Raw genomic sequence first — 115,343 nt, forward strand, 5'->3', positions numbered from 1 at the left:
CTGCGCACTTCTCGTTGTAGTGGAGATTCCACGTCGGACCGTCAGTGCAGATGTCCACCTGCTCAAAATGCTGACCGCACGGCAATACCAGGTCGGAATAGCAGGCGGTGTCCGTCATCTGCGTGTCTACCGTAACCACATAATCCAGATTAGGCCAAACGTCATTTATGAGGGCATTAGTGTGGCACATGGTGTTATAGGGGTTTGCGCTCCAGATAAACAGCATCTTTATGGGGAAATCCTCGCCGATACGCTGCCCGGTCTTCATGACCTCCGGCAAGCTGAGAATACCTACTCCAGGGGTATTCTTGGGCTGAGGGCTGCTAAATGCGTAGTTCGTTCCGGTATAGACGGGATACGAATTGCCAAACGTAGAGCCAGGCTTGCACATGTTTCCCGTAAGAGCCGCCATGGTCATGCCGGATATGCAGACCTGCACGCCATTGCCATATGCAGTATTGCCATAACCCAGAAGGTGGGACACCGACCCGGCAATGCAGTAATCTGCAAGCTCCTCGATCGTCTCCTCCGTCAATTGGGTCATCTCTGCAACTCGCGACACAGGGAATTTGGCCACTTCATCGCGAAGAAGCGCATAGGCCGTCCTGCAAGTCACTCCGTCGAAATTGTACTCTGCATCCAAATCGGGAGCCGTGGCGTCATCGCAAGAGACCAGTTCGCCATTCTCTAGAACCATGCAAGGGTCGGCAGGGGCTTCCTCACCCGCTTCTTCGGCGAGAGCTTCGTCTGCCTTTGCGCTGCTGGGGTCGATGTCAGACAATCGCAGATACTTTCCCGTATCAGACCTCACCAGGAACGGTCCCACGGTGGACTTTGTCATAAATGCTACATCGACGGCTCCGCGCTCGACCACAATATTCATTATACCCATGAACAGAGCAGTATCTGCACCGGGACGGATAGGAACCCAAATGTCAGCCTTGGAGGCAAGCTGGGTGTAAATCGGGTCCACGACAATCAGCTTCGTACCATTTTGCTGCGCTTCTTTTATGAAATGCCAATGATGAACCTGGGCATCGGTGATGTTGGCGCCGTAAACCATGATAGTCTTCGAATTGAGAACATCACTAATCTCGTTGCACTCGTTGATGCCGCCATTGAAACGCCAGCCACCATAATAGCTGGCCATATCAGAATCTGCGCTAATGGAACAGGCGTCCAGGAAACTGAATAGACGATTGTACATAGCGTTTGTCAGCTGCCCGTAGTTGCCCGAAATGGACATGGTCGCCAGCGCCTGAGGACCATACTGCCCCTGATACTCCTTGATTTTCGCGGCTACTTCGCTAATAGCCTCATCCCAGCTAATGCGCTCCCATTCGCCGGCGCCACGCTCCGTGCCCTCAACTCGCCGAAGAGGGTACTTCAACCGCTCCGGATCGTTGATGCGATGAACATGCGACAGTCCTCGCTGACAGATACGCGAATAATGAGGATCGCTCACATAGTCCCGTCGAGAAGTCTTGACAACATGGCCATCGCGAACGTGCACGTTCATATGGCAGAAACCGAAGCAATTCGGTCGGCAGACACCGCGAAACACCTGCTCCTCCACTACGCCCGTTTCCGCGAGGTCAGATTCAGCTCCTCCCTCTTTTGCAGGCGCGCAACCTGCAAGTCCTGCGATTGCCGCAAGGCCAGCAGTAGCACCTGTGGACTTGAGAAAGCCGCGGCGCGTGAGCCCCGATCGGGCGCTCGTCGTTTGAGTCATTTCTCCTCCTCAGAAATTCCCATCCCCCATGGGCGAATCCGGTTGCATCGCTACATGCTGATGGGATTCCAACATAGTCTTCGAGAATCGGCCGGATTCTGATGGAGCCAGTCTGTCATACTCTGTCATAGGTTGTCAAGAGAAAATGTAGGACAATCTATGACAAAGAGGAGAAATCTTGTCGTAGCGGAAGAGAGCCCGCCGCAAGACGGCGGGAATCCCACCCTGGTCGCTAGCCCCTATCCCCTGACGCTAACGCATGCTCGACCTCGAGAAAGGGGAACGTCTTCTGCTTGAATTGATCGGTTAAGGCGAACATAACGGGAGCGCGGCCTTTGGTCTTCTCGACCACGCCAGCCTCGGCAAGGCGCCCCAGATACTTGCGCGTTTGCTGGGTCCCCACTTTCAACAAATCGGCCATCCGATCAACGGGGGCGTCATCGAACATGCCGAAGGCCGCCTGTTGGGCCAGGCCGAAGATGACCATCATCTCCTTCTGGTTGAAATCGCGCTCTTTCTCCAGCGCGCCGCAAGCCTCTGCGATCAGCTCATAACGCTCGCGCCCCTCTTCTAATCTCGCTATGAGCTCATCCTGCGCTTTCAAGATGAGCTGCATCATGGCGCTCACAAAGAACGTCAACTCTCCTCCATTAAGGGGGTTTTCCGTCACCTTGAAAGCCTGATAGTACGCTCCTTTGTTCTCAGCGAGAGCACGGGAAAGGGAAAGCGCCGTCGGCTTTGAGAGCGATTCCTCCAAAAAGAGCGAGAGTAGGTAACGACCCGTACGCCCATTGCCGTCGTAGAAGGGGTGGGCATATTCGAAAACATAATGGGACGCCAACGCCCCGTACAGAGCCGGAATTTCCTCTGACGACACCATGGCAAGCATCGCCTCCATGGCGTCAATGATAGCCTGCTCGGGATACAGACCGCTATGGACGGGCTTCACGCCGTCGGTTACGTACACTTCCTGGGCTCTGAACAAATCGCCATCGAGGGCGTCTTCCAAAGGCTCGCCGCTCATGACTCGGTCGTAGATAGAGCGTATGTCCTCGGGCGTTTGCGGCACATCGGGAGTCTGGAACGTCATATCCAAGTAGAGGTGCGCGAACTCGCGAAATCGCTTCTCCTCGGCACCTTTCTTAGGGGCCGCACGCAGCGCCTCCTCGATCTGACGCCGAGTGCTATGTATATTCTCGATGGCATTGCTGCTGATGACCTCGTCGAATACAAGGCTGCGCAGCACTTCATCCCCGGCAATCCCGGGAATCATCGACATGAGACGCGATACTTTGCGCTCTTTTCGCATCACTGTCTCCAGCAGCACCGAGAGCTCCCGGGGCGACGCGATGAACAACTCGCCGTTGGCCGCCTCGAAACCCAAGCGAAACGACGATGGAGCCTCGAGGCGCTGCCGCAAGCGCGCTCTGGCGTTCGACTCGCGTTCGGACGAAGCGTCCATGTGGTACAGCACGGAGAGTTCCTTATACTCCATCGCTCGCCTTTCATCTTTTTATCCGAATGGCCTCTTAGTATAAACAAGAGAAAACCGAAGGAGCCGTTATTTATACTTTTTCCTGAATCGTACAAATAAGAGGGAGGAGAAAGATGGCTTGTTTATCCTCTCAAAGAGAGAGGATAAACAAGCCATCCTGTGGCATGATGGCATTAGCCCTACTTCGCGGCCTTCACCAAGGCTTCGGTCATGTCGGGGTCGGTGAAACCCTCGCTGAAGGCGCTGGGGATGACGAGCGTACCGCCGGATTGCTTCACCGACTCGTAGGCCAGGTGCATGGTGCGCAGCCTCATGGCCTCGGGATCGTCCTCGTAGTTGGCGCTTGCGTCCTTCAGCATGGCGGAGATGTCGGCCTCCGCCTCGGCCAGCGTCATGCGGGCATCGCGCTCGCGGGCGGCAATGGCGCTGGCGGCCATAGACGACTGCAGCTCGCGCGGCACCACGATGTCGCGCACCTCCACATCGATGATGTCGATGCCCCATTCCGACAGCTTCTCCTCCAGGGCATCCTTCAACTCGGCGTCCAGCTGGTCACGCCGGCGGGCCACCTCGGCCAGGCTCGCGCGCCCAATGGCCTTGCGCAGCGTGGCCTGGGCCATCCACGACACGGCGCTCGCGTAGTCCTCAACCTCCATGGCGGCCTTCTTCGGCGAGAACACCATCCAGAACACCACGGCGTCCACGTTCACGGGCACGAGATCGGTGGTGAGCGTCTCCTCGGCGCCGAAGTAGGTAGCCGCCACGCGCTGGTCGATGCGCACCGTGTAGAACTCGATAATAGGCCAGGTGAACACGATGCCAGGCCCTGCCACGCGGTTGAAGCGGCCAAAGCGCATGACCACGGCGCGCTCCCACTCCATGACGATATGCACCGACGAGGCGGCCAGCGCGGCCGCCACCACGGCCGCCGCGAGGGCCGCAAGGCCGATGCCGCCGGCGACCACCTCGGCAACCGCCAGCACCACCGTCGCCGCTACGGCGAACACGATAATGGTGAACGTCACAGCACCGTTGCGCGAGGTACGGCTACGCCCCGTTTCCAGCCGCCCGCTCGTCTGCGGCGCCCTCGGCGGGGGCGTCGGGGAATTTGACGAGGCGTCCGCGCCGTGCTTCCTGCGTGTCATGTCCTGTTCCTCCGTTCTTGTCGCGCTTGGCCTTGGCCGCCACGAGGGCCGCCGTAAACTGCGCGTCGATATCTTCCAGCGAGAGCCCCAGTTCGGTGCAGCGCTGGAGGTACTCGGCGGTAAGCGCCTCGGCCATTACCGAGGCCGACACCCCCGGCTTGTCGGACACATCGGCCACGAACGCCCCCTGGCGCCGCTTCGAGACGATGTAGCCGTCCTCCTCCAGGCTCTGGTACACCTTGCTCACGGTGTTGTAGTTCACCTCCACCTGGGCGGCCAGGCCGCGCACCGTGGGCAGCTGGTCGCCCGGGAGGTAGAATCCCGAGGTAATAAGGTAGATGAACCGGTTCTTCAACTGCAGCCACACAGGCAGCGAGCTGGCATTATCCAGATCGAACAGATCTCCGGCCGGTATGGTGCGGCCTAGCTCAACCATAGGGAAGGCTCCTCTCGTTCTCCATCTTCCGTATATCCGCCGGCGGGGTTCGCGGCATGCGCGCTCCCGTCGGCTTCCACTTCCTGCAGCTCCAGCGGGCGCTGTTCGCCGGCTTCCACCACTGCCCAGCGCAGGCCCGCACCGCCCGCCAGCACGAGCGCCGCCAGCGCGACCAGGGCCACAGGCGGCACCGCGAATGCGGGCGCGGAGAAGGCGGCTGGGACGTCGACCTCGCGCAGCGAGCGCGCACCACCCGAACCGATCGCGCCGCTGCCACGCCGCCGCTCGCGCAACCAGAAGGCGGCCTCGATGGCGAGGGGCGCCGCCAGACCGCACAGCACGAAACCGCACCACCACGGCAGCGCTGCCGAGCCGTGCAGCAGACGCTCCACCGAGGCCGCCACGCCGGGATGGTCGCTTCCTGCGGCGCCAGCCAGAAACAACGCTCCGGCCAGCGCCTCAGCGCCCACCACGACGGCGTCGGACCGCAGAATCGCGCGGCCCAGTGCCACGGTGCGCCCGTCGGCCTCCACGAACAGCGCGCATCCCGCGACAAGGGCACAGCCGCACGACGCCGCCGACAGCACGAACAGCACCGGCACCCACCCGCTCGACCACAGGCGCACGCCGGCGAGCCCCTGCAACAGCAACCCGGCGTATACCGCCACCACAAAGGCGAGCGCTACGGCTGCCACCTCCAGCACGGCCACCGCCGCGCGCCCCACCCAAGGCAGGTACAGAAAGCGCACGAGAGCCAACGCAGCTCCTACCGTTATAAGCGCCGTCAGCGCCCAGGCACCCACGTTCATGAACGTGAAGCCCGGGGTGAAGAACAGCGCCAGCACGCGGTCGGCGCGGCCCACATCGGCAATCAAGCAGGCAGCACCAGCGACGAGCGCGGAGGCCGACGTAGCCGAAGCGTAGGCCACCAATCGCTCGGCTGGAGAGGTGTCTGCCACCGAAGCGGCCGATGCGGCCCCGCAAGGCGCTCGCACGACGAGGAGATCGACCAGGGAGGCCGCAGCAATGCCGCCGGCACCGGTACCGGCCAGAAACAGATAGGCTGCCACCAATTCCCCGAACACCGCGCTCCTCCCGCTCAATCGTCACGCTCAGTATGCCACAACCGTTCCCAAAAGGGTATGACAGAATGGGACAGGCCTTCGCGGTGCCGGAAACGTCGTGCGTGCCCGCGGGCGGCCTGAAGGTCGCCCCTACGGAGAGAGGAGAAATCGGATCGTTTGGCGCTTGCGGCCTGAAGGCCGCCCCTACGGGAGAGACAGGGCTGCCACTTCCCTATTCCACGCGGAGCATGCGGTAGCCGATGCCGACGTGGGTTTGCAGGTAGCGGGGGTTGGCGGGGTCGGGCTCAATTTTCTTGCGCAGGGTGGTCATGAACACGCGCAGACTGGGCAAATCACTGGCCAAAGCCTGACCCCACACCTCCTTCAGAATGTAGTTGTGGGTCAGCACCTTCCCCGTGTTGCGGGCCAGCAGGGCCAGCAGCTTGTACTCGATGGGCGTCAGGTGCACCTCTTCGCCATCGCGCGCGACCACATGGGAGTCGAAGTCGATGGAAAGGCTGCCGTTGCGGTAGACCTCGGGCGCGGCCGTGGCGGGCACGTCGTAGGCCAGACGCCGCAGGGCCACGCGCACACGGGCCAGCAGCTCGTCCACCGAGAAGGGCTTGGTAAGATAGTCGTCGGCGCCCGCATCCAGGGCCGCCACCTTGTCGGCGTCCTCCTGGCGGGCCGACAGCACGATAACGGGCATGCGCGACCAACCGCGCAGGGCGCCAATCACCTCCACGCCGTCGCGATCGGGCAATCCCAGATCCAAAATGACCAACTGCAAATCGGTCGCAGAGGTCAGCTCCATCAGCGCCGCGGTGGCCGTGGAAGCCTCGCGATGGGCGTAGCCATGCACATCCAGCGCCGTGGCCACCAGGTTGCGCACCGCCGAGTCGTCCTCCACCACCAGAATGGCACCCGCACCCTTATCGCTCATCAGCCTCGCCTCCTTCCGCAGGCAGCGCGGCCGCGGGCAGGCTGAACGCGAACACGCAGCCATGGGGGCGCGCATCGGTCAGGGTCACATCCCCGCCGTGAGCGCGCAGGATAGACCGACACAGCGCCAGGCCCAGCCCCATACCGCGCCGGGCATCGCCGCCCTCGGCACCCCCCGATCCGCCATGGTAGAACAGGTCGAACACCCGGGCCTTCTCGGCATCGGGAATGCCCGGTCCGTCGTCGGCCACCGCAATGATCACGCGATCGCCTTCGGACGCCGGCGCGCGGCGGGCGCTCAGGCATATAGACGACCCGGCAGGCGTGTAAGCCACGGCGTTGTTCACCAGGTTCACCATCACCTGCACCATCAGGCGACCGTCCATCTGCGCCATCAGGAACTCGTCTTCCACATCTACCGTCAGATGGTGCTCGGCGGCCCCGCGGCTGACATGACGCAACGCATCGGCGAAAATATCGGCCACCAACTCGGGCTGGCAGCGCACCTTCACGGCGCCGTCGTCCAGCCGGGTAACCGACAGCAAGTTCTCCACCAGGTCGATCAGCCACGTGGCATCCTCGTAGATGTCGGTCAGAAGACGGCGGCGCTGCTCGTCGTCCAGCGCGTCGGCCGAGGCCAGCAGCATGTCCGCATCACCCGATATGCTCGTGAGCGGCGTGCGCAAATCGTGGGAAATAGCCCGCAGCAGATTCGATCGCAGCGTCTCCTTCTCGGCCTTCACCGAAAGGTCACGGCGCTCGGCCGCCAAGGTCAGGGCCTGGGCCGCCTGCCCGCATTCATCCAGCAGCGCCACCAGCAGGTTGCGCTCGAAGGAGCCGAAGTCGTCGCAGTCGTCCTCCATCACCAGCCCCGCCACGCCGAACACGGTATCAGCCGTGCGGATGGGCAGGTACAAGCAGCGCGTCTCGCGCAGGGTGTCGGTAGTGGCCCCGGCCGGCTCGCCGTTAGCGGCCACCCACGCCGCCACCGCCGCCTCGCCCGGTGCTGTAAGGGCCGTCGAGGAGCCGTCGCCGCCGCCGGTACCCGGCACGTCGAACACCCGCGGGGGCCGCAGACCGCCTGGTGCGGCGGCGTCGGCCTGGTAGATGACCACCGGCCGGTCCAGAATCTTCACCACCTGGGCCGCCGCGGTTTCCAGGCACCCGCCCAAGGTGGCGGCCGCCTGCAGCTTGCGACTGCTCTCCAGCAGCACCTCGGTGCGATACGACCGTCGCGCCGCCATGGCCGCCTGGCGCTTCAGGCGAATGGCCAGCGACGAGGCCGCCAGCGTTCCTGCCAGCAGAAAGGCGAAGATCACCGGTGCGGAAAGACCGTAGGCATGGAAGGTGAAGCGCGGGGCCGTGAAGAAGAAGTTGTAGGCCACCACGCTGCCGAGTGCCACCAGCACCGCGTACAGGAAGCCGTCGGCGCGGGTGGCCAGCAGCAGCGCTACCAGCAGGTATACCATGAGAATGACCGAGGTAGCGGGACTGACGGCCCACGAGAGCGCGCCGATGGCCGTAGCCAGCGCCACCGCCGCCAAGGCGCGGCCCGCATCAGCCGCCGTGGGCGTGAAACCCGACCACGCGTGCAGCCGGCGCAGCACCGAGGGAGCGTCCACCGCCGGCACCACCGTCACCGTGGCCTCGGGCGCGGCCCGCATCACCCGCACGTCCACATCGAGCCGCCGCAGCCAGCGATGCCGGCTCGCCTGGGCGCCCACCACCAGCTGGCGAATACCGGACGTGGCCGCGTAATGCACGAACGGCATCACCGGGTCATCGCCCGACAAAGTAACTACCCGCGCACCCAGGTCCTCGGCCACCGCCAAGGCCGCGCGCAGCTTGGCGGCACCGGTCTGATCGCCCTCGCGCTCATCGGCGTCCTCCACCACCAGGGCCGTCAGCGTGCCGTGCAGCGCCTCGGCCAAATTCGCGGCCGCGCGCACCACCCGGGGCGCCCCATCGTCGGCAGTCACCAACACCAGCACGTCCTCGCCTACCTCGGCCCGCGGCACCGAGGTGCCCGTGCTGGCCCGTGTCAGACGGTCGGCGGCGCGACGCAGGGCGATCTCGCGCAAGGCGGCCAGGTTCGGCCGCGAGAAGAAGTGCGCCAGGGCCGTCTTGGCCCGCACCGGCGCGTACACCTTCCCCGCCTCCAACCGCGCAATGAGGTCGGTCGGCTCCAAGTCGACCAGTTCCACGGAATCGGCTGCGTCGAAGATGCGGTCGGGAATGCGCTCGGCGGGGGCCACCGCCGTGATGGCGGCGATCTTGTCGTTCAGCCCCTCCAGGTGCTGAACGTTTACCGTGGTGTACACGTCGATGCCGGAGCGCAGCAGCTCTTCCACATCCTGATAGCGTTTGCGATGGCGGCAGCCGGGGGCGTTGGTGTGGGCCAGCTCGTCCACCAGCGCTATCTGCGGGCGCCGCGCAAGCAGACCGTCCAGATCAAGCTCGCGCAGGGCGATGCCCCGATGCTGCACCGCCTGGGGCGGCAACACCTCCAGGCCGTCCAGCAATGCCAGCGTGTCGGCGCGGGTGTGGGGCTCCACATAGCCCACCACCACGTCGGCTCCCTCGTCCTGGGCGCGATGGGCTTCCTGCAACATGGCATAGGTCTTCCCCACGCCCGCCGCGTAGCCGAAGAACACCTTCAGCTTGCCGCGTCCCGACGGCGCCTCGGCCGACTCCTCCTCGCGCAACCGGGCGAGAATGGCCTCGGGGTCGCGACGGGCCTCGACCGCCTCTTCGCTGTCGCGCCCCTCGGCCACCGCCATCGCCCCTTCCGCTCATTGCTTACCGTTTCCGTCATCCTATCATCACGGCGCATCGCGATGGTTTCGCCGAGATAACAGTTGCGTTATGAGTTCTCGAGAATGCCGTCCAACATCAGATTCGCCTTCAGCACGTTCACGCGCGCGCAGCCCACCGCGCCCAGCAGCGGCTTTTCCGTGCAGGCGTGGATGATGCCGCGCACCTCGGCCTCATCGCGCCCCGTGGCCCGAGCAATACGGCCCACCTGGTACTCGGCGGCCGCCGGCGATATGTCGGGGTCGAAGCCGGAACCCGACACCGTCACCAAGTCACTCGGAACCGGAGCATCGCCTTGGTCGGGATGGGCCGCGCGCACCGCTTCCACGCGCTCGGCCACCCGCGCGGCGAACGCATCGCTGGCGGGGCTTACGTTCTCGGGGCCGTACCACAGAAGCGGGGCGCCGTCATCGCCGACGAAGGCCGCAGCCGTGGCCTCGGTGGGCCGCCCCCACAGATGCCCCTCGTCGCGGAAGGGCTGGCCCACCAGCGCACTACCGTACTTCACTCCATCCACCTCGATGATGGAGCCGTTGGCCTGCGCGGGGAAAGCCACCTGGGCCACCCCCGTTACCGCCAGGGGATACAGCACGCCGCACAGCACCGTGACCACGGCGAACAGCGCCAGGGCGCTTAACGCCAATCGCACCGCAGATGTTCCGTTCATGATTCGTCCTTTCCGTTCCCGTATCGAAGGTGCCAGCCCTAGGCCACGCCCACGGCCACCATCAGCATGTCGAGCGCCTTAATGGCCACGAAAGGCACCGCCACCCCGCCCAGGCCGTACACGGCCAGGTTGCGGGCGAGCAGGCTTTGGGGCGTGCCCTCGCGGTACCTCACGCCGCGCAGCGCCAGCGGAATGAGCGCCACGATGATGAGCGCGTTGTACACGATGGCCGCCAGCATCGCCGAGGCGGGGTTGGCCAGGTGCATCACGTTCAGCGCCTCCAGGCCCGGGTACAGCGGCACCAGAAGCGCCGGAATGACCGCGAAGTACTTCGCCAGGTCGTTGGCGATGGAGAAGGTGGTGAGGCTTCCGCGGGTCATAAGCAGCTGCTTGCCGATGCGCACGATCTCGATGAGCTTGGTGGGCGAGGAATCCAAGTCCACCATGTTGCCGGCCTCCTTGGCCGCCTGGGTGCCCGAGTTCATGGCCACGGCCACGTCGGCCTGGGCGAGCGCCGGGGCGTCGTTGGTGCCGTCGCCGGTCATGGCCACCAGATGTCCCTCGGCCTGGTAGCGGCGGATGGCCTCAAGCTTCGCCTCGGGAGTAGCCTCGGCAATGAAGTCGTCCAGCCCCGCCTCGGCGGCGATGGCCGCAGCAGTTAACGGGTTGTCGCCGGTGACCATGACGGTCTTGATGCCCATGGCGTGCAGGTCGGCGAAGTTCTCGCGGATGCCCGACTTGATGATGTCCTTCAGGTGGATGACCCCCAGCACGCGCCCGTCGCGGGCCACCACCAAGGGCGTGCCGCCAGATCGTGCCACCTCGTCGGCCAGGGCGGCCGTCTGGGTGCCGAACGTGCCCCCACGGCCTTCCACGTAGGCGCGCACGGCATCGGCCGCGCCCTTGCGTATCTCGTGGCCATCGAAATCGACCCCGCTCATGCGGGTTTGGGCCGTGAAGGGCACCACGGCAAAACCTGCCCCCGAAAGCGTACGCTCGCGAATGCCGAAGCGCTCCTTGGCGAGCACCACCACGGAACGACCCTCGGGCGTCTCATCGGCCAGGCTCGCCAGCTGGGCCGCGTCGGCCAGGTCGCGCTCGGTCACGCCATCCACGGGAAGGAAGGCCGCGGCCTGGCGATTGCCCAGGGTGATGGTGCCCGTCTTGTCCAACAGCAGCACGTCCACATCGCCCGCGGCCTCCACAGCGCGTCCGCTCGTGGCCAGCACGTTGGCCGCGTTCAGGCGGCTCATGCCGGCAATGCCGATGGCCGACAGCAACGCGCCGATGGTGGTGGGCGCCAGGCACACGAACAGCGCCACCAGCGAGGTCAGCCCCACGGGATTCGCCTCGCCGGCCTCGGCCGCCGCAAACGAGCTGAAAGCATACAGCGCGGTGGACACCGCCAAGAACACCAGCGTCAGCGCAATGAGCAGCAGTTCCAGAGCGCGCTCGTTGGGGGTCTTCTTGCGGGCCGCCGACTCCACCATGGCGATCATCTGATCGAGGAAGCTGTGGCCCGGCTCGGCCGACACGCGCGCCACCAGCCAGTCCGAAAGCACCGTGGTGCCGCCGGTCAGCGCCGAGCGGTCGCCGCCGCTCTCGCGCACCACCGGAGCCGACTCACCCGTGATGGCGCTCTCGTCCACACTGGCAGCCCCCAGCACAATCTCGCCGTCGGCCGGCACCGCCTCGCCGGCCAGCACCACGTATACCTGGTCGCGCTTCAGCTGGGCCGAGTTCACCGCCTGGCTGCGCTCGCACAGAAAGCCAGCGGGGTCGTCGGCCGCGGCGGCCTCTTCCACCAAGGCCGCATTCACCACGCGGGCCTGCACATCGCGCTTGGCCGAGCGCAGGGCATCGGCCTGGGCCTTCCCGCGGCCCTCGGCCAGCGCCTCGGCGAAGTTGCCGAACAGCACGGTGGCCCACAGCACCACGCTCACCGCCGCAATATAGCCAGCCGGTGCGTCGGAGATACCGCCCAGCGCCAGCACGAACAGGGCCGTGGTCAGGCACGCCGAACAGTACACCATCAGCATCACGGGGTTCTGCGCCTGGCTCGCCGGCGCCAGCTTGGCGAACGCGTCGCGCACCGCCCGCTTCGTTTCCATCTTCATTGCAACCGCCTCACCTAAAACGCGCCCGTAAACTGCTCGGCCAGGGGGCCTAAGGCCAGCGCCGGCAGCAACGTCAGCGCCCCGACCAGCACGATAATCACCAGCAAAAGGATCACGAACAGCGGACTGGCCGTGGAAAGCGAGGCCACTCCCGAAGCCTGGGGCTCGCGAGCCGCCAAGCTGCCCGCCAAGGCCAGGGCCGCCGCCACGGGAACAAGGCGACCCGCCAGCATCTCCACCGCCAGCACGCCGTTCACCAGCGGCACATTGGCGTCCAGACCGCCCAAGGCGCTGCCGTTGTTGCCGCCGGCCGAGGTAGCCGCGTACAGCAGCTCCGAGAAGCCGAAGGCTCCCGGCTGCCCGGCTGCCCGCGCCCCTTCCGGCACCAAGGTCAGCACCGCCGCACCCGCCAGAATCACCAACGCCGGGGCCACCACCATCACGGTGGCCATGCGCATCTCGGCGGGGCCGATCTTCTTACCCAGGTACTGAGGCGAGCGGCCCACCATCAAGCTGGCGATGAACACCGTCAGCACCGTGAAGCCCAGAAGCCCGGCCAGGCCCGTGCCAGCGCCTCCACCCACTACCTCGCCCAAACCGATGAGCACCAGCGGCACCGTCACGCCCACCGGCGTCATGCCCTCCAACGAGGCATTCGACGAGCCGTTGGCAATGGCCCCGGTCATCGCCGTCCACAGCGCCGAGGCTCCGATGCCGATGCGCACCTCCTTGCCCTCCATATTCCCCGCCGACTGGCCCGTGCCGCCGACATACACCGCGCCATCGGCGGCCAGCTGGGGTGTGGCCTGGGCCTCGGCGCACACGGCGGCCACGATGCCCACGCCCAAAAGCAGCAGCACGGCCGCCATCAGCGCGCGGCCCTGGCGCCGGTCGGCCACCATGCGGCCGAAAGCCAAAATAAGCGCGAAGGGAATAAGCGGCATGGCCAGGCACTGCAGGAAGTTCGTCAGCGGCGTGGGGTTCTCCAAAGCCGAGGCGGAGTTCGCCCCGTTGAAGCCGCCGCCGTTGGTGCCGAGCTGCTTGATGGCCACCTGTGACGCCTGAGGGCCCAGGGGCACCACGGTCTCGGTCACCTCCTGCACCGCCGCGGGATCGTCGGCGGCCACCACGTTGCCCTCGGCATCCACCGTCACGGGTTCCACCAGCTGCACGGTCTCATAGCCCTGGAAGGTTTGGGGAATGCCCTCGGCCGCACCCACCAGCGCCAGCACCAGCGACAGCGGCAGCAGCACGTACAGCACGGCGCGCAGCACGTCGGCGAAGAAGTTTCCCACCTTGCCCGTGGCCCGCGCCGCGATGCCGCGCATCAGCGCGAACCCCACGGCGATGCCCACCGCCGGCGACAGGAAGTTCTGCACCGCCAAACCCACGGCCTGGGAGAAGTAGCTCAGGTGCGTCTCGCCGGCCACGGGCTGCCAGTCGGTGTTGGTCACGAAGCTGGCCGCCAGGTTGAAGGCGGTGTCGAAGGGCAGCCCGGGCATCTGCTCCGGATTGGCCGGCAGCACCCCCTGCCCCATCAGCAGCGCCGTCAGCGCTATCAGGCACACTGCCGTGAACAGCAAAAGGCTCACCAGAAACCGCTTCCAGCCCATGGCGTCGTCGGCGCGCACGCCCATAAGACGGAACAGGCCGCGTTCCACCGGCACCAGCGCCCGAGCCGCCCCGCGCGGATGCCCCTCCATCACGCTTACCATATAGCGCGACAGGGGCACCGCGCAGGCCAGGGCCACACCCACCAGCGCCGCTGCCAACAACAGCGACGACCACACACTCGCGCTCATCGCCGCTCACCGCCGCCCAGCAGGAGCACCGTCAGGTACCCCATTGCGACCAGGGCGAGCACGCCCACGATCGTCGTCACCACGGCCATGTTCCGCCATCCTTTCGCCCGCAAGCTCACGGCCTGCACCTTGCCCGGGCGCACCACTCGCACGCGACGCGCCACCCAACGGGGAACAGCATAGGAAAAGGCGGCTAAACACGCCGTTAAGGTTTACGGTCGGATATTAAGACAGCATTAAGATGGGCCGAGAGCTGCGCCCCGTCGCGGAAGGGGAGGGCGCGTCGCGGCCGTCTGAGCGCCCCTCGGAGAATACGGCCGTTAAGAAGCAGATTCCACTTCAGCAGCAACGATAGCGGGATGGTACCGACTCATGTGCGTCACCCCCTCTGCTTCTGTTGCCGCATTCGGAGAGGGATGAGCGCGAAGCCGGCCGCGACGCGCCCTCTCCTTCCGCGGCCCTGAGGCAACGGGCTAGTAGGGCATCTCCAAGTCGCCCTGGGCCAGGGCGTCGGTGGAAAGCGACGAGAACTTCCCCGCGCGATAGCGGTCCAGCGCCACTTCGGCGATCATGCCGGCGTTGTCGCCGCACGAGGCCAGCGGCGGCATCACCAGGCGCACCCCCTCTTCGGCGCACATCGTCTCGTAGGCCTGCCGCAGCGTCGGGTTGGCCGCCACGCCGCCGCCCAGGCAGAAGGTGGGCGCCCCGGTTTCCCGCAGGGCCGTGCGCGCCTTCGCCACCTGCACGTCCACCACAGCTTGGGTGAAGCTGGCGCAGATATCGGGCACGTTCAGCGCACGCCCGGCCGCCCGCTCGTTGTTGATGTAGGTGACCACCGCCGTCTTCAAGCCCGAAAGCGAGAAGCTGAAGTCGCCCGAATGCAGCATGGCCCGCGGGAAGGAAATGGCAGACGAATCGCCTTCGGCCGCGAACTTCGACACCACGGGGCCTCCCGGATATCCCAGCCCCAGCGCCTTGGCCACCTTGTCGAAGGCCTCCCCCACCGCATCGTCGATGGTAGCGCCCAGCACCCGGTAGTCGCCCCAATCGGCCATGTACACCAGCAGCGTGTTGCCCCCCGAAACCAGCGATACCACCGCCGGCGGCCGGAAGTCTTCCAAGCCGATCTTGTTGGCGTACAGATGGCCTTCCAGATGGTTCACCACGATGAAGGGAATATCAGCGCCCCACGCCGCACCCTTGGCGAAGGCCACGCCCACCACCAGCGCGCCCACCAGCCCCGGCGCGTAGGTAACAGCCACCGCGTCCAGGTCGCGCCAGCGCAAGCGGGGGGCGTTGTCCGAAAGTCCTTCAACTCCGGGCTGCGCGCTGCACTCAGGATGATGCAGAGGGGCCGAAGAGAGCAGGACGCGGGCTGCAGCATCCAGCGCCTCATCGCACACACCGCAGATGGCCTCAATGTGCTTGCGGCTGGCAATCTCGGGCACCACGCCGCCGAACCGGGCATGGAAATCCACCTGGGAGGCCACCACATCGGACAGCAGCGCCTCCTCCCCGTTAATGACGGCGGCGGCCGTCTCGTCGCAGGACGATTCAATGGCCAGAATAAGCGGTCGATCCACCGCGACTCCACCGTTCTCCCCGTAGGGGGCGGCTTCAGCCGCCCCTGGGCCCGAAGCACAGCCAGGCCGCGCGGCAGCCGCCCCATCCTCGCGACCGAGGGCGGCGCAAGCACCGCCCCTACGGGGGTCGTCCGCGACGCCTCCACCGTTGGGAACGGCAGCCAGGGTGATGGCGGGCAGCGGCCCGCGCATGATGACGGCATCCTCGCCGTCGGAGTAATAGCGGGGACGCACCCCCAGCGCCTCGTAGCCCAGCGCCTCGTACAGCGCCTGAGCGCCCTCGTTGGTCGCCCGCACTTCCAGCGAGCTGGTAGACGCCCCCAAATTGCGCGCATCATCGGCCACGCGCGCCAGCAACGCCCGCGCGATACCGTGACGTCGCCACGCCGGATCCACCCCCACCTTCAGAATCTGCACGTCGCCATCGACCACCCAGCCGCCGGCATAGCCAACCAGCGGTGCGTCGGCGGTCAGGGGCATTTTGGGGTCGGCCGCATAGGCCGCCCACCACACGCGATCGGCACGTCCCAGCTCATCGCCCACCAATGCCGCGCTCCAGGCATCCGACCCCATCACCTGGGACTCCAAAGCTGCCACCGCATCCACGTGACGTGCGTCCAGGGGCTTGTAGGCGATGCCCTCGCCGTTGGCCCGGGCATTCGCAATGGCCGTATCGTTCATGGTCACATGTTTCGACCCGCGCTTGCCGGCCAGCGCTGCATCGGCCTGGGCCAACCGCACGCGTTCGCTCTCCTCGGCATCGGAAAGGCGCGTGTACACGGGCAGCAGCACACCCGGGTTGTGGCGCGCGGCATCCAGCGGATCGCATTCGCCCGCCCGCCACGCCGCCTGCAGCGCCAGCAGCAATCCAGCGCCCGTGGGCGTCCACAACGCCTCGGGCAACACCGTGCCCGCGCCCTCGAACAGCTCGCGATACTTGCGCAAGGCATCGCCCGCAATAAGAAGCGCAGAGCCATCGGAATGCTCGGCGGTCTCGGTTGGGAGGGCGGCCTGAAGGCCGCCCCTACGGAGGATGCCGTTGCAGGCGGCGTCGAGGGCGCCGTCGCAGACGGTATCGCAGGCGGCATCGTGGGCAGTGTCGTGGGTGCCGTCGCAGACATCGCGAGCGCTGCTGTTACCAGAGGGGGCAGGAGGGCAATCTGCTGTACCAATCTCCTCCGCAAAGGCGGTCGCCTTCACCACCCGATCGGCCGTCAGGCGTGTGGCGCCGGCCGCGTCCAGGCGGTATTCAACCGGGTATACTTCCCGACGCATGGCATCGGCCAAAACCAGCAGCTCCCCGCGCTCGCCAGCAGCCCACGCACCCCAAGCCACCACATCCAGCGAAGACACGCCCGCCAGGCCCACCTCAAGCGCGCTCGCAATGCCCTTCGCCGTGGCCAGGGCGATACGCACCCCGGTAAACGAACCCGGACCGCGGCCCACGCATACGCATGCGATGGCCCCGCGCGCCACGCCGGCCCGCGCACACAACTCGTCAATGCGCGGCAGCAGCTGGGTATTCGACGCCCGTCGCGCCTCCACTTCCACACTCGCCACCAGCTCGATCTCCCGCGAAGCAGCGCAAAGACGGCCCAGCCCAATGGCGATGACCTCGTTGGCCGTGTCGAAGGCGAGTACGAAAGATGATGCGGCACCGTCCACAGGGCAAGCTCCTTTTTCGTGCGGGCTACTAATCAGTTGAATGCCCCGTATTCTACCGCAGCGACTGATACGACTACGGCCATGTCAGGCAAGATGGCTCGTTTGTGCGGGATTTTGCGATAGGTAGAACCGTAGGAGCGCAAAGTGTGCGGAAAATTGCGTTCGGAAGAGTTTAGACAGGAAGAAACCAGCGCGAAACTCTCCCTATCGCAAAATCCTGCACATATCCCGGGGAAGGGCCGACACAGAGAGGCTACCCTCAAGATAGCGGGCCACCCGGAAGCCTCTCCTCTACAGCGTGCATTTCCCCAAACGCGCCTTGGAATCGTTCGCCCACACGCACAGCAGCTGCCGCGAGCGGCTGCCGTAGGAGTGGGCCACGATGCGGCGCAAGCCATCGGGATCCACGGTGATGGTCAGCTCCAGGTAGTCGTAGGGCATGTCCTCGGGAAACTTCTCGGCCCATTCCACAAAAGCCGCCCCGTCGCCGTCGCCGTCGATGGCGCTGTAGTAGTCGATGTCTTCCAGCTGGTAGCGCTCGTCTAGCCGGTACAGATCGTAATGGTACACGGGAATGCGCCCGTCGCCATATTCCAGAAGAATGTTGAAAGTGGGGCTCGTCACCGGCGTGCGCACGCCCAATGCAGCCGCCACGCCCTGCACGAACTGGGTCTTGCCGGCGCCCAAATCGCCATCGAGCACCACCACATCGCCCGGATGCAGATACGGCGCCAGCGTGGAGGCCAGCTGTTTGGTGGCCTCGGGGGTAGACGTGGTGCGCTGATATGTCAGTCCGTTTGCCATGGGCCCATCATAGCGCCCGGCCGCGCCCGCGGCCAGCCTCAACCGTCCAATACGCGAAACTCAACCAGATTGATCACATATCTTACGAAATCGTTCGGCGTCCAATCCGTCGCACGCCGATGAGTCCGGGGCTATTTGCCGTCGTCCTTCTTGGTGCGGTGGCAGGCGTACATGGTCAGGCCCACAGCCACGCCGCCCACGATGTTGCCCAACGTAACGGGCACCACGTTTGCCGTAATGAAATCGCCGAAATTCAGCAGGGCCGTGTTAATGCCCGCAGCGTCGATCATGCCGGTGTAAGCCGGGTTCATATAGGCGAAGATGCCCGCCGGCACATAGTACATGTCGGCCACGCAGTGCTCGAAACCGGCCAGCACGAAACCCATGATGGGAAAGAAGATGCCCAGAATGCGCCCGGCGGTGTCCTGGGCCGTATTGGCCTGGTACACGGCGATGCACACCATAAGGTTGCAGAAGATGCCCAGCACGAAGGCGTTCGCCCAGGGCAGCGCGTTCTTTGCGGCCGCCACCTTGGCCGTGTAAACCGCCAAGTCGCCACCCCCGATGTTCAGCTGCCCGAAAAACGCCATGCAAGCCGCCAGCGCCACTGCGCCCACGAAGTTGCCGGCAAACACGATGCCCCAGTTGCGCAGCAGACGTGCCCAGCTGATCTTGCCGTCCAGGGCCGCCGTGATCATCAGCGCGTTACCCGTAAACAGCTCGGTGCCCATAAGGATGACCATCATCAAGCCCACCGGGAAGATAAGGCCCGACATAAGGCGCACCAGACCGGCATTCTCCAACCCGTGGGCCGCCGTAGACGACGTGACGGCGCCCAGGCCGATGAGCACACCCGCGGCCACGGCCAGAATGAACAGGCGCCATGCGGGCGATTCCGCCTTGCCCACCGATGCCTTCATGTAGTTGTCGGTAATCTCAGTGGGGGTGAAGATGGCCACGGCGCGCCCTCCTTCTTGCGAGCGGTAACGATAGGCTCATCATTCCACGAGACGGAACGCCTGGGGCCGTCGGCCGCCCATCAATCGACAAGCGGCGTCGGGTTTTCGTGGTGCTCCGTTGCTTCGGCAGCCAGCTCGGCGCGACGCTCGCCGGCTGCCGCCTGGCCGAAGGGGCACGAAGGCGACGACAGGATGCAGCTGGTGGCGCAGCCCTCGCAGTTCTCGCGGGCGAGCCGTCCTTCGATATCCATCAGCGCCCCCCTTCCAGCGTGCGCTCGGCCACCTGCACCACATGGGCCATAGTCACGCTGGTGGTCACGCCGCCCAGGCCGCGGGGCACCGGGGTGATGGCGCCCTCGGAGCCCAGCACGGGCTCCACCGCGTCGAAGTCCACATCGCCGCAGAGCTCGCCCGCCTCGTCGAAGTTGATGCCCACATCCAGCACTGTCTGGCCGGGCGCGAAGAACGCGGGGCCGAAGGCGCGCGGCTGGCCCGTGGCGCACACCACGATATCGGCCTCGCGGGTATGGGCGGCGGCATCCTCGGTACGGGAATGCGCGAGCGTGACCGTGGCGTGGCGCGCCAGTAGCATCATGGCCACGGGCCGACCGATTACCAGGCTGCGGCCCAGCACCACCACGCGCTTTCCTGCCACGGGAATGCCGTAGAAGTCGAGGGTTTCCAGGCACGCCTGGGCCGTGGCCGGCGGAAAGCCCTCGCCCGTGTCGGCGAACACGCCGGCAAGCGAGGCAGACCCGATGCCGTCGATGTCCTTGGCAGGGGCCAGGCGATCGCACACGGCGCGCTCGTCGATATGCGGCGGCAGCGGGCGGAACATCAGGCAGCCGTGGATGGCATCGTCGGCATTCACCGTATCGATAACAGCTTCCAACGCGGCCTGGGGCGCATCGGCAGAAAGGCAGAACGAGCGCACCTCGATGCCGAGGGCAGCGGCGCGCTTCGTGGCCGTGCGCTCGTAGGACATATCGTCGGGTCGCTCCCCCATGCGCACAATGGCCAGGCACGGCACCACCCCGGCCGCGGCCAAGCGCTTAATGCGCGGCGCCAGGCGCTCGGCGATGTCGGCGGAAACCTCCTTGCCCGTCAGCAGCTTCGCCATTTAACTCAACCGCCTTACCACGCTGTCGTACACATCGTCGGCCAGAGCACTGCCCGCGACGATGAGGTCTTCCATCTCGTCGCGGTAGATCGCAGCACGGGTCGCATCGTCCATGGAGCCGATGTTGATGCGCACGTTCAAGCTGGCCGCCAGCAGAGCCGCCTTCGCGAGCACCGCCCCGGCACCGGCATCGGACACGGCCATCACGCTGCCGTGCTTGGCCAGAAACACGCACGACTCCACCACCTGCACGCATTGGCGCATGATTTCCAGCGGCACCTCGCAGGCATCCACCAGGGCGGCCTGGAGCGCCGCCTTCTGGGCTGCAGCCTCCTCGTCGGTGCTGCGCGCCATACCGTAGGCCGCGGCCAAGGGCGCGAAGGCGTCGGCGTCGGCCTGCACCAATTCCAGCAGGCGCAAGCGCGTGGCCTCCAGCTCCAGCAGCTCGGACTGCACGCGCTCCTCCACATCGGCGTACTTCTTCTTGCCAACGGTGAGATTGCCCACCATAGAGGCCAGCGCGCTCGCCAGAGCCCCGACATAGGCACTCGCCCCGCCGCCGCCCGGCGTGGGCGCCTTCGACGCCAGCGCATCGATGAACTCGGTATCCAGCATGACGCTCCCTTCAGAACATCCCGCACGTCTATTGATTCTCGTAAAAACGCTATAATGCAGATACACTGGCAAAGCCCGTAGGTGGCTAACCTGAGTACGGGCGGCGCGGTGTTAATGACTAAGCCCGGTTGCCGCCGGGCTTAGTCATTATCTCCCCAACAACATCTCAATATATTGCCTGCGACTTCGTATCGTAATACTCGTATTTCGCGACATGGCAGCCACTCCCCCGGTTCGCCCAAGGAAGTCAGCGAGGGTCCGACAGGCGCCTGGAATTGTGCCGAACCGCGGCCGAGCAGCCTTCGTGCTGCGAGGGAAAGCGGTGAGGCGCAAGGCCAGGTGCCTGTCGGAGCCGCAGCGGCAGCTGCGTTGGGTTGTTCTTTAGAACAACCCAACAATGGTGCCGTCTTCCAGCACGTCGATCTTGTGGGCCGCCGGCGCCTTGCCGAGACCCGGCATGGTCATGATGGAGCCCGTCAGCGCCACGATGAAGCCCGCGCCGGCCGACACCTTCACCTGGCGCACCGTGATGGTGAAGTCACGCGGAGCGCCCAGCTTGGCGGCATCGTCCGAGAACGAGTACTGGGTCTTGGCCATGCACACGGGCATGTCGCCGAAGCCCAGGGCCTCCAGCTGCGCGATCTCCTTCTGCGCGGCCGGCTCGAACACCACGCCGTCGGCATGGTAGACGCGACAGGCAATGGCCTCGATCTTCTCGGCGATAGACAGATCGCTCTCGTAGGAGAAGGTGAAAGTGTCGGCCGAACGCCCGGCCGCGTCTCCGTTCTCGCACAGGGCCACCACCTCGTCGGCGAGCGCCAGGCCGCCCTCGCCGCCGTGGGCCCACACCTCGGACAAGGCCACGTTCACGCCCAGCTCGCGGCACTTGGCCTCCACCAGGTCGAGCTCGGCTTTGGTGTCGGTCGGGAAGGCGTTGATGGCCACCACGCAGGGCAGGTTGTACACGTTGGTGATGTTCTCCACGTGCTGCAGCAGATTCGGCAGACCCGCCTCCAGTGCCTCCAGATTCTCCTCGTTCAGATCGGCCTTGGCCACGCCGCCGTGGTTCTTCAGGGCGCGCACCGTGGCGACGACCACCACCGCGTCGGGTTTCAGGTCGGCCAGACGGCACTTGATGTCGAGGAACTTCTCCGCACCCAGGTCGGCGCCGAAGCCGGCCTCGGTGACGCAGTAGTCGCCCAGCGCCATGGCCATGCGGGTGGCCATGATGGAGTTGCAGCCGTGGGCGATGTTGGCGAAGGGGCCGCCGTGCACGAAGGCCGGGGTGCCCTCGAGCGTCTGCACGAGGTTCGGCTTCAGGGCGTCCTTCAAAAGCGCGGCCATGGCGCCCTCGGCCTTCAGGTCGTGGGCCGTGACCGGCTTGTCGTCGTAGGTGTAGCCCACCACGATGCGGCCGAGGCGCTCCTTCAGGTCGGTGATGGAGGTGGCCAAGCAGAAGATGGCCATAACCTCGCTGGCCACGGTGATGTCGAAGCCGTCCTCGCGCGGCACGCCGTGGGCCTTGCCGCCCAGGCCGTCCACGATGTGGCGCAGCTGGCGGTCGTTCATGTCCACCACGCGCTTCCAGGTGATCTTGCGCACGTCGATGTTCAGTTCGTTGCCGTTCTGGATGTGCGCGTCCAGCAGCGCCGCAAGCAGGTTGTTCGCCGCGCCGATGGCGTGGAAGTCGCCGGTGAAGTGCAGGTTGATGTCCTCCATGGGAATGACTTGGGCGTACCCGCCGCCGGCAGCGCCGCCCTTGATGCCGAACACCGGGCCGAGCGACGGCTCGCGCAGGGCCACGACCACGTTCTTCCCGCGCTTCGAAAGCGCGTCGGCCAGACCCACCGTCGTGGTGGTCTTGCCCTCGCCGGCGGGCGTGGGGTTGATGGCCGTCACCAGGATGAGCTTACCCGGGGCGTGCTCCTCCTCGCGCAGCAGGTTGTAGTCGACCTTCGCCTTGTAGTTGCCGTACAGCTCCAGGTACTTCTCGTCGACGCCGGCACGTTCCGCGATCTCCCCGATCGGCTTCGGTTCGGTCGCCTGGGCAATTTCAATGTCGGTCAACACGTCGGGCCCTTCTTTCTCTTGTCGCGGCGCCGGGACATCCTGGCGGCCTCTCCTGACGAATGCGCCCCGCCACAGGCGGGGTACGCTCCCATTCTACCGACGGCGCGCGCTTCCCGACACCCCGCATCCCCAAAGGGCGCAACTTCCCCCTATTGCGGAACCTCAACCGAAGCATCGGCCGATGCCGCAGCCGAGCGATCGGCCGCGGCCTTTTCCGCCAGCAGGCGCAGGCCCTCCAAGGTCAGCTCGGTGTTCACCTCGTTGATGGTCGTGGAATGGCGCGCCACCACGCTGGCCAGGCCGCCCGTGGCGATAACGGGCGCCTCGTAGCCCAGCTGATCGAAGATGCGACGCACCAGACCGTCCACGCGGTCGGCCTCGCCCAGCATGATGCCCGACTGGATGGCCTCCATCGTAGAGGTGCCGATAGCCGCCGGCGGGGCGATCAGGGGAATGTCGGGCAGCTGGGCGCCGTGGGTGAACAGCGCGTTGGCCGACGTCTGCACGCCCGGCGCGATAATGCCTCCGCGGAACTTGCCTTCGCGGTCGATAACCTCGATGTTGGTGGCGGTGCCGAAATCGACCACCACGGCCGGCGCACCGTAGCGGGCGCGGGCCGCCACCGCATCGGCGATGCGGTCGGCGCCGATCTCGTGGGGATTGGGGTAATCGGCCTCGAACAGCCCTTCGGCCGCCTCGGCGCAGCACACCAGCGACAACGCGCCCGTGGCGTCCTTGATGGCCTTCAGCCACGCCTTGGTCAGCTGAGGCACCACCGATGCCACGGCCGATGCGCGCATCTCGTCGAAATTGAGCCCCTCCAGGGCAAACAAGTTGGAAAGGGTGATGCGCAGCTCGTCGGCGGCTGTATGCCGGCTGGTCGCGATGCGCCACATGGCCCGCAGCGTATCCCCTGCATACACGCCTATTACGGTGTGAGTATTCCCGATATCGATAGCAAGTAACATAATTATGACAATCTTTCTCAGTTTTCTCGTAAAATGTGACACAGTGTTTATAGTGACACTGTACTTGATTATATCAAGGATTAAACGATATGCCCCCGAAGGGCAATCGTCGAAATGACGAGAGAAAGGCAAGACCATGATTGAGACACCGAGCCGAATCCTTGTCGTTGACGACGAGCCGTCGATCACTGAATTCGTAAGCTATGCGTTGAAGAAGGAAGGTTACGAGGCCGACGTCGTCGACAATGGCGAAGATGCCTTCGCGCTGGCCAGCACCAACAACTACGATCTGTTCGTTTTGGACATCATGCTGCCGGGCATCGACGGTTACGAGCTGTGCCGCCGCCTGCGCTCGAAGACCACCGCGCCCGTGCTGTTCCTGTCGGCGCGCGACACCGAGCTGGACAAGGTGGTTGGTCTGGAAATCGGCGGCGACGACTACCTGGCCAAGCCCTTCGGCGTGCGCGAGCTGATCGCCCGCGTGCGCGCGCTGCTGCGTCGCGGCCAGGGCGGCGAGTTCCCAGGCGCTTCCAATTCCATCACCGCCTCGGGCATCACGCTGGACGAGGACGCCCACACCGCCACGGGCGACCACGGCGAGATCGACCTGACCCCGCGCGAGTTCGAGCTTCTGGCCAGCCTCATGAAGAGCGCCGGCAAGGTGGTGTCCCGCGAGGACCTGCTGCGCGACGCCTGGGGCTGGGAGTACCTCACCGAGACCAAGACGGTGGACACCCACATCAAGCGCCTGCGCGACAAGATTCACGCCGCCGGCTACGATCCGGGCCTGGTGGAGACTGTCCGCGGCTACGGCTACCGCTTCAAGGCCTAGCGCGCCCGCATACCCCAAACGCCAAGGAGGCTCCCACCCGGGAGCCTCCTTCTTGTTGCACCTCCTCGCGGTCGGGGCGCGGGGTAATGCTCAGTCGCTCAGACAGTCCTCGCTCGGCGAAACAGGACATTTAGTCCTGTTTCGAACGCTCTCGGAACTCGCTTGGTGAGCACCACCCCGCGCCCCTCTACGCTCAGCCGTAGTTGAGCAGGCGGGGGGCAGGGGGCGTGCCTCCACGCGCAGTTCCGCAGCGACTGGGAATGCCCAGTGGGCATTCCCACCAAGCGAGGACTGTCTGAACATGGAGGTATGCCCCCTGACCCCCGCCGGACAACCCTACTTCACGACGGCACGGACGGCGTCGGCGCAGATGACGGCGGCCACGATCTTGCAGAGGTCTACCACGATGAAGGGCGCGCAGGCCGTCAGGAAGGCCGCCAGCGGGTCCACCTGGGCCACGGCCATGAACTGCACCCAGCCGCATACGTAGGCAATGGCCGTGAAGATAACGCCCGCGACGATATCGACGCCGAAGCTGCGCAGGAACAGCAGAGCGCGGCGCGGCGCGGGCAGGGCGGCCCGCTCGGCACGACTCAGCTTCGGGACGCCCGCACCGCCGGCCACGCCGAGCTTCGTGCGCGCCACGTACAGGAACAGCGCCGCTGCGGCCACACCCAGCAGGTAACCCCACAGAAAGCCGCCCGTGGGGCCCGCCAGCACGCCGATGCCCCCGCGCATGCCCGAGAACACGGGAACGCCCACGGCGCCCAGCAAGAGGTATCCGGCAATGGCGGCTATGGCCTCCTTGGGGCTCAGCACCACAATGGCAAAGGTGATGGCGAACATCTGCAACGTGAACGGGATGGGCCCCAGCGGCACCGTCACCCAGGCCGACACGGCCATAATGGCAATAGTCAGGCCCACAAAGGCCACGGAGCGGGTGCGCGCGGAAGCGCCGGTTTTCGTGCGTACGGTTTCCATGGTCATATCTCCTTTCGACGCAGGAGATACTACGGTATCGCGCGCAAGCCGGTCACCACGTCGCCAGCGCGGCGGTCAATGGAACGTGATTTCACCATTTTTGTGCAAGTGCACAAAACATAATTCAAGCACCGCAGGGACGGCAATTCAGCTGGTCAGCAGCCAGCCCCCCCCCGCAACCGCCTAATGCGCGCTCTGGCGACTCAAACGGCGCAGCCGCACCATTTCCCAGCCCACGAACAGCGCCGTGGTGAAAATGGACAGGAAGTCGGCAATGGGCATGGCAAACAGCAACGCGTCCAAGCCGTCGTAGCTCGGTGCCACGGCAGGCAGCCACAGCGGCATCAGATACAGCAGCGGCAGCAGGAACAGAATCTGGCGCGTCAGCGTGAGGAAGATGGACTTCGCCGGCTGACCGGTCGCCTGGAAGTAGTTCGCCCCCACAATCTGGAAGCCCACGAAGGGCAGCATGAGGAACTGCAGATGGATGGCGAAGGCCGTAAAGTCCACCAGTCCGTCGTGCTTGATGCCGAAGGCCTGGGCAATGGGAGCGGCGAACAGCTGCACCATCGCGAACATGATGATGGAGATGGTCGTGGCCGCGCCGATGCCGTACCACAGCGTCTTCCGCACGCGGTCGACCTTGCGGGCCCCGTAGTTGAAGCCAAGCAGCGGCTGCAAGGCGATGGAGATGCCCACCAGGGGCATGATGGAGAACTGGGCGATGCGCTGCACCACGCCGATGGTGGCCAGAGCGTCGTCGGCCCCGATGGGAGATGCCGCGCCGTGCTTCACCAGCTGGAAGTTCAGCACGAAATTCACGATGGCCATGCCCGCCTGGATGCAGAAGCTGGGAAAACCGTAGGCCATGATGGTGCCGTCCATGCGCAGGCGCAGGGGCAGCGCTCCCAGGCGCAAACGCAGGGGCGCGTCGGTTTTCACGCAGAAGTACCACAGCACCGCCACACAGGAGCAACCCCAGCCGAGCACCGTGGCCAAGCCGCTGCCGGCCACACCCCAGCCCATCACGATAACGAACAAGTAGTTGAACGCCACCGAGCTGACCAGGCCGATGACCATAGTGCCCAGGGCGCGGTTGGGCGCGCCACAGGTGCGGATGAAGTTGTTCACACCCAAACCGATGCACTGCAAGATAAAGCCCGAGCAGATAATCTGGATGAACACCGCCGCATGGGGACGCACCTCATCGGTGGCGCTGGACAAGTTCAGCAGCCAATCGGTGGACGCGGGGAACCACCCCAGAAACGCCACTACTACGGCCATGATCAGGCTGAGCGACACCACATTTCCCAAGGCCCGCTCGGCTTCCTCGCGCCGGCCCTCGCCCAGGCGCAGAGCCGCCAGTGCATTGCCGCCGTTGCCCACCAGCATGGCAATGGCCATGAACACCACCATGATGGGGTTGGCCACGGTCATGGCCGAAAGGCCGATCTCCCCCACCGCATGGCCCAGAAACACCGAGTCGATGATGGCGTAGGAGCCGTTGATGAGCATACCCACCACCGAGGGGATGGCGAACTCGGTGATAAGCCGCGGAATGGAGGCGGTGCCCATGCGCAGCACCTTGTCGTCGCCACCCGAGGCGGCATGCAGCTGCTCGCCCCGCGGATCGAGTGCGGATGCAGCACCAGCCGCCCCGCCCTCTTTCAACTCATCCTCAAAGTTCTTGTCGTCGCCCATGTCCTCGCGCCTTTCTTCTCTGCGGCGCTATTGTAGACCCGGGAAACGCCCCGCGCCCAGGCCGCCCGACAAGATAGAACGACAACACCGTCAACGGTAACCTGCAAACTATGCCCGCAAGCACATTTCAGCCGATCCTGTGACACGAGAGGGGCTCTGCGTGCGCAAAATCGAACTTATATAGACAATGGGTTCAAACCTGCTGAGCCAAAATGGCTATATAAGTCCGAAAATGAGCAGGTTGACCTCTCCAAAAACTTCCGAAAGCCTATATAAGTCGATTTTCGTGCATTTGAAAGACCTCTTTTGTCACTGAGAAGCACGTAAAGCAAAAGCTTACGGCAGGGGGATGACGTGGGCCTCGCCCGAAGATACCGGCACAACCCTGTCGGCGGTGCGCACGAGCAGGCGGCCGCGTGCATCGACGCTTTCGGCCACGCCCTCGAGCACCTCGTCGCCGGCGGCGTTCTGGATGCGCACGGCGCGCCCGTTCAGAAACGAGGCCGCGTCGTAGTTGGGCAGCGACGACTCGAAGCCCAGCTCGCGCCAACGCCCGTAACTGACCATGATGCGCGCCAACACCTCGCGTTGCACATCGGCGATAACCGCCTCGCGATAATCTGTCTGGGCGCGACCCTCCAAAGTATCGGCGAAGGCGGCTGCCGTCAGGGCACCGCCTTCGCCCTCGGCCCCCGAAAGCATCAGGTCGGCCATGTACTGCGGAATGTTGCGGCCCTCCACCGGCTGGGCGATCTCGGGCGGGAACACGTTGATGCCGATACCCACGCACACACCGCCCCCGCAGGCCTCCATAGAGATGCCGCACAACTTGCGGTACTCGTCGGCACGCGGGCAGTCGGCGGGCATGTACACGATGTCGTTGGGCCACTTCAGCTGAATGGCATCGCGTGCCGCCGGCACGGCCAGGGCCTCCAGCGCCCGCTGCACCGCCAGGCCCACCACCAGACTGAGGGTGGAAAGTCCCGAGCCCGCCACATCGGGCCGCAGCAACAGCGACATGTACAGACCGCCCACGGGGCTGTCCCAAATGCGGCCCTGGCGACCGTAGCCGCCGCTCTGACGCCGCGCGCGCACCACCAGACCCTCGGCTTTGCCCTCGCGCAGGGCGTTCTTCACAATTTCGTTGGTGGAGGCGACGTCATCCAGAATGGTCAGCTTCATCTACAGTCGCCTCGCTTTCCCCACACGCTCGGCCTCCGGCACCGATCCCACAGGCGTTCCGTCGGCCAATTCCCAACCGGGCAGAATCTCCAGCAGAGGCTTCACCACGAAATCGCGCTCGGCCACCCGTGGGTGCGGCAGCGTCAACTCGTCGTCGGAAGCCACGTACATCTGGTAGTCCAGAATGTCGATATCCAAAGTGCGCGGGCCGTTCTCGCGCTCGCGCACGCGGCCCAGCGAGTTCTCGATGCCGTGCAAATAGCCCAGCAGCTCCTTCGGCGGCAGGCCGCTGCGCAGCAGCACCACGGTGTTCACGAAATTATCCTGCTCGGTGTAATAGGCCGGCTCGCTCTCGTAGAACGGGGCCATGTCGATAATCTGGGTGTCGGGCAGGGCGCACAGCTGACCCACCGCCAAGTTGATCTGGGCGATTTTCGCCTCGGTTTCCTCGCCGGGCTCGGCCACCAGTGCCACGTTCGACCCCAGGCCCAGAAGCACCGCCGGGCGCAGATCTTTCAGGGCGGCCACGGTCATCTCCACGTTGTGCGTGCGCACCACACCAGCCCCCAGCTCGCAGGCGAGCAGTGCCTCGGCCGCCGAGGCCACATCGCGCTCGTGGGGCTCTTCCACCTGATAGGCATAGCCCACGTAGCTCTTGCGCGAGGCCGCCACCATCACGGGATAGCCCAGATGCACCAGCTCGTGCAGATTGCGCATCAGCTCGATGGTCTGCTTCGGCGTCTTCCCGAACCCGGGGCCCGGATCGATGCAGATGCGGGAATGGTCGATGCCGGCCGCCTCCAGCTCGGCGGCGCGGTCGCGCAGGTAATCGCGCACCTCGGCCACCACATCCTGGTACACGGGATTTTCCTGCATGGTCTTCGGCTCGCCCGCCATGTGCATGACCACGCAGCCGCAACCGCTGTGCCGAGCCACCTCCACCATGGCAGGATCGCGGAAGCCCGATACGTCGTTGATGATGGAAGCGCCGGCCTCAAGGGCGCGGCGGGCCACCTCGGCATGGCGTGTGTCCACCGACACGCACAGTTCGCGCTCGGACAAGGCGGCAATCACCGCGCCGATGCGCTGCCATTCCGTCTCGGGGTCAACGGGATCGGAGCCGGGGCGCGTCGATTCACCGCCCACATCGATAATGGCCGCCCCCTGGGCCGCCAGATCGAGCCCATGGGCTACGGCCGCATCGGCATCAAGATAAGACCCGCCGTCGGAAAACGAATCGGGTGTCACGTTCACAATCCCCATGATCACCGGGGTGGAGGTATCGAAATCGAACCGTCCGCAATGCCAAATCATAAATAAAGGTTCCTCGTCCGTCAGCCAGCCTAAAGGGCAAGTGTAACGGGAAGAGGAACCTTCGTAGTTGACGTTTCTGCCGAAAGGGGGCTATTCGTCCTTTTTGCCGGCGTCGGTTGCGTTCGGATCGGGGGCATCGGCGGAGGAGTCCATGACATCCTCGCGATCGATTTCCGCATTCACCTCAGCCTGGGTGGGCATATCGGCGCGATCGGCATGCTCGGCGGCGGGGCGGAAGGGACCATTCGGATTCTGATCGCCCGGCTCCACCGGCTCCTCGCGCCAGTTCGGATCGGCCAAAGTCTCGGCACCTTCGGCATCGCCCTGGGCCGCCAGCATCTCGGCGTCCTTGGCGCGCGCTGCAGCCTCCTCGGCCTCCTTGGCGGCGATGATCTGGTCCTCGCGAGCCAGGTACTCGTCCCACTTGTTGTTCAGCAGGGCCTCGCAGGCCTCGCCTTCCACGGTCTCGCGCTCCAGCAGCACGCTGGCCATCAGATCCATCTGATCGGCATGCTCGGAGAGGATCTTGTGGGCCCGGTCATGGGCCTCCTTCATGATCTTCGCCACCTCTTCGTCGATGCGGCGCGCCGTCTCCTCGGAATAGTCCTGGGTGTTGCCGTAGTCGCGGCCCAGGAACACCTCGTGGTTAGGCTGGCCGAACACCTGGGTGCCCAAAGGGCTCATGCCGTACTGGGTGACGATGGCGCGGGCCATCTTGCTCGCGCGCTCAAGGTCGTTGGAGGCGCCCGTGGTCACGTCGTCGCAGAAGATCTCCTCGGCCACGCGACCGCCCATGAACACCGCCAGCTCGTCCTTCATCTCGGAAAGCGAGTTCAGCACCTTGTCCTCATCGGGAATGGAAAGCGTGTAGCCCAGCGCGCGCCCGCGGGAGATAATCGAGATCTTGTGCACCGGGTCGGCATGATCGAGCAGATGCCCCACCAAGGCGTGGCCGCTCTCGTGGTAGGCGATGGTGTGCTTGGTCTTCTCGTTCATCACGCGGCCCTTGCGCTCCGGGCCGGCGATGACGCGCTCCATGGACTCGCTCACCTCGCGCATGGTGATGATCTTCTTGCCGCGGCGGGCCGTCAGCAGGGCCGACTCGTTCATGAGGTTGGCCAGATCGGCGCCGGTGAAGCCCGGGGTGATCTTCGCGATCTTGGAAAGGTCCACGTCGGAGCCGATGGGCTTGTCCTTGGCATGCACGTTCAGAATCTTCTCGCGGCCCTTCACGTCGGGGGTGTCCACCACAATCTGGCGGTCGAAGCGGCCGGGACGCAGAAGCGCCGGGTCCAACACGTCGGCGCGGTTCGTGGCGGCAATGAGCACCACCGAGTCGTTGGACTCGAAGCCGTCCATCTCCACCAGCAGCTGGTTCAGCGTCTGCTCGCGCTCATCGTGACCGCCGCCCAGGCCCGTACCGCGCTGGCGGCCCACGGCGTCGATCTCGTCGATGAAGATGATGGCAGGGGCAGCGTCCTTCGCCTGCTGGAACAGGTCGCGCACGCGGCTTGCACCCACACCCACGAACATCTCAACGAAGTCGGAGCCGGAAATGCTAAAGAAGGGCACGCCCGCCTCGCCGGCCACCGCACGGGCCAGCAACGTCTTACCCGTGCCCGGAGGGCCCACCAGAAGGCAACCGCGGGGAATCTTCGCGCCCATGGACTGGTACTTCGCGGGGTTCGCCAGGAAGTCCTTGATCTCCTGCATCTCCTCCACGGCCTCGTCCACGCCGGCCACGTCGTTGAAGGTAACGTCGGGGCGCTCCTCGGCGGCCTTCTTCGTCTTGGCCTTGCCGAAGTTCATCTGGGAGTTGTTGGCCTGCTGCATCTTAAAAAAGAAGAAGAACAAAAGCCCGCCGATGATGAGGATGGGCAGAAGCGTGGCGATGATTTCGAGGAAGGGGCTCGGCAGCGTGACCTGGTAGGACACATCGGGGTGCGCGGCCAGAAGCTCGCCGAGCGAGTCGCTTCCCACATAGGTGGACGTGTAGTTGTGTTCCTTGCCCAGGGTGGCCGCCTCCAGCGTGGTGGTGCCCACGCCCGCAAGCGGCTTGCCCGTGTCGGCGTTCTGCTGGGTGGCCATCAGCGCGTTCATGGCGTCGAAGGCGCCGTTGAAGGCCGTCGCCGCCTCGGCGCCGGCCGTGGCCGCCGGGAAGTAAGTGCCCGACACCGTGTAATCGCCGGCGGAATACACCACCGACTTCACGCGCCCCTGCTCCACCGCCTGGGTGAATTCGGAGGTGATCAGCTGGTCGGTCACCGTGGTGCCCATGGCACCGGTGCGCATGAACTGGCTGCCCACGAAGAATGCCACGGCCAACAGGATGATGATCATCACCATGGTGGTGCGCGACGAAGACGAGGGCGTCGGGAATTTCGAGTTGTTGTCTGCCATAGTGTTCTTTCTGCCTTTACTGGTAGATCTCAGGCTTGAGGACGCCGATATAGGGAAGGTTGCGGTAGTGCTCCGCGTAATCCAGCCCGTAGCCCACGATGAACTTATCGGGGCACGTGAAGCCCACATAGCGGCAGTTCACGTCAGCCTGATTGGGAGTGTTCTTGCGCAAGAGCGTGGCCACCGAAATGGACGCCGGCCCGCGGGACTCCAGGTTCTTGATGAGGTAGCTGAGGGTAAGCCCCGAGTCCAGAATGTCCTCGGCGATAACCACGTGCTTGCCGTGGATGTCGCTGGATAAGTCCTTCAGAATGCGCACGACGCCCGAGCTCTTCACCCCGCTGCCGTAGGAGGACACAGCCATGAAGTCCACCTCCAGGGGCATGTCGATGGCGCGAATGAGATCGCAGGTGTACATGGCCGCACCGCGCAGCACGCACACCACCACAATGCCCGCCGGACCCGCCAGCTCCTTGTAGTCGCGGGTGATGGCAGCGCCGATGTCGGCCACGCGCTCGGCGATATCCTGCTCCGAGAACAGTATCTCTGACACGTCTTGATGCACTTGAACCACTTTCTCACGCTCCCGGTAGCCCCGGGAAGGGCAATCTTGATCGCAGTTCAGTGTACCAAAGACCCGCAATCCCCCACCCGTCGCACGAGAACGCAACACAATTGTTTCGTTCGAACCCGCAAGCTCATCGCGATCTTACCTTTCCGCTCAAACGCGAAAATCCTCGCCCATTTGTCAAACCGTCGCGCAATAAGTATGCTGGCCCGGTCACGTAGCTTTAAGGAAAGGATCACACCATGAGCATGGCCTACCCCTCTCTTGCTCGCTGTCGCAAAGGAGCATCGACAGCCCTTCTCGCCGCGGCCCTCGTCGCGCTTCCCGCTTGCTCGGATCAAATCATTGAGCCTGACGCACCCGAACAACAGGAGATTTTCACGGAAGAGCCCAATGACGTTGCCCCCATCCTGGAGAAATCCGAGCCGGAAGACGAAGTGTCCCCACGCCCCAACACTCCCTCCCCTGCCGAGCGCCCTGCACCAGCCGCAGAGCCAACTGCGGAGCCGGACGCCGACGCCCTCAAAGAGGCACTAGCCATCACCGAAGACTTCCGCGAAAGTTTCGCCCACGGCACCAAGCCCCGCGACCACCAGCGCTACATTGTCTTGCATGACACGGAAAGCGACGCCGATGCCCAATCGATCATCGATTGGTGGGACTCCAACGGCAACCTCGTCGCTGCCCACTTCGTCGTGAACAAAGACGGCAGCATCTGGCAATGTGCTCCGCTGGACGCCATTGTCCATCATGCTGGTTTTGGCGACACGGGGCACAACAACAAGTACGGCACCACCGACGAGTCGTACGACGACAAACGCGGCACAACCCCCATCGGAGACTGGGCAGCCGATTACGGAATGAATTCATACTCTATAGGAATAGAAATGGTTCACTCTTCGAGCACAGGCGCCTATCCCGAAGCCCAACTCGATGCTGTCGATGACCTCATCGCATACATAGATGCCTATTATGGCTTTGAAAGCGAGATCATCGACCACAAGGCCTGGCGCTCGGGCAATTCGGACACTTCCGCAGAATTCGCCGACCACCTTGCCCATTACCAGGCGGTCCGCACGCATGCCGCAGGCTAGATCATTGACTCAGGGCGCCCATTCCCCCATAATGCCACCTGTCACGTAGCTGGGATCAATACGCAAGTTTTGAAACCACTCAATTGAATATTTGCACGACGAACACCCACGCTGTAGGGCATCTGCCTTCTGGGTAGTTCTGTCGTGTCATCATGCCATCGAGTGGAATCGCCTAGCTGCGTGACAACAGTGGTGGATGCCCTTCACCGAAGAGCCTTCCACCCAGGTTTGTTGTTGTCACGACAGAAGGAAGGCCTCTATGAGCACTTGCACAACCTGCGGTATCGAAGTTACGGGCGATATGGCGTTTTGCCCGAATTGCGGAGCACCCGTACCTGCTGCGCAACCAATCCCCCAGCAGACCAACTACCAGACTCCGGCCGCTGTGCAAGCACCAATCGCCCAGACTTCTCCTTCGGGACAAAACGCTTGGCAAAACGCCCAAGTCCCTCCCGTCAATCCTGGGAATCAAGCGAATCCCCAATCTCATCCCGTCGATCTCAACGCAACCGTTTGCGCAAAAGACCACACGGGCGAATTCAGCGCACAAGATATCTCCGACAACAAGGTGTACGCACTGCTTGCCTACCTTCTCGGAATATTCGGGGTCATCGTCGTCGGTCTCGTTGCCCGCGATTCGAAATTTGCCATGTTCCATATGCGCCAATCGGCAAAGCTCGTTGTAGTGCAGTGGCTCTTCGGGCTTATCGCTGCGCTATTCTTCTGGACGGTCATCATTCCGATAGCCTACTTCATTTTCACCCTGGTTCTCGCAGTCGTCGAAGTCATCTGCATTGTCAATGTCTGCAGGGGCAAGGCAAAAGAGGCTCCCATCGTTAGCTCGTTCGGATTCCTCAAATAAGTTGCAAATGCCCTCTACGACTGGAGGCAGTAGGCCTATGTCTCAAAACTTTTGCACCTCTTGCGGTGCCCCTCTAACCCAAGGACAAAAATTCTGCACGTGCTGCGGGAAAGCCATCATCGCCCCCAGCAGCGAACCAGAAGCCACCGTCCCACTCGCACCCCTCAACAGCACCAGTGAGATATCCACAAACCCGCAGCCCCTGTTAACCGCTGAGGCGGTGCATTCCGCTGAACCTTCGCCCGCATCGGCGCCCTCCGTCGTCGCGATACCGGTCGACTCCCCGATCGGGGAATCCCCCCTCACTTCCACTACATCCTTTGACGCGCCTGCTGCGACCCCTGTCCTGTCGCCCGATGCGCCGTCGCCCAATGCCCCTCCGCCGTCTTCATCGAAAAAGGGAATTGCGGTTGCGCTGCTCTGCGCTCTTGTGGGGACAGCCATCATTGTTGCGACCCTCTTCGTCGCAGGAGTCTTCAGAATGCCAGAAGCCTCACCTGAAGAGCCAACTGAAACCCCGCAGGAGCAACCCAGCACTCCCAGCGAAGAGCCAGACGAGAGCACCAACACCGCGGATGCCGCAAATGCATCCGACGAAGCGAGCTCCACCACCGAAACCGATACCCGTGCCACAACGGAAAGCGCGCAAAGCGAACCTCCCACTGATCGCGCCGAGGCCGTTGTCTATGACAAGCTGCTCGTACTCTACGATGATCTGGGAGCTTTCGACCAGCGCATTTCCGAAGCGGCCCAGCAGTTCAACGAAAACTACCTGTCGCTCGACTACGAGGCGCGCGCCCGCTATGCAACCGAAGCCGAAGCTCTGCTCGACGACATTTACAGCAGTTACAACGATCTGTATAGCACCACGATATCCCCTCAGTCGCCCAACGCCGTCGCCTATGAGGCGCTCGACACGTGCTACGAAGACTGCGTTCAACGCATCTCGGTGATTTCCGAAGCCTGGACTATCAGCCTGTCCTACGAAGACCCCTCCGCCTACCGCGATGAGATTCTCGCTCCCATAATGCGCGACAACGTAAACGGCTCCAATCTCTATTACACAGAGTTTCAGGAGACGTACCCTCTAGCCGAGCCCGTAGCGCCCCAGACATCGTAAGCGTGCTCAGCATCGGATGATCAGCGCGCAAAGGAGACCATTATGAGCAATCGGAACTTCTGCACAAAATGCGGAGCATCGCTGGATGCGAGTCAAAAGTTCTGTACCATCTGCGGAAACGCTCTAGGAGAAACCGTCAATGAACCGAGAGACCCCGCAATCCCAGTCGCATTCCCTCAAATCGCGGCATCACCTATCGCAGAGCCGATTCCGCAGCCCGTGGTCTCCGCCCCCGCACCAGTCCAAGTGAATGGCGCTCAAAGCGTCCCACCACCCCGCCCCAAAAGGCGGGGCGGGGTGGTGGCAGCGATCCTATCTGTTGTGTCCGTTGCGGCCATTGCCCTCGTCGTCTTAATCGGCATGGGCGTTATCGATGCCGGACTCGAGGAGAATCCGAAAAGCGACGAGCAAACCGCAGTGGAGGGCACCAGCGACGACAACGGCTCCTCTGAGCTATCTGGCAGCGACAGCGAGACCGAAGACACGACCGCCGAAGAGGCCAACCAGGAAACCTTGGCCAATACCGGCGATAGCACCGAAGCGGAGTCGCAGGACTCATCTGCAGCCAATACCGAGCCGCTCAGTCTCGCTAACGAAGACGACTACTTTCACATCAACCTCTGCTTGAGCAACTTTTCGGAGATCGACTCCATTATGAACGGCTACCGAAACAGTCGCACGTCGTCAGATCAAGTTTTCCTCTTTGCCTACGCCCACGCACTTCTAAACAGCACAAAGGCTGTGCAATTCGGGGAGTACTGGCCCGTCGCTGGAGGCGGACCTTATTACGCGCGCGCCTCTTTCGAATCCCTTAAAAAATACGCTGACCTGTTCCTGAAAGAGTCGCTCGCCGTAGAAGACATCCCCTTCGATACTTGTTACGAAGATGGGTATGTCTACACCAATCTCGAAACCATATCCGCCGAGGGAATCGCAGTCGCCACCGAGATGGAGTACCTGGGAAACGACCAGTATCAAATCGAGTTTGAAATCTATCGCAATGCCTGGGATGAGTCCTATACCGTCACCGATGAGTCGTACTACCGCATGACACCCCAAGAACTCGCCCAAGCATTCGACCAGCGCTTCCCCTCCTGCATCGGAACCGCCGTGCTGGAAGCCGGCTATGACGACGAAGCGGCTCCGTTTAAGCTGCTCTCTTATGACAGCACCCCCGTTTAATTGTTCATTTCCCGAATCCCACTTTTGGAGGCAACCACCATGTCTTTTTCGTACGAAACCCCCAAGACCGAATCATTCGAAACGCAGAGCGCTCTGGAATACGCGATCCCCGCCGATTCCAACAGTGCGCAAAGCGCATACACCTACCAGGCCCCAAGCACAGCGATTTCCGGACAGAAAAGCAAGGTTGTTGCAGGCTTGCTAGCCATTTTCTTAGGCTCCCTTGGCGTCCACAAGTTCTACTTGGGCTATACGCAAGCAGGAATCATCATGCTGGCAATTAGTCTCATCGGAAGTCTTGTGGTCATCGGCCCCCTGGCCATGGCGGTAGTCGCCCTGATCGAAGGGATTCTTTACCTGACGAAAAGCGATCAAGATTTCTATCAAATCTACGTTGCGGAAAACAAGCCTTGGCTTTAGAAATCGGTGACAACACCTTAACGCGGTAAGGATGCATAACGTATGCCATACATTGACGCCTCGCATTATCAACACCCTCTGGACAGACAAGCATTAAACGCCCTCAGGTCGATCCCGGGTTTCACGGCTCTCTTGAGAGCATTCATGAAGGTCTATAACGAGCGCATCGTATTCATTACCACCAAGTCAACGCATCTCGAAATCACTCCATGCCAATTGTCGGAGTATTACGACATGCTGCCCCCTCTATGCGAAAGGCTCGGCATAGAGATCCCCACACTCTACCTGGCCAACGACGTCACGATGAATGCATACACCACAAACGAGTCTTCGCCCATCATCGTTATCAACAGCGGAACACTTCAGAATTGCTCAAAAGAGACGATTCGCGCAATTCTGGCCCATGAGTGCGGGCATATCGCAAGTCATCATGTCCTTTACCACTCAATGGGAAGCCTGATAATGAGCGGGGCGGCGGCGGTACTGCCCGGCGTAGGGGGCCTAGTGAGCGTCGGACTCCAAGCCGCATACTTGACATGGAGCAGAGCTAGCGAATACACAGCAGATCGCGCCGCAGCGATTGCGCTGGGCTCCTCCGAACCAGTCGAGACCATGTGCGTTGAACTCGCGGGCGGCTGGAACCGGCTTGACCTCGATATCGACAAAGAACTCTTCATGAACCAAGCGGCAGAATACGAGCGGGCAATTCAAGGAGATTCCGTCAGCAAGGCCTTCGAGGTTGTTCTCTATGCACTCGAGGGAACGCATCCCCTTAACGCCTATCGCGCACTCGAACTCAGACGTTGGTGCGGATCGGATGAATTCGAGAATATGCAGCGCTTCCTGAGAGGAGAGGCGATCGATGCCCCGACGCAACCCTCAGGATTAGCGGCGCAGGCACCAAACGGCAGTGGCAACGCATCGGAATCAGGTGCCGAATCATTTTGTGGTTTTTGCGCTCATTGCGGAGCACCCCTGCAAGAGGGACAAAAGTTTTGCGGCTCCTGCGGAAACAAGTGCGATTAACTTCAATTGCTGCGCCGCGCAACTAAAAGGCCATCGTAATAGTTCGCGAGCGCAGCGGCCTTCCCGCCGACCACCACACAGCGTCTCGATCAGAACTACACCTTTCGTGTATTCTCGGGCGCACCTGAAGCGCTCTCCGCGTGGAGAGTGCGTCAGGTAAATTAGTACATTTGTTCTTGTGATGGCATTATACCGTGCTACAATAACCATGCTAGGTGGTGTGGCTGCCTCGTCCCTGAGGAGGTTTGCCATGGTTACTTGGATAGAGCTACTGACTCTTCTCTTGGTTGTGATAGCGGCTATGGATTTGGCGGTACAGTTGCGCAAATGAAATAGCCGCCCCCACTGATGCGGAAGGACGGCTACTTCATCAAGCTACAAACTTGTTCCATGAGGTAGCCGCCGTTGCAGCGGCAAGCCACCTAGCATCTTGTTAGTTTACGCCCAGGAGACTGTTTAGTCAACGGAGCCAGCGGCCAGCAGGTCGGGGAATTCCTTGATGAGACGCTCGACGGGCAAGCCGACGATGGTGTCGTAGGAGCCGTCGTAATGGTCTACGAGCGCGGCGCCCTCGCCCTGGATGGCGTAGGCACCCGCTTTGTCGAAGGACTCACCCTTCTTGAGGTAGTCGGCGATTTCCTCGTCGGTCAGATCGCGGAAGGTCACGCGACTCGTATCGGCGAAGGTGCGGAAACCCAGCGAGATGTTGTCGGCCTCGGGGGCGGCGATCATCCACACCGACACGGCCGTAATCACCTCGTGGGCGCGGCCCGAAAGCTCGCGCAGCATGTGCTTGCCGTCTGACAGACTGCGGGGTTTGCCGAAGATCTTGCCCTCGAGCACCACCATGGTGTCGGCGCCGATGACGATGAGCATGCCCGTGTAGTTCTGGGCCAGCACCTCCTGCACCACCGCGCCCGCCTTGCGCTCGGCCAACTTCTTGGCGGCCTCCTCGGGGTTGGCGGCCAAGTCGGGCTCCAGGCTCTCGTCCACCGGCGTGGCGGGTGTGTGCACGATGAACTTCACGCCGGCTTGCTCCAGCAGCTCGCGACGGCGCGGGCTGCCGCTGGCGAGCACCACTTCGAAGGAGGGTGACGCGACGGCCGTGGCTTCGGCAGCCTTATCAGCTTCGACGGCTTCAGACTGCTTGGCTTCTTCGGTCATACGGAAATCCTTTCGCGAAATCGCAGATATTTCATACCCTGCACGAGCCTTCGTAGGGGCGGCCTTCAGGCCGCCCGCCAACCTCGGCACCCCACAGGAGCGGTCTTCAGGCCGCCCGCCAATGGGGGCATCCCGTAGGGGCGGTCTTTAGGCCGCCCGCCAATTGGAGCCTCACGGGCGGGCTGAAGGCCGCCCCTACGGAGCCAACCCTGACCTCACAGGCAGGCTGAAACCCGCCCTACGAGGCGGCCTTCTCTTTGTCGCGTTTGCGGCGGGCTCGGAAATAGGCCATGGGTTCCACCAAAACGCCCTGCTTGTTGGCGCTCACGGCCAAATCATACTGGATGTTGGCCACATAGCCGCCCCGCGGTTTGCCCTCGGCAAAGCCAGCGAGCACGGCTTCCACGCTAGCGGCGTCCACCCGCGCATCGGGTCCGAGCATGGCCTGCAGCAAGCCGAGCACGGCGCGACGCTGCAGCGGGCGCTCCGCTTCGCCGAAGGCCGGCAGCAGACGGAAGCCCTCGGAACGATCGACGCCGAAAGTGTCGTCCTCGGCCACCCACACCGCCACATCTTCCGCCAGCTGATCGGCCATGCGCTGCAGCATGTCGTCCTCGTCGGCGATGAGGTTCATCGAGCGCGTGAGCACCTCGGGCAGCGTTTCGTTCCATTCCCGACACGGCGGCACCACCTTGTGGCGCACATAGGCACGGAACCGGTCGGTATGGGCGTTGGTGGCATCCTCGCGCCAGAGGTTGCCCATCTCGTCGCAGGCCATCGGCTCGCCGGCGGCCTCACGGGCGGCCAGGTAGGCGCGCAGCTGGTCGCGGGTCGTATCCAGCAGGGGGCGCACCACCGGTCCGTTCTCATAGCGCATGCTACGAAAGCCTCCGGGACCCGTGCCCACGATGGAACGCATATAGAAGTTCTCGATGCGGTCGTCGGCCGTATGGGCCGTGAAAATGCGCGCCTCGGAAAGCGGGCAGCCCTCGTGCTGGCACATAGATCGCAGCGCCTCGTTGGCAGCCAGATAGCGCTCGCGCCGGGCCACGGCCTCCACGTTCTCGCGGGAACGGGCCGCTTCGGCAGCGATGTCAATGGAGCAAATGAACAACGGAATGTGCAACAGATCGGCCAGCTGCTGCACGAAGTGTTCGTCGCCATCGGCATCGTCGGCGCGCAACTGGTGGTTCACATGCAGCATGGCCACCGGGCCCACATCGCCCGCATCGCGCAGGGCGGCGCCCAGATAGGCCAGCGCCGTGGAATCGGAGCCGCCGGACACCATGAGCAGCACGGCGGCATCGCGTGCGGCCAAGCTGTGCGCCGCGATGGTGGCGCGGGCTTTCTCGAGTACGTCAATCATTTCTCTTCTCCAGCATCACGATAGATTCAACATGATCGGTATGGGGGAACATGTCCACCGGGCGGATGGCGCGCACCTCGTAACCGCCCTCCACCAGGTGACGCACGTCGCGAGCCTGAGTGTGCGGGTTGCACGAGATGTACACGATGCGCTCGGGAGCAAGCGCGCAGGCGGCGCGCAGGAACTCAGGAGTGGAACCCGCGCGGGGCGGATCCATGAGCAGCACCAGAGGCTGGGAATGATCGCCGGGGGTTCCTTCGACTTCGCGCTGCGTGCTCTGCTCAGGATGACACGCAGATTCAGGCTGCGCGCTCCGCTCGGGATGACACGCAGGCTGGGGGCGCTCGCCCGAGGCGGCCAGCTCCTCCATGAAGGCGGTGGCATCCTGGGCCACAAACGAGGCGTTCTCCACGCCGTTGTGGCGAGCATTGCTGGCAGCATCGCGAATGGCCGATGCCACGGAATCCACGCCGATAACGCGGGCGGCACCGCGCTTGGCGGCGACGAGGCCGATGGTGCCCGTACCGCAATAGGCATCGATCACTGTCTCGGCACCCGTCAGGTTCGCCAGGCGGATGGCCTCGTCGTACAGCACCTCGGTCTGGGTGGCGTTCACCTGGTAGAACGACTGCGACGAGATGCGGAAGCTCAAGCCGCACAACGTGTCCAGGATGAAGCCCGGGCCATACAGCACGCGTTCCTTGTCGCCCAAAATCACGTTGGTCTGACGCGTGTTCACGTTCTGCACGATGGCGGTGATCTCGGGTACGCGACGCTTCAGCTCGCGGCAGAAGGCTTTGGCCGAAGGAAACTCGTCGCCGTTGGTCACCACGGTCACGAGCACTTCCCCGCTTTCGTGGCCCACCCGCACCACGGCATGGCGCACAAACCCCGTGCCGGTATCCTCGTTGTAGGGCTCCATGCCCCAGCGGGCCATGACGTCGCGGATGGCCAGGGTCACGCGCTTGGCTACCTCGTTTTCAATGGCGCACGTATCGGTGGGAATGAGCCGATGGGTGCCGGCCTCGTACATGCCCGTAAGAATGTCGGCGCGGCTCAGCTTCGCCCCCTTCCCCTTCGCCTTCCCCCTCGCTTTCGGAGCGTCCTTGGCCGCAACCGCATGCCGTGCACCCCGGGCAGGCGCATAGGGCGAGACCACCTTGTTGCGGTAGTGAAAGGGTTCCTCCATTCCCAAAATGGGCAGCAATGCGTCGGCGGGAGCGATGCCCTCGAAGAGGGCTGCCACCGCCTGCTGTTTCGCCGCCAGCTGCTCGGCGTAGGGCACGTTCAACTGGCTGCAGCCGCCGCAACGGCCGAACACCGGGCACAGAGCGCAACCGGCGGTCGCTGACGCACGGCGAGCATCCTCGGGCTGGCGGGCGGCCTGAAGGCCGCCCCTACGGGGATGGCCGCTGCAGCGGGGGGAGCTGACGCTCTGAGCCTCGGGGGCGGGAACTCCGGACGCCGCTTGGCGGGCGGTCCGAAGGCCGCCCCTACGGGGATGGCCGCCGCGGCGAGCGGCAGAGCTTGCGGGGGTGAAGGCGCCAGATGCTCCCGTGGCTTTCCCTACCTTGGCGGGGCGGCTACGGGGGCGTTTCGGCTTGTTGTCATGTTTTCTCGTCATAGCCCCATTTTGACATAATGGTCCCATCGGAAAAGGAGGCAATCATGAACTTCATCATTCGCTGGATCGTCACCGCCATCGCCGTCGCTGCCGCCGTGTGGATCGTGCCCGGCATCGAGATCGTGAACGGAGGCGCCTCGTGGGTGGGCATCGCGCTATTCGCACTCATCCTATCGCTGGTGAACATGTCCATTAAGCCCATCCTGCAGGTGCTCTCGCTGCCGGTGACGGTGCTCACGCTGGGCATTTTCTACCTCATCGTGAACACGCTGCTGCTATACGTGGCCGCCTGGCTCGCCAACGGCCTGTTCGGCGCTGGCTTCTACATCGCCAGCTTCGGCAGCGCGTTTGTGGCCTCCATCGTCATTTCCATCGTATCAGCCCTGGTAAACGGCCTCGTAGGCAACGACGCGTAGCAAACGGCGGGAAGAAACCGCAGACAAGCCGCAGGGCCGTCGGCACACCAAAAGAGCCGCTGGTACCATAGCACCCCTCGCACCGCGCTGCTCCCTTTCGCAGCGCCGGCCGCCCTTTCGCCCCATCTCGCCTCAGCGCTTCCGCCAAAACCGCGGGGTTTGGTACCCCAAAATTGCGGGGTTTGGTATCCGCTTGCTCGCAAAGGCCCAGGTCACGCAAATTACGCTAACCAACTTCGGGTACCAAACCCCGCGATTCTGCCGACAAGGCATTTTCGAACGGCTAAAACCATCGGTTTGGTACCCATATTCGCAATCCCTTGCTTCTGCCACAGCGCGAACGCCGACAGAGCCTCTACTCGCTGCGCAGGGCCTCCACCGGATCTTTGCGGGCGGCGGCCATAGCGGGGAACAAGCCGGCGATGAACGACAGGAACACGCTGATGGCCACCAGAATGGCCGCAGCCGTCGGCGGCAGCAGGGCCACGTCGGGCACATCCAGCAGCGAGTACACCAGCGCGTTCACCGGAATGCTCACCAGGGCCACAATGCCCACGCCCAGAAGGCCCGCCACCAGGCCCTCGATGATGGTCTCGGCGTTGAACACGCGGCTGATGTCGCCCTTGCTGGCGCCGATGGCGCGCAGGATGCCGATCTCCTTCTTGCGCTCAAGCACCGAGATGTAGGTGATGATGCCGATCATGATGGACGACACCACCAGCGAGATGGCCACAAACGCGATGAGCACGTAGCTGATCATGTCCACGATGGTGGTGACCGACTTCATCAGAGTGCCCACGAAATCGGTGTAGGAGATCTTCTTGTCATCCTGACCCGAAGCCACCATGCGGTCGTTATAGTCGTCCAGAATGGCGATAACCTGCTGCTTGTCCTCGAAGTTGTCAGGGTATATCTCGATTTCCGAGGGCTTATTCAGGTCAGCATAGCCCAGCTTCGCCAGGTTGCTGTCGTAGGAACGCGTGCCGTCGGTCATCAGCGACAGAATCAGCTCGCGCAGCTCGTCCTCGGTCATCTTCATCTGGAAGGCATTTTGGAAGGCGTTCGTATCCACCGACATGGCCAGCGGAATGTTCTCCTGCAGCTGTCCCATCACCTTCTGCACCGAGGCCTCAGTCTTGGCACCGATGGCGGCCATGGCCTCCTGCATGTACGCGGCCATAGACTGCTCCAGGGCAGCCGATATCTTGGTGGCCATCTCCTGCTGCATGGCGTTGGCGTCCACGATCTTGCCCGCGTACTGGCCCATGATGGTCTGCATCTCGGCGCTACGCACGTAGCTTTCCAACGTGGTCTGAGCCAGCGATTGGAAATCGGGCGGCGTGCCGGACGCAACGGCGTCGGCGTAGGCCTTCCCCAGGGCCTGGGCGTAGCCGGCCATAGCGGCGCCCATCATCTCGCCCATGGCCTCCTCGCTGAATGCGCTGGACATATCCAAGTTCAGCGCGCTGGCGTCCAACGAGGGAGCGGCGGGCAGGTCGTCGGCCGAAAGGCCCTCGCCGATGGCGCTCGTGTCCACCGATATCTTCGACTCATCGAACTTGAACGCGTTCTGCAGCGCATCCTCATCCACGCTGAACAGGGAATCCATGTTGAAGCCCGAGCCGCCCTCCTCGTCCTCGGCGGCGAACTCCTTACCGTTGAACACGTCGATGGCCGGATAGTTCAGCTGCTCCTGCACGATAGGGGCCTGCTTGGCTGCATCGATGATGTGCAAGGTGAGCTCGGGGGAATAGTAGATGCCCGTGGAAAGCGCCGTGGCCTTAGCATCGGGCTTGGGCTGCACCACGCCCACGATCTTCAGATCCTCGCCGGCGTTCACCAGGTTGCGCATGTAGTCGGTGTCGTCGGTTTTGTCCACCCACACTTTGTTCTCGGCATCGTAGGCGTAGAAGTCGGCGGCGTTCACCATCTTCAGAGGCACCGCCATCAGCTCCTCGTAGGTGAATTCCAGGTCGTCCTCGGGCGAGGCCACCTCTTCCTCGTTCATGAACTGGTCGATCATGTCCTCCAGCACCGCATGGTCGCGCAGGCCCAGGGCATAGGTGACCAGGTCGGGCACCGTGCCGCGCGACGTGAGCACGATGACGCACTCGTTGTAGGCCGCCGGCCACCGGCCCGCCTTCACGTCGTACTGGTCCTCCACGATATGCGCGTTGCCCATCATCTCGCTGAACACGTCGGTGGAGTACATGGTGGACATGAGCGAGTTCGTGGAGCCGCCGCCCATCCCGAAGGCCGAGAACGTGGTGTCCGGGTTAATCTGGCGCACACCGTTCTCGGTGTTGGCGTCGAAGATCTGCGGCGTCACGTTGTAACGGTACTCGATGGAGTTCACGTAGTTGTCGATGCCGTTGCCGCCCTCGTCGAAGAACAGCTTCAGCGAGGCCAGGTCGTTGTTCTCCAGACTGGCGAACATATCGGTGACCATGCGCGTCTCGGGCACGGTGTCGCGGGCAGACGGATCGTTCTCGTCGCCGTAGGTGCCGCCGGAAAGTCCCGCGGCCGCAAGCGCATCGTCGGAGGAGCCGTCGGCCGCTTCCCCGTCGTCACCCGCATCCATGCCCATAAGCGCCGTCATGTCGAAGCCCGTGGACATAATCTGCAACGGGTACACCGACAGCGTCTCCTCCTCGGTCTTCTCGATGTAGTGGTCGACGCCGTTGGCCAGCGCCAGAATGGCCGCGATGCCCATGATGCCGATGGAGCCGGCGAAGGCCGTCATGATGGTGCGGCCCTTCTTGGTCATCAGGTTGTTCGCCGACAGCGCGAGCGCCGTGAGGAAACTCATCGACGTCTTGCGAATGGGCTTGCGCGACAGGTGCATCTCCTCTTCCGTGGGGAAGTAGGGGTCGGTGTCGGACTGGATGACGCCGTCGGCCAGGTTCACCGTGCGCGTGGCGTATTCCGCAGCCAGCTCGGGGTTGTGGGTGACCATGATGACCAGGCGATCCTTGGCAATCTGCGTGAGCAGGTCCATGATCTGCACCGAGGTGTGCGAGTCCAGCGCGCCCGTGGGCTCGTCGGCCAGCACGATCTCGGGGTCGTTGATGAGCGCACGGGCGATGGCCACGCGCTGCATCTGACCGCCCGAAAGCTGGCTCGGCTTCTTGTTCACATGCTCGGCCAACCCCACGGCCGCCAGCGCCTCCTTGGCCCGCCGCGTGCGCTCGGCCTTCCCCACGCCCGACAACGTGAGAGCCAGTTCCACGTTCTGCAGAATGCTCTGGTGCGGGATGAGATTGTAGCTTTGGAACACGAACCCGATGCGGTTGTTGCGGAACGTGTCCCAATCGCGGTCCTTGTACTTGTGAGTGGAGATGCCATCCACGATCATGTCGCCGGAATCGTAGTGGTCCAAGCCGCCCATCACGTTCAGCAGCGTGGTCTTGCCCGAGCCTGAGGGGCCGAGAATGGCCACGAACTCGTTGTCGCGAAACGAGATGGACACGTCGTTCAGGGCCACCTGGGTGAAGTCGCCCGTACGGTACGACTTGCAGATATGCTTCAGTTGCAACATGTGCTTTTCTCTTTCTCTCTCGATCGGGCCTATTATGATCGTCACCGCATCACGCTTCTAACGCTTTCGTCAAAAAGCGAGTTATTTGCACAGATTTGCCACGGCAGCGGCCGATTTCGCGTTATTCTGTCGGGGTTCAATTTTTCGCCGGCCCCGGGCCGCGCGCAAGCAGAAAGGACCGTCCATGGACGCCAAAGTGTACGAACTTATCAACGACCAGATCAACAAGGAACTGTACTCCGCCTACCTGTACCTGTCCTTCGCCGACTACTACGAGGAGGAGGGCCTGTCGGGCTACGCCAACTACTTCGAGATTCAGGCCCAGGAGGAGCGCGACCACGCCATGATCTTCCGCAACTACCTGCACGAGAACGGCGAGAAGGTGCGTCTTCTGGCCATCGATATGCCCGACAAGACCTTCGCGAACTTCCTGGAGCCGCTGGAGGCCGCCATGGAGCACGAGAAGTACGTGACCGCGCTCATCAACGACATCTACGCCGCCGCGCTGGAGGCCCACGACTACCGCGCCCAGAAGTTCCTCGGCTGGTTCATCGACGAGCAACTGGAGGAAGAGGACAACGCCGACACCATGATCACCAACATGAAGCTGTTCGGCAAGGACCCGAAGGGCCTGTACGATCTGGACCGCGAGTGCGCCGCCCGCGTCTACACCGTACCGAGCCCCTTGGCCGGCAAGTAGCACCTCGCGCCAACGCTAACGCCAACGAAGCTTCCGCATTTTCCATTGCCGGTTGCGACTTGCGGGTTGCAACCGGCTTTTTTACCGCAAAAATGCGATTGTGATGCACACTGCGGGAATTCAGGGGCTTGCAGCTAGCGATTTTCTGCAGAAAACGACTCAAAACGGTCGTTTTGCCCTTTCTGATGCATGTAGCGTATATATTTTGCATCACAATCGCAATTATCTGTCGTTTTCACAATGCCTGGTGGACCCTATGACTCAGAACATGCTCCTTCACGCCTGCTGCGGACCGTGCTCGATGGAGCCGGCCCGCGTCTTACGCTCCCGGGGAGTGGAGCCCGTGGTGTTCTACGCGAACTCCAACATCCATCCCGTCGACGAGTACGCCCGTCGCCTGGCCACGCTGCGCGCGTGGGCGGCGCATGAAGGGCTGGAAGTTGCGGAAAGCGCCTACGATGCCGAAAAGTGGGAAGCCATCGTCGGCCGTGTGGGCGATGCCGCCGAGGCGAAGTTCGGCGTTATCACCAACGAAGAAGGCGACCCCGACCCCGTAGGGGGCGACTTGCAGGTACGACCCGTAGGGGGCGACCTCGGTCGCCCCTCCTCAAGCGCGGCAGCCTCACCCGATGAGGGCGGCGCAAGCACCGCCCCTACGGAGAGGAACGCCGACGAAGGCGCCTCGCCCACGGAGGCCCGTGCTGCGCGCGAGGCCCGCTGCCGGGCCTGCTACCGCCTGCGCTTCGAAGAGGCCGCCCGTTATGCCCGCGAGCACGGGTTTGCCGCCGTGGGCACCACGCTTTCCGTAAGCCCCTACCAGTACACCCGCATCATCCGCGAGGAGCTGGAGCGCGCCTGCGAGCGCGAGGGCGTTGAGGCCCGCTTCGAGGACTACCGCCCCTACTACGACGAGGCCACCCGACGCTCGCGCGAGGGCGGCATGTACCGCCAGAACTACTGCGGCTGCCGCTTCTCGGATGCCGAGGCCGCTGCCGAGCGCGACCAGCGCCGAGCCGCCCGCCGCGCCGCCCGCGAGGCCGAACTCGCCGCCCATGCCCACGAGCGCGCCGCCGCGGAGGCCGAGCGCGCCCGCAACCGCGCCGAAAAGCAGGCCTATGCTGAGGTGCAGGCCAAGAAGCGCGCCATCCTGAAGGCCCTGCGCAAGCAACGGGGAGATTCTCATGAGTGAACGCCAAGCCCCGTCTCAGGGCAATCTCGTCCTAGTTACGATAGCCCTCGCGCTGCTTATGGCCGATGCGGCGGCGGCTCTTCTGTCTTCCGGTGCCTCTATCATCGGCTGCCTGATCGCCTTCGACCGCATGCAGGGCTTCTCGCCGCTCATTATCGGTGTCGGCATCGGATTGGCCCTCGCTGCCATCGCTTTTGCCCGGGTGCCGCCGCGCACCCTGAACGTCACCCTCATCAGGCCGCAGGTTGCCGCCGGACTGGTAGCCATCGCCCTCGTGTTCGGTGCTATCGGCCTGTATGCCCCCAACGGAGGGTTCGCTCCCTGCTTCGCCATTGCCGGCGTGATCTTCGGCCTCGGAGGCATCGGGCTGATAGCGGCGTGGGGCTCCTTGCTGGGCGACGTGACGCCCATCCAGACACTGGGGGTCGTAAGCTGGGCAGGCGCGCTGGCGGCACTGGGGTCCCTCGCCTGCCTTTCCTTCGCCAACGTCATGGTGATGCTGGCCATGAACGCGCTGACGCCCGTCCTCGGCGGCGCGCTGATTCTGCGCCTCGGCCTCGCGAAGCCCTCAGCAGAAGACATCGCCGCGCACACCGAAGCCAGCCCCGACCCATGTGCACCGCCCTTCTGGCCCCTCCTGGCCGGTGCGGGCATTTGCGGTATCGTTTTGGGATTTATCTGCGGAACACCCCAGCCCACCAACGACTTCGTTCACGCCGAGACCATCACGCGCGGCGTGTTCTTGGGATTCATCGGCTGCACAAGCGCCCTGGGATTGACCGCCCTGGCAAACCCTCCCCATGCCCGCCTGCGCACCGTGCTGCTCGGCCTCTGTCCCCTTATGGCGGCCCTCCCCTCCATTCCCTGCTTCATCGCCATCTCCCCTGAAGGAGCAGCTGGCACTTTCTTCGGAATACTCACCGGTGCGGGATTCGGCTTCTTCGCCGCACTCATCGGATGGTACCTCGCCGCCTTCGCCCCCTTTCCGCAAGTTCCCGGGCAAAACGCGCCAGGGCAACGCTGGGCCGCGACCATCGCCGTTGTTGCCGCCACCTTCGGCGTGAGCATGCTCGCGAGCCCCTGGCTTGGCGACACCGTTAAGACCGCGCTCTCCCTCGCCGTCTTCGTAGCCTACCTCGTCACCCTGGCGACCGTCGCCTTCCTGCGCAACCCGCTGGCGGCATCCGACGCAACGCAGGCCCAGCCCTTGACGACAGACCCATCTGCAATCCCCGCCTCCGCGCCGGCAGCCGCCGAATCCGAGGCCGTCCCCGCCGGCACCGACCCCCTCGATGCGCGCTGCGCCGAGCTCGCCGAGCAGGGCGGCCTTTCCCCGCGCGAGCGCGAGGTGCTCGCGCTGCTGGCCCGCGGCCGCACCGCCACCTACATTGCCGGAGAGCTGTACGTGTCGAAGGAAACGGTGAAGGTGCACGTGCGCCATATATACGAGAAGCTTAGCGTGCACTCGCGCACCGAGCTTCTCGATTTGCTCCAGCGCTAGGAAAGCATCCGTTCGTCCCTTCGTCGGCCTGCCCCCGAGCGCGCCGCTCAGCGAATCGCTCCGATTCTGCATCTTCACGTTAAAATGGCCCTACTCCAAACCGGAGGGAGGGAAGCCGGTTCGGAGCAGGGCCAAAGAAGAGTGCGAAGGCGTGAAAACCAACGCCTTCGCCGAAAGATTGTTCAGCGTGCTACAGCACTTCTTGACCAGTGATCAGCTTGCCGGCCACGCGACCGTGCGTCATGGCCATGCCCACGGAATTGCCGGCGAAGGGCGTCGTGTATTGCAGGCCGTAGCGCCCGCCCAGCGTATTACCAGCGGCATACAGACCCGGAATGGGCTCGTAGTTCTGGTTCACCACCTGCAGATCGCCGTTGGTCTCAAGGCCGGTCAGGGTAACCAGGCTCACGCCCATGGTGCGCGTGTTGGCCCCGAAGCCCTCGGCCGCGGCATTGCCGCATCCGTAGAACGGCGGGTTCTCGATGGGAGTCATCAGCACGGCGTCCTTGCCGAAATCGCTGTCCTCGCCAGCGTGGCACAGCTCGTTGTAATGCGCGATGCTGGCCAGGAACGCCTCCTTGGTCTCGCCCGCATAGCCCAACATGTCGGCCAGACCGTCCAGCGTGCTGGCGGCATACACCTGGGAGGGCATGCGCTCGGCCACCGTGCACATGCGCACCGTGCCGCCCTCGGGGTTGTCCACGGGAATAGCCTGCATATCCTCCACCAGCTCGGTGTAGTAATCGGGACGGCCGAAGTTGGCACAGCCGTGATCGAGCGACGAGTTCTTCAGGGTTTCCTCGTAGTTGGCGTCGGTCGCCAGGGTGAAGCCACCGAAGGGCTGACGCACGGCAATGGCCATGGAGTCGCAGATGGCCGCCTCGTTCATGAAGCGCTCGCCCTGGGAGTTCAGCCACAGGAAGGGGCTGGAGCCCCACGGGCCTGAAGCGCCGCCGCCGAAGCTCATGGCGCCGCGGGGGCCGGCCTCGATGAAGCCGCCGGCCCAGCAGCCCATCTTGTGGCCCTCGCCCATGCAGTCGGACTGGCCCTGCAGCGAAGTAGCATCCAGGCCCATGCGCTCGTTGTGCTCGCGGTACTCAGTCAGCAGATTCCAGGTCATGTCGGTATTGGCCGCGAAGTCGCCCGTGCACAGAATAACGCCCTTGCTGGCCACATACTTCGCATAGCCGTCGCTGCGCTCGGAGATGACGCCGGTTACCGCGCCGCTCTCGTCCTGGGTGAGCACGATGGCCTTCTCGCCGCAGTACCAGGTAGCGCCCAGGTCCTTGCCTTCCAAGATGGAGAACTGCTGGAACTCGTCCAAGCGGGAAAGAGCGGCAACACCGTCCACCGGGGCGTGCTGAATGGGGCCCATGAACTGCACCACACAGGGCCACGTCTTGAAGCCGCCGCGGTACAGGGGGTACTCCACATCGCCGTCCATCGCGAGGCCGCATTGGTGAATGCAGATCATGCTGTCATCCAGGGGGCTCACGGCCGGATCGGCCTCGCTCACTAGCTTGATGCGGTCATCGGGCCAGTTCACCAGCGAGGCAGCATGGTCGAACATCTCGCCGGAGTTCGCCACGAACTTGCGAATCACCTCGGTGTTCACACGGCCACCGGCACGCAGGCAGAATTCCTGCACGATCTCGCCCACGTTGTAGGGACCGAAGCCGCGATCGATGAGGAACTGCGAGTTCACATGTCCTATGTCCTCGCCCTTCACCTTGCGGCTGTCCTCGGGCGACTGCTCGATGACGACCACCTTGGCGCCGCCCTCAGCTGCGGCCAGAGCCGCCTGGATGCCGGCATGACCACCGCCGCACACCACCACGTCGCACTCGACGATCTCAACGATCTCGTCGTCGGAAATCTGCGGCGCGGCGCCCAGCCAGTCCTCGGTGGTCGCATAGCCCGACGTCGCAGTCCCCGCCGCCGCGGACGTGTCGCCCGTGTCGCTCAAAGTCTCCGTGCCGCCCTGCGGAGCGCAACCGCCCGCAACGCCAGCTGCCAGCGCGGCGGCGCCCGCTAGACCGGCACCCTTCAAAAACCCGCGGCGCGATACGCCTTCCCTCATTGCTTCCTTCATGCCTTCCTCCTTTTTGCCAAAGTTCTTCGAACCCGTTCGCCCCATTGCGCCAACGGGCCGAAGCTGCTTTCCAGCATAGGCGGGACAGCATTGCGACGTATCCCCCCAAGCGGGGAAAAGCCATAACCCGAAAGGAGGTATTTTTCCGCATTTTCCCCGCGTAGAGGCCTTCTGAGTACGTGAGATCCTCTTCATTTCGTGTCCTCTCCGCCGCACGCCGGCGGGAAGGACATTGCGAACCGCAGGAGAGGCCGAGCGCGCCCGCAACCACGCCGAAAGCAGGCCTACGCCGAAACGCAGGCCAAAAAGCGCGCCATCCTGAAGGCCCTGCGCGCGCAGCAATAAGCCGCGCCCCTCCGATTGCTTTGAAAATGACGGGTAGCGTAGTTTTGAGATGCAGGTAATTTCCGACTAAGGAAAATGACCTGGGGAAACTCCCCTCGCTCAGTCGTTTGGCAGCTGCAAGGACTACGCTACCCGTCATTTTCAAAGCAAAAACGCCCTCCCTGCACCGCCTTCCCGCGATTTGCCTTTCTCCTACGGTTTACCAATCGCCGTCCGGAAAACCAGGCCGGTAATCTATCATGCGGTAATTCCCCGACGCGAAGGAGCCGTCATGCCGAATGTCGCCCTTGCCCATCCCCAGTTCTCCCCCAATGCTGCCGCGGCAGCCGCCAAGGTGTCGCCCGAGATCCGGGAGCTGCTGCGCCGCTCCGGCAAGAAGAGCGTGCGCGAGTACACCCTGGGCGAGGAGATCTTCAACGCCGTCACCCACGGCGTTGGCGCAGGGCTTGCGGTGGCCGCGCTCGTGCTGCTCATCGTGAAGTCGGTGGGCGACGGCGGCGGCATCCTGCTGGCGGCCGCGCTCGTCTACGGCATCGCCATGCTCGTGGAATACCTTATGTCCACCTTGTACCACGCCATTGCCGTGGAAGGGGCCAAGCGCGTGTTCAAGGTGCTCGACCATTCCGGCATCTACCTGCTCATCGCCGGCACCTACACGCCCTACTGCCTCGTCTCGCTGGGGCATGTGGGTGGTCTGTGGCTCGCAGCCTTCGTGTGGGGCGTTTCGCTTCTCGGCATCGCCTTCGAGGCCTTCTGGACCTTCCGCCCCCGCTGGATATCGGCCGCGCTGTACGTGGCCCTGGGCTGGTCCATCGTGTTCTTCCTGCCCGAGCTGTACGTGCAGCTGCACCCGGCGGGCTTCTGGCTTTTAGCCGCGGGCGGCATCAGCTACACCGTGGGAGCCGTGTTCTACATCTTCAAGAAGGTACGCTATCTGCACTCCATCTTCCACCTGTTCGTGCTGGCCGGAAGCATCCTGCAGTTCTTCAGCGTGTACTTCTTCGTGATTTAACGATCCGGATCGAACATCCCGCCAACCTGGGCCGAAATGTCAGCGGGCCGCCTCGAGAAAGGGGCGGCCCGCTTTGTCGATGAAAGAACGCGGAGCCAGAGCCTACTCCCCCACATGCACCGCGCGCAAAGCGGCGATCTCGGCGCCCCAGCCGGCCAGGTCGTCCTGGGGCGTTTCCAGGAAGAAGGGCAGATCGCGCAGGGCCGCGTGGTTCGTCACTGCGGCGAGCGCGTCGAAGCCGATGCAGCCCTCGCCGATGGGAGCGTGGCGGTCCTTGTGGGCCGCAAGCGGGTTCTTCGAGTCATTCAGGTGGATGGCACGCAGGCGATCCAGCCCGATCACGCGGTCGAATTCTTCCAGGACGCCGTCAAGGTCGCCGGCGATATCGTAGCCGCCATCCCACACGTGGCACGTGTCCAGGCACACGCCCACCTTGTCGGACAATTCCACGCGCTCGATGATGGCGGCCAGATCCTCGAAGCGGCCGCCCACTTCCGTGCCCTTGCCCGCCATGGTCTCCAGCAGCAGCGTGGTGGACTGGTCGGGCGTGAGCACCTGGTTCAGCGCGTCGGCGATGAGTTCGATGCCCGCATCCATACCCTGGCCCACATGGCAGCCCGGGTGCATGTTGTACAGCTGACCGGGCGTATTCTCCATGCGCGCAAGGTCGTCGGTCAACAGCTCGATGGCAAACTGGCGCGTCTCGAGCTTGGCCGCCGCCGGGTTCATGGTGTAGGGCGCGTGGGCCAGAAATGTGGCAATGCCGTGCTCGCCGGCGTACTCGTGGAAGGCGGCCACATCGGCCGGGTCGATGGCCTTGGCCTTGCCCCCGCGCGGGTTGCGCGTGAAGAACTGGAACGTGTTCCCGTCGATGGAAACCGCGTCCTTCGCCATCTTCAGATAGCCTTTGGCGCTGGACAGATGGCAACCGATGGTGAACATGGCCTTCCTTTCGACAGAGCTAATGCAGCGGCCGCCTAGTATACGCTAGGCGGCTCGCATTCGGCATATTTCCCAATTGAAGACCAGAACCGCACGCTAAATTGCGTTTGTTAGCAATCAATTTGAGCAGTACGGGAAAATGAGACCGAAAAAGGGTCGAAATGGCCCTCTGTGGCTCCCAAATAGCCTTTTGGCCTGTATTCATTTGCTAACAAACGCAATTTGCTGAACAATTTTCCGAGCAATGTCACCCAACAAGAGAGGCGCTCCTCATGACCGCGGGCATGATCGGCATATTCCAGGAGATCGTCACGCTGTTCGCCATCGTGGGGGTGGGCTATGCCGCCAAGAAGCTGCGGTTCATGAACGACGAGTTCGACCGCATGCTCTCGAAGCTGGTTATCAACATTGCGCTGCCGGGCATGGTTCTGGGCTCGGTGCTCACGGCTACCGAGCTGCCCACGCGCGCGGAAGTGTGGATGTGCCTGGGACTGTCCGTGGCAGGCACGCTGATCATGTTCGCTGTGGCCTATGGGTTCACGCTGCTTCTGCGCATTCCCGATGGGCATCGCGGCGTGTACCGCTTTATGCTCTGCTTCGGCAACGTGGGCTTCATCGGCTACCCGGTGCTCTCGGCCATCTTCGGATCCGACGCGCTCGTGTACGCAGCCGTGTTCAACCTGCCCTTCAACTTCTTCGTGTTCACGGTGGGCGCGTGGTTCCTCACTCAGGACACCGACGGCGACGTGAAGGTGCAGACCACCTGGCGCACCTTCGTCACGCCGGTCATGCTGTCGTGCGTGGCAGCGGTGATCCTCACGCTGACCGGCGTCCATTACGTCCCCATTCTGGGCGACGCGCTGAACACGCTCGGTTCCATCACCACGCCGGCAGCGCTGCTCATCATCGGCTCGTCACTGGCGAACCTGCCGGCGCGCGACCTGGTAGGAAGCCCACGCCTGTGGTTGTGCGCGCTGTTCCGCCTGCTGGGAATGCCGGTCGTCATATGGGCGGTGTTCCAGGCCTTCGTGCCGGCGGGGCTGATGTTCTCGGTGGCCGTGGTGCTCGCGGGCATGCCGGTGGCCACCAACGGCACCATGCTCTGCTACCAGTACGGCGGCAACTCCCGCGTCATGGCCCAAGGCACCTTTGTCACCACGGTGTTGGCGCTGGCGACGATCCCCGTGCTGGCCGGCTTCGTGAGCACGGTGATGTAGCGCCGCATAAGCGAGCTTGCGCCCCCCCCATCAACCCCGAAGGCGAGAGCTCGCCGCCAATGCTTCCCAAACATGGCGTAGAGCCATCTCGGCGGCGCTTATGGCGCCATCTCCAAATGCCGGGGAGCTTATTCCCCGGCAATTTTATATTGAGGCGAGATGGACGAGGCTCTTCCCTACCCCTCGAAGTGGTTCACGGCTTCGGCGAGGTGGTCGATGATGGCGATGGACTGCGGGCACATGGCCTCGCAGGTACCGCACTGGATGCACTTGGACGCGGGGCCCTCGGCGGCCTGCCAGCTGTAGAGGCCCTTGACGAATTCGCGGTCCTCGGTGGTCTTCTCCAGGTTCAGCAGGTTCATGGCGATGGGGATCTTCACGCCCTCGGGGCAGTCCTTCACGCAGTAGCCGCAATTCGTGCACGGGATGAGGTCCACGCTGCGCAAAGCCGCGATGGCACCATCGATGGAGGCGCGCTCCTCGCTCGTCAGCGGCGTATGGGTTTGGAAGGTGCCCATGTTGTCCTGCATCTGCTCGAGGGTGGAGGCGCCGGCGAGCACCGTGAGCACGCCGGGCAGATCGAGGCAGAAGCGATAGGCCCAGGAAGCCTGGCTTACGTCCGGGTCGGCCGCGGCCAGCACCTCGGCACCGCGCTCGGGCAGGTTGGCCAAACGTCCGCCGCGCACCGGCTCCATGATGATGACCGGCACGCCGTGGGCGGCGGCCACCTGCATGCAGCGGGCCGACTGGGTGACCGGGTCGTCCCAATCCAGGTAGTTCACCTGCAGCTGCACGAAATCGACCTCGGGATGCGCCGCCAGGATCTCCTCCAGCGTCTCGGGACCGTCGTGCATGGAGAAGCCCACGTGGCGGATGAGCCCGTCTTCCTTGGCCTTCGCCACGTAGTTCCACATGTCGTACTCGTCGAACTTGGCCGTGCGCGCGCCGCCCAGGTTGTGCAGCAGGTAGTAGTCGATGTAATCGACCCCCAGCCGCTCAAGGGAGGTAGGCAGGCAGGCCTGGGCCTCCTCCTTGCTGGCGCAGGCCCAGGCCAGGCACTTCGTGGCCAGGGTGTAGGCCTCGCGCGGATAGCGCTCTACCAGCGCCTCGCGCAGAGCCGTCTCGGAAGCGCCGTTGTGGTAGACGAATGCGGTATCCACATAGGTGCCGCCCTTCGCGATGAACTCGTCCACCATGGCGCACACCTGCTCGATGTCGATGGCCGTTACGTCGTCGGGGTTGGTGAGCGGCAGGCGCATGGCGCCGAAGCCGAGCTTGGCCACGCCCTCGCAAGATGCCGTCATAGATGCTCCTCTCCTATTGTCTCTCTGTCAGAAGAGTAAAACTTTGAGTGAACTTCAAGTCAAGAATACGGCGAGAAGCGACGGGCCAGCGGCAAAGCGCTGCGTCCGTTCGCTGCGTCACGACCCGCAGAAAGTCATCGCCCGCAGAAGGAAAACTGCTTACGATCTTGTGACACTTCGCTGATGAGGAGGCTCATCGCATCGGATTCCCTCACCATTGTTCCTCGCTGAAACGCAGCTTATTCGTACCCGCAGATATAAAGGAAGGTGTGCCATGGGCCTTCTTGCCGCTTATGCCGTTCCGCATCCGCCGCTGATCGTTCCCGCCGTGGGAGGCGGCCAGGAAGCGGAAGTCGCCGACACCACCGCTGCCTATGAAGAGGTGGCTCGGCGCATCGCCGACCATGCGCCCGATCTCATCGTGGTGGTCTCGCCCCACGCGCCCCTGTACCGCGACGGGTTCTTCATCGCCGACGCTGAAACCGAGGAAGGCTCGCTTGCTGCCTTCGGCCAACCCGAAGCGCGCATCACCACCCGCACCGATACGGCCTTCACCCAGGCCGTGGCCGACCGCCTCAGCCGCCGCAGCATTCCCGTGGCCGGGGCACCAGCGCATCACGAGGAGATAGACCATGCCACCTACGTGCCGCTGCACTTCATCGGCCAGACCGTGGACTTGTCGCAGGTGGCCGTGGTGCGCATCGGGCTGTCAGCGCTGTCGCCTTCCGACCATCAATTCCTGGGACTTTCCATCACCCGCGCGGCCGAGGACCTGGGCCGCCGCGCGGTGCTCATCGCCAGCGGCGATCTATCGCATCGACTGAAGGAAGACGGCCCCTACGGCTTCAACGAGGCCGGGCCGGCGTTCGACCGCGCCGTCACCGACTTGTTCGCCGCCGGCTCGCTGCGCGGGCTGTTCGGCCTGGACCCCATCCTGTGCGAAGACGCGGCCGAATGCGGGCTGCGCGCGTTCCAGATTATGGCCGGCGCCCTGGAAGGGCTGCCCTTCACTCCCGAGCTGCTCAGCTACGAGGGCCCCTTCGGCGTGGGTTACGCCGTAGCCGCCTTCGAAGTGGAATGCAGCCCCTCGTCCACCGAGGAAGAGGTGGAAGCCGAGCTGATGGAGGCCGACGAAGCGCCGGTGCGCGGCGCCCATGCTCGCGGTGCCTGCTCGGCCGTGGATCCGCTGGTGGCCTTGGCACGGGCGAGCGTGGAGTCCATCGTGGGCACGGGGCAGGTGCTGCCCCTGCCCGCTGATCTGCCCGACGAGCTGACCGGCCAGCGCGCCGGCGTGTTCGTGAGCCTGCACGAGGCCGACGGCCTGCGCGGCTGCATCGGTACCATCGCCCCCACGCGCTCCTGCGTGGCCGAAGAGGTAATCATGAACGCCGTAGCTGCAGCCACCGACGACCCGCGCTTCACTCCCGTTACCCCCGATGAGCTGGATGCGCTTTCCTATTCCGTGGATGTGCTGGGCGAACCCGAGCCCGTGGAGTCGTTGGAGCAGCTGGATCCGCGCCGTTACGGCGTCATCGTCACCCGCGGCTTCAAGCGCGGGCTGCTGCTGCCCGACCTGGAAGGAGTGGAGACCGCTTTCGACCAGATTGCCATCGCGAAGATGAAAGCGGGCATCGCCCCCGACGAAGACGCCCAGTTGGAACGTTTCGAGGTGGTGCGCCACACCCTGGGCGGCCAAGCGCGCGTGTATTAGGAGGGCGGCTGCCGGTGACGGGCGGGCTGAAGGCCGCCCCTACGGGGGTCGTCGAGCGGTTTTCGGGCGGGCGGGCTGAAGCCCGCCCCTACGGAGGTCGATGGGGTTCGCGGGCGGGCTGAAGGCCGCCCCTACAGTGTTGCGATGAGGGCGTCCCAGCCGGCGCGGCCGGTCTCGTTGGACTTGAAAACGCCCGTGGCCTGCAGTATCTCGTAATAGGCGCGCTCGCATTCCCCTTTGACGGCCGGCATCTCGGCGACCAGGCGCCCGGGCAAGATGGCCCGCCCCATTATCTCGATGAGGCCGATGTTCTCCTTCTTGATGTGGAAGAGAGCTTCGGGCACGTGGAACAGCCCGAAAGGATGCTCGGGCGTGGTGCGGTTGTTGCGTAGCACCAGATCCATCACGTAGTCGCCGCCTTCACGCCAGAGAATCGGGTTCAGCGTGTTGTGCCGTACGGTTGCGCCGTCGGCATCCTCCGTGAAGGGCACAATGCCGCCCGGCTGCCACGAAAACGTGCGCCACGCATCCAGCACCCGACAGGCCCCCTCGTACACAGCCGCACGATCGCGCGCCCGCAGACGCACCACCGACGCGGGCCATCGCACCACGCCGGCGCGCATCTGGGGCAGCCCCGGCAGTTTGAAAGTGCGCTCAACTGGCGCGTTCATCAGGGGAAACCGGTAGCCGCCGCCCTGAAAGTGATCGTGGGCCAGAAGCGAGCCGCCCACAATGGGCAAATCGGCATTCGATCCGATGAACCATTGGGGAAAGGCATCGACGAAGTCGAGCAGGCGCGCTATGGCAGCGTGGTCGATCAGCATGGGACGATGAACCGGCGCAGACACGATAAGATGCTCGGGGAAGTATCCGTAGGGCGAGAACCACCAGGCCCATTCCTCGCCGCTCAGCAGCACGGTCCGCACCGCGCCACCGCCGGCTCCCGCGCAGGCAATGCGCCCGTCGGCACCGCGGCGCCAGCACAGCACGCAATCCTCCGCCTCGGCATGCCCCGCCTCTTCGCATGCAGCACGGGCAATGTCGCGCGGGTCCTTCTCGGGCTTAGCCAGGTTGATGGTGACGTCCAAAGGGCCGACGGGGCTGTCGGCCGCCCAGCACAGGTTCGACGGTGCGCTCATGACAGGCGCCGCGCCCGCGCACCGGGGCCGCCCACCGTCACGCGACGGCAGGCCCCATAGCCCAGAAAGCCATCCATGGCAGCCACGAAATCGTCGGCACGTTCGCAGGGCACGAAGGCCAGCACCGCGCCGCCGAATCCGCCGCCGTGAATACGCCACGCCCCCGCCTCGCCCAGCAAATGAGCGCACAGGCTTTGGATGAGCATAGCAGGCTGCTGCTCGTCCGAACCGGGCTCGCGCAACGACACGTTCTGCAGGAACTGCGCCGAGGAAGCGCCCGACAGGCGCACCAGCTTCAGAAACGCAGCGAAATCGTCGCTGTCCAAGGCCGTGCGCTGAGCCTGCACCCGCTCCACTTCGTCGTAGTAGTGCAGCGCCCGCATGGCCCGGCGGTCTCCCAATGTGGCCCGCACTTCAGCCAGAGAATCCAGCAGCATCTGCACCGACACGTCGCCCAACCGCGATACGCCCAGCAGGTTCGCCACCATACGCATGTCGGCGGGAATGGCCGCAAACTCGTCGTTGTACAGCGAATGGTCCTGGCGACTGTCCACCAGCACCAGGGCGTAACCGGCCGCCTCGACATCCAAAGCCACCGATTCCACCACCGGCTCATCGGGGGCAAAATCGATGGTCACTACACCACCGCAGGCACTGGCCAGCTGATCCTGGGCGCCGCAGGGCTTGCCGAAATAGCGCTGCTCGGTTTCCACGGCCGCCAGCGCCAGCGCAACGGGATCCAAGGGCACCGCGCCAGCGCCTTCCCTCTGCTCCGGGCCATCGCCGAACAGCGCTTCCAGGCAGGCGCCGATCATCACCTCGAAAGCCGCCGACGACGACAGGCCGCATCCCGGCGGCACATCCGAGCACGTGGCCACGTCGAAGCCGGCCAGGGCACCCCCGTCGCGCGCGAACACCGCGGCCATACCGCGCACCAAAGCACCGGAAGTCAGCGTCTCCACCTTGTGGGGAGCGGCCCAATCGACATCGGCTAAATCTATTTCGTCGCTGCCGAAGCCTTCCATGACCACGCGGATGCGCCCCGACCCGTTGGGTGCCGCCAAGCCCCACGTGCGCTCGCCGATAGCGGCCGAGATAACCCGGCCGCCCTGGTGGTCAACATGGTTGCCGGCCACTTCCAAACGACCCGGAGCCGAGGCCAGCACGAAGCGCGCCGGCTCGGCGGATACCCCGCAACCCCGCGTCGCCACCGACCCGTCGACATCCAGCGACACGGCCGCGCGCGCCGGACCATAGCCGAACGCATCGGCGAACAGCGCTTCCAGGTGCGCCAGCTTCGCCGCTGCCTCGTCCTCAGAAACCGGAGCCATGCCAGCCACCGTCCTCTTCCAACTTGTTCACGCGTCGGTCGTAGGTGAGAATGCCGTTCACTTCCTCCTCCACATCCGACAGCTGGGTATACACGAAGCCCGCCAGCCCATCGGTAACCAGCGCCGCGGCCTGGGCCAGAGTCTCGCGCACCGCTGAGCGCCAGGCCGCCGCGTCTTCGAAAGTGTCGTAGCCGTAGCTGTGGGCGAAGGAGCTGTGCCCCTCCACGCGGAAAGTGGCGCCCCCGAATTCCGAAATGACGAAGGCCCGACCGCCACGCTCGGCCGCATAGCCCCGCAAATCGCGCGGTCGGTCACGGTACACCTTCAAAGGCCGGAAGTAATTGTGCACGCTGAGGAAGTCGCCGCAGTGCTGGTCGTACCAGCCGCTGACGGCGTCGATGGGCCGCGCCGGGTCCAGATCGTGCACCATCTCGGTCGCCATGGCGGCATCGAACTGTCCCCAGCCCTCGTTGAACAGCACCCAGCACGCCACAGACGGGTGGTTTCCCAGGTATTCCACCGTGGCCCGGCAGCTATCACGCCAATGGCCGCGGTAATGTTCGTCGCCGGCGCCCAGCTTTTCCTGATGAGCCGTGTCGGTGTCGCTGTAGTTGTCCCATGCGCTCCGCCACAACGTGGGACGGAAGCTGGTCTCCCACGTGTCGTAGGCGCCGCCGCCGTTCACCATGTCCTGCCACACCAGCATGCCCAGCCGGTCGCAGTGGTAGTACCACCGGTCGGCCTCCACCTTCAGGTGCTTGCGCAGCATGTTGAAGCCGGCGTCCTTCATGGCGGCGATGTCGAAGGCGAGGGCGTCGTCGGCCGGGGCCGTCATCAGCCCGTCCGACCAATAGCCCTGGTCCAGCACCCCGCGCAGCAGCAGCGGCTCGCCGTTCAGGAAGAACCGGTAGCGGCCAGCCGCGTCGGGCTGCACGACCACGGTGCGAAACGCCGTGTAGCTGTACACCACATCGGCGCCGAAACGCAGCGTGAGGTTGTACAGATACGGGTCGTCGGGGCTCCAACGCCGCATACCGGGCACGGGCAGCGTCACGCGCACACGCCGGCGCCGCTCGTCCTCCTCCGCCCCGCGGGCGCTCACCGGCACGGCGCCTTCCTCAGCCGGGGCCGCAGCCGAGGCCACTTGCACGCCGGAAGCATCGGACACGTACAAGCGCAGCAGCCCCTCGGTTCCGCACACGTCCACCTCGGCCGTCAGCTCGCCGCTCTCGGCGTCGGGCAAAAGCCGCAGCGACTCGATGTGGCGCTCGGGCACCACTTCCATCCACACGGGCTGCCAAATGCCGCTTTGGGCCGTATACCAAATGCCCCCGCGCTTCAGCTTCTGCTTGCCGCGCAGCTGGGTGCCCGTATCGCTGGGGTCCCACACGCACAGCGCAATGATGAACTCGGCGTTCTCGCCGGCATCCAGGGTTTCCCCCGGTTCCTTGGCGGCAATGGCCTCGGTGATGTCGAACACAAAGGGAAGATACCCGCCGCGATGAGTGCCGATCACCTTCCCGTTCACGCAGCAGGCGCAGGCGAAGTCGACGGCCTCGAAGTGCAGCAGGCAGCGCTCGCCCGGATGCAGGGGCGGCCGCGGGGCGCGGCGCACGTACCACAGCAGCTCGTCGGGCTGCAGCTGGCGCCCCACGCACGACAGCACCGATTCCGGCGAAAACGGCACCAGAATGCGGCCGTCGAACTCCTCGGGCGGCCGCACGGTGCGGCTGGCGCCCATAGGCACGATGGCGTAGTCCCACCAGCCGTTCAGCATGGCGAAACGGTCGCGCACGAACTGGGGATGGGGATGTTCCTGGCGCACGGCAAGGGGATGCAGGGCTTCGCCCCACGGCGTCAGCAGGGGTCGCTCGGGACCCAAATCGTGGTCGCGGGGGGCACTGGCCAGCACGCGCTTAATGTCCACAGCGCACGTCTCCTTGCATCTTCACGGAACGCCCCGCCGCAAAGGACGGGGCACTAAAGTCTAGGAGAATGATACCTGTCCGCAGCGCCGTCGGCGCTCACAAGGGCAAACGTAACTGATTCGCCACACCTGAGCGGCGCGTTTAGGCAGCCTGCTCTATGTGCAGCATTCGGCTCACCACGTCGATCAGCACGTCGTCGTCGGCATCGGGATGCGAGCGCAAATAGCTGACGAGCCCCACGATCAGCACGTAGAACGTCTCGTACAGGTGGTCGGACTGCTCGCTGTACTTCGTGGGCTGCACCAGCGGATGCGACACCATGAACTCGGCGCCCTGGGCGGCGAAGCGGTTCAGGAAGTCCAGGTACAGGGCGGCGTTTTCCTGGGTCGACAGCGCCATGCGGAAGGTGTTCTTCTCGAACAGCACCATGCGCATGATCTTCACCATGGAATGCAGCGACTCGTCGGTTTCCGAGGCGGCCCGGCTCTCGTGCCAGTGCTGCATGGCCTCGATGAAGTCGGTGATGTACTGGTCCAGCACGGCCGAGGTCACCTCGTCCTTGTTCTGGAAGTAATGGTAGAACAGCGAACGGGTGACGCCCACATGGTTGGTGATGTCTTGGATGGAGGTGTGGGCCAGGCCCTTCTCCTCGTACAGCTCGCGCGCGGCCACCACGATCTCGGCGCTGCGCTTGGCGGTATCGTTGCTGCGAAGGACCTCCCGCGTGGTCACGCCGCGCGTGTTCTTCCGTATCGATTGCATGGGGGTCCTCCTTTTCGATAGCACGCTTCGCAGACGAAACGCTCACCCACCCGTTGCACGCCCGGGCCAGCCCCGGAAATTGTTCCGATGCAACAATTTGACTATACGTCTGCACAAAAATGCGTCGCCGTTACGTCAGTGCTCTGTTACCGAACTGCCACCTATTGTTGACAGAGCGTTTACAATCATCCATGCTCTCCATTATTTACCCAGCCGTTAGCCATTCATTGCAAGCGGGCCCTCTCCATCACGCCTCCAGGGTAACGCTAGGGGAATCAGTGCACCCATCACGACCCCTCAGGTTGCGGGAGGCAACGCCCTCATGCGCGCAACCGTCTGTGGGAACGTTCGCGGCGGGAGAAATTTGACAGAGCGTACAAGGCGGGCGGCAGGTACAATGATGTCATCGCCCACCTCTATCTCGGGGAGCAGCCCATGGCCTTGAAGATTCTGAAAGTCATCGTCGGCGTTCTGGTAGCACTCATTCTGGCCGCGGGCGCCTATGTGGCCTACGTGATGGCCAGCTATTACCGCCTGGACGACAACCTTGCCCTTACCGTGGACACCCCGACCGCCCCAAATGAGGGTGCCGGCACGGCCGTTATCGACCTGGCCGCCGAACCTCAGCTTACCGTGGTCACCGCCAATTTAGGCTTCGGTGCCTACAACCAGGCCTTCGACTTCTTTATGGACGGGGGCGCGGGATCGGTAGCCGCCAGCCCCGAAGCCGTGCGCAAGGACATCGACGGCACGGCCGAGGCCCTGAAAGCCTTGCGCCCCACGTTCCTGCTGTTCCAGGAAGTGGACATCGACGGCACGCGCAGCCACCACATTAACGAGTACGACCTGCTGCGGGCCCAGTATCCGGCCCTCTATGCCGCGTTCTGCCAAAACTACGACTCGCCGTTTCTGGCGTGGCCGCTGTATGCGCCCCACGGAGCGAACAAGGCGGGACTCGCCACCTTTTCCGCCTATCCCATCGCCGACGGGCTGCGTCGCAGTCTGCCCATCTCCGAGGGCTTCGGCAAGTTTCTCGACTTGGACCGCTGCTATTCCATCTGCCGCATTCCCACCAGCGGCAATGCCGAGCTGGTGCTGTTCAACGTGCACCTGTCGGCCTACGGTGCCGACGCCGACATCATGGCCGCCCAACGGGCCACGCTGTACGAGGACATGGTGCGCGAATACCAGGCCGGCAACTACGTCATCGCCGGGGGCGACTACAACCACGACATGATCGGCGTGTCCGGCGAGGTGTACGGCAACACCACCGATGCGGTGGAAAGCTGGGCCAAGCCCTACGACTTCGATGGCGTGCCCGAGGGCTTCACCGTCGGCGCGAAGGCCAAGCTCGACGAAACGGGCGTCGCGGAGTTCGCCGACGCCGCCACCTGCCGCGACGCCGGCCGCCCCTACGACGGCACCAACGATCGCTGGGTTATGGACACGTTCATCTACTCGGACAACATCCAGGTTTCTGCCTGCGAAACCGTGGACCTTGACTTCGCCTACTCCGACCATAACCCCGTTTTGCTGAAGTTCCGCCTCATGCCATAGACCTCGGGCCCCGGCTTCAGTCGACACGCCTCCGCACAACCTTCCTCGAAGCGCGACACCCCGTGCAGTTCGCGCCCCATCATGGTGTCCCAAGCTTCTTAGGCGATCGGCTGCACCTTCAGCTCGCGCAGCGCCATGCCCTCCTCGTCATGCTCGACGATGGCGATGCTCAGGCCCAAGGCCACATCCCCTACATCGTCGCACACGGCTGCGAGCGCCGACGGCGGAAACTGGATGAACCCGTAGTCGGCGTTCTCCTCGGCCGTATCCGCCAGCCCGGCCGACTCCAAGGCGCGCCGCACCATAGGCACCGCGGGGCCGAAGGCCTTCACCGCTTTCAGGAAGAAATCGCGCGCGTCCATCTCGTAGCCGGGAAACGCGCGGGCAGCCGGGGCGTTCTGCTGGAACACCTGGCCCGTCAGCTTGTTCTCCAGCGAGCAGTAGTGCACCCCCAGGGAAAGACCGGCCTCCAGTGCGAAGCGCACCAGGGCCAAACACGTGTCCTCGCTGCCGGCGATGGGCAGCCCTCCCCCGTACCAGTAATCGTAGAGCACCCGATAGGGGGTGGGCTTCAGTCGATAGCCCCGCTCGACAAAGGCCTCGGCGTTGTGGAAGGGAAAGCACAGCTCCAGCAAGTTGATGCCGGCCACGCCCAGCTTGTCCAAGCGCACAATCAGGTCCCTCATGGCCTCGAAGTCGCCCGGCATAACGGGCATCTCCACCATCACGTTGTCGAAATGTCCCACAGCCGAGGCAATGGCTGCGAGCACCTCCTCTTTCGCTGCAGTCTCGTCCTCCATCTTGACGGAGAAGCGCGCCTCGTTCAAACCGGCGTCTGCCAGGGCCCGCTGCACCTCGCCGGTCCAACCGAAGCCGCTGGTATATAGGCGCGTGTAGGCATCGGGGTACAACTGCGCCGCCACCTCGAGAAATTCCAGCACCTGAGGCAGATGCAGCAGCGGCTCGCCGCCGGTGATGGCCAGCTGACTCATCGCGGCGCCTTCCCGGTGGCGCTCCCGCAGCTGATCGGCAATGGGGTTCGCATGGCTGCGAAAGAACTCGTAGTCCTCCTGGTTGGGGTTGAAGCAGAAGAAGCACTGCCGCGGGCAGGCTGTGGACGTGAGGAACGTCTCGGTTCCCACGCCGCGCATGCAGGCGACGCACGCCGGCGACTTCCACTGGGTCCACACGCTTTTCCCCTCGTTGGCCGCCTGCGCCCCCGATGCCACCAGGACGGCTACCGCATCGTCATAGCAAGCGCCGGCGCCGTCGGCCTCGGCAAACGCCAGTCCGAACGACCCAGCCGCCGTAAGGAACTCCTCCTCGATGGTCCCATACCGCTTAACATACGCCGCCAGCTCAGCAGCACCTGTCTTTTCTGCCATATCCCGCCTCTCTCGCTTTTCGGCCGACTATAGCAGAAAGCGCGCCGGGGCCTTACCCCTTCACGAAATGCGGATTGTCGGCGCTGTCCACATAACGGAAACCGAAACGTGCGGCATAGGCATGCACCAGGCCGAACACCAACTCTCCCACACCGCGGTAGAACGCCGTACGGGCGAATCCCCGCCCACGGGAATACACGCGTGGCCGCATTCCCCAAGATGTATATAAGCTTTCACCCACGAAGACCTTCTTTTGGTCAAAAGCCCCTGGATTTATCTGCAATTTTCGAGGTTTGAGGAAGAATTTGAGGCCGCAGAAGGGGTATTCACCCTTCCCACTCCCGTTCGCGATAGTTTTCCCATATAAAAGCTGGCATTTTTGACCACGATCAGGACTTCCGCGCTGAATGTGCCTATAAAACCTTGTGTTTGCGACCACCGCCAACGAACCACCACCAACGAATGCTCGTTGAGTGCTCCCGAAACCGCCGACACCAAAGATCTAGCTGGCGCAAAAAGACAGAGTTTAAATTTTCCTTAATAAGGGGGGGTGCCAGCCGCCGCTCCCCTTGGCGGCGGAGATGCCCTGCTATGCTGAACACACCCCGTACGCTGCAGGAAGGAGCCTCATGGGCAGACACGCGTCGCGCCTCGCTACTAGGAAGCGCTCTCGGGCCCCGTTCGTTGCGGTGGCCGTCGTTCTGGCCGTGCTGGTACTTGCCGGCGGTGTGTTCATCGGCTTTCGCGAGGGGCCGCTGCAGCACACTTCGGCCGAACCGCTGCCCGACGTATACGAGCCCGCGATGGCCATCGAACCTTTCCAAAGCAGCCACGACGAGGACGGCGACGGCATCGACGACCAAACCGACGTGCTGGCCAGCGCCGAGGCCTACGTCGCCACGAACCCCAAGTATAGAAGCACCTACTACGCGGAAACAGGCTATCCCGACGACGGCTTCGGCGTGTGCACCGACGTGATCGCCCAGGCGCTGAAGGGCACCGGCTACGACCTGATGGCCCTGCTGGCAGCCGATGTGCAGGAGAATCCCGAGGCTTACGGCATAAGCGAGCCCGACGCTGCCATCGATTTCCGTCGCGTGCGAAACCAGAAGGTGTTCTTCGACCGGCACGCCGTGTCCCTCACGTGCGATACCAGCGACCCCACCCAATGGCACGGTGGCGACATCGTGGTGTACAACGAGCATGTGGGCATCGCATCCGGCCGTCGCAACGCTCAGGGCCTTCCCTACCTCATCCACCACTACAGCCCCACGCAAGCCACCTACGAGGAAGACGCCCTGGAAAGCTGGGGCCCCATCATCGGCCACTACCGCATATCGGAATAGCGCAAAAAACCCTGCGACTCTGGCACGTAAGGGTAACTCGAGTCCCCATTCCCCAACATGGCAGAACAATTCGGGAGGGCGCTCCACCCGGCCCAGGCAACTCGCAAGCGAAACGCATTGCGACTTTCAATCCGGCCCGTATCAGACCGATGGCGCAAACAGGATCCCGCCGCCTGGGAGGGTAGGCGGCGGGATCGGAACATCGTTCATACGAGCGAGCACTCGAAAGGGCGTCACAGTCACCTGGAGCCAAAGCTAAACGATCACCTGCGCAAACGTTTCCTCTAAGGCTGCCGGACGAGGCTCGATGCGCAAGCTGGGATTGGTCATCGCGCTGTCAGGCAGGCAGGGCAGCGTGCTCACCGTGCCCTCGCCGTGATGCGACTCCAGCTCACTCAGCTCGCCGAACTCAAGGGCGCGCATGGGGCACGCGTCCACGCACACCGGGTTCATGCCCGCATCTCTCAGCGCCTTGCACGAGTCGCACTTCATCACAAGGTTCTTGCCCTCGGAGTACTGCGGCGCTCCATAGGGGCACGACCCCACGCACGTCTTGCAGCCGATGCACACATCATCGTCGTGGAGCACCGAGCCGTCCTCGGACTTGAACATGGCGCCGGTCGGGCAATTGGCCACGCATACCGGGCTCTCGCAATGGTTGCAAGCGGCGGCAAAATGATAGACGCCGACGTTTGGAAACTCTCCGGACTCGTAGCTAGTCACCCAGCGCAGCGCCACCTCGTCCGAAATGTCGTTACGATCTTTGCAGGCCACTTGGCACGCGCGGCAGCCGATGCACGCGCTTTGGTTGTAGTAAAAACCGATCTGACTCATAACTCCCCCTAATTAGCAGATAACGCGAAGGTCTTTGTCGGCGTCGTCAACAAGCTCGTCGCCCGTCCACTTCTCCATGTTGGCGATGACGCTGTTCCATCCGGAGATGCCGGCGCCCATGCCAACCGGGCCGCACAGCATGTTGTCGGCACCGCCCCGGTCGACGCCCGTCTCCTCGTCCATGTCGAGCCACGACCCGTGGGGAAGGGCGATAACACCCGGCATCAAGCGCTGCGTCAGAGACGCCTTGCGCAGCGTCTTGCCGTGCTGGCTCGTCAGCAGCACCGAGTCTCCCTCGGCGATGCCCTTCTCCGCAGCATCCGCCGCGTTCAGGTACACCGGGTTGGGCCATGCTTCCCTCAGCCAAGGATTGTTGTCGAGCACCGTGTGCGAACGACGCAGATAGTGGGGGTTGAACACCTGGTAGGGGTACTCGCCCTTGGTCTTCGCGGCGAAATCAGCATAAGTTTCCTCTAGGCCCTCCACCGGCTCGATGTACTCGGGAATGGGCGGCACGGCGCTGTAGCCCATGTTGGTGATGGTATCGGACAGATTCCGCGAGAAGATCTCGAACTTGCCACTCGGCGACTCCTCGCGGGGGTTGGCCTCGGGGTCCTTCACGAAGTCCTCGTAGGCGATGTAGCCGTAGTTGTCGCCGGGCTTGCGCTCCACCTGGTAGCAACCCAAATCAAGCAGTTCGCTCAGTCCGATCTCGCCAGTCTGCGGCTCGCCTTCCACGCCCCAAGCTGCGATATCCTCCTCGGTGATGGTAACGAGGGGCTTGTAGGTCTTGCCGTCAGCGTCGAGCACTTCCGCACCGGCTAGCTGGTTGAAGAACTGCTGCTGCTCATCGAAGGGGTACACCTCGGCTGGATCGATGCTCAACCGTTTCGCGAGCTCGCAAGCGATCCACTGGTCGCTATGGCATTCGAACTGGGGGTCGATTATCTTCGAGTACACGATGACCATCTCGCGATTGCCCGTGAGGAAGCCGCCGGGGCGTTCCCAGTAGGTATCCAGGGGAAGAATGATGTCGCAGTACTTCGCACTGGTAGTGAGGAACTGGGCGTGAGCCACAGCGAAATCCACCTTACGATGGGCCTCAATGCCCTTGGCCATGGCGTCGCGCGTCTGCAACAGAGCGCGGCCAGCATGGTAGATCACATGAATATCAATGGGACGAATCTCGCCCGGGCCGCCCGTCTTGTTCTTGTTCGGCGCGGTGCCAGTGAAGTTGTAGCTGCCCTCCAAAATGGCGGTCCACAACTCCGTGTCATTAATGCAGTCCGTCACGCCGGGGTCGATGGCGGGGAGACCGTCCTTGCCCGCCTTCACCATGGCAGGTCCGTGGTTACTCGCCTTGTTGTGGCAAGAGATACCGCACATGTGGCCGGACTTGCCGATATGCCCCGTCATGGACCCAATGGTCATAATCATCTGCGGCAGATTGTCCGCCGCATGAGTGCGGCCTGCTGCCCACGCCGTGAGGATCGCCACCTTTTTAGAAGGAACGATTTCCTGAGCGATGCGACGAAGGTTCTCAGGCGACACGCCGCAGCGCTCCGAGGCCCACTCGGGGGTCTTCGGCACGCCGTCGTAAGTGCCCAGCACGTAGTCCTTGAAGTTGCCCTTGGGGTCTTCGCCCTCGGGCATGTGATCAGCGTCGAAGCCGATGGTACAGCGATCCAGGAAATCCCAGTCGATCATGGGGTTGGACTCGGAGTCCTCGGTGATGAGCGTGTAGGCAACCCCGAGCCAAATGGCCACGTCCTGGCTCGGATAGCAGGGGATCCACTCGGCATCGAGCAAGGCGTAGGAATCGTTGTAGTACGGATCAATGGCAATGAACTTCGCTCCGGCGTTCTTCGCCTGTAGGTAATTGTAGGCTGGGTTGCCTGCCGAACTCCAAGCCGGATTCACGCCAGACAAGATGATCGTCTCACAGTTACGCATATCCATGCGGTCGTTGACCGCCGTGCCCGTGTCGCCGTCATCGAAGCCGATGAGATGGGGCGTGAGCGACCAAGTTCCCAAAGAGCCCGTGCCCCAGCGAGACGTATAGCCTCCGAACACATTCAGCAGACGACCGATTTCCGTCCCTTCAGCGAAAATCGAACTATTCCCGTACTGCTCCTTCGCTTTGGAGAGCTCGGCTGCCACATAGTCTAGCGCCTCTTCCCACGAAATGCGCTCCCATTCGTCTTTGCCTCGCAGCTCCTTATTGGGGTTATCCGGACTCCAGCTCTTACGCTTCATGGGATACTTAATGCGGTCCTCGCCATATATCTGCCGGCGCTGTGCGCGCCCTCGCACGCAAGCACGCTGCTGAGGATAGTCGGCTGAATCCTCATGGTTGTCATCCGTTTTCTGCCGAACAACAACACCGTCTTTCACCAGCGCCTTATTAAGGCAGCGGCCGCCGCAATTGTGCCAGCAAGCCGCTGTAACCCATTTCGCGGACGCATCAAGAACGGCGAGGTCCGATTCGACAACGTGAGCCGTCATTCCCTCCGCATTTGAGCCCGTCCTGCTCAATCCCTCATCTTGCGGTGCACAACCCGCAAGCCCGGCCGTAGCAACGGCCGCCGTTGTCAAAGCGGTGCTTTTAAGAAAATCGCGCCGTTTGAGATTTGTTCCAAGCAATGCCATTTGATTCCCCTCTCATCCTGCGTATCGCAGACAGAGTTACGGTACTAAATACCACAGGTGCAAGGCAACAGCCTAGGATAGTCCCCTCTCACCTTACTGATATACTATAGTGATTCAGTACATCAGTCAAGCAGTAAACGTGAAGTAATTTGGTCGGCTATCTTCTTTTGTTTCAAAATATATCAAACATTTGTACTATAAATAGAGGTAAACCATGGTAGAATAAAACAAGGTCAGGTGGACATAACGGCGCAGCCCTCGCACAGGCGGGAGGTGATCGTTATGAATGAGACTATCCTTCTGCTGGAGATTGCTTGTTTCCTGCTGATGCTTCTGATGGCTCTTAGCCGCAGATAGCGAAAAGCCGCCCCACGAGGCGCGGAACGGCTGACGCTTACCATATCCTTGGCAGCCGTGCCCGTCGCCCCGGGCGACCACCTGGCTTTTCATTGTAACTTCCTCGGCCAGCAACGTCAAACGAACACCCCGCGCTTCAGCACGCGCGTAACATTTCCCCATCTGGTCTGATATAGTTTACCCATTCAGCAATTCAGTGAGGGAAGGCAGGGGCGCCGTTGTACGGCACGTTGATCATAGCCTATCTGTTCTTGGGCGGTGCCGCAGGGGGCGCCTTCCTGGTCATGGCGGCTTGGTCGCTCGCCTTCCATCGGCGCCCTCCCCACCGCTCCGACCGGCTGCGCACGGCATTTCGCACATTGAAGGCGGTGGTGTACCCGACCGCCACAGCCATCCTGGCCCTGTCTATGATCTGCCTGTGGTGGGATTTGGAAATGCCCGACCGGGCCCTGCTCATCTTCCTTATCCCGCGCCCCACGGTGCTCACCTTCGGTGCGGTGGTGCTCGCCTGCGAACTTGTCCTGGGCATCCTGCTCACCCTGGCGAACCTGTTCCACCTCAGCATTTTCACTGGCCGCGTAAAACGCGTGATCGAAGTGCTGTGCTGCATTTGCTCGGTGGCCGTCATGGCCTACACCGGCGTGTTCCTCAACAGCAATATCGGCGTACCGCTTTGGCATACGGCCACGCTCGTCGGGCTGTTCTTCTTCTCTGCATTGTCGTCGGGCATCTCCACCGTGCTGCTCATCGACTACTTCGTGCAGGGGCAAACCTATCTGCTGCGCGCAACGCGCCCCCTCCAGCGCTGCCATTTGGCCTGCCTCGTCCTGGAGCTGGGCTGCCTAGGAGCCTTCCTGGCCGTTACGGCAGCCAACCCGAAAGCCGCCGATGCCCTGGCGCTCATCCTGTCGCCCGAGATGCTTCCCACGGCAATAATCGGAGTGATCGGGTTAGGAATTGTGATACCCTTCGCTCTTGAGTTGTACGCGCTGCTCCGAAAGGACTGTCGCATGATTCCCGTTTCGGATTTCGTGTGCCTGATCGGGGCCTGCTGCCTTCGTTTCGTCATCATAGTCTGCGGGGTGCACTAATGGAAACTATGTACGACCTGGCCAACGCCAAGCGAGATGCCGCGGAACCGAACCGCGCCGACACCGTGCGCGAGGTGCCCCCCGCGGGACGGGAAGGCGCACCCACGCGCAATGCGCAGCGCGCCGACGCGGCGCCCCGTGAAGACGCCGACGAGGCCCTGTTCGCCATCGACGAATCGTCGGATCTGCCACTGTGGGTGCAGCTGCGCAACCGCCTGGCCCACCTCATCCGCACCGGCTACTTCAAAGCCGGCGAACAGCTGCCCAGCCTGCGCAGCCTGTCGGCCGAAGCCAGAGTGAACTACAACACCGTGACCAAAGCCTACCGCGACCTGGAGTCCAGCAACCTCATCGTGTCGGTACGCGGGCGAGGCATGTACGTCCAAAAAAGCGTCACCGTGGACGACTCCCCCGAGAACGCCGTGGATGCCATGGCCGAGCAATGCGTAGAGGAATACCGAGCCCTGGGTCTTTCCTACCGCGACATCCAACGGCGCCTCACCGATATTGTGCAGGCAAAGGCCGACGAGGCCGCCACCGTCGCCAACGAGAAGAGGGGCTACTATGGCAAGACGTTCTGATCGCGCCGACCGTCGCGAGGGGCGGACGCGCGATGCCGACGCCAAGCTGGGAGACGCGCCGCGCATCGAGCGCTACAACTCGCCCAAAACCAAGCACACTGACGAAAACGCCCCCATCGTATTCTCGGCCGCCCTGTTCGTGGGAGTGTTCCTAGCCGTAGGCGGTATTGGGCTGGCAGCCACCGGCGGCATCGACATCTACATCATCTGCGCAGCCGTTGCCATAGCGGTGCTGGCCGTGTTCACTGTGCGCATTGCCCCCGAATGGGAAAAGGTGGTCATCCTGCGCTTCGGCAACTACAGCCGCACGGCGGGACCGGGCATCTACCTCACCATCCCCTTCGTGGACCATATTGCCCTGCGCGCCGACCAGCGCGTGATGCTCACCGGCTTCGGCGCCGAGGAAACTCTCACTGCCGACTTGGTGCCCATCAACGTGGACGCCGCCGTGTTCTGGATTGTCTGGGATGCGAAGAAAGCCTGCCTGGAAGTGGAGGACTACTACGACTCGGTGGCCATGGCGGCCCAGACGGCTCTGCGCGACGCCATCGGCCGCAAGGACGTGGCCGATGTGGCCATGCGCCGCGTGCAGCTTGACGAGGAGCTGCGCCGAGCCATCGAGGAGAAAACGAGCACCTGGGGCGTGTCCATTCTATTTGTGGAAATTCGCGACATCGTCATCCCGAAAGACCTGCAGCAATCCATGGCCGCCGAGGCCAAGGCCGAGCGTGAGCGCGACGCCCGCGTGGTGCTCGCCGAGGTAGAGAAGGACATCGCCGCCATGCTGCTGGAGGCCACCGAGCTGTACCGCCAAGACGAGATGGCCTTCAAACTACGCCAAATGCATCTGGTGAACGAATCCATGAAAGACGCCAAGTCGTCGCTCGTCGTACCCACAGCCTACGCCGACGGCTTCACCGACATAACGGAGAAATAGCTGGCGAAGAAGCGTGCGACGGGGCGGCTAGTTCGCAACAGAGTGCCCATCCGAAGACCCCAGGCCGCCAAAGCGGCCGCCGCGCCCATCGGGTACAATGGGGACATTTGGGAGGGAGGGTAATGTTCGATCGCGAAATCAAAGAGTTCGTGCCTCTGCGTCAGCTCGGTTGGGCGTTTCTGCTTGCCTGGGTGTTCTGCGTGTTCTACACCAATGCCGCCGGCGGCGCCGAGACCGGCATCGTCGAGGGCGAACGGCCCTTTGGCCTGGCGCTCTACTACGCTGCGCTGCCCCTGGCGGCATCGGTGGCCACCCTGGGCACCATCGTGATCGCCGAGCCCCACGTTGGCGCGCCCACCACGCACCGGCAGCTCATCGTTATCGCACCCGTGCTTACCGCGATCAGCACGCCGCTCATGCTGATCGCACCCGCCGATCCCACGCTTGCGGCCGTGCTCTTCGCAGCGGGGTCAGTCACCACGGGTGTCGGCAGCGCGCTGATGTGGGTGATGTGGGGCGAATACTACGCCGTCATTTCCCGTGACCGAGCGGAATTGCTCGCGCCCGCGTCGGCAGTGTCGGCAGCTCTGCTGGTGCTGCTGGTGTCGGCCATGGGCGGCTGGGTGTCCACAGCGGTCACCTCGATGTTCCCCCTGCTGTCGGGCCTCTGCTTCAAACTGGTATGGACGCCCCATGCCGCCCAAGCGGAAACGCATCTGGCCCGGGCGAATCGCGCCGCGCCCCACGCCAGCGCCCATCAGCCCCTGGCTGGCCTGGGACGTACGGGATTGGGTATCATGGCGGTATTCGCCATCGTCAGCATCGCAGGCATGATGTACGAAGGACGTCTCGACGGCACGCCCTTGCAGGTCATTCTGATATTCAGCGCGCTTATGATGGCATTGGTGGCCGTCATGGCCGTATCGGGGCCGCGGCGCATTTCCATGTTCTTCCTCTACCGCTGGATGTGCCCTACGCTGGTGGTGGGACTCGCTGCGCTCATCTTGTTCGGCGAAAGCGGCGGCATCATAGCCGTGGCCGCCTCTCTGGGAGGCCGGTTCACCTTCTGCCTGATCGCGCAAATCTACTTCGCAAACTACGCGTGCGCCGGGCGGGCCACGCCGGCCCAGGCCTCCAGCTTGGGATGGCTGTTCGTGCACGCCGGCGACCTGCTGGGCGTCGTGACATGGCTGGCCCTTCAGCCGACGATGGTCACTTCCGAGGGTCTCACCTGGCTGAGCGTAGGGGCCATCGTGGCGCTGGTCACCGTCACCATGCTGGTGATGGGTGAGCACTCCACCTTCCTGCGCGCACCCGAGCAAAGCAGCCCTGCCGCAGATTTCCCGTCCGTTGCCTTTGAAGCGACTAACGACGAAGACCCCGTCCCGGAAGCGCCCACAACAAACGCGAAGCCGGAAACGCCGTCGTCCCAAGCCGACGTGCGCCCCACCGAGGACCACATCGCCGAGCTCGCGAGTACAGGCGCCCTCACCCCGCGTGAGACCGAGGTGTTCGCGCTGCTTGCCCAAGGCCGCTCCATCCCCTACATTCGCGACGAGCTCATTATCAGCCGCGAGACGGCGGCCACCCACGCCAAGCACATCTACGCGAAGCTGGGCGTGCACTCGCGCCAGGAGCTCATCGACCTCGTGCGCAGCTAGATTGCCCATGGCCATCGAGGCCCCCTGAGCCCGAATTGCTTTGAAATCGACGGGTATCGTAGTCGGTTGGCCATTCAAACGGCAACAGGGATCTTCTGAACTGGGAAAACATCCTGCTATTGTGTCTAAAATTCCGAAACCGCCCTTGAAAAACTACGCTACCCGTCGATTTTCAAGCAATTCAGCCACCCGCACGCGCAAAAAAACGGGCTCCCCCGAAGGAGAGCCCTTGAACGTGCGCCTGCTAAAGGGAGGGATGGCAGGCTCGGGAAAACGCGACAGTCTACGCCACGCCCAGCGCGTGCTTGGCGGCGATGCGGGCGAAGGTGGCCGTACGACCAGCATTGATGCCCGTAAAGTTGCTCGGGTAGTTGTGCGGGTAGAAGCCGCCCTGGTCGTTGCCGCAGACGTACAGGCCCTCAATAACCGAGCCGTCGGCACGCAGCGGCTGAGAGTTCACGTCGGTGACCACACCGTGCGTGGTCACCAGCAGGGCACCGGCAATGCGGGCGGCGTAGAAGGGCGCGGCCTCCACGTCGCTCAGGCGATAGGCCGCCTTGCCGAAATCGACATCCTCGCCGGCAGCGCACAGCTCGTTGTAACGAGCCACCGTGGCCAGAAACGTAGCCTTCTGGCCGGCGTCGAATTCCATCATGTCGGCCAGCTCGTCCAGCGTGTCGGCTTTCTTCAGCGAGCCGTTCTGCAGACGCGGCTCCAGCCAGAAGGAATCCAGATGCTCCTTGGTCAGCGCCTCGCAGTCGTACACATCGGCGTTGAAGGCGGTGCCGGAAGGCGCCGGGTGCAGGCGCGAGCAGCCGCAGGTATCGAACTGGGCGATGTCGTCCCAGTAGTTGCCGTCCCACACGATCCACGAGAAGTGGCCCGGCTGCTGGGCACCAGCGGCATAGCTCATGGGATAGCACTGGTCCTCGTTCATGAAGCGCTCGCCATTGATGTTCACGTGCAGGAAGGGCTGGCTACCGGGCAGGAAGATGTCGCCGCCCATGCGGTCGTCGGAGAACTCGAAACCGTCGGGCAGAATGGCGCGGTTCCAAATCATGGCACCGCCGCCGGGCTCCATTTCCGCACCGGCCCACAGGGCCATGCGAATGCCGTCGCCCTCCTCGGTAGTGGCGCTGGTCAGGCCGCACCACTGGGTGGCCGTGGGGCACAGATCGTTCAGCATCTCGGTGTTGGCACCGTAGCCGCCCGTGCAGATGATGACGCCCTTCGCCGCGTTCACCTGCACGTAGCCGTTCTCACCCTCGGCAATGACGCCGGTTACCTTGCCGGACTCGTCCTGCACGAGCATACGCGCCGGCGTATTGAAGCGAATCTCGCCGCCCAAATCCTGAGTGAACACATCGGCCATCACGGCCACATGGGCGTAGGAGTTGTAGTTCGGGCCATCGGGGTTGTACTCGCCGATGCAGGGGTTGTAGCACATGGCCGGGTAGTACGCATGCGGATCGTCGGGGCAATGCCACTCGAACGGGAACAGCATTCCCTTGGGCTCCAGCGTCTCCTTCATCCACTCGATCATCTCGCCAGACTTCTCGGCCCAGGTGCGGTATAGCAGCATGTTCGCATCGCCCGACTGGGTCATAGCGGCGTGGTTCAGCAGCGTGGGCACATCCTCTTTGTGATCGGGCTCCAGGTTGGAGTTCAGCGCGCCCACCGCCTCGCGGGCCGCTGCCACCTCGGCAGCCTTCTCTAGCACAACCACCTTCGCGCCGTTCTGGGCGGCCGTGGTGGCGGCCACGATGCCGCCGTTGCCCGCACCGATCACGACGACGTCGGCCTCCAGCGTCTCGGCGATGTCGGCGGGCATCTCAGGCTTATCGCGCCAGCTCGTCGCCGCCCCGGTATCGGCGGTCTTGGTGCCTTCGGCCGCGCCCTGCGGCGCGCAACCGGCCAGGCCCATAGCGGCCAGGGCGCTCGCGGCAACGGCGCCGGTCAGAAATCCACGACGGGAAAGATTGGTTTGCATAATGGCTCCTCCTTGTAGTCGTTCCGTTCGGCCCTCCCTTTTCGAACCGAACGCATTGCAGCATAGGCGGAGCCACGCGCACTGCCATCGCCCACAGTCGGGTATTTACCCTTGTTCGAACTGGGAAAACGCGAAATATACCCGAGAATGGGTGAGATGGTTTTTGATGAATTCCACCCCGAAGCAGCTCTTGCCGTACGCCCATCTCGGCGCTTCGAGAGCCGTTCCGCTATACTGCAAGTCATCTTCGAACCGCGAAGCGCAACATTTAAGGAGGCGCCCATGATCACCACCACGACCCCCGCCATCGAGGGCTACCGCATCACCGGCTACTACGGCATCGTCTTCGGCGAGGTCATCACCGGCATCAACTTCCTGCGCGACTTCGGCGCGGGTATCCGCAACATCGTGGGCGGCCGCTCCGAGGGCTACGAGGAGGAGCTCATGCAGGCACGTACCCAGGCCATCGCCGAGATGGAGCAGCGCGCCGCCGCCATGGGCGCCCACGCCATCGTCGGGGTGGACGTCGATTACGAAGTGCTGGGCCAGGGCAACATGCTCATGGTGAGCGCCTCGGGCACCGCCGTTACCGTCGAGGCCGCCGCCTAGGTTTCCCTTTGAGCTGGCTTTCGAAAGCGCGCGAGCAGTACCCTCTTCCGGAAGAAGAGGATGCGAAGCTGACCCAAATCATGGTGGCTTCGGTGCTGTTAACGTGCCTCATCGCCATCGCATGCTGTATCATCCTCGCGCTCTTGCGCGGCACACCGTTTATTGAGGCGCTCACCAACGGCTGGGCCGCCGACCTCGCCCAGGCCTTGGCGGTCGGGTGGCCCCTCTCCCTGGCCGTCGGCGTCATTCTGGCGGGCGCAATGCTCTCTGTCGCCTTCGCTGCCGAAAAGATTTTCTGGCACCGACCCGACGTGCGGGAAGATATCTACGCGATACGGCAGGGACTGAACGGGGAGATCCCCCGCCTTGCCCTTTGGAAAGTGGCGTGCGTTATGGTGGGCGTCGGTTGCGTGGAAGAGGCTGGATTCCGTTACGCGGCCATCGGCGTCGTCATGTTCATCGCCGAGCCGGCGCTGGGCTTTCCCGCAGCCGCGGCTATTGCCGTAGCCGCATCCTCGGCCGTATTCGCCGTCATGCACGTGCAGTACCGCAGCCCCTGTGCTCTTGGGCTGGTGGGCCTTCTCGGCGTCATGCTCGGCACCGTGTACGTCGCCACGGGCATGCTCACCGCCGTCATCGTCGCCCATGCCCTGTACGATATCGGCAACGTCTCCCTCGAAGCGCGCAAAATGCTGCGCGATCCCGACTATTTCCACGGAGAGGCGCCCGTAAACGCCGTCAAAGAGGAAATGGAGCGCGCACTGAAAGGCGAATAGGGGCTCAACATCCCAGCCTGCAGGCGTTGGCGAGATTGCTATTCGACGAGCATGCCCGCGGCGAAGAGCGTCCACCGGCGCCACCACCTCCAAAGGCTCGCACCCGTTCGCCAGAAACACCACCGCAGACTTCGCCATAATTCGTCCTTTCCAGAGAATCGCCCTTCATCCTACCCCAGCAGCTGCCACGCGCGGGTGCGCAGTCCGCGCCCTACAGCGCCACGACCTCCGTGCCGCGCTCCTTGATGAACTCGAGGGGGCTCACGCGATGAACACCCAAGTCACGAAAGGCGCCGTCGTCCCTCGTGACGACGCACTCGATCTGCTCGATCTCGGCTGCCGCCGCTATGATGCCGTCCTCGTAGTCGGGGCGCTCCAGCGGGAGGGCGCGGCGGCAGACCGCTTCGTCGACGGCGATAGGTTTACGGACATGGCGGAGAAGTAGTCGGGGCAGATCACCGAGCAGGGCTACTCAAAGCGGATGTTCGCCGTCCCCAACCCCACTGCTTCTGCCAGGCCTTCCGGGTTTTCCACCGTTCCGAGGCGGATGTAGGAGTAGCCCGTATCGCGGGGTTTGTAGAAGACGATACCGCAGGCAAGCTGCCCCATTCTCAAGCTACCCCGCCGTCTTCCACCTCAATCTGCTTGATGACACGGGCCGGCACGCCGCCGACAACGGTCAGCGGCGGCACATCGCAGGCGACCACGGCGCCGGCGGCCACCACGGCGCCGTTCCCGATGGTAACGCCGGGCAGCACCGTGGCGTTCGCGCCGATCCACACGTCGTCACCGATGCGCACGGACGCCGGGTCCATGTCGGCGCGGCGAACCGGGTTCAGATCGTGGTTCAACGTGGCCAGCACTACGTTGTGCCCGATGAACACGCGGTCACCGAGGTAGATGCCGCCCTGATCCTGGAATTTGCACCCGCTGTTGATGAACACGTCGCGCCCGAGGAAGATGTTCTTGCCACAATCGCTGTTGAAAGGCGGAAACAGGCCAAAGCCCTCGGGAACGGGACGTCCGGTCAGCTCGGCCATGAGCGCGGCCAGCTCCTCGGGTGTGTGGTAGGCGTTGTTCATCTCCATGCAGATGCGGATGGCCTCCTGGCTCACGCCGTGCATCATGCGGTGCAGATCCGACCAGCCTTCCACGCGCTCGCCTGCCCGCAGGCGCTCCAAATACTCGTCAAGTTCCATGCCAACTCCCTTCCAACAAAGCGGGGCGCCCGCAAGACGCCCCGTCCCTCACTTGCTGCTGCCGCGCCTTCGCGCGCTTACGCCAGATACTTCTGGTAGAACTCGACGATGGTGTCCCAGGGGATGATGTCCACCTGGTCGTACAGGTCGGTGTGGTTGGCGCCCTCCACCACCACGAGCTCCTTGTTCGCGGGGTTCACACCGTGGGCCAGCTGGTCGTAGGTGTCCTTGCCGAAGTAGAAGGAATGGGCCGCATCTCCGTGCACGATCATGACGGCGTTCTCGATCTCGTCGGCGTACACGTTCAAGGGAAAGTTCACGAACGACTCGCAGCCGATGGCAGCCCAGCCGTCGTTGGAGTTCAGCGAACGGGCGTGGTAGCCGCGGGGCGTCTTGTAGTAGGCGTGGTAGTCGCGCACGAACTGCGGCGCGTCGTCGGGCAGCGGATCGACCACGCCGCCGGCGCGGGCGTAGTCGCGCGAGGCGTACTCGGCCGTGCGACGGGCAGCCATGGCGGCACGGGCCTCGTTGCGCTTCTCGGCGGAGTCGTCGGCATCGAAATAGCCGTTGGCGTTCACGCGGCTCATGTTGTACATGGTGGAGGCCACCGCGGCCTTGATGCGCGGGTCGCACGATGCGGCGCTCACGGCCAAGCCGCCCCAACCGCAGATGCCCAGAATGCCCACGCGCTCGGGATCCACGTCGTCTCGATTCACGAGGTAGTCGACCGATGCCATGAAGTCCTCGGTGTTGATGTCGGGCGAGGCCATGTAGCGGGGCTGGCCGCCGGACTCGCCGGTGAACGACGGATCGAAGGCGATGGTGAGGAAGCCGCGCTCGGCCAGCGTCTGCGCGTACAGGCCCGAGCTCTGCTCCTTCACGGCGCCGAAGGGGCCCGACACCGCGATGGCGGGCAGCTTGCCGGTCGCCCCCTTCGGCTTGTACACGTCGGCCGCCAGCTCGATGCCGTAGCGGTTGTGGAAGGTGATCTTGCTGTGCTCCACCTTGTCGCTTTCGGGGAACACCTTGTCCCAGATGGGGGTCGTTTCGAGTGCGGTCATGAGGGCTCCTTTGCTCTTGGCGTTGCGGGGCGGGCATCCAACCGCGCGTTGTCTTTCAGTTGCGCAGCGCGCGTCACTCGCCTTCCGTTTTCTGTTTGCAACGTCCAGTATGCGGCGACTTCTTTCATTCCGCTAATGGTATAATTTCATATCTACTATTCTCTATTGGAATGTTTTGGAGCACCCATGGAACTGCGTGAGCTGAGATCGTTTCTCGTGGTGGCCGAAGAGGAGAACATGACCCGGGCGGCCGAGAAGCTGCACCTTACTCAGCCCACCCTCTCCAAGCAGATCAAGGCCCTGGAAACGGAGCTGGGCCAGAAGCTGTTCGTGCGCCAGGGCTTCGGCATCGCGCTTACCGAGGAGGGGCGTCTGCTGCGCGAGCGAGCGGAGGGCCTGGTGGCCATGGCGGACAAGGTGAAGGAGGAGTTCACCGCGCTGGACAACATCACCGGCGGCGTGCTGCACTTCGGCCTGGCCGAGTCCTTCCAGATCAAGTACCTCGCCCGCGAGATCGCCCGCCTGCGCGAGAGCTGCCCGCACCTGACCTACCACGTGGACAGCGGCACCACGCGCCAGGTACTGGACAAGTTGGACGCCGGCATCATGGACTTCGTGGTGCTGGCCGAGCTGCCCGACCGCACCCGCTACGAGTTCGTGAAGTTCCCCGACCACGAGCGCTGGGGCGTCGTTATGGCGAAAAGCGCACCTTTGGCCAAGCAGAAGGTTGTAACGCCCGCCGACTTGAAGGGGCTGCCGCTGTTCTGCTCCGACCAATCGTGGGCGCACGACATCCCCCGCTGGGCGGGCCGCGCCATGAGCGGGCTCACCCGCGAGGCCTCCTTCGGCCTGGCCTACAACGGCGCCGTCTTCGCCCGCGAGGGGCTGGGCTACCTGCTCGCCTTCGACAACATCGCGAATACGGGCCCGGGCAGCGGCCTGGTGTTCCGCCCACTCGAGCCGCCTCTGCACACCGACCTCTACTTCACCTGGAAGCGCGGCCGCCCCCTCACTCCCATTGCCGAGCGGTTCTGCCGCCAGGTGCGCGAGGCGTTTGGGGGATAGAGACCACAATAGACCCCCGTCCTACAAAGGACGACCGTCAAAAGACGATCGCCCCAAAGAGGGAGGGTATGGTTTAGGCCGCCGCTCTCGACAGCGCCCGTTCGTCCAGCCATGATGCGTCAACTTTCAGAAAGTCGACGAGCGACTCGGCCACCGTTCGATAGAAAGGCGCCTTCTCGCTGCTCAGCTTCTCAGCGAAACACGGTGCCCAACGCAGCGGATGGGCCTTAATGAACGACCGGCTCGCCTCCAAAGCCTCGGTACAACGCTCGGCGTCATGGGCTTTGCAGGCGCTAAGAGTCCGACCGGCCAGCTCGGCTAGAAAACCGCACTCCAAGGCAATGTGGTCATCGGCCACGGAGGGATACTGCTGGGGAAGGAGCCCTTGGGCGCGATAGGCGTTGCGCACCGTAAGCGTCACCGGCGTGAACAGGCCTCCGTCGCTGGACAGCTGCGCCGATTCCCAGGGAGGCGACGGAAGCGCTCCGGGGCCCACGAGCGTTGCGGCGTACTCGCTTGCCAGCTGCTCGCGGCGCGCTTTGGAACCGTAGGTCTCACCAAGCAAGCGGGCAAGCTTTGCCCCATCAGTGCCAGCGATAGCGCAAGCTTCCTCAACAAGTTCTGCATCCAGCTCGGCCCGCCCATCGCTTCGCGGATCGTTGCCCAAAAGGCACTGGAACGTTCGGTACAGGTAGTGGCGTGCCGCCAGCATGTCCTCGTTCATCGCAATCCCCTTCCCCAGCGTTTCCTACAGCAGCACTTCCACGAAGTCGTCGGCGAGCGCCGCGGGCTTCGGGTTAATGAGAGTGTTCGGCCCGGTTTGCTCCGACGACGGCAGGATGGGCATGTCGTGAACGAGCTCGCCCACCATCTGGACTTCGCCCTCGTGCTTGGCACGCAGCTCGTCCAGATCGCCGAACTCCAGGGCGCGCATGTTACACGCGTCGACGCACACCGGATTCAGGCCCGCATCGCGGAAGGGCTTACACGAGTCGCACTTGCCGGCCAGCTTCTCGGCCTCCTTCACGATGGGCACTTCGTAGGGGCAGTTGTTGGCGCAGCTCCCACAGCCGATGCACAGCTCGTCATCATGCTGCACGGCGCCGTCGGCATCCTTGTACATGGCGCCGGTGGGACAGGCTTCCACGCAAGCTGGGTTATCGCAGTGATTGCAGGTCTTGGAGTAGTGGTACATGGTGGCGTTGGGGAAGGTGCCCGTCTGATACGTTCCCACGTGGCGGTACAGTTCGCCGGCAGCAAGATCGTTGCGGTCTTTGCAGGCCGTCTGGCAGGCACGGCAGCCGCTGCAAGCACGCTCGTTGAAGTAGAATCCCAGAGTCATGATCGTCTCCTCTCTTAATCCTCGATGCCGGCGGGCAGCACAACCGGGCGCTCGACGTCAGCCAAGTAGTCCTGCTTAGGGCACCTCTCAATCTGGCACAGGCGCGTGTTGTAACCCTGCTGCGCACCGGCCGACGTGGTGGAATCGATAAGCAGGTTGGTACCGCCGTTCACGGAGTTGCCCTCGTCGTCCATCTCGATCCACGAACCGTGCATGGTATTCGCCACACCCGGCATCATGATTTCGACCACCGAGGCCTGACGGATGATGGAGCCGGCGTCGTTGAACACGCGCACCCAGTCGCCAGTCTCAATGCCGCGCTCGGCAGCGTCGGCGGCGCTTATGAATACGGGGTTCGCGAAGGCCTCGCGCAGATAGCTGTTCGAGTCGAAGGAGCTGTGGGAGCGACGCAGGTAGTGACCGTTGAACACCTGAATGGGATAGGCGCCCTTCTCCTTTGCCTCCCAGTCGGCGAAGGAATCCTCGTAGCCGTAGAGCGGGCGAAGGTAGTTGGCGTAGGGCTTCACCGGATCGTTTTCGTCCTGCCAACCGAGCTTCGGGAAGATATCGGCCTTGGCCTGGCAGTACAACTCGATCTTGCCCGATGCGGAGCTGCGGGGATTGGCCTCGGGATCGCGCACGAAGTCCTCGTAGGCAATGTAACCGAGGTTGTCGCCCACCTCGCGGCACACCTGATAGATGCCCTTCTCGACCATCTCGTCGAGGGAGACCAAGCCCTCCTGCGGTTCCACATCGCGGATGCCGTGCTTGTCGATGTCCTCTTGGGTGATGGTCACCAGCGGCATCATCACGTCGTTGCTCTCAACGGCATCCCCCGTGCCAGGAGTCATCGAGGCGGCCTTGGCGTCGGCGTTCGTGCCCTCGCCGGGCTTAATCACCGTGGCGTTGATGAGACGGTACAAGTGCTGCTCCGCGCCGGTGTACGGGAAGTACGCATCAGAATCCAAACCGAGGCGCTTGCCCAGGTCGTATACGATCTCGCGGTCGGACTTACCTTCGAAGTAGGGGTTCACCACACCGAATTGCTGCCACAGCGCGATGTCGCGGTTTTGCTGGCCCAGATGATAGTCGTCGCCGTTGGGATCTTCCCAGTTGGTCAGCACGGGAAGCACGATGTCGGAGTACTGGGCCGTGGGGTTGAACACCAGCGCCAGGTCAAGCACGAAATCCACCTTGCGGAAGGCTTTGATGCCCTCATTGGTGTTGCAGCGCACCGTAAGCGGGTTGCCGAAATCGTTCACGATCATGCGGATGTCAATCTCGCGCTCCTCGGCCTGCTGGATGGCGGAGTTGCCGTTGCCGTAATCCACCACGCTGCCGAACCAGGTGTACTTGCCCGTGTTCACAGCCTGCCACACGTAGTTGTGCAGAATAACGTCGTCCACGGGGTTCGCCGGCGGCTCCACCGCCTTGCCCGCCGGATACGGATCGCCCAGCACCACCAAGTCGGGGCCATCGTTGCCCGCGAAGAAGTGGTACTGCGGAGCACCGGAATGACCGGGCTTGCCGTGATGGCCGCCCATGCAGCACACCGTTTCCTGAATCTGCAGCAGGTTCTCAGCGCCGTTGCAACGGGACGCGCCGTAGCCGTACAGCCAGGTAACGGCGTTGTTCTTTCCCATCACCTCGACGAGCCAAGCGATATCGGCCGGCTCGGCGCCGCAGATTTCAGCAGCCCACTCCGGCGTCTTCGGCGTACCGTCGTAGTCGCCCAGGATGTAGCCCTTAATATTCTCGCTGGTAGTAGCATCGGCGGGCATCATGGTGTCGTCGAAGCCCACAGTGCATCGTTTGAGGAAATCCCAGTCGACGATGTCGCCGCGCTCCTCGTCCAGACGCAGCATCTCGTAGGCCACGCCCAAGAGGAAGGCGGTGTCGGTGTCGGTGCCGGGGCGCACGGGAATCCACTTCGCCTCCAAGGTGGTGGCGGTCAGGTTGCACTCGGGTCCCACATAGACAAACTCAACGCCGGCCTCCTTGGCGCGCCAGAAGTGGTACATGGGGCTGCCGCCCGAAGCCCAAGCAGGGTTGCCGCCCTGGAAGACGATATAGTCGGCGTTCAGCAGGTCGAGACGGTCGTTGCTGCCGTATCCGCCGGGCTCGCCGTGGTTGAAGTACGTGCCCATGTTTCCGCTGTACATCAGGTACGTGCCGTAGGAGTCGCAGAACTCGAAGGTGGCGTAGCCGCCCATGGGGGCCAAAAGGAAGTTGCGCATGCACGTGCGGCCGAAGCTCATGTGAAGCACGCTACGCCCACCGTAGGTGTCGTAGATACGACGCATCTCCTCGGCGATGAGGTCGTAGGCCTCGTCCCAGCTGATACGCTCCCACTCGTCTGCGCCGCGCAGCTCGCCATTTACGTTGTCGCCGCCGCCAGGCATCCAGCTCTTGCGCTTCATGGGGTACTTCAGGCGTTCCGCCGACGCATGGGCGGCACGCTGGCTGCGGCCGCGCACGCAGCCACGCTGCTGAAACATCTCGAGCGATTCCTCATGGGTGTCGTCGGTCTTGATGCGGGTGATAATGCCATCCACCACGTAAGCCTGCAGCAGGCACTTGCCACCGCAGGAAAGCCAGCACTGCACCGGCCTCCACGCCCCGGCCGCGTCTTTGGCCAGCTCGGCGTCGACGGTGTACTCATGGGCCTCGGTGTCACCCGTTTCGGCCATTTTCTGCTCGGGCGCGCAACCGGCAGCCAATGCCGCCGCGCCAGCCGAGGCCGCCGCCACGAACGAACGGCGCGTCAGCGTTCCCTTGCTTGCCATCTCCTCCATGGGTCCTCCTTCTCTCGTTACCACTGCTCTGCTTTTCGCAGCGGTTCTCTCTAGGGGCATTGTGCAGCCGCCGGAAGCAAACCAGAAGAGACTGAAAAGCGGCTTTAGCGTTAGTTCTGGACTAACGCTCTCCCAAGTCCTATACTGCGGCCGAGGGGAAGGGGAGCCTATGCTCGACAAGCGGGTCACAACATTTATTCAGGTGGTTGAAAGCGGTTCCATCGCCAAAGCCGCCCGCGTACTGTTTCTTTCCAAGGTATCGGTGAAGGCGCAGATGGACGGCTTGGAGGCCGAGGTAGGCGTGCAGCTCCTCGAGCGCACCACCCGCGGCGTCAAGCCCACGACGGCCGGCGAGATCTTCTTCGAAAGAGCCCGCGAGCTCGCCTATTTGGCAGACCGCACGTTGGCGAAAACCCGAGCAACCAGCGAGGGAGAGCGCCGCGTCGTGCGCGTGGGAACCTCGGTGCTGCGCCCTTGCCGCCCCCTACTCGACCTGTGGGACTCTCTTGGGCCCGACAAGCCCGACACTTCTTTGGAGATCATCCCCTTCGACGATGATACGACAAGCCTCAACGAGGTGGTCGACGAGCTAGGACGCCGCATCGACTGCTTCGTGGCCCCTTGCGACTCCGAACGCTGGCGCGCCACGACGAACATCCTCCTGCTGGACGAAATGCCCTATTGCCTCGCCGTCCCCCGCTCCCATCCGCTCGCCACGCGCGAGCTCATCAGCTGGGACGATCTGGATGGCGAGACCATCATGATGGTCCCTGGCGGCGACTCCCCCATCGTGAGTTCTCTGCGCAGCGAAATTAAAGAGAACCACCCCGGCATATCCATCGTGGGAGTCTCCACCCACTACGACATCACCACATTCAATGCCTGCGAACAGGCTGGATACCTTCTGCCCATCTATCATGTCTGGGCCGATGCGCATCCGTCTATGATCACCGTGCCGGTTGATTGGCCCTGGCGCATGCCCTATGGCCTGGTGTATTCCAAGCACCCCAGCGAAGCCATGACCGATTTCGCCAACGCCATAGCCCAAACCCGCCAAATTTAGGTCTTCCTCGCTGTCCTGCAGGACATGCACGCGCAAGCGAAAGACAGGGAACGTTTGACGGTTGAAGAGGACGATTCCGTACCCATATTCCCATTACGTCCTGATTTATGTGAGTTTCAACACTTTTACGTCCTTGTTTTTGTGAGTTTCCGCACTTTTACGTCCTTGTTTTTGTATACTTGTGACGTGCACTGAGCAAGGGAGGTGTCTATGGAGCGTTTTCTCATGCGCGATCTCGAAGCATGGCGAGAGAATCCCCGCAGGAAACCCCTTATCATCAACGGAGCTCGTCAAGTGGGAAAGACGTGGCTCATCAAGGAGTTAGGAAGGCGTCACTACAAGAGCATCGCCTATGTGAACATGGACAACAACGCGGCCATGCGCGAGCTATTCGACGCAGGGTACGATATCGATGTCCTCATCGCCGGTCTCCAGCTGCAAACCGGCGTCACCATCGAGCCCGCCTCCACCCTCATCGTGTTCGACGAAGTCCAGGAAAATCCCAAGGCGCTCACGGCCCTCAAGTACTTCGATGAGGACCCGCGCGGCTTTTCGGTCGTAGCCGCCGGCTCTTTGCTGGGAATCCTCCTTCAAAGCGGGACAGGATTTCCCGTAGGCAAGGTGGAAACGCTCGACCTCTACCCCCTTTCCTTCGAGGAATTCGCCTTAGCGGCCGAGGGAGAGGAATTCCTAGCATCATTGCAGAACCCGAATCCGGCGCTCATCCAGGCCTTCAAATCGCGGGCGATCGCCCTCTTGAAAACCTACTACTTCGTGGGGGGAATGCCCGAGGCGGTCAGCGCGTTTCTCACACATCGGGACTACGATGCCGCACGCGCCGTCCAAAAGCGGATTCTAGCCGACTACGAGCGCGACTTCTCCAAGCACATCGCCCCCCGCGAGGCCGAGCGCGTCTTCGCCGTGTGGGACTCCGTCGTCGCCCACCTGTCCCAGGAGAACAAGAAGTTCATCTTCGGCCGCCTCGCAAAGGGCGCCCGGGCGAAGGAGTTCGAGAGCGCCCTCACGTGGCTGAGACAAGCCGGCCTCATCTACCAGGTACCGCGCGTGGCTAAGCCGGGAATGCCCCTCAAGGCCTATCGCGATCCGGGCGCATTCAAAGTGTTCCTGCTGGATGTGGGCCTACTCGGCGCCATGAGCGAGCTGGACGGCAGGAGCGTCATCGAGGGCAACGCCCTGTTCGAGGAATTCAAAGGGGCGCTTACCGAGCAGTACGCATGCCAAGAGCTTATAGCCTGCTGCAAGCTCACTCCCTGCTACTGGTCAGCCGAGAACTCCCGGGGTGAGGTGGACTTCCTCGCGCAATCGGCGGGCATCGTGTACGCCATCGAGGTGAAGGCCGAGGAGAACCTGCGCGCCAAAAGCCTACGCAGCTTCAAAGAGAAGTACCCGAAAGTTCAAGCCCGACGCTTCTCCCTTTCCGACTACCGCGAGCAGGACTGGCTCACCAACGTTCCCCTCTACTTAATGGGAAACACGGGGCTTTGGCTGTAAAGAGAGGCCCTTCTTTAGGCCGATGCACTCACCAGCTCGTGGTCCTCGATGCCGAAGGGGCGAACGCGCTTGAGGGCGTCAAGGGCCTCGGACACCTCGGCGAAGACGGCCGTCTCAGGGCTGCCGGGCAGCGCGCCGAGGCCGTCAGCGATGACGCCCCCGCTGGCCGCAACGGCGCCCTCCGCCCAGAAAGCGGACTCGGAGAGCAGCACGGCGTCATTGCGGACGAAGGCAGCCAAAGCCTCGATCATCTGAGGGTAGAGCACCGCCGTCTTCGAGCGGCGGGCACAACGGGCGAAGTCGTCCAGCCACGTGAGCATATGATCGCGCACGAAAGCCTCCTGCCGGCGCAGAGAGTCAGCCAGGGCCTGCAGGCGCCCATCGCACAGCTCTGCCACGGAGCTCGCAGCCTCGCGCGCCATAAAGCCGCACATGGTGGCCACGTGGTCATCGGGAATGCGCATGAGGCGCGCGAGAGCCAGACCACGGTCGCGGTAGAGGGCCCGCACAGCCAGGGTGTTCTCCTGGAAGATCGCCATGTCGTGGGTCAGATAGGGCGACTCGATGGGCTGACAGGGCAGCTCGCCCGGACCGATGAACAGACGGGTATACTCGTCACGAGCCTGGTCGAGCAGGACGCCGCGGTCGACGCATTCACCCAGATCCTGCAGAAAGCGGCCGAGCCCCCGCATGGAGGGATCCTCGCCAGCAAACTCCTCCACGACATCCCGCGTGGCCTTCGAGAGCACGAGCGCGATCACGGCCTCGTCGGGCGTGCCGCCGAGCAGCTTGTGGAACAGCATGTACAGGTACTCGCGGGACAGCAGCAGCGCCTCCAAGTCGATGGACTCGCGACGCAGCGCGGCGATGTCGGTCATAATGGGCTCCCTCCTCTGATTTGATGCTCAAGTTCCTTCGACTCCGCGCTTCGCGCTCCATTCAGGATGACACGGGGGCGAAATGCTTCGCGCTCCGCTCAGGATGACACGGGCGGGACTCAACACGTGCCCGCCCATGATGACATCGGGCCAAAAGCCGGCCGCAACGCCCGGGATGACATGCCCTTTCCGCGTCATCCCGAGCGAGCGAAGCAAGTCGAGGGATCTCCAACCCCGAACGACTTACAGAACGACCGGGTTGAACGCTTCCAACAGTGCTGCGCGGCTCGCGCCGATGAGCAAGTTCGGGCCCGTGGTGGCCGCGACCTCCGTGCAGGGCAGCTCGCTCACAGCATCGGGGTGGACGGCACGCAGCTCGTCCATCTCGCCGAACTCGATGGCACGCATGGGGCAGGCCTCCACGCACACCGGCTCGTGCCCCGCCTCGCGCAGAGCACGGCAGGTGTCGCACTTCTGCACGATCTTGTCCTCCTCGATAAACTGCGGCGCATCGTAGGGGCACGAGTTCACGCAGGTCTGGCAACCGATGCACTCGTCGTCGTTGTGCTGCACGGTGCCGTCGTCGTCCTTGTACATGGCACCGGTGGGGCAGTTCGCCACACAGGCCGGGCTCTCGCAATGGTTGCAGGAGATGTTCAGGTGGAACATGCCCACTTCGGGGTAGGTGCCGCACTCGAAGGTGTCCACGCGGCGCAGGCGCGGGCCCGCCACCTGGATGTCGCGACGGTCCTTGCAGGCGACCTGGCAGGTGCGGCAGCCGATGCAGCTGGCCAGATCAACATAGAATCCCAAGCTCATGATTAAGCCTCCTGTCCCTCTTCAGCGCCCGGCACCACGTAGGCGGGCGAACTTGCGGCGTCCACGCTGGCAGCCAAGAACGGGCCGCGCTCGAAGTCCTCTTCCAGAGGTTCGCCGTCGTATTTCTCAATCTCGATGAGCAGGCTGTTATAGCCGTCCACCTGGGGGAAGTAGTTCGACTGCATGCCATCGGAGAGCATCTGCTCGCTCCCGCCGCGATCGATGATATGGTCGGGGTCGGTCTCGTCGAACACCGAGTGCACGCCGTGAGGAATGCCGACCGTACCCGGCATCATGCCCTGCATGGGCTGGGCGATGCGCAGCATGCTGCCGAAGTCGTTGAAGCAGCGCACGGTGTCGCCGGCTTCAATGCCGCGCTCGGCGGCATCGTCGGCGTTCATGAACACTGGATTGCGGAAGGCCTCCTGGGTCCACACCATGTTGTCGTAGCAGGTGTGGGCACGGCGCATGTAGTGCGGCGTGTAGGCCTGCAGCGGATAGGCGCCCTTCTCCTTGGTCTCCCAGTTCGCGAAGGTCTCTTGGTAGCCACGGCGCGGCACGAAATAGTTCGCGTAGGGCTTGATGGGCTCGTCGTTCAAGCCGATGCGGTTCGCATTGTCGGCCTTGAACTGGCAGTAGATCTCCAGCTTGCCGGAAACCGACGGGCGCGGCCAGGCGGTATCGGTCACGATGACGGACTCGCCGTCCTCGCCGATGCCCAGCTTGTCGTCGCGGTAGCCCACGTAGTTGCGCTTATCGCCCTCGGAACGCTGAACCACATAGCAGCCGTCGGCCATGAACTGGTCGAAGCCGACCTTGCCCTCTTGCACGGGATAGCTCGCGTGGTACTTCTCGTTGTCGGCGTCGGTCCAGGTGATGACCGGCTCCCACTTCGTCGCGTCCTCGTTCAGCACGCGCATGCCAAGGAAGTAGCCGAGCCACTGGTCGTAGTTGCTCTTCGGGTAGGCGTCGTCCGGATTGAACCCCATGCGCTCGATGATCTCGCGGAACACGCGCTTCTCCTCGCGCGCCTCGTAAAGCGGCTTGATGAGGGGCCTCCAGGCGAGCAGGGCATCCTTGCGCTGCTTCTGGCCGTTACCGTCGCCGAAGGCGCTCGGCCAGGACAGCTCGCCCCAGGACTCGTCGTCGTTGCCCTCCCAGTGGGTGCACACCGGCAGGACGATGTCGGCGAACTGGGCCGTCAGCGACAGCTTGATCTCGAAGGAGACCACCGTGTCGGCGGCGCGCATGACCTTGATGGCCGTGGGCAGATTGCCGCGGGTCTGCATGAAGTTCGAGTTCGTGGAGATGAGCAGGCGCGGGTTCACCGGCATCTCGCGGGCCTCGTGGTAGGTAGGAGTGTTGGCGCGCAGCTTCGTGGGGTCGCCCACCGCGTCGCTGGAGCCCAAATCGTAGGGGCCTTCCGAAGAGGACAGGTACTTCCCGTCAGCCAGCGAGCTCCACCAGGAGTTGCCCTCGATGTTGCGGTTGGGGCCCGTGGCCGCGGGCGAGCCCACGAGGTTGTCCACATAGCCCCAGTCGCCACCGGCATGCTGAATGAGGCGGAAACCCGAGTCGCCGGCATCCCACGTGTAGATGGCCGCCGAGCCGTGGCCCGACTTGCCGTAGTGGCCGCCCAAGGCCGACACGGTCATGAAGGCCTGGGAGAGGTTCTCGGCACCCAGGTAGCGGGATGCGGCATAGCTGTGCAGGAAGATAACGGCGTTGTTCTTGCCGGCCATCTCGGCGTACCAGGTGATGTCCTCAACCGGCGTGCCGCAGATTTCCGTGGCCCACTCCGGGGTCTTTGGGGTGTTGTCGTAGGCGCCGAGCAGGTAGTCGCGGAAGTTCTCGTCGGTGGTGGCGTCGGCGGGCATGGTCTCGGGCGTGAAGCCCACGGTGCGCTCGTTCACGAAATCCCAGTCGATGATGTCGCCGCGCTCCTCATCGAGGCGCACCATCTCGTAGGCGACGGCCAGCAGGAAGGCGGTGTCGGTACCGGGGCGCACGCGAATCCAGCGGGCGTCCATAGCGGCGGCCGTGGCATTGTAGTCGGGGCCGACAAACACAAAGTCAACGCCGGATTTCTGGGCGTTCTTCAGCCAGTACATGGACGAGTGCTGAGCCCAGGCGGGGTTGCAGCCGTACAGCACAATGGTGTCGGCATTGGGCAGGTCGTACTTGTCGGGGGCCATCATGATGTCGGGATGGTCGCCGTGGGAGTACATGCCGAGAGCCTCGGTTTGGAAGGCCCAGCAGCCGAAGGACTCGCACTCGGTGTTGTACACAGCACCCCCGATGACCGGGAACATGGCGGAGCCGGGGGCCCAGCGCCAGGCGTTGCAGATGACGGCATCCTGGCCGTACTCGGCGTAGACGCGCTTGAGCTCGTCGGTCACGTAGGTCAGCGCCTCGTCCCAGCTGATGCGCTCCCACTCGTCACGCCCGCGCAACTCGCCGTGGGCGGCATCTCCGCCGCCGGGCTGCCAGTTCTTGCGCTTCATGGGGTACTTGATGCGATCGGCGTTGTACACCTGCTGGCGCAGGGAATGCCCGCGCAAGCAGGAACGCTGCTGGGGGCAGTCGAAGCTGTCGGCATGGGAGTCATCGGTCTTCTGGCGAACGACCACGCCATCCACCACGTAGCCCATGTTCAGGCACATCTGGTTGCAGTTCTGGTGGCAGTGGATGGGCATCCACTCGCCTTTGCCCTCGATGATGGCGGCATCGGATGCCACCGGATGTGCGGCGCTATCGCCCGTGGCGGCCATGTCCGTGCCGGCCTGGGGCGCGCAACCCGCGGCTCCCACGGCAGCGGTGGCGGCCATGGCGGCGGCGCTCGCCTTCAAGAAATCGCGACGCTTCAGGCTCTTGTCCAACAGAGACATGAACATCACCCTCCTCTTTCTCTTGTCTTCTCCTGACAGCCCGAATCATACGGAGGATGCACGTTCCATAGGTAATGCTTATAATGTAATCTTGTATATGCTTGGAAGGCATGGGGAGAATCAGGGGAATCGGGGGGATCCATGGAACTGAGAACGCTGCGCTATTTCACCACCGTAGTTCGGGAGGGCTCTATCACCGCGGCGGCGAAATCGTTGCACGTCACCCAGCCCACGCTCTCGCGCCAACTGGCCGCCCTGGAAGACGAGCTGGGCCACGCCCTGTACCAGCGCAATCGCAAGGGCATCGAGCTGACCGAGCACGGCGTTATCCTGCGCCGCTATGCCGAATCCATCCTTGCCCTGGCCGACAAGGCCGAAGAGGAAATCGCGCTTCCCACCCACTCCATCGCCGGCAAGGTGCACATCGCCGCCGGCGAGACCCAAGCCATGGAGCTTGTCGCCGAGGCCATGCGGCGCACCCAGGCCCTCTATCCCGGCATCACCTTCGAGCTGTACAGCGGAACTTCGGCCGACCTCATGGACAACTTCGTCCGCGGCTTCTACGATTTCTTCCTTGAATGCGAAGTGCGCAGCCACGTGGACATGCACACCATGCGCCTGCCCCACACCGACACGTGGGGCATCCTCACGCGCCGCGACGGCCCCCTGGCGCGCCTGGACTCCGTCGCGCCCGAAGACCTCGTCGGCCAACCCCTCATCAGTTCGCGCCAGGGCGTGAAGGTGGGCGTGCTGGGCCAGTGGCTGGGAGACTTGGCCGACGAGATGGACGTACGCGCCACCTACAACCTGCCGCTCAACGCCAAGTTCCTCGTGCGGGCGGGCCTCGGCAGCGCGCTCACGTACCGGGGCCTGTTCGAGACCAACGAGATGAGCGATTTGGCCTTCGTGCCGCTTTCCCCCACCTTGGAATCAGCCCAGGGGATCGTCTGGCGCAAGACGCTGCCCACCCGCCAGGCCCAGGCCTTCCTGGATGCGCTGAAAGGTGCGTGCGCAGAGGCGGAACGCGAAGGAGCCCGGGGTTACCGGGCTCCTTGCTAAGCGAGTTATCGGACAAACGTACCTTAGCCGGGCTACGCCACCACGCGCGACGCCACCACTTCGCCGACGTTCTTACCGAACACCTCGATGTCGCACACGGCGTTGCCGCCAATACGGTTGTTGCCGTGAATGCCGCCGGTCACCTCGCCGGCCGCGTACAGGCCGGGGATGACGTTGCCGTCCGCATCCAGCACCTCGTTGCTCACGTTGATCTTAATGCCGCCCATCTCGTGATGGATGCCCGGGGCCACCTTAATGGCGTACATGGGGCCGTCGGCGAACACGATGCAGCCTTGGGTGCGCCCGAACTCGTCAGCCGCGCCGCCGGCCACGGCATCGTAAGCCGCGATGGTGGCCTCAAGCGCCGCCGCATCCACTCCGATAGCCTCCGCCAGGCCGGTCACCGAGTCGGCCTTGGTCACCAGGCCCTGGCCCTCTAGCTTCGCGACCGACTTGTTCGCGTCGTACACCTGCTGGTCGAACACGCACCACACATCGCCGTTCGGCTGGGCGAGCTCGGCGGCCGACACCTTGTCGCGAGTGGACATCTCATCGAAGAAGCGCTTGCCCTCGGCGTTCACCAAAATGGCCCCGGAGCCGCGAATACCCTCAGCCACAAGCGAGTGGGTGGTCTGCTCCACCGTGGGGTGAATCTGAATCTGGTCCATCTGCACCAGCTCGGCGCCCACGTCCTCGGCGAGCCGGTAACCGTCACCCGTGGCACCAGGCTGGTTCGTGCTCACAAAGTCCTTCAAGTCGGGGCGATACTGGGCGATCATCTCGGGGTTCGAGCCCAAACCGCCCGCCGCCAGAATGACGGCCTTCGCGTTGTACTGGATCGGCGTGTTGTTGTCGTCGGCCACCACACCCACCACGGCACCGTCGTCGGTCACCAGCTCAGTCACCTCGCACAGGTTGCGAACGGGAATGCCGCGCTCGGCAACAGCCGCCACCAACCCTGGCACCAGCGTGGCGCCCACAGCCGAGCCGTCGGTGGGACGATGGCAGCGCTTCACGGACATACCGCCGGTCTGCCCGATGTTGTCCAGCGTGATGCCCAGGCTGTCCAGCCAGTCGATGGCGGCAGCCGAGTTCTCGCACATGAAGGTGACCAATTCCTCGTCGCCAGTGTTGTGGCCGCCGTCCAGCGTTTCCTGGATGAACAGATCAGTGCTGTCCTCGATGCCCTGCTCCTTCTGGAACTTGGTCTCGGATGCATTCATGCCACTGGAGGAATAGTTGGTGTTGCCGCCGTTCACACCCATCTTCTCCAGCACGACGACCTTTTCCACACCCGCATCGTGGGCCGCAATGGCCGCCGACAGGCCCGCTCCGCCCGCGCCCACAATAACCACGTCGTAGTCGTTGTTCTCCACCGGGTCGCGATCGGCAGATTCGCTGATGCTTCGCGGAGCGCAGCCCGCCAGCCCCAGAGCGCCCAGGGCACCCGCAGCAGCCAGGAACCCGCGGCGCGTCAGGCGCGGGGCGCCGCCTACATTGTCAACCGACGAAAACAGCTTCTGGTTACCAGCCATGGTAGTTCCTTTCTCGATTACGCCTTGCGCGCATCAGGGCCGATAGCCCTTTTGTCCAGAACTACTTTATGATGGGAAATCCCCTGATAAATGAGCAAATAGCCGAGTGTTTACCCCACGCTCGCGTATCGTCACCCGACTGATGGCGCCGAAGCAAATCCGTTATCGCACGGTCATCGCCCCATCACTGGCAGCGCGTAAAAAGCGCCTCGCGGGAATCGTATCCCGCGAGGCGCCCGGAGCTTGCCCACCGGCACCAATTCGGCATCCGCCAACAAGGCGCGGGCGCCGAGCCCCCTAGCAGCCAAAAAGCTGCTCGGCCGCTTCCATGCGCTCGATGATGGGCACGCCGAAGGGGCAGCGGGGCTCACAGTCGCCGCAGGCGATGCAGGCGCCGGCGGTGACGGGCATGGCTTCATAGTGGGCCGCCGCCGATGCAGGCACTTCGTCGGCCATAACCGCCAGGTCGGCGAACTTGTTCGCTAACGCGATGTTGATGCCCACCGTGCACGGCGCGCAGTGGCCGCAATAGGTGCACTGCCCCATGTAGGCGTGCTTGGGCGCGCCTGCCAGCACGCTGGCGTAGTCGCGCTCGGCGGCCGAGGCGCCCTCGTAGCCCAGGGCCTCGTCCAGCTGCTCCACCGTTTCCACGCCCACCATGACGCTGGCCACGGCCGGCCGGGTGAGCGCGTAGTGGATGCACTGCACGGGCGTGAGCGCCACCCCGAAGGGCGACGAGGCGGCCGACAGCAAACGGCCGCCCGCGTAGCCCTTCATCACCGTGATGGCGGTGCCGGCCGCCTCGGCCCGGGCATACAGGCGGGCGCGCGCAGGCTCGATGCCGTCGCCGGACACGTTCTCGTAGTCGCCGAACAGGTCGTCCAAGTTCTCCGAGGCGGGCATCATGTCGAAAGCCGGGTTCAGCGAGAACATGACCACCTCGATCTCCGGCTCGTCCACGGCCAGCAGGGCCACCTCGGGATTGTGGGTGGAAAGCCCGATGTGGCCGACCTTGCCCGCCTGCACCAGCTCGCGCATGTAGCCGATGAAGTCACCAGCCATGATGGAGCGGAACTCGTCGCAGGAATCCACGTAGTGGATCATGCCGATTTCCACATGGTCGGTGCGCAGGCGCGCGAGCAGGTCCTCAAAGGCGGGGCGCGCCTGAGACAGGTCGCGCGTGCGCACGTACTGGCCGTCCTGCCAGGTGCTGCCCACGTGCCCCTGGATGATCCACTGCGCGCGTATAGGCTCGAGCGCCTCGCCGAGGGCCGAGCGCACCGCCGGGTCGCTCATCCAGCAGTCCACGATGTTCACCCCCGCCGCCGCTCCGCGGGCGGCCATGGCGTTCACCTCGGCCTGCTCCATCTTGCCAATCCACTCGGCCCCGAAGCCGATGACGCTCGCCTTCAGACCCGTGCGACCCAGCTCGCGATACTCCATGGCGCGCTCCTCTCCTTTGCAACTTTGCCTGTGCCGCCCCTGATGCCTCTCCTGTTTTCTCGCGCTCATTCAATCACTTGGAGTGTACTTCAAGTCAACGATGGCAGCATGAAGCCCTTCTGCATTATCGGGCGCTCGGCCGCCCACGCAGGCGGAAGGAGCGTACACTGGCCCCAGGGAATTGAACCGCCCGCAAGCCGCCCTACCGAATCGGAGCCCCAGGCCGATCTCGACGACGGGACGCGCGGGCACGGGCCGTGAGCATCTGCGGTCCTCCGAGCGCTGAAGGAGGCGCCATGCTGAACCACTTCTGCAAGAAACCGCTTTGGGAATGCACCCGAACCCTGGCCGCCGTGGCCCAGGGGCGCACGGCTGCCGACACCGTCATCCGCGGGGCCCGGCTCGTGAACGTGTGCACCGCCGAGGTGCTGGACGGCACCGACGTGGCCATTGCCGAGGGCCGCATCGCCTACGTGGGGCAAAGCGCCGCGCACTGCATCGGCGAAAACACCCTGGTCATCGAGGCGGAGGGCCAGGTGATCGCCCCCGGTTTCCTGGACGGGCACATCCACGTGGAATCGTCCATGATGGGCGCCGGCGAGTACGCCCGCGCCGTCATCCCCCACGGCACCGTGGGCATCTATTGGGATCCGCACGAGGTGTGCAACGTGCTCGGCCTGGAGGGCGTGCGCGTGATGATGGACGACGCCGCCCGCACCCCGCTGAAGGCCATGGTCACCACGCCTTCCTGCGTGCCGGCCGTGCCCGGCTTCGAGGACACCGGCGCCTTCGTGGGGCCTGAGGAAATCGCCGAGTCCATGACCTGGAACGGCGTGGTGGGCCTCGGCGAGATGATGAACTTCCCCGGCGTGCTGGCGGGCACCGACCACGCCCACGGCGAGTTGGCCGCCACCCTCGCGGCCGACAAGGTAATCACGGGCCACTACTCCGTGCCCGAGACCGACCAGGGGCTGAACGCGTACGTGGCCTGCGGCGTGCGCTGCTGCCACGAGTCCACCCGCGCCGAGGACGCCCTGGCAAAGATGCGCCTCGGGCAGTACGCCCAGCTGCGCTACGGCTCGGCCTGGCTCGACCTGCCCCAACTGGCGGCGGCCATCACCGAGACCGACATCGGCACGCGCTTCGCGAACCTCATCTCCGACGACACCCACCCGCACACGCTCGTGGCCGAGGGGCATCTCGACTACATCCTGCGCATGGCCGTGGGCCTGGGCATTCCCGTGGTCACCGCCATCCAGATGATGACCATCAACACCGCCACCTGCTTCCGCATGGAACACGAGCTGGGTTCCATCACCCCGGGCAAGTGCGCCGACATCGTGTTTTTGGACAACCTGGAGGACCTGAACGTCGTGCGCACCATGATCGACGGCGAGGTGGTGGCCGAGAGGGGGCAGATCACCTTCGACCTGGAACCCTTCTCCTATCCCGAGTGGGTCACCCACTCCATGCACCTGGGCCGCGCCATCACCCCCGGCACCTTCCGCGTGGAAGCGCCCGCCGGCACGGCCGAGGGCGAGCGCGTTACCGTGCGCGCCATCGAGCTTCTGCCCGGCTCGGTGCCCGACCGCGAGGCCCACGTGGCGCTGACCGTGCGCGACGGGGCGCTGGCGAGCGACCTTAGCCAGGACGTGCTGAAGACCTTCGTGTTCGAGCGCCACCACGAGACAGGCACCTTCGGCGTGGGATTCACCAAGGGCTTCGGCATCAAGCGGGGTGCGATGGCCTCCACTGTGGCCCACGACGCCCACAACCTGCTCGTGGTGGGCACCAACGACGCAGACATGGCGCTGGCGGCCAACACGCTGGCCGAGGTGGGCGGCGGCATGGTCGTGGTGGCTGACGGCGAGGTGCTGGGGCTCGTGGAGCTGCCCATCGCCGGCCTCATGAACGACCTTACCGCGCCGGCCATGAGCGAGAAGGTGCACCACCTGGAAGAGACCTGGGCCGAGATCGGCTGCACCATGCCCTCGCCCTTCATGACCATGGCCCTCATCCCGCTCGCCTGCCTGCCCGAGCTGCGCCTCACGAACCGGGGGCTCGTGGACTGCACCACCTTCCAGTTCGTGGACCTGGTGGTGGAGGAAGGCTAGCTTCGCCCCCCCCCAAGCACGCAAAGGCCCCCGGCCGCCATGGAGCACACTCCAGCGGCCGGGAGCCTTTTCCAACTTTTCCCAGCACCTTCGCACCCCAGGCCACCAGACGCCCAGCGGCGCGAGCGCGGCACCTACCTTAGCACGAGCATGTCGCGGCCCACGGCAAGGGCCACCTTGTCGCCTTCCAGGGCATTCAGCAGCGCGATGCCGAACACCAGCGCCGTGCCCGGCCCGGCGGCGGTAATAAGGTTGCCGTCCACCACCAAGTCACTGCCCGCCTGGTACACACCCGCGGGAAACGCTTCCTCGCAACCGGGGTAACACACCGCCTCGCGACCATCCAACAGCCCCAATTTCGCCAGAATGGTGGGGCCGGCGCAAATGGAGCCCACCAGTCCATCGGCCGCCATGCGACGGCGCAGCTCGTCGGCCAGCGCAGGGCAGGCCTCCAGGTTCTCCACGCCCACCGAACCGCCGGGCATAACCACCATGTCGTAGGTAGCCAGGTCCACATCGCTCACCAGCTTGTCGGCGCGCACGCTCACCTCCTGGGCCGCCGTTACCTCAACACGGCCCATCACCGACACCAGGTCGACACCCACACCACCCCGGCGCAGCACATCGGCCGGGCCGATCGCCTCCACTGGCTCGAACCCGTCACCCAGCATAATCGCCACCGTCTTCGCCATGGCACGCTTCCTTTCCACGCGGTTTTCCTTGAGTCGTGCGCCTGAGCATAGCGTATTTCACGTGCAACGAGCCGAAATCGAAAGCAAGTTGCCGCTTTCAAGCACCCTTTCGCGACAAAACCAACGATTCTCAGAAGGCCATGGGCAAAATCCGGCCTCCCCAACCCTAAATTCAACGCAAAACAGGCGTTTTGCCGCCCATGCAACGCTAAAAAGCGGGCCAGGGTTCTGAGAAACGTAACTTTTGTCGGAAAATCCCTAGAAGCTGCGCGCCGCCGTGCCGCCCCCAATAACCAACTCGCCGTCGTATACCACCACAGCCTGACCTGGAGCCGCGGCGCGCTGCGGCTCAGCGAAGACGACTGTCAACTCATCGGGACCGGTCTGCTCCACCGTGGCATCCACAGGACGCTGGCGATAGTGGGTCTTTACCCGCACGCGCCGCGGACCACCTAGAGCGTCCCCGCCAATGAGATTCACGTCGCGTGCCACCACGCCGCGGCTTTCCAGCTCATCCCTAAAGCCGACGACGAGGCGATTGGCCGTGTTGTCCTTCCCCAGCACGTACAGCGGTTCGCGCGCCGCCACGCCGATGCCCTTGCGCTGTCCAACGGTGTAGTGAATGAGCCCGGCGTGCTGGCCGAGCACCCGACCCGCGTGGTCGACGATCTCCCCTGGCGCGAAGGCATCGGCAGCCGAGGCAATCGCCAGCCCCGCCTCCGCAAGAGCAGCCTTCGGGTTTTCCCCCATCCCAGCCAACCTCGTCTCCGTAGGGGCGGCCTTCAGGCCGCCCTCGATCCCGCGCATCAAAGACGCGCGCGAAACCGCCCCCTCGCAATCACGAACTCGGCACCAGCCCTCAATGAAACCCGCGTAATCGCCGTCGGGCACGAAGCAGATGTCTTGGCTCTCGGGCTTGTCCGCCGTGGTGAAGCCGTGATCACGGGCCAGGGCGCGCACCTCGTTCTTAGTCAGATCGCCCAGCGGAAACAGCATATGCGCGAGCGTGTCCTGGGTAAGATGGTACAGCACGTAGCTCTGGTCTTTGGCGACATCGGCTGCCCGCAGCAGCTGCCAGCGCCCGCTCACCTCGTCCCACCGACGCCGCGCGTAATGCCCCGTGGCCACATACCGCAGGCCCAGCTCGCGGCGGCGCTGCTGGAGCGCCTCGAACTTCAAGTAGCGGTTGCAATCGATGCAGGGGTTCGGCGTGCGCCCCGTCAAATAGGCCTCGCAGAAGGGACGCACCACCGCCGCGTCAAAGCGGTCACGCAGGTCAAAGGCGTCATGGGGAATGCCGAGATGTCGGCACACGGCTCGCGCGTCCTCCACGTCGCGCGACGAGCCGCAGACAGCTCCCTCGCTCCAGGCAGCTGCGCCACCCGCGCCGGCTGCGACATCGCCATGCAACACCATCGTAGCGCCGCGCACGTCGCAACCAGCCCGTTGCAGCAGAAGCGCACACACCGAGCTATCGACCCCACCGGACATGGCGGCCATGACGCTGCCGGCGGGAAGCTCCCCACCGATTCTGTCATCCCGAGAAATCATGGGGGCATGATAGCACAGCGGCCGCCAGTGCCGCCCGACACTAGTCAGCACCTCTGCAAACGCAGCGGGGCCCATCGCTCCTGCAGCAGGCCGCGGGAGTCTGCATGCGCCCATCCCGCTGTACTCGCCGCAGAGCACTCTCGGACGCCCCTTCGACCGGCCGCGCGTTTTTCCCGCCCGCGCAAACAAGCAAGCATGGTAGGCTGTGTCCCATGCAGGGGTACCGCCCGACGACGTTCAGCGCGTCGCCGCCGCGGTTGAGAGGGCGGCCGCCCAACCCTTCGAACCTGTCAGCTAACACTGTCGTAGGGAGCATGCTCACCAGCATAAGGCGCTCCCCCAGGGTGCGCCTTTTTTGCTTCCGGAAAGGAACGATCTCATGACCCAGATCGCCGAAGCCGAGCTGCGGACCCGTATGGCCCGCGCCGTGCGCGAGGTGCGCGAAACCAACCCGCTCGCGCCGTCCATCACCAACACTGTCACCCAGAACTTCGTCGCCAATGCCCAGCTGGCCACGGGCGGTTCGGCCGCCATGGTATACCTGCCCGACGAGGCAGAGTGCGTGGCAGGCCTGGGTGGCGCCGTGTACATCAACTTGGGCACGCTGCTGCCCGTATACGCCGAGACGGTACCCGCCTGCGCCCGTGCCTGCGCCGAGGGCGACACGCCTTGGGTGCTCGATCCGGTGGGCGTGGGCATCGGCAGCCTGCGCACCCGGCTCATCCAGGAAGTGCGCCAGTGGCCGCCGGCCATCGTGCGCGGCAACGCCTCCGAGATCATCGCCGTGGCCGAGTTGTGGGGTCTGAATGCCGCGCGCGTCGACACGCAGGGCCCGCGCGGGGTGGATGCCGCCGACTCGGTGGAGGCCGCCCGCACCGCCGCTGTGGCCATCGCCCGCTTCACCGGGGGCGCCGTAGCCGTATCGGGCCCGGCGGACCTCGTCACCGACGGCACCGTGATCGTGCGAGCCGAAGGCGGCAGCCCGCTCATGTGTTCCGTTACCGGCTCGGGCTGCTCGCTCGGCGGCGTGGCCACGGTGTACGCTTGCGTGGCCGACCCCTTCACGGCTGCCCTTACCGCTACGACCGCCTACAACCTTGCGGGCGCACGGGCGGCGGCGCGTTGCGAGGGCCCGGGCAGCTTCGCCGTGGCCTTCCTGGACGAGCTTTCCCACATCATCCCCGAAGAGGCCGCCGACGCGCCCCTCACCTTCGAGGCCGCCTGATTCCCGACAACCGAAACCCGTTTGCTGCACAAAAAGACCCCGACTTTGGTCACGGATTCGACTTTTGTGCAAATCTAACGACAAAACGGCGTACAAAGGCCGCCTCTGCACGCCCTCGCAGCCCCCACGGGTTGCTCCCAAGGCGATTCGGCGGGATTACTCTCGGCGCCGCTGCACAAAACTCGAATCCGTGACCAGAAATGACCGCTTGCATTGCACCCGTCAGAAAGGACGCCCCATGAACACCCTCGTTGCCGTCGCCATCGCTCCCTTCGGGGTGGGCGACGAGCTGGCCCCCTACGTAGCCGACGTCGTGCGCGTCATCCGCGCGTCGGGCCTTCCCTGCCGCACCACCTCCATGTTCACCGAGATCGAAGGGCCCTGGGACGAGGTGATGGCCGCGGTGCGCGACGCCACCTTCGCCCTGGCCGACCGGGGCATCCGCACCGAGGTCATCCTGAAGGCCGACGTGCGCCCCGGACACACCGACACCCTGCACACCAAGGTGCAGAAAGTGGAGACGCTGCTGGCCGAATAGCCAATCCACCGTTCGCCACGGGGTCTGCACAAACTCGGCTGCATCGCCCGCGCATCAGGGGCCCTCGCCAGCAGAACAGCTTGCTCGACGAGGCACCCCTTCACAACTTCGCACCAACTTCGCAAAGAGCCTTACACCGCTGACCGAGACCGCTATGATGCTTTCCGGCAAAACCCCGACGAAAGGCAGACTCCATGTTGCGCAGGATCATCCAGATAGACGAAGAGAAGTGCACGGGTTGCCGCCTGTGCGTCGACGCCTGTCACGAAGGCGCCATCGGCATGGCGAACGGCAAGGCGCGACTGTTGCGCGACGACTACTGCGACGGCCTCGGCGACTGCCTGCCGGCCTGTCCCACCGACGCCATCACCTTCGTGGAACGCGAGGCGGCGCCCTATGACGAGGCAGCTGTGACCGCGCATCTGACAGCCCGAGCTGCCGTCGGAAACGTTGCGGAAGGCGCCCCCGCTCGCTCGGCGCCCACCAGCGCCCCCATCGGTTGCCCCGGCGCGGCGCCCCGCACGCTTCCCCCCACCCCTGCTCCCACGCCGGGCAGCTGCCCTGGCTCGCGCAGCCGCAGCCTCTCCAGCGCCGCCGACGCCTCGCCCGCGAACACGGCCGCCGCGATGCCGAGCCGCCTGGCCCAGTGGCCAGCCCAGATCAAACTCGTACCTGTCAGCGCCCCCTACTACCAGAGTCGTGGCTTGCTCGTAGCCGCCGATTGCACCGCGTTCGCCTGCGCCAGCTTCCACGAGCGCTTCATGAGCGGCAACGTCACCGTCATCGGCTGCCCGAAACTCGACGAGGGCAGCTACACCGACAAGCTGGCCGCCATCATCGCCGCCAACGACATCACCTCGGTTACCGTCGCCCGCATGGAGGTGCCCTGCTGCTGCGGTCTGGAACGCGCGGCCGCCGATGCCCACACTCGCGCCGGGAAGGACATCCCCTTCGACGTGATCACCTTCTCCGTCACCGGCGACGTCATCGGCTGAGCATCTCTCGCATGGCAGTCGCGATAACGGCCGCTACCTCCGGCGCGCGCTCTTCAGCCAGCGACGCAAAGCTCATGACGAAAGCCGGCGCGTCGGAGGCACCTTCCGTACGATAGTCGGACAGCGGCGCCAGCCGCACACCCCGGGCCGCCGCGCACTCAACCATAGCCCGTTCGCAGACCCTCGCGTCCGCTGCGGGCACGCCCTGCACCTCCATAAGGAAATGCAGACCGGCACCCACATTACGCAGGCGCAGCCGCTCGGCAGCCTCCGATGCGCCTAGCGCTTCCACCAAGGCGTTCTGCAGCCGGCGAAAGTAGGTGCGCTGACGGTTCACATGGCGCTCGTAGTCGCCCGATTCCATGAAGCGCGCTAACGTCAGCTGCTCCAAAGCTCCCACCGTACAGGCGTAGAAGCCGAGTTGGTCGCGGAAACGCGCGGCCAGCTCCCAGGGCAGCACCACATATCCAATGCGGAAGGCCGCGCCCAGCGTCTTGGTGAACGTGTTCGCGTACACCACGCGCTCCGCCCCGTCGAGGGCCGCGAGCGGCGGCACGGGACGACCCGTCATGCGAAACTCGCAGTCAAAGTCGTCCTCTATCAGGTAACGGCGCCCTCCCGCATCTTGTCCGTCGCCCCGCGCCCACGCCAGCAGCTCCTGGCGACGCCTCACCGGTGTGGTTGTTCCCAGCGGGAACTGATGCGAGGGCATGCAGTGCAGCACATCCACTCCCGCCGCCGTCAGAGCCGCCGGCATCGGCCCCGCATCGTCCACGGGAACCATCGCCACCCGCACGTCGTTGGAGCGGTAAATGCGCACTAGCCGCGGATAGCCCGGGTTTTCCACCCCGTAAACGAGCCCGCGCCCAAGCAGCTGCACGAGCAAGCCGTAGAGCGACTGGGCGCCCGACCCTACGACAATCTGGTCGGGATGCACTTCCATACCTCGGAAGCCTCGCAGATGGGCCGCAATGGCCGCACGCAGACGAGGCGAACCTTGGGAGCCAGCCGCCTGAAGCACCGTGCGCTCGCTCTCGTCGGCCAACACACGCCGCAACGTGCGCGCCCAAGCTGCATAGGGAAACAGCCCCTCCGGCGCCGTCGTCCCCGTGAAGTCGGCCAGCCATTCCGTACCACAAACCGCATTCGTGCCGCAAACCGCATCCCCTGAGCCGAAAAAATTCACTTGTGATGCAGCCGTCTCGTTTGGTAGGCCCTCATGTGCGCTCTTTCGACTCGTTTCTGCATCACAACCGCAATTTTGGCGACCGAAAACGGCACCTCGCCCCATCATTCCAGCTTCGTTTGCATCACGACCGCAAAAAGACGGCATTTTGCGCCCGATTTCCTGCACATAGTAGCCACTGCGCGGAACGGAACGCACATAGCCCTCGGACAACAGCTGGTCGTAGGCGCCCTCCACGGTAACCACGCTCACCCCCAGGTGACGAGCAAAAGCCCGCTTAGAGGGCAGGCGCTCATCGGATGCCAAAGCCCCTCGCTCAATGTCGGCCCGTAATGCTCGGTAAAGCTGCTCGTACAGGCTTTCTTTGGCCTCTCTGCTCAAAGTGTAGGTAAGCACGGGCCACCCTTTCACATTCTTTCATGAAGACAAACGCTCATCTGACCTTATTAAAACTTTCAATTTTGACTATAACAGCAAGATCAGATTTCACGTACCCTCTCGGTCATAGCTTTTTCGCATGAAAGGAACCGCCCATGGCCCTCGAACATTCCGTCGCACCCACCGCCCCCGCCAGCACCCCCTCCTCGGAGCGCGCCGCCCTCAATCGCCAGCTCGCCCAAATGCTGAAGGGCGGCGTCATCATGGATGTCACCACGCCCGAGCAGGCGCGCATCGCCGAGAAGGCCGGCGCGGCGGCCGTCATGGCGCTCGAGCGCATCCCCGCCGATATCCGCGCGGCAGGGGGCGTATCCCGCATGAGCGACCCGGCCATGATCAAGGGCATCCAGGACAGCGTATCCATCCCCGTCATGGCGAAATGCCGCATCGGCCACTTCGCCGAGGCGCAGATCCTGCAGGCCATCGAGATCGACTACATCGACGAATCCGAGGTGCTCTCGCCGGCCGACGACACCTACCACATTAACAAGACCGCCTTCGCCGTGCCCTTCGTCTGCGGGGCACGCGATTTGGGTGAGGCCCTGCGCCGCATCGCCGAGGGTGCCACGATGATCCGTACCAAAGGCGAACCGGGCACCGGCGACGTGGTGCAAGCCGTGCGCCACATGCGCCGCATGAACGCCGAGATCCGCCGCATCCAGAACCTGCGCGACGACGAGCTGTTCGAGGCTGCGAAGGAGCTGCGCGTGCCCGCCGACCTGCTGCGCGAGGTGCACGAAGCGGGGAAGCTGCCCGTGGTGAACTTCGCCGCCGGCGGCATCGCCACCCCGGCCGACGTCGCCCTCATGATGCAGCTGGGGGCCGAGGGCGTTTTCGTGGGCAGCGGCATCTTCAAGTCGGGCGACCCGGCCCGGCGAGCGGCGGCCATCGTGAAAGCCGTCACCAACTACGAGGACGCTGAGATGCTCGCAACCCTTTCCGAGAACCTCGGCGAGGCCATGGTGGGCATCAACGAACAGGAGATCCGGCTCATCATGGAAGAGCGAGGGCAGTAGCGGCGGCGCCTCGTCCTCGCTCGACACGCAACCATCTGTCGCCCCGCGCACATGGATCATTTACCTATCGTATCCACGCCCCACACCACGCACGCGTCCATCACCCACGAACGCCGTTTCGCTTGCTTGCACCTAGGAGAACCCATGAGACCCGCCATTGCCGTCCTCGCCCTGCAAGGCGCCTTCATCGAGCACGAGCAGCGCCTGCAAGCCCTCGGCTGCGATACCGTCGAGCTGCGTCAGGCCGCCGATCTTAACCGTCCCTTCGACGGCGTGGTGCTCCCCGGCGGCGAGTCCACCGTGCAGGCGAAGCTGCTGCGCGATCTGAGGATGTTCGAGCCGATGCGCCAGCGCATCGCCGAGGGCCTTCCCGTCCTCGGCACCTGCGCCGGCCTCATCCTGTTGGCCGACCACTTCCGCACGCTGCCCGTCACCGTGCACCGCAACGCCTACGGCCGCCAACTCGGCAGCTTCCATGCCGAGGGCCGCTGGGAGGGCACCGGAGAAGCAGCGGAAACGTGCAGAACGGCCGACGCAAGCGGCACGCCCGGCACAACCCGCGCGGGCGACGATTCGGGCATCTCTCCCTCACCCCCGCTCGAGTCCGTCCCCCTCACTTTCATCCGCGCCCCACGCATCGAAGCTGTCGGCCCTTCGATCACGCCCCTGGTCACTCTGAATGGCACGCCGGTGGCCGTGCGCCACCGCAACCAAATCGCCGCCGCCTTCCATCCAGAACTTGACTCCGACAACCGCCTCTACGAGACATTCCTCGCATTAACGGCAGCCCCAGGCTGATCGATAAACTATACCCATCGACCGTGGCCTTAATTCTAGAGATTTATATGCGTTTTCAAGCAAATCGGATGCTTTTGGCCAGAAAACGGAAGATCTATAAACGATTCAGGCAAAAGCGCATAGACATCTCCTCGATTTTGGCCAAAAAATGCCCCAGTAGGCGCGGAAGAGGTCTATTTTGCTTATACATCTTGGCTTTCTTGACCAAAAACCGGGCTACTGATTCCGGAAAGCCGCAATGCGCGGGCTCAATCGCCCAGAACCGGCCTCTCGGCAGTCGAGCTCGTCTTCGCCCGAGCAGCCACATCGCCATCCGTCGTGCCCGCCCCCACTGCTTCCTCCGCACTCTCCTCGGGAAATGCCTCGTCGTAGGGCGGATCGTCCTCACGACGCACGAACTCGTACAGCAGGCGCCGCGTAGCGGGCAACTCTTTCTTCTTCAGCTGGTGCTCCCACAGCACCAGCACCTGCCAGCCCATTTCCTGAAGCGCAGCCAGATTGCGCTCGTCACGCTCGCGGTTGCGGGCGAACTTCGCCTCCCAGTAGTCCACATTCTTCTTGGGCACCGACAAATTGCACACCGGGCACCGATGCCAGAAACATCCCCGAATCTCAATAGCCAGCTTACGGCCCACGAACACCACGTCCGGATGCCCCGGCACCTTCTTCCAATCACAGCGGTAACCGGGAAAGCCCATCTCACGCAGCATGCGGCGCACTTGTATCTCAGGCTTGGTATCGCGACGCTTGTTCCCCTGCATCGACTTGCGCGTGGCGGTGCTCACCACGCCGAAATCGTAACGGCCCTTCTCGGGCGACACTGTGATCTTCGCTTCCATGGGCCCCATTATACGCGCCCGGCCGCACACCACCAGCCACCAGGCCGCGACAATGCGCATTTCGGCCGCAGCGCGCCGCGCCCACGCCCCCGCAGGCAAGTCCTGCAATTGCGGAAACCCATTACCGCAGATAGGCGCGACGTGCTACCATGTCCCCATCGTCAAACGAGAGGAGTTTCCATGATCCCCAAGATGCGCCGCCACAAGCAGCAACTGCCCGCCGATGAGTGTGAAGCCATTCTGCGCGCGGCTACCTACGGCGTTCTGGGAACGGGCGGCACCAACGACATCCCTTACGCCGTGCCCCTCAGCTTCGCTTATCTGTCCACGTCGGACAAAGCCGCCGAAGCCCCCGCGGGACGCATCTACCTGCACTGCGCCACCACCGGCCACAAGCTGGACGCCCTGGCCGAGAACCCGCGGGTGTGCCTCACAGTGGTGGCCCAGAGCGAGCCGGTGCCCGAGAAACTCACTGATCGCTTCCGTTCGGTAATGGCCTTCGGAAGCGCCCGCATCGTGGAAGACGAGGACGAGAAGTGCCTGGGGCTCGTCGCCCTCGGCGATAAATACGCCCCCGGCATGCCCGACGTGGTAAACGAGGAAATCGCCAGCACCATGCACCGCACCTGCGTCATCGCCATCGACGTGCAGCACATCACCGGCAAAGAGGGCCTGGAGCTGCTGCGCGAGCGCGCGAACTAACCGCACAGAAAGCAGAGGCCGCCTCCGCCATCGCGGAAAGCGGCCTCTTCCTCGAAGAGTGGCTGGAAGAATACCTCAGCCAAGACAACGGATAAAGGAGCCGCGGGGTGTTCTGACCGAGCGAGTTCCGCAGCGACGAGAACAGCCCAGCGGGCCGTTCTCCAAAGCGAGGACTGTCTGAGCACGGCGCCCCGCCCCGCAGCCGGAACCGGCCGGCAGAAATCGCCGGCCGGAGTTCCGTCCTACAGCATCCAGGGCTGAACGATGGTAATGGGCACGGCAGCGCTCACGATCATCAGACGCAGCACGAAGCCGCCGATCAGCACGCCTGCATCCGACAGGGCGCTCACCATCTGCCCGGTACGCGACGTTTCCAGCTCGTGGCTGGCAATCCACAGCATCCAGCATTCCAGCACCGTGGGCAGCACCAGACCCACCACGATGAACAGCAGCCAGAACGCCACAGCCCAACGGCCCATCAGCAGCGTGGCCACGCTCTCCCAGCCGGCCGGGCTAGGATTGGCCGACGTGATGAACAGCAGGGCCGCCACCAGCACCAGCTCCACCACCGGCAGCCAGAAATGGAACTTCTTCATCACCGTCACGCGGTTGAACTCGGCGGGATACGCGAACACGCCCGCCAGCAGCACCGCTGCCATGCCCGTCGACACCGCCGACACCAGGAACAGGATGGGCAAAAGTGCGGTGTTCCACAGCGGGAAGCCCTGGCACACACCCAGCAAGCAGCCGGTGTACACGGCCACAGCCAAGCCCATTACCATGCCCGTCACATCCAACCACGCCGGAATGTCCTTGCGCATCAGGTCGAGCACCAGCACCACCAGGGCCACCACCACGAATATCGCCAGGAACACCACACCCCAAGTCATCACCGACCCGAAGTTCGTCAGCAGCAACGCGAAGCGCAGCGGGTGCTGGAAGCCGGCAGCCGCATCGAACATCAGCAGGCACAGGCCGATAATCACCACCACCGGCGCGATGATGCGCCCAATGCGCATGAGGCCGGGGCAGTCGGGGTGGCGGAAGCGGATGAACACCGCCGTGACGAACGCGCCACCACCCAAGCCGGCCAAGAAGAGGTACCACGCGATGATGGCTCCCCAAATAGGTTCGTAGGTCATCTCAATCACCTCACGTAATAGACTTTGGCACGGGTCAGATCATCGGCGATGGGGCGCGCATGCTTCTCCACAATGGCCCGGGACACCTCGGAATCGGGATCGTCCAAATCGCCGAAGATGCGGGCATGGGTGGGGCAGGCATCCACACAGGTGCAGGAGGTGGCGCCCTTTTCGGTGTGCACCACGCAGAAGCGACACTTGTCCACGGCACCGGTCTTGGAATTGCGCACGCGCACCTGGTAGGGGCACGCGCTCATGCAGTACAGGCAGCCGATGCAACGGCCCTGATCCACCGACACGATGCCGTCGGCGCCTACATGGGCAGCGCCCGTGGGGCACACGCTGGCGCAGGGCGCGTCCTCGCAGTGCATGCATTGCAAAGGCACCGTCTCCACCCGCGTGTTCGGGTACGTGCCGGTCTCAGCGCGCTCGTAGCGAATGAAGTCCTCATCGGGCTCCAGATTGTTCTGCCGCTGACACGCGGTGCGGCAGGCAGAGCAGCCCACGCACTTCGTCGTGTCGATGAGCATTCCATAGCGGGTCATCATGCACCTGCCTTTCCGATGGTTACCATCGTCTCTTGGAGCAGCGGCGCGCCGTAGCCCGGCTCAAGCTGGAAGGTGGCGAAGGACGCCTGACGCGCACCGCGGCCGGTGGCGTTCGTCTGCTCGTCTTCCTGCACGCCGTAGTGCGCGGCCAAATACAGCGAGGCCGGCTCGATCAGCTCGGTCACGTGCACGTTCACCGGTGCCGAATAGTACTCGTTCTCGACAATCGCCTTGTCGCCCTCAGCCAATCCGGCGTCGGCGGCCACATCAGCGTTCACCCACACCTCGTCCAGAGCGTACTGTTCGGCGATGGCGGCCAAAGGCGCGGCGTTTACCGTCACCGTGGCGGCCTGGGTGGCCTCATTGCCCGTGGTCAGGCGGTAGAAGCCGTAGCCCACCGCGGCAGGAGCCACCTCGGGCTCCACCCACACGGGCATTTCGGGAAGGTCGGCCTGGGCGCAGGCGGCCGAAGCGCACTCCACCTTGCCCGAAGCTGTGGGCCACGCAACGGGTACGGCTAAGGCCGACCCCAGCGACGAGGCGCCCACGGCCAGCGCGCCCTCGTACGTGCAGCCGCAAGCCTCGCAGGCCGCCGCAGCAGCATCTTCCACGGAGAAGGCAAACGCATTGCCCACACCGGCTGCCGCCGCGACGCCGCACGCGATCTCGGCAACCGACCGGGCGTTCTCAACCTGGGGCTCCACCACCGCGCCCGACACCTTCAGCACCGGGTGCACGGCCCCGCTCACTGTGGGCAGCTGGGCGCTCTCGGCCCACACCTTCTCGGGCAGCACGTAGGTGCACGCCCGAGCCGTCTCGGTCATCTGCGGGGTAATGGCCACCGACAGCGTACAGGCCTCAACGGCCTCGCGCACGAAGTCGGTGTCGGGATACTCGGCTACCACGTTGGCGTTCACCAGGAACAGTCCATCGATGACGCCCTCGTGGGCCAGGCGCATCGCCTCGGCGGCCGAGCCCTGCACGGCCAGCGGATACGCCTCGGCCGTCACATCGACGGCCGTCACGGCAAGGGGCGCGAACTCCGTGGCGCTCCAGTCGATGGTCGGCACACCCACATAAGCGCCGCCCGGCATGTTCCAGCATCCCAGCAGCGTGTTCGTCAGCGCCGTGGCGCGGGCCAGCTCGCCGGTGTTGCCGTAGGCGCCCCCGAACAGCGCCATCCACGACACATCCACACACGCGGCCGGAGCGGCGGCAATCAGGTCGTCGGCCACCGAGCGAATGCGATCGGCGCCCAGCCCCGTTACCGTGGCCGCCCAATCGGGGGTGTAGTCGGCCAGGGCCGTCTTCCAGGCATCCAGACCCTCCATCATGGCGGCAGCCTCGGCCGTCACGGCATCGCGCTCGACGATCACCTGGGCCACAGCCAGCACGAAGGCCAGCTCGGTGCCGGCATGCACCGGCAGCCACTCGGTGGCCACCGACGACGAGGCAGGCATGCGGGAATCTACCATCACGATCTTCGCGCCGGCGGCACGAGCCTCTTCCAAGCCGGCGATGGTGCCGGGATCGGGCATCTCAACGGTGCTCGCACCCAGGATCACCACCATCTTGGCACGGGAGTAATCCACCTCGTAGGAGGTAAACCCGATAGCCTGGGCCAGCCCCGAGGCCACCGAACCGGAAGCCGTCGTAGCGTTCACATATACGTTGGCGCTGCCGAGCGCGTTCATAAGGCGCTCCATATACCAATCGGCCGTCGAGGTGCCGCAGGAAACGGCGGCCAGAGCCGAGGGACCCTTCTGGGCCTCCACATCGGATACTGCCTTGCCGATTTCGGCCAGGGCCACATCCCACGGAATGGCTTCGAAGGTACCGTTCTCGGTGCGGCGCAGCGGATCGGTCAAACGATCGGCAGCTGTCGCCTCCGTGGCCATGCCGAAGCCACGGGCGCACAGGGTGCCGGCTGAGGCCGGATCGGCCGTGTTCCCCACGACCTTATCGATGGCCCCATCAACGGTGTAGGCAGCATAGCTGCACTGTTTGGGACAGGCGGTGCACTGCGTGTTGACCACTTCGGCCGCATGGGCCTCATCAACCGCAGGGCTCGCCGCGCAACCGGTCAGCGCCGCCCCGGATGCCGCCAAAGCAGCTCCCGCAGCGCTGGCGGCCACGAAGGTCCGCCTGGTTATTGGCTGAGTCATTGCTCTATCCTCTCAATCGAAGGCAACGGGTGAAACAGACGCGGCAAGCGTCCTAGGCTTCCACAATAGTGGTCGTGGAAACCACACCCTGGTCGATGGCCTTCTGCGCGATGTCTTCCCAATCGATGAACTTGATAGCACCGTTGGGGCACTGCTCGGCGCATCGTCCGCACGACACGCACTTGGTGGAGGTGCCGGTCTGGGCGTTCACCTGGGGCATACCCCACGGACAGGCCGCCGAGCACATTCCGCAGCCGATGCACGCCTCCTCATCGACCACGCGGGCGCCCGTCTCCTCGTCGGCGGAGATAGCGTGCACCGGGCAGTACTTCGCGCACTGCGGGTCGGCGCACTGCTTGCAGGACTGCACGGTGAACTGGCAGTTGCCGAAGATGCCATCGTTCGTGTCCACACCGGAACCGAAATTGTAGTTGTCCCACACGCGCACACGGGCGATGGACTGCTGGGTCGCGCCGTCGTTCTTCAGGGTACACATCATCTCGCAGCGCTGGCAGCCGGAGCAGCGAGCGCGGTCGGTGACGATCATTTTCGCAGGAGTGGTGCGCAGCTCGATACGGCCGGAGGCGATGGACTGAGTCGTCACGCCCCACGAGGCCAGCACGCCGCCGACCACAAGGCCGGCCACACCGCAGCCCGTCATGGCCAGCACGGTGCGTCGGGTAAAGAACGGCTGCTTCTTCTCGACCGGCACAGAGCCGGACCCGTCAGCCGCAGGGGTGGTCGCAGCCGGCGGCTGCTCAGTGACCACGGTTTCGTTTTTCTGGGTGTCAGACATTTGAACTCCCCCTTGTAACTGGTGCTTGTCTCAGAGAGAACTCAAGATCGCGACGCCGCGCAACAGTGAGGATCATAATCAGGAATGGAGAAGCCGTGTACCCTCTTTCAGGGGCATTACCGAATGTTTTTCCGCTGTTCAACGGGACGATTCCGCACCGTTGTCGTTCCGTTGAAAAGCCTCCCCTCATTCAGGGGAACCGAAC

94 protein-coding genes, 1 pseudogene and 1 riboswitch (1 of these 96 only partly in view) are annotated in these 115,343 nt (G+C 63.9%); of the genes and pseudogenes, 35 read left to right on the top strand and 60 right to left on the bottom strand.

Annotation, left to right across the window (positions count from 1 at the left end):
* The 18 genes from VIN30_RS07455 to VIN30_RS07540 form a co-directional block, all read right to left on the bottom strand.
* Positions 1-1,732 carry the 5' portion of a molybdopterin-containing oxidoreductase family protein gene (locus tag VIN30_RS07455; RefSeq protein ID WP_326424888.1) on the bottom strand. It extends 758 nt beyond the left edge of the window, so only the first 1,732 of its 2,490 coding nucleotides appear in the window; its start codon is at positions 1,730-1,732; the stop codon falls past the left edge of the window.
* A 232-nt stretch (positions 1,733-1,964) separates the two neighbouring features.
* Positions 1,965-3,089, bottom strand: a complete 1,125-nt coding sequence (locus VIN30_RS07460) for a Fic family protein (RefSeq protein WP_338210497.1) — start codon at positions 3,087-3,089, stop codon at positions 1,965-1,967.
* 317 nt (positions 3,090-3,406) lie between these two features.
* Positions 3,407-4,372, bottom strand: coding sequence for a slipin family protein (locus VIN30_RS07465; protein WP_338210499.1), 966 nt, complete (start codon positions 4,370-4,372; stop codon positions 3,407-3,409).
* A complete protein-coding gene (locus VIN30_RS07470) occupies positions 4,275-4,808 on the bottom strand; it encodes a GntR family transcriptional regulator (RefSeq protein WP_338210501.1) in 534 nt (177 codons plus the stop codon). Before VIN30_RS07470 ends, VIN30_RS07465 begins: the two co-directional genes overlap by 98 nt.
* Positions 4,796-5,893, bottom strand: coding sequence for an NrfD/PsrC family molybdoenzyme membrane anchor subunit (gene nrfD / locus VIN30_RS07475; RefSeq protein ID WP_338210503.1), 1,098 nt, complete (start codon positions 5,891-5,893; stop codon positions 4,796-4,798). Before nrfD (VIN30_RS07475) ends, VIN30_RS07470 begins: the two co-directional genes overlap by 13 nt.
* Positions 5,894-6,104: 211 nt before the next feature.
* Entirely contained in the window at positions 6,105-6,815 is a 711-nt protein-coding gene (locus VIN30_RS07480; protein WP_338210505.1) for a response regulator, read from the bottom strand.
* On the bottom strand, positions 6,805-9,594 hold the full coding sequence (locus VIN30_RS07485; RefSeq protein ID WP_338210507.1) for an ATP-binding protein: 2,790 nt from the start codon (positions 9,592-9,594) through the stop codon (positions 6,805-6,807). The genes VIN30_RS07480 and VIN30_RS07485 overlap by 11 nt, the downstream gene beginning before the upstream one ends.
* A gap of 83 nt (positions 9,595-9,677) precedes the next feature.
* Positions 9,678-10,295, bottom strand: a complete 618-nt coding sequence (kdpC, locus tag VIN30_RS07490; protein ID WP_338210518.1) for a K(+)-transporting ATPase subunit C — start codon at positions 10,293-10,295, stop codon at positions 9,678-9,680.
* A 38-nt stretch (positions 10,296-10,333) separates the two neighbouring features.
* Positions 10,334-12,412 carry a potassium-transporting ATPase subunit KdpB gene (gene kdpB, locus VIN30_RS07495; RefSeq protein ID WP_338210519.1) on the bottom strand — a complete coding sequence of 693 codons (2,079 nt, stop codon included), beginning with the start codon at positions 12,410-12,412 and terminating at the stop codon, positions 10,334-10,336.
* 14 nt (positions 12,413-12,426) lie between these two features.
* Entirely contained in the window at positions 12,427-14,214 is a 1,788-nt protein-coding gene (kdpA, locus tag VIN30_RS07500; protein WP_338210520.1) for a potassium-transporting ATPase subunit KdpA, read from the bottom strand.
* A 473-nt stretch (positions 14,215-14,687) separates the two neighbouring features.
* The gene (tsaD, locus tag VIN30_RS07505) at positions 14,688-17,462 is read right to left on the bottom strand and encodes a tRNA (adenosine(37)-N6)-threonylcarbamoyltransferase complex transferase subunit TsaD (protein WP_338210522.1); all 2,775 of its coding nucleotides are present in this window, start codon (positions 17,460-17,462) and stop codon (positions 14,688-14,690) included.
* Positions 17,463-17,753: 291 nt separating this feature from the next.
* Positions 17,754-18,266 carry a tRNA (adenosine(37)-N6)-threonylcarbamoyltransferase complex ATPase subunit type 1 TsaE gene (gene tsaE / locus VIN30_RS07510; RefSeq protein WP_338210524.1) on the bottom strand — a complete coding sequence of 171 codons (513 nt, stop codon included), beginning with the start codon at positions 18,264-18,266 and terminating at the stop codon, positions 17,754-17,756.
* A gap of 131 nt (positions 18,267-18,397) precedes the next feature.
* Positions 18,398-19,225 (bottom strand): formate/nitrite transporter family protein, encoded by an 828-nt coding sequence (locus VIN30_RS07515; protein ID WP_338210526.1) that lies wholly within the window; start codon positions 19,223-19,225, stop codon positions 18,398-18,400.
* Positions 19,226-19,305: 80 nt separating this feature from the next.
* On the bottom strand, positions 19,306-19,476 hold the full coding sequence (locus VIN30_RS07520; RefSeq protein WP_326424900.1) for a hypothetical protein: 171 nt from the start codon (positions 19,474-19,476) through the stop codon (positions 19,306-19,308).
* The gene (locus tag VIN30_RS07525) at positions 19,476-20,345 is read right to left on the bottom strand and encodes a bifunctional 5,10-methylenetetrahydrofolate dehydrogenase/5,10-methenyltetrahydrofolate cyclohydrolase (RefSeq protein WP_338210529.1); all 870 of its coding nucleotides are present in this window, start codon (positions 20,343-20,345) and stop codon (positions 19,476-19,478) included. Before VIN30_RS07525 ends, VIN30_RS07520 begins: the two co-directional genes overlap by 1 nt.
* Complete coding sequence (locus tag VIN30_RS07530; protein ID WP_338210531.1) at positions 20,346-20,960, bottom strand: cyclodeaminase/cyclohydrolase family protein; 615 nt, start codon at positions 20,958-20,960, stop codon at positions 20,346-20,348.
* 381 nt (positions 20,961-21,341) lie between these two features.
* Positions 21,342-23,030, bottom strand: a complete 1,689-nt coding sequence (locus VIN30_RS07535) for a formate--tetrahydrofolate ligase (protein WP_326424903.1) — start codon at positions 23,028-23,030, stop codon at positions 21,342-21,344.
* A 149-nt stretch (positions 23,031-23,179) separates the two neighbouring features.
* Positions 23,180-23,998 carry a type III pantothenate kinase gene (locus tag VIN30_RS07540; protein WP_326424904.1) on the bottom strand — a complete coding sequence of 273 codons (819 nt, stop codon included), beginning with the start codon at positions 23,996-23,998 and terminating at the stop codon, positions 23,180-23,182.
* 136 nt (positions 23,999-24,134) lie between these two features.
* Between VIN30_RS07540 and VIN30_RS07545 the strand changes: the two genes are divergently transcribed.
* On the top strand, positions 24,135-24,830 hold the full coding sequence (locus VIN30_RS07545; RefSeq protein WP_326424905.1) for a response regulator transcription factor: 696 nt from the start codon (positions 24,135-24,137) through the stop codon (positions 24,828-24,830).
* 336 nt (positions 24,831-25,166) lie between these two features.
* On the opposite strand, the gene VIN30_RS07550 is transcribed toward VIN30_RS07545, so the two are convergent.
* The 6 genes from VIN30_RS07550 to hpt all read right to left on the bottom strand — a co-directional run bounded on the left by VIN30_RS07550 (position 25,167) and on the right by hpt (position 32,973).
* Positions 25,167-25,811: a biotin transporter BioY gene (locus VIN30_RS07550; protein WP_338210534.1), complete on the bottom strand. Its 645-nt coding sequence runs from the start codon at positions 25,809-25,811 to the stop codon at positions 25,167-25,169.
* 183 nt (positions 25,812-25,994) lie between these two features.
* Complete coding sequence (locus VIN30_RS07555) at positions 25,995-27,512, bottom strand: MATE family efflux transporter (protein ID WP_338210535.1); 1,518 nt, start codon at positions 27,510-27,512, stop codon at positions 25,995-25,997.
* A 336-nt stretch (positions 27,513-27,848) separates the two neighbouring features.
* The gene (locus VIN30_RS07560) at positions 27,849-28,694 is read right to left on the bottom strand and encodes a biotin--[acetyl-CoA-carboxylase] ligase (RefSeq protein WP_338210537.1); all 846 of its coding nucleotides are present in this window, start codon (positions 28,692-28,694) and stop codon (positions 27,849-27,851) included.
* Positions 28,695-30,008 (bottom strand): dihydropteroate synthase, encoded by a 1,314-nt coding sequence (gene folP / locus VIN30_RS07565; protein WP_326424909.1) that lies wholly within the window; start codon positions 30,006-30,008, stop codon positions 28,695-28,697.
* A gap of 90 nt (positions 30,009-30,098) precedes the next feature.
* Positions 30,099-32,354 (bottom strand): ATP-dependent zinc metalloprotease FtsH, encoded by a 2,256-nt coding sequence (gene ftsH / locus VIN30_RS07570; RefSeq protein ID WP_420915323.1) that lies wholly within the window; start codon positions 32,352-32,354, stop codon positions 30,099-30,101.
* Positions 32,355-32,424: 70 nt separating this feature from the next.
* Positions 32,425-32,973, bottom strand: a complete 549-nt coding sequence (gene hpt, locus VIN30_RS07575; protein ID WP_338210542.1) for a hypoxanthine phosphoribosyltransferase — start codon at positions 32,971-32,973, stop codon at positions 32,425-32,427.
* Between the two features lie 245 nt (positions 32,974-33,218).
* Between hpt and VIN30_RS07580 the strand changes: the two genes are divergently transcribed.
* The 7 genes and pseudogenes from VIN30_RS07580 to VIN30_RS07605 all read left to right on the top strand — a co-directional run bounded on the left by VIN30_RS07580 (position 33,219) and on the right by VIN30_RS07605 (position 38,680).
* The gene (locus VIN30_RS07580) at positions 33,219-34,070 is read left to right on the top strand and encodes an N-acetylmuramoyl-L-alanine amidase (RefSeq protein ID WP_326424912.1); all 852 of its coding nucleotides are present in this window, start codon (positions 33,219-33,221) and stop codon (positions 34,068-34,070) included.
* A 259-nt stretch (positions 34,071-34,329) separates the two neighbouring features.
* Complete coding sequence (locus VIN30_RS07585) at positions 34,330-34,932, top strand: DUF4870 domain-containing protein (protein WP_338210545.1); 603 nt, start codon at positions 34,330-34,332, stop codon at positions 34,930-34,932.
* A gap of 481 nt (positions 34,933-35,413) precedes the next feature.
* Positions 35,414-36,052: a hypothetical protein gene (locus tag VIN30_RS07590; RefSeq protein ID WP_326424914.1), complete on the top strand. Its 639-nt coding sequence runs from the start codon at positions 35,414-35,416 to the stop codon at positions 36,050-36,052.
* A 42-nt stretch (positions 36,053-36,094) separates the two neighbouring features.
* Positions 36,095-36,172: pseudogene (locus tag VIN30_RS11550) on the top strand (zinc-ribbon domain-containing protein); the annotation flags it as partial.
* Positions 36,173-36,349: 177 nt separating this feature from the next.
* A complete protein-coding gene (locus VIN30_RS07595) occupies positions 36,350-37,234 on the top strand; it encodes a hypothetical protein (protein WP_338210547.1) in 885 nt (294 codons plus the stop codon).
* Positions 37,235-37,273: 39 nt separating this feature from the next.
* Positions 37,274-37,654, top strand: coding sequence for a TM2 domain-containing protein (locus VIN30_RS07600; RefSeq protein ID WP_338210549.1), 381 nt, complete (start codon positions 37,274-37,276; stop codon positions 37,652-37,654).
* Positions 37,655-37,696: 42 nt separating this feature from the next.
* Positions 37,697-38,680: a M48 family metallopeptidase gene (locus VIN30_RS07605; RefSeq protein WP_338210551.1), complete on the top strand. Its 984-nt coding sequence runs from the start codon at positions 37,697-37,699 to the stop codon at positions 38,678-38,680.
* A 456-nt stretch (positions 38,681-39,136) separates the two neighbouring features.
* Here the strand turns inward: VIN30_RS07605 and VIN30_RS07610 are convergent, their stop codons facing one another.
* The 3 genes from VIN30_RS07610 to rlmD form a co-directional block, all read right to left on the bottom strand.
* Entirely contained in the window at positions 39,137-39,844 is a 708-nt protein-coding gene (locus VIN30_RS07610) for a Maf family protein (RefSeq protein ID WP_338210552.1), read from the bottom strand.
* Positions 39,845-40,082: 238 nt separating this feature from the next.
* Entirely contained in the window at positions 40,083-41,210 is a 1,128-nt protein-coding gene (gene tilS, locus VIN30_RS07615) for a tRNA lysidine(34) synthetase TilS (protein ID WP_338210555.1), read from the bottom strand.
* Positions 41,203-42,834 (bottom strand): 23S rRNA (uracil(1939)-C(5))-methyltransferase RlmD, encoded by a 1,632-nt coding sequence (rlmD, locus tag VIN30_RS07620; RefSeq protein ID WP_338210557.1) that lies wholly within the window; start codon positions 42,832-42,834, stop codon positions 41,203-41,205. The genes tilS and rlmD overlap by 8 nt, the downstream gene beginning before the upstream one ends.
* A gap of 44 nt (positions 42,835-42,878) precedes the next feature.
* Here rlmD and VIN30_RS07625 point away from each other — a divergent pair, with 44 nt between their 5' ends.
* Positions 42,879-43,250: a phage holin family protein gene (locus tag VIN30_RS07625; RefSeq protein WP_326424921.1), complete on the top strand. Its 372-nt coding sequence runs from the start codon at positions 42,879-42,881 to the stop codon at positions 43,248-43,250.
* A 355-nt stretch (positions 43,251-43,605) separates the two neighbouring features.
* Here VIN30_RS07625 and VIN30_RS07630 read toward each other — a convergent pair whose 3' ends face one another.
* Positions 43,606-46,788, bottom strand: coding sequence for an ABC transporter ATP-binding protein/permease (locus VIN30_RS07630; protein WP_338210559.1), 3,183 nt, complete (start codon positions 46,786-46,788; stop codon positions 43,606-43,608).
* Between the two features lie 184 nt (positions 46,789-46,972).
* Between VIN30_RS07630 and VIN30_RS07635 the strand changes: the two genes are divergently transcribed.
* The 3 genes from VIN30_RS07635 to VIN30_RS07645 all read left to right on the top strand — a co-directional run bounded on the left by VIN30_RS07635 (position 46,973) and on the right by VIN30_RS07645 (position 50,178).
* Complete coding sequence (locus VIN30_RS07635; protein WP_338210563.1) at positions 46,973-47,488, top strand: ferritin; 516 nt, start codon at positions 46,973-46,975, stop codon at positions 47,486-47,488.
* A 268-nt stretch (positions 47,489-47,756) separates the two neighbouring features.
* Positions 47,757-48,677: an epoxyqueuosine reductase QueH gene (locus VIN30_RS07640; RefSeq protein ID WP_338210674.1), complete on the top strand. Its 921-nt coding sequence runs from the start codon at positions 47,757-47,759 to the stop codon at positions 48,675-48,677.
* Positions 48,670-50,178 carry a response regulator transcription factor gene (locus VIN30_RS07645; protein ID WP_338210565.1) on the top strand — a complete coding sequence of 503 codons (1,509 nt, stop codon included), beginning with the start codon at positions 48,670-48,672 and terminating at the stop codon, positions 50,176-50,178. The genes VIN30_RS07640 and VIN30_RS07645 overlap by 8 nt, the downstream gene beginning before the upstream one ends.
* A 190-nt stretch (positions 50,179-50,368) precedes the next feature.
* On the opposite strand, the gene VIN30_RS07650 is transcribed toward VIN30_RS07645, so the two are convergent.
* On the bottom strand, positions 50,369-52,270 hold the full coding sequence (locus tag VIN30_RS07650) for an FAD-binding protein (RefSeq protein WP_338210566.1): 1,902 nt from the start codon (positions 52,268-52,270) through the stop codon (positions 50,369-50,371).
* A 616-nt stretch (positions 52,271-52,886) separates the two neighbouring features.
* Between VIN30_RS07650 and trhA the strand changes: the two genes are divergently transcribed.
* Positions 52,887-53,627 carry a PAQR family membrane homeostasis protein TrhA gene (gene trhA, locus VIN30_RS07655; RefSeq protein ID WP_338210568.1) on the top strand — a complete coding sequence of 247 codons (741 nt, stop codon included), beginning with the start codon at positions 52,887-52,889 and terminating at the stop codon, positions 53,625-53,627.
* Between the two features lie 102 nt (positions 53,628-53,729).
* Here trhA and VIN30_RS07660 read toward each other — a convergent pair whose 3' ends face one another.
* Positions 53,730-54,569, bottom strand: a complete 840-nt coding sequence (locus tag VIN30_RS07660) for a deoxyribonuclease IV (RefSeq protein WP_326424927.1) — start codon at positions 54,567-54,569, stop codon at positions 53,730-53,732.
* A 272-nt stretch (positions 54,570-54,841) separates the two neighbouring features.
* On the opposite strand from VIN30_RS07660, the gene VIN30_RS07665 reads away from it, so the two are divergent.
* Positions 54,842-55,786 (top strand): AEC family transporter, encoded by a 945-nt coding sequence (locus tag VIN30_RS07665; protein ID WP_338210570.1) that lies wholly within the window; start codon positions 54,842-54,844, stop codon positions 55,784-55,786.
* A gap of 176 nt (positions 55,787-55,962) precedes the next feature.
* Here VIN30_RS07665 and VIN30_RS07670 read toward each other — a convergent pair whose 3' ends face one another.
* Positions 55,963-57,090: an aldo/keto reductase gene (locus VIN30_RS07670; RefSeq protein ID WP_338210572.1), complete on the bottom strand. Its 1,128-nt coding sequence runs from the start codon at positions 57,088-57,090 to the stop codon at positions 55,963-55,965.
* A 274-nt stretch (positions 57,091-57,364) separates the two neighbouring features.
* On the opposite strand from VIN30_RS07670, the gene amrA reads away from it, so the two are divergent.
* A complete protein-coding gene (amrA, locus tag VIN30_RS07675; RefSeq protein ID WP_338210574.1) occupies positions 57,365-58,801 on the top strand; it encodes an AmmeMemoRadiSam system protein A in 1,437 nt (478 codons plus the stop codon).
* A gap of 131 nt (positions 58,802-58,932) precedes the next feature.
* Here amrA and VIN30_RS07680 read toward each other — a convergent pair whose 3' ends face one another.
* The 4 genes from VIN30_RS07680 to VIN30_RS07695 all read right to left on the bottom strand — a co-directional run bounded on the left by VIN30_RS07680 (position 58,933) and on the right by VIN30_RS07695 (position 63,961).
* Positions 58,933-59,940, bottom strand: coding sequence for a hypothetical protein (locus VIN30_RS07680; protein ID WP_338210576.1), 1,008 nt, complete (start codon positions 59,938-59,940; stop codon positions 58,933-58,935).
* On the bottom strand, positions 59,937-61,271 hold the full coding sequence (locus VIN30_RS07685) for a galactokinase (protein WP_338210578.1): 1,335 nt from the start codon (positions 61,269-61,271) through the stop codon (positions 59,937-59,939). Before VIN30_RS07685 ends, VIN30_RS07680 begins: the two co-directional genes overlap by 4 nt.
* A complete protein-coding gene (locus VIN30_RS07690; protein WP_338210580.1) occupies positions 61,255-63,198 on the bottom strand; it encodes a glycoside hydrolase family 2 protein in 1,944 nt (647 codons plus the stop codon). Before VIN30_RS07690 ends, VIN30_RS07685 begins: the two co-directional genes overlap by 17 nt.
* Before the next feature lie 142 nt (positions 63,199-63,340).
* A complete protein-coding gene (locus tag VIN30_RS07695; RefSeq protein WP_338210582.1) occupies positions 63,341-63,961 on the bottom strand; it encodes a TetR/AcrR family transcriptional regulator in 621 nt (206 codons plus the stop codon).
* Between the two features lie 435 nt (positions 63,962-64,396).
* Between VIN30_RS07695 and VIN30_RS07700 the strand changes: the two genes are divergently transcribed.
* The gene (locus tag VIN30_RS07700; protein ID WP_338210584.1) at positions 64,397-65,518 is read left to right on the top strand and encodes an endonuclease/exonuclease/phosphatase family protein; all 1,122 of its coding nucleotides are present in this window, start codon (positions 64,397-64,399) and stop codon (positions 65,516-65,518) included.
* Positions 65,519-65,616: 98 nt separating this feature from the next.
* On the opposite strand, the gene VIN30_RS07705 is transcribed toward VIN30_RS07700, so the two are convergent.
* Both VIN30_RS07705 and VIN30_RS07710 read right to left on the bottom strand, forming a co-directional pair.
* A complete protein-coding gene (locus VIN30_RS07705; RefSeq protein ID WP_338210586.1) occupies positions 65,617-66,903 on the bottom strand; it encodes a radical SAM protein in 1,287 nt (428 codons plus the stop codon).
* Positions 66,904-66,955: 52 nt separating this feature from the next.
* Positions 66,956-67,102, bottom strand: coding sequence for a hypothetical protein (locus VIN30_RS07710; RefSeq protein WP_326424937.1), 147 nt, complete (start codon positions 67,100-67,102; stop codon positions 66,956-66,958).
* A 430-nt stretch (positions 67,103-67,532) separates the two neighbouring features.
* Between VIN30_RS07710 and VIN30_RS07715 the strand changes: the two genes are divergently transcribed.
* A complete protein-coding gene (locus tag VIN30_RS07715; RefSeq protein ID WP_338210589.1) occupies positions 67,533-68,249 on the top strand; it encodes a DUF1287 domain-containing protein in 717 nt (238 codons plus the stop codon).
* 255 nt (positions 68,250-68,504) lie between these two features.
* Here the strand turns inward: VIN30_RS07715 and VIN30_RS07720 are convergent, their stop codons facing one another.
* From VIN30_RS07720 to VIN30_RS07730, 3 genes are all read right to left on the bottom strand, one after another.
* Positions 68,505-69,083, bottom strand: coding sequence for a 4Fe-4S dicluster domain-containing protein (locus VIN30_RS07720; protein ID WP_338210591.1), 579 nt, complete (start codon positions 69,081-69,083; stop codon positions 68,505-68,507).
* A gap of 12 nt (positions 69,084-69,095) precedes the next feature.
* Positions 69,096-71,732 carry a molybdopterin-dependent oxidoreductase gene (locus tag VIN30_RS07725; protein WP_338210593.1) on the bottom strand — a complete coding sequence of 879 codons (2,637 nt, stop codon included), beginning with the start codon at positions 71,730-71,732 and terminating at the stop codon, positions 69,096-69,098.
* Between the two features lie 195 nt (positions 71,733-71,927).
* A complete protein-coding gene (locus tag VIN30_RS07730) occupies positions 71,928-72,182 on the bottom strand; it encodes a hypothetical protein (RefSeq protein WP_338210595.1) in 255 nt (84 codons plus the stop codon).
* Positions 72,183-72,307: 125 nt separating this feature from the next.
* Between VIN30_RS07730 and nrfD (VIN30_RS07735) the strand changes: the two genes are divergently transcribed.
* The 4 genes from nrfD (VIN30_RS07735) (at position 72,308) to VIN30_RS07750 (ending at position 76,359) form a co-directional block, all read left to right on the top strand.
* Complete coding sequence (gene nrfD / locus VIN30_RS07735; RefSeq protein WP_338210597.1) at positions 72,308-73,180, top strand: NrfD/PsrC family molybdoenzyme membrane anchor subunit; 873 nt, start codon at positions 72,308-72,310, stop codon at positions 73,178-73,180.
* A complete protein-coding gene (locus tag VIN30_RS07740) occupies positions 73,180-73,761 on the top strand; it encodes a GntR family transcriptional regulator (RefSeq protein WP_338210599.1) in 582 nt (193 codons plus the stop codon). The genes nrfD (VIN30_RS07735) and VIN30_RS07740 overlap by 1 nt, the downstream gene beginning before the upstream one ends.
* Positions 73,745-74,698 carry a slipin family protein gene (locus VIN30_RS07745; RefSeq protein WP_338210601.1) on the top strand — a complete coding sequence of 318 codons (954 nt, stop codon included), beginning with the start codon at positions 73,745-73,747 and terminating at the stop codon, positions 74,696-74,698. Before VIN30_RS07740 ends, VIN30_RS07745 begins: the two co-directional genes overlap by 17 nt.
* Before the next feature lie 122 nt (positions 74,699-74,820).
* The gene (locus tag VIN30_RS07750) at positions 74,821-76,359 is read left to right on the top strand and encodes a LuxR C-terminal-related transcriptional regulator (RefSeq protein WP_338210603.1); all 1,539 of its coding nucleotides are present in this window, start codon (positions 74,821-74,823) and stop codon (positions 76,357-76,359) included.
* A gap of 283 nt (positions 76,360-76,642) precedes the next feature.
* Here VIN30_RS07750 and VIN30_RS07755 read toward each other — a convergent pair whose 3' ends face one another.
* The gene (locus VIN30_RS07755; RefSeq protein ID WP_338210604.1) at positions 76,643-78,349 is read right to left on the bottom strand and encodes an FAD-dependent oxidoreductase; all 1,707 of its coding nucleotides are present in this window, start codon (positions 78,347-78,349) and stop codon (positions 76,643-76,645) included.
* 282 nt (positions 78,350-78,631) lie between these two features.
* Between VIN30_RS07755 and VIN30_RS07760 the strand changes: the two genes are divergently transcribed.
* From VIN30_RS07760 to VIN30_RS07770, 3 genes are all read left to right on the top strand, one after another.
* Positions 78,632-78,958, top strand: coding sequence for a heavy metal-binding domain-containing protein (locus VIN30_RS07760; RefSeq protein ID WP_326426469.1), 327 nt, complete (start codon positions 78,632-78,634; stop codon positions 78,956-78,958).
* Positions 78,959-79,038: 80 nt separating this feature from the next.
* The gene (locus tag VIN30_RS07765) at positions 79,039-79,734 is read left to right on the top strand and encodes a CPBP family glutamic-type intramembrane protease (RefSeq protein WP_338210606.1); all 696 of its coding nucleotides are present in this window, start codon (positions 79,039-79,041) and stop codon (positions 79,732-79,734) included.
* A 268-nt stretch (positions 79,735-80,002) separates the two neighbouring features.
* Positions 80,003-80,179: a hypothetical protein gene (locus VIN30_RS07770; protein WP_338210608.1), complete on the top strand. Its 177-nt coding sequence runs from the start codon at positions 80,003-80,005 to the stop codon at positions 80,177-80,179.
* Between the two features lie 23 nt (positions 80,180-80,202).
* On the opposite strand, the gene VIN30_RS07775 is transcribed toward VIN30_RS07770, so the two are convergent.
* The 3 genes from VIN30_RS07775 to VIN30_RS07785 all read right to left on the bottom strand — a co-directional run bounded on the left by VIN30_RS07775 (position 80,203) and on the right by VIN30_RS07785 (position 81,994).
* A complete protein-coding gene (locus VIN30_RS07775; RefSeq protein ID WP_338210610.1) occupies positions 80,203-80,343 on the bottom strand; it encodes a hypothetical protein in 141 nt (46 codons plus the stop codon).
* Positions 80,344-80,345: 2 nt separating this feature from the next.
* A complete protein-coding gene (locus VIN30_RS07780; RefSeq protein WP_338210611.1) occupies positions 80,346-80,933 on the bottom strand; it encodes a DapH/DapD/GlmU-related protein in 588 nt (195 codons plus the stop codon).
* A gap of 77 nt (positions 80,934-81,010) precedes the next feature.
* Positions 81,011-81,994: an alpha/beta hydrolase gene (locus VIN30_RS07785; protein WP_338210612.1), complete on the bottom strand. Its 984-nt coding sequence runs from the start codon at positions 81,992-81,994 to the stop codon at positions 81,011-81,013.
* Between the two features lie 186 nt (positions 81,995-82,180).
* Here VIN30_RS07785 and VIN30_RS07790 point away from each other — a divergent pair, with 186 nt between their 5' ends.
* Positions 82,181-83,059, top strand: a complete 879-nt coding sequence (locus VIN30_RS07790) for a LysR family transcriptional regulator (RefSeq protein WP_326426479.1) — start codon at positions 82,181-82,183, stop codon at positions 83,057-83,059.
* Positions 83,060-83,132: 73 nt separating this feature from the next.
* Here VIN30_RS07790 and VIN30_RS07795 read toward each other — a convergent pair whose 3' ends face one another.
* Genes VIN30_RS07795 through VIN30_RS07805 form a run of 3 tightly spaced genes read right to left on the bottom strand, consistent with a single transcriptional unit; the run spans position 83,133 to position 87,196 of the window.
* The gene (locus VIN30_RS07795) at positions 83,133-83,783 is read right to left on the bottom strand and encodes a TorD/DmsD family molecular chaperone (protein WP_338210614.1); all 651 of its coding nucleotides are present in this window, start codon (positions 83,781-83,783) and stop codon (positions 83,133-83,135) included.
* Positions 83,784-83,807: 24 nt separating this feature from the next.
* Positions 83,808-84,401: a 4Fe-4S dicluster domain-containing protein gene (locus VIN30_RS07800; protein WP_338210616.1), complete on the bottom strand. Its 594-nt coding sequence runs from the start codon at positions 84,399-84,401 to the stop codon at positions 83,808-83,810.
* A gap of 14 nt (positions 84,402-84,415) precedes the next feature.
* Complete coding sequence (locus tag VIN30_RS07805; RefSeq protein ID WP_338210618.1) at positions 84,416-87,196, bottom strand: molybdopterin-dependent oxidoreductase; 2,781 nt, start codon at positions 87,194-87,196, stop codon at positions 84,416-84,418.
* Positions 87,197-87,365: 169 nt separating this feature from the next.
* On the opposite strand from VIN30_RS07805, the gene VIN30_RS07810 reads away from it, so the two are divergent.
* Positions 87,366-88,259 carry a LysR family transcriptional regulator gene (locus VIN30_RS07810; protein ID WP_338210620.1) on the top strand — a complete coding sequence of 298 codons (894 nt, stop codon included), beginning with the start codon at positions 87,366-87,368 and terminating at the stop codon, positions 88,257-88,259.
* A 225-nt stretch (positions 88,260-88,484) separates the two neighbouring features.
* Positions 88,485-89,771, top strand: a complete 1,287-nt coding sequence (locus VIN30_RS07815; protein ID WP_338210676.1) for an ATP-binding protein — start codon at positions 88,485-88,487, stop codon at positions 89,769-89,771.
* Positions 89,772-89,785: 14 nt separating this feature from the next.
* Here the strand turns inward: VIN30_RS07815 and VIN30_RS07820 are convergent, their stop codons facing one another.
* The 3 genes from VIN30_RS07820 to VIN30_RS07830 form a co-directional block, all read right to left on the bottom strand.
* The gene (locus VIN30_RS07820; RefSeq protein ID WP_338210621.1) at positions 89,786-90,649 is read right to left on the bottom strand and encodes a TorD/DmsD family molecular chaperone; all 864 of its coding nucleotides are present in this window, start codon (positions 90,647-90,649) and stop codon (positions 89,786-89,788) included.
* 243 nt (positions 90,650-90,892) lie between these two features.
* Entirely contained in the window at positions 90,893-91,468 is a 576-nt protein-coding gene (locus VIN30_RS07825; RefSeq protein ID WP_338210622.1) for a 4Fe-4S dicluster domain-containing protein, read from the bottom strand.
* Between the two features lie 2 nt (positions 91,469-91,470).
* Positions 91,471-94,356 (bottom strand): molybdopterin-containing oxidoreductase family protein, encoded by a 2,886-nt coding sequence (locus VIN30_RS07830; RefSeq protein ID WP_338210624.1) that lies wholly within the window; start codon positions 94,354-94,356, stop codon positions 91,471-91,473.
* A 141-nt stretch (positions 94,357-94,497) separates the two neighbouring features.
* Between VIN30_RS07830 and VIN30_RS07835 the strand changes: the two genes are divergently transcribed.
* Positions 94,498-95,415: a LysR family transcriptional regulator gene (locus VIN30_RS07835; protein WP_338210625.1), complete on the top strand. Its 918-nt coding sequence runs from the start codon at positions 94,498-94,500 to the stop codon at positions 95,413-95,415.
* A gap of 32 nt (positions 95,416-95,447) precedes the next feature.
* Here the strand turns inward: VIN30_RS07835 and VIN30_RS07840 are convergent, their stop codons facing one another.
* Together VIN30_RS07840 and VIN30_RS07845 are read right to left on the bottom strand one after the other, a co-directional pair.
* Positions 95,448-96,950: a flavocytochrome c gene (locus VIN30_RS07840; RefSeq protein ID WP_338210627.1), complete on the bottom strand. Its 1,503-nt coding sequence runs from the start codon at positions 96,948-96,950 to the stop codon at positions 95,448-95,450.
* A gap of 297 nt (positions 96,951-97,247) precedes the next feature.
* Complete coding sequence (locus VIN30_RS07845) at positions 97,248-98,393, bottom strand: aldo/keto reductase (protein ID WP_338210629.1); 1,146 nt, start codon at positions 98,391-98,393, stop codon at positions 97,248-97,250.
* 296 nt (positions 98,394-98,689) lie between these two features.
* Between VIN30_RS07845 and ade the strand changes: the two genes are divergently transcribed.
* Positions 98,690-100,507 (top strand): adenine deaminase, encoded by a 1,818-nt coding sequence (gene ade / locus VIN30_RS07850; RefSeq protein ID WP_338210631.1) that lies wholly within the window; start codon positions 98,690-98,692, stop codon positions 100,505-100,507.
* A gap of 134 nt (positions 100,508-100,641) precedes the next feature.
* Here ade and VIN30_RS07855 read toward each other — a convergent pair whose 3' ends face one another.
* The gene (locus VIN30_RS07855; RefSeq protein WP_338210633.1) at positions 100,642-101,217 is read right to left on the bottom strand and encodes a DJ-1 family glyoxalase III; all 576 of its coding nucleotides are present in this window, start codon (positions 101,215-101,217) and stop codon (positions 100,642-100,644) included.
* Positions 101,218-101,457: 240 nt separating this feature from the next.
* Positions 101,458-102,750 carry an MnmA/TRMU family protein gene (locus VIN30_RS07860; RefSeq protein ID WP_338210635.1) on the bottom strand — a complete coding sequence of 431 codons (1,293 nt, stop codon included), beginning with the start codon at positions 102,748-102,750 and terminating at the stop codon, positions 101,458-101,460.
* Between the two features lie 206 nt (positions 102,751-102,956).
* A riboswitch (TPP riboswitch) is annotated at positions 102,957-103,079 on the top strand.
* A 50-nt stretch (positions 103,080-103,129) separates the two neighbouring features.
* On the opposite strand from VIN30_RS07860, the gene thiM reads away from it, so the two are divergent.
* The 3 genes from thiM (at position 103,130) to VIN30_RS07875 (ending at position 105,508) form a co-directional block, all read left to right on the top strand.
* The gene (gene thiM, locus VIN30_RS07865) at positions 103,130-103,975 is read left to right on the top strand and encodes a hydroxyethylthiazole kinase (protein WP_338210637.1); all 846 of its coding nucleotides are present in this window, start codon (positions 103,130-103,132) and stop codon (positions 103,973-103,975) included.
* Between the two features lie 238 nt (positions 103,976-104,213).
* Positions 104,214-104,513 carry an MTH1187 family thiamine-binding protein gene (locus tag VIN30_RS07870; RefSeq protein WP_326426510.1) on the top strand — a complete coding sequence of 100 codons (300 nt, stop codon included), beginning with the start codon at positions 104,214-104,216 and terminating at the stop codon, positions 104,511-104,513.
* Between the two features lie 194 nt (positions 104,514-104,707).
* On the top strand, positions 104,708-105,508 hold the full coding sequence (locus VIN30_RS07875) for an ATP-binding protein (protein ID WP_338210640.1): 801 nt from the start codon (positions 104,708-104,710) through the stop codon (positions 105,506-105,508).
* Here the strand turns inward: VIN30_RS07875 and pdxR are convergent.
* Positions 105,498-107,105 carry a MocR-like pyridoxine biosynthesis transcription factor PdxR gene (pdxR, locus tag VIN30_RS07880; protein WP_479274205.1) on the bottom strand — a complete coding sequence of 536 codons (1,608 nt, stop codon included), beginning with the start codon at positions 107,103-107,105 and terminating at the stop codon, positions 105,498-105,500. The genes VIN30_RS07875 and pdxR overlap by 11 nt on opposite strands.
* A 122-nt stretch (positions 107,106-107,227) precedes the next feature.
* On the opposite strand from pdxR, the gene pdxS reads away from it, so the two are divergent.
* Complete coding sequence (gene pdxS / locus VIN30_RS07890; protein ID WP_338210642.1) at positions 107,228-108,148, top strand: pyridoxal 5'-phosphate synthase lyase subunit PdxS; 921 nt, start codon at positions 107,228-107,230, stop codon at positions 108,146-108,148.
* 144 nt (positions 108,149-108,292) lie between these two features.
* Positions 108,293-108,946, top strand: coding sequence for a pyridoxal 5'-phosphate synthase glutaminase subunit PdxT (gene pdxT / locus VIN30_RS07895; RefSeq protein ID WP_338210643.1), 654 nt, complete (start codon positions 108,293-108,295; stop codon positions 108,944-108,946).
* 248 nt (positions 108,947-109,194) lie between these two features.
* Here the strand turns inward: pdxT and VIN30_RS07900 are convergent, their stop codons facing one another.
* Positions 109,195-109,785, bottom strand: a complete 591-nt coding sequence (locus VIN30_RS07900; protein WP_338210645.1) for a very short patch repair endonuclease — start codon at positions 109,783-109,785, stop codon at positions 109,195-109,197.
* Positions 109,786-109,965: 180 nt separating this feature from the next.
* Between VIN30_RS07900 and VIN30_RS07905 the strand changes: the two genes are divergently transcribed.
* Positions 109,966-110,487, top strand: a complete 522-nt coding sequence (locus VIN30_RS07905) for a pyridoxamine 5'-phosphate oxidase family protein (RefSeq protein ID WP_338210647.1) — start codon at positions 109,966-109,968, stop codon at positions 110,485-110,487.
* A 242-nt stretch (positions 110,488-110,729) separates the two neighbouring features.
* Here VIN30_RS07905 and nrfD (VIN30_RS07910) read toward each other — a convergent pair whose 3' ends face one another.
* The 4 genes from nrfD (VIN30_RS07910) to VIN30_RS07925 are packed head-to-tail and all read right to left on the bottom strand — an operon-like array spanning position 110,730 to position 115,138.
* Complete coding sequence (nrfD, locus tag VIN30_RS07910) at positions 110,730-111,629, bottom strand: NrfD/PsrC family molybdoenzyme membrane anchor subunit (protein WP_338210649.1); 900 nt, start codon at positions 111,627-111,629, stop codon at positions 110,730-110,732.
* A 5-nt stretch (positions 111,630-111,634) separates the two neighbouring features.
* A complete protein-coding gene (locus VIN30_RS07915; protein ID WP_338210650.1) occupies positions 111,635-112,174 on the bottom strand; it encodes a 4Fe-4S dicluster domain-containing protein in 540 nt (179 codons plus the stop codon).
* A complete protein-coding gene (locus VIN30_RS07920) occupies positions 112,174-114,342 on the bottom strand; it encodes a molybdopterin-containing oxidoreductase family protein (RefSeq protein ID WP_338210652.1) in 2,169 nt (722 codons plus the stop codon). The genes VIN30_RS07915 and VIN30_RS07920 overlap by 1 nt, the downstream gene beginning before the upstream one ends.
* Before the next feature lie 52 nt (positions 114,343-114,394).
* Positions 114,395-115,138: a ferredoxin-like protein gene (locus VIN30_RS07925; protein ID WP_326426524.1), complete on the bottom strand. Its 744-nt coding sequence runs from the start codon at positions 115,136-115,138 to the stop codon at positions 114,395-114,397.
* Positions 115,139-115,343 lie beyond the last annotated feature (205 nt).

This window comes from Adlercreutzia wanghongyangiae (assembly GCF_035989245.1).
In the GTDB taxonomy this organism is placed as follows: Bacteria; Actinomycetota; Coriobacteriia; order Coriobacteriales; family Eggerthellaceae; genus Adlercreutzia; species Adlercreutzia wanghongyangiae.

Excerpts from the sequence above, each read along its gene's own strand:
- VIN30_RS07465 (WP_338210499.1), bottom strand. The coding sequence starts at position 4,372 with ATGACACGCAGGAAGCACGGCGCGGACGCCTCGTCAAATTCCCCGACG.
- VIN30_RS07470 (WP_338210501.1), bottom strand. The coding sequence starts at position 4,808 with ATGGTTGAGCTAGGCCGCACCATACCGGCCGGAGATCTGTTCGATCTG.
- VIN30_RS07480 (WP_338210505.1), bottom strand. The coding sequence starts at position 6,815 with ATGAGCGATAAGGGTGCGGGTGCCATTCTGGTGGTGGAGGACGACTCG.
- VIN30_RS07485 (WP_338210507.1), bottom strand. The coding sequence starts at position 9,594 with ATGGCGGTGGCCGAGGGGCGCGACAGCGAAGAGGCGGTCGAGGCCCGT.
- kdpC (WP_338210518.1), bottom strand. The coding sequence starts at position 10,295 with ATGAACGGAACATCTGCGGTGCGATTGGCGTTAAGCGCCCTGGCGCTG.
- kdpB (WP_338210519.1), bottom strand. The coding sequence starts at position 12,412 with ATGAAGATGGAAACGAAGCGGGCGGTGCGCGACGCGTTCGCCAAGCTG.
- kdpA (WP_338210520.1), bottom strand. The coding sequence starts at position 14,214 with ATGAGCGCGAGTGTGTGGTCGTCGCTGTTGTTGGCAGCGGCGCTGGTG.
- tsaE (WP_338210524.1), bottom strand. The coding sequence starts at position 18,266 with ATGGCAAACGGACTGACATATCAGCGCACCACGTCTACCCCCGAGGCC.
- VIN30_RS07520 (WP_326424900.1), bottom strand. The coding sequence starts at position 19,476 with ATGGATATCGAAGGACGGCTCGCCCGCGAGAACTGCGAGGGCTGCGCC.
- VIN30_RS07525 (WP_338210529.1), bottom strand. The coding sequence starts at position 20,345 with ATGGCGAAGCTGCTGACGGGCAAGGAGGTTTCCGCCGACATCGCCGAG.
- VIN30_RS07530 (WP_338210531.1), bottom strand. The coding sequence starts at position 20,960 with ATGCTGGATACCGAGTTCATCGATGCGCTGGCGTCGAAGGCGCCCACG.
- VIN30_RS07540 (WP_326424904.1), bottom strand. The coding sequence starts at position 23,998 with ATGTTACTTGCTATCGATATCGGGAATACTCACACCGTAATAGGCGTG.
- VIN30_RS07545 (WP_326424905.1), top strand. The coding sequence starts at position 24,135 with ATGATTGAGACACCGAGCCGAATCCTTGTCGTTGACGACGAGCCGTCG.
- VIN30_RS07550 (WP_338210534.1), bottom strand. The coding sequence starts at position 25,811 with ATGGAAACCGTACGCACGAAAACCGGCGCTTCCGCGCGCACCCGCTCC.
- VIN30_RS07555 (WP_338210535.1), bottom strand. The coding sequence starts at position 27,512 with ATGGGCGACGACAAGAACTTTGAGGATGAGTTGAAAGAGGGCGGGGCG.
- VIN30_RS07560 (WP_338210537.1), bottom strand. The coding sequence starts at position 28,694 with ATGAAGCTGACCATTCTGGATGACGTCGCCTCCACCAACGAAATTGTG.
- folP (WP_326424909.1), bottom strand. The coding sequence starts at position 30,008 with ATGATTTGGCATTGCGGACGGTTCGATTTCGATACCTCCACCCCGGTG.
- ftsH (WP_420915323.1), bottom strand. The coding sequence starts at position 32,354 with ATGGTGATGATCATCATCCTGTTGGCCGTGGCATTCTTCGTGGGCAGC.
- VIN30_RS07580 (WP_326424912.1), top strand. The coding sequence starts at position 33,219 with ATGAGCATGGCCTACCCCTCTCTTGCTCGCTGTCGCAAAGGAGCATCG.
- VIN30_RS07585 (WP_338210545.1), top strand. The coding sequence starts at position 34,330 with ATGAGCACTTGCACAACCTGCGGTATCGAAGTTACGGGCGATATGGCG.
- VIN30_RS07590 (WP_326424914.1), top strand. The coding sequence starts at position 35,414 with ATGCCAGAAGCCTCACCTGAAGAGCCAACTGAAACCCCGCAGGAGCAA.
- VIN30_RS07600 (WP_338210549.1), top strand. The coding sequence starts at position 37,274 with ATGTCTTTTTCGTACGAAACCCCCAAGACCGAATCATTCGAAACGCAG.
- VIN30_RS07605 (WP_338210551.1), top strand. The coding sequence starts at position 37,697 with ATGCCATACATTGACGCCTCGCATTATCAACACCCTCTGGACAGACAA.
- VIN30_RS07610 (WP_338210552.1), bottom strand. The coding sequence starts at position 39,844 with ATGACCGAAGAAGCCAAGCAGTCTGAAGCCGTCGAAGCTGATAAGGCT.
- tilS (WP_338210555.1), bottom strand. The coding sequence starts at position 41,210 with ATGATTGACGTACTCGAGAAAGCCCGCGCCACCATCGCGGCGCACAGC.
- rlmD (WP_338210557.1), bottom strand. The coding sequence starts at position 42,834 with ATGACGAGAAAACATGACAACAAGCCGAAACGCCCCCGTAGCCGCCCC.
- VIN30_RS07625 (WP_326424921.1), top strand. The coding sequence starts at position 42,879 with ATGAACTTCATCATTCGCTGGATCGTCACCGCCATCGCCGTCGCTGCC.
- VIN30_RS07630 (WP_338210559.1), bottom strand. The coding sequence starts at position 46,788 with ATGTTGCAACTGAAGCATATCTGCAAGTCGTACCGTACGGGCGACTTC.
- VIN30_RS07635 (WP_338210563.1), top strand. The coding sequence starts at position 46,973 with ATGGACGCCAAAGTGTACGAACTTATCAACGACCAGATCAACAAGGAA.
- VIN30_RS07640 (WP_338210674.1), top strand. The coding sequence starts at position 47,757 with ATGCTCCTTCACGCCTGCTGCGGACCGTGCTCGATGGAGCCGGCCCGC.
- VIN30_RS07645 (WP_338210565.1), top strand. The coding sequence starts at position 48,670 with ATGAGTGAACGCCAAGCCCCGTCTCAGGGCAATCTCGTCCTAGTTACG.
- VIN30_RS07650 (WP_338210566.1), bottom strand. The coding sequence starts at position 52,270 with ATGAAGGAAGCAATGAGGGAAGGCGTATCGCGCCGCGGGTTTTTGAAG.
- trhA (WP_338210568.1), top strand. The coding sequence starts at position 52,887 with ATGCCGAATGTCGCCCTTGCCCATCCCCAGTTCTCCCCCAATGCTGCC.
- VIN30_RS07660 (WP_326424927.1), bottom strand. The coding sequence starts at position 54,569 with ATGTTCACCATCGGTTGCCATCTGTCCAGCGCCAAAGGCTATCTGAAG.
- VIN30_RS07665 (WP_338210570.1), top strand. The coding sequence starts at position 54,842 with ATGACCGCGGGCATGATCGGCATATTCCAGGAGATCGTCACGCTGTTC.
- VIN30_RS07670 (WP_338210572.1), bottom strand. The coding sequence starts at position 57,090 with ATGACGGCATCTTGCGAGGGCGTGGCCAAGCTCGGCTTCGGCGCCATG.
- amrA (WP_338210574.1), top strand. The coding sequence starts at position 57,365 with ATGGGCCTTCTTGCCGCTTATGCCGTTCCGCATCCGCCGCTGATCGTT.
- VIN30_RS07680 (WP_338210576.1), bottom strand. The coding sequence starts at position 59,940 with ATGAGCGCACCGTCGAACCTGTGCTGGGCGGCCGACAGCCCCGTCGGC.
- VIN30_RS07685 (WP_338210578.1), bottom strand. The coding sequence starts at position 61,271 with ATGGCTCCGGTTTCTGAGGACGAGGCAGCGGCGAAGCTGGCGCACCTG.
- VIN30_RS07695 (WP_338210582.1), bottom strand. The coding sequence starts at position 63,961 with ATGCAATCGATACGGAAGAACACGCGCGGCGTGACCACGCGGGAGGTC.
- VIN30_RS07700 (WP_338210584.1), top strand. The coding sequence starts at position 64,397 with ATGGCCTTGAAGATTCTGAAAGTCATCGTCGGCGTTCTGGTAGCACTC.
- VIN30_RS07705 (WP_338210586.1), bottom strand. The coding sequence starts at position 66,903 with ATGGCAGAAAAGACAGGTGCTGCTGAGCTGGCGGCGTATGTTAAGCGG.
- VIN30_RS07715 (WP_338210589.1), top strand. The coding sequence starts at position 67,533 with ATGGGCAGACACGCGTCGCGCCTCGCTACTAGGAAGCGCTCTCGGGCC.
- VIN30_RS07720 (WP_338210591.1), bottom strand. The coding sequence starts at position 69,083 with ATGAGTCAGATCGGTTTTTACTACAACCAAAGCGCGTGCATCGGCTGC.
- VIN30_RS07725 (WP_338210593.1), bottom strand. The coding sequence starts at position 71,732 with ATGGCATTGCTTGGAACAAATCTCAAACGGCGCGATTTTCTTAAAAGC.
- VIN30_RS07730 (WP_338210595.1), bottom strand. The coding sequence starts at position 72,182 with ATGAAAAGCCAGGTGGTCGCCCGGGGCGACGGGCACGGCTGCCAAGGA.
- VIN30_RS07740 (WP_338210599.1), top strand. The coding sequence starts at position 73,180 with ATGGAAACTATGTACGACCTGGCCAACGCCAAGCGAGATGCCGCGGAA.
- VIN30_RS07745 (WP_338210601.1), top strand. The coding sequence starts at position 73,745 with ATGGCAAGACGTTCTGATCGCGCCGACCGTCGCGAGGGGCGGACGCGC.
- VIN30_RS07750 (WP_338210603.1), top strand. The coding sequence starts at position 74,821 with ATGTTCGATCGCGAAATCAAAGAGTTCGTGCCTCTGCGTCAGCTCGGT.
- VIN30_RS07755 (WP_338210604.1), bottom strand. The coding sequence starts at position 78,349 with ATGCAAACCAATCTTTCCCGTCGTGGATTTCTGACCGGCGCCGTTGCC.
- VIN30_RS07760 (WP_326426469.1), top strand. The coding sequence starts at position 78,632 with ATGATCACCACCACGACCCCCGCCATCGAGGGCTACCGCATCACCGGC.
- VIN30_RS07765 (WP_338210606.1), top strand. The coding sequence starts at position 79,039 with ATGGTGGCTTCGGTGCTGTTAACGTGCCTCATCGCCATCGCATGCTGT.
- VIN30_RS07770 (WP_338210608.1), top strand. The coding sequence starts at position 80,003 with ATGAACACCCAAGTCACGAAAGGCGCCGTCGTCCCTCGTGACGACGCA.
- VIN30_RS07775 (WP_338210610.1), bottom strand. The coding sequence starts at position 80,343 with ATGGGGCAGCTTGCCTGCGGTATCGTCTTCTACAAACCCCGCGATACG.
- VIN30_RS07780 (WP_338210611.1), bottom strand. The coding sequence starts at position 80,933 with ATGGAACTTGACGAGTATTTGGAGCGCCTGCGGGCAGGCGAGCGCGTG.
- VIN30_RS07785 (WP_338210612.1), bottom strand. The coding sequence starts at position 81,994 with ATGACCGCACTCGAAACGACCCCCATCTGGGACAAGGTGTTCCCCGAA.
- VIN30_RS07790 (WP_326426479.1), top strand. The coding sequence starts at position 82,181 with ATGGAACTGCGTGAGCTGAGATCGTTTCTCGTGGTGGCCGAAGAGGAG.
- VIN30_RS07795 (WP_338210614.1), bottom strand. The coding sequence starts at position 83,783 with ATGAACGAGGACATGCTGGCGGCACGCCACTACCTGTACCGAACGTTC.
- VIN30_RS07800 (WP_338210616.1), bottom strand. The coding sequence starts at position 84,401 with ATGACTCTGGGATTCTACTTCAACGAGCGTGCTTGCAGCGGCTGCCGT.
- VIN30_RS07805 (WP_338210618.1), bottom strand. The coding sequence starts at position 87,196 with ATGGAGGAGATGGCAAGCAAGGGAACGCTGACGCGCCGTTCGTTCGTG.
- VIN30_RS07810 (WP_338210620.1), top strand. The coding sequence starts at position 87,366 with ATGCTCGACAAGCGGGTCACAACATTTATTCAGGTGGTTGAAAGCGGT.
- VIN30_RS07815 (WP_338210676.1), top strand. The coding sequence starts at position 88,485 with ATGCGCGATCTCGAAGCATGGCGAGAGAATCCCCGCAGGAAACCCCTT.
- VIN30_RS07820 (WP_338210621.1), bottom strand. The coding sequence starts at position 90,649 with ATGACCGACATCGCCGCGCTGCGTCGCGAGTCCATCGACTTGGAGGCG.
- VIN30_RS07825 (WP_338210622.1), bottom strand. The coding sequence starts at position 91,468 with ATGAGCTTGGGATTCTATGTTGATCTGGCCAGCTGCATCGGCTGCCGC.
- VIN30_RS07830 (WP_338210624.1), bottom strand. The coding sequence starts at position 94,356 with ATGTCTCTGTTGGACAAGAGCCTGAAGCGTCGCGATTTCTTGAAGGCG.
- VIN30_RS07835 (WP_338210625.1), top strand. The coding sequence starts at position 94,498 with ATGGAACTGAGAACGCTGCGCTATTTCACCACCGTAGTTCGGGAGGGC.
- VIN30_RS07840 (WP_338210627.1), bottom strand. The coding sequence starts at position 96,950 with ATGGCTGGTAACCAGAAGCTGTTTTCGTCGGTTGACAATGTAGGCGGC.
- VIN30_RS07845 (WP_338210629.1), bottom strand. The coding sequence starts at position 98,393 with ATGGAGTATCGCGAGCTGGGTCGCACGGGTCTGAAGGCGAGCGTCATC.
- ade (WP_338210631.1), top strand. The coding sequence starts at position 98,690 with ATGCTGAACCACTTCTGCAAGAAACCGCTTTGGGAATGCACCCGAACC.
- VIN30_RS07860 (WP_338210635.1), bottom strand. The coding sequence starts at position 102,750 with ATGATTTCTCGGGATGACAGAATCGGTGGGGAGCTTCCCGCCGGCAGC.
- thiM (WP_338210637.1), top strand. The coding sequence starts at position 103,130 with ATGACCCAGATCGCCGAAGCCGAGCTGCGGACCCGTATGGCCCGCGCC.
- VIN30_RS07870 (WP_326426510.1), top strand. The coding sequence starts at position 104,214 with ATGAACACCCTCGTTGCCGTCGCCATCGCTCCCTTCGGGGTGGGCGAC.
- VIN30_RS07875 (WP_338210640.1), top strand. The coding sequence starts at position 104,708 with ATGTTGCGCAGGATCATCCAGATAGACGAAGAGAAGTGCACGGGTTGC.
- pdxS (WP_338210642.1), top strand. The coding sequence starts at position 107,228 with ATGGCCCTCGAACATTCCGTCGCACCCACCGCCCCCGCCAGCACCCCC.
- pdxT (WP_338210643.1), top strand. The coding sequence starts at position 108,293 with ATGAGACCCGCCATTGCCGTCCTCGCCCTGCAAGGCGCCTTCATCGAG.
- VIN30_RS07900 (WP_338210645.1), bottom strand. The coding sequence starts at position 109,785 with ATGGAAGCGAAGATCACAGTGTCGCCCGAGAAGGGCCGTTACGATTTC.
- VIN30_RS07905 (WP_338210647.1), top strand. The coding sequence starts at position 109,966 with ATGATCCCCAAGATGCGCCGCCACAAGCAGCAACTGCCCGCCGATGAG.
- nrfD (WP_338210649.1), bottom strand. The coding sequence starts at position 111,629 with ATGACCTACGAACCTATTTGGGGAGCCATCATCGCGTGGTACCTCTTC.
- VIN30_RS07915 (WP_338210650.1), bottom strand. The coding sequence starts at position 112,174 with ATGACCCGCTATGGAATGCTCATCGACACGACGAAGTGCGTGGGCTGC.
- VIN30_RS07920 (WP_338210652.1), bottom strand. The coding sequence starts at position 114,342 with ATGACTCAGCCAATAACCAGGCGGACCTTCGTGGCCGCCAGCGCTGCG.
- VIN30_RS07925 (WP_326426524.1), bottom strand. The coding sequence starts at position 115,138 with ATGTCTGACACCCAGAAAAACGAAACCGTGGTCACTGAGCAGCCGCCG.